Below are 115,343 nucleotides of genomic sequence, written 5' to 3'. Positions count from 1 at the left end.
GAGTACATTGCTGGGCATGATTGCACGCAATACAGAGGCTGATATCAGCGTAATTGCTCTTATTGGTGAACGCGGCCGGGAAGTTCGGGAATTTATCGAACGTGACCTGGGCGAAGAAGGGCTGAAGCGTTCTGTTGTGGTTGTTGCCACTTCGGACCAGCCTGCTCTGGTTAGGCTCAAAGGCGCGATGACGGCCACTGCTATCGCAGAGTACTTCCGGGATCAGGGAATGGATGTAATGATGATGATGGACTCTGTGACCCGGTTTGCCATGGCGCAAAGAGAGGTTGGCCTGACTGTCGGCGAGCCGCCGGCTACCAGGGGCTACACCCCGTCCGTATTTGCAATGTTGCCAAAACTGCTTGAGCGTTCAGGCACTGGTGACAGAGGCTCGATAACCGGTATTTATACTGTGCTGGTTGACGGCGATGATATGAATGAACCTATTGCTGATGCAGTCCGCAGTATTTTGGACGGACATATAGTTCTCACCCGCGGGTTAGCTGCCCAAAATCATTATCCGGCTATAGACGTCTTAGCCAGTGTAAGCAGGGTAATGATGGAAATTGCCGATAAAGAGCATGTCCAGTGTGCTCAGCGCTTGCGGGCACTGCTGGCAACCTACCGTGAAGCTGAGGATTTAATTAATATCGGCGCCTACGCTCATGGCAGTAATCCTGCTATTGATCAGGCAATTGCTGTTATTGGCAATATTAAAGATTTCCTGCAACAGGATGTAGATGAGAATACACCAATGTCAGAAACCATTCAACGCTTAAAAATGCTAGTCGCGTAATGCGTGGTACAATATGAAAAAATTTCATTTCCGTCTTGAGACACTGCTAAAGTTTCGCAAAATGCAGGAAGAACAGGCGCAGATAAAGTTAGCTGAAGCAAATACCCGTTTGCAGCAGGAAAAAGCAATTCTGGCAGATTTTGAGGCACAATTGCTTAATACGTTAGTCTTACTCGGCAAAGAGCAGGAAACTAGCTTGACTATTGATACTCTTAAGTCCTACAGTCTTTATATCGATAAAATTAAGAGGGATATTGCAACGCAACAGGAACGGGTAGAAAAGGCGGTAGCCGAGCACCAGGAGTGTCTTCGGGCTATGGAATTTGCTATGAAACAACGTAAACTTGTTGATAATTTAAAAGATAAACGCTTGCAGCAATATAACGAGGAACTGCTCCAAGAAGAACAAAAGATTCTTGATGAGCTTGGAACGCAGGCTTTTATGCGTGACAAGGAGAGTGTTTAAATGGATAGTGCTGGAATTGGCCGTGTGGCTCAGCGGATCGCTGAGATAGAGCGCCGTTTTACGCCAAGTTCGACAATAACTGATTCTAACGGTGATTTTGCATCAGTTCTTTCCACTGTCACTGCTGGGCAATCGCAAACGGCCAAATCTACTGCAACTGCCGGCAATTCTGGTGGCGGCGACGTTGCCAGAATGATTCATCTGGCTGCCACAAAGTATGGTGTTGATCCCAAGTTGGCCATGGCAGTGGCTGAAGCAGAATCAGGCTTATCACCGGAAGCCGTTTCGCCTGTAGGCGCCGTTGGAGTCATGCAACTGATGCCTGAGACGGCACGATCTCTAGGGGTTAGCAACATTCATGATTCGCGTGAAAATATCGATGGCGGTGTCCGGTACCTAAAACAGATGCTCACTACTTTTAACGGTGATGTTAGTAAGGCTGTGGCAGCTTACAATGCCGGACCGCAGGCCGTAAAAGATTATAACGGTATTCCCCCGTACAGCGAAACGCGTAACTATGTAGCCAGAGTGTTATCCCTGGCTAAGTAGAGGAGTCTATAACAGATTATGGCTGAAAAACCTAAGAATCCTCCTGTCAATTCCAAACAACCGGCAAATACAGTACAACAGCCGCCAGAAGCAGCTAAATCAAAGTTTGGCTTGTTTTTTAAAATTATGATTGTAGCGCTATCTTTATGCATTTTGGTTGCCATAGGCTTTGCTGCCGGTGTTTACTTAAAGTTCATAGATGTTGATAAGCTTGCTGGCGATTTAAATCTTTCTCAGTATCCGGTAGTCGGGCGTTTTTTTCCTAAAACCAATTTCGAACCGGTTGAATTGGAGGAAGACCAAGCTCCTCAGCCAGTATTACCTGTACCGTCTGCTCAAAACCAGCAGCCAATCGCCTCTCTGCCTGCGCAGCAACCGGTTTCGCCTAACACAATAACAAAAGAAGAACTGGAAAAACAAGCTAAAATTAAGCAGCAGGAAGAGGCCAAGCGAATTTCGAAGTTAGCCCGCTTATATACAGGTATGAAGCCAGAGGCAGCTGTCGCTATAATGCACGAATTAGATGATCCTACCGTTATCGCTATCTTTGGAAAAATGGAAGAGGAGCAGGTATCAAAAATTCTTTCATTATTAGATTCCAAACGTGCTGCCCGTTTATCAGAAGATATGTTGAAGGGCCGGGTACAACAGCCTGTCCTTTAAACATAATTGAATATCAGCGAAAGGAGGTGAAACTATGAGTATTCCAAATATTCCGGTGTTACCTGCCAATTCTGGTCCGGCAGCCTCGAATACCAATAAAGTTGTAAATAGTAAGCCGTCTAGTAACGGGAAGAAAGGCAGCTTCGGTGATAAACTAGAAAGTGCTATATCCCAGGCAGAAGCTGATATTGGTGAAGCTGAACAAGCGCCAGACACAAGAATAACCCCCGGTAAGCTTTTGATTAACAGTTTTTCAGTTAATTTACTGCTTAATGGCAGTAGTTCCGATACTAATCAATTACCGGTTGATGGTTCAGATATCATTAGTGATGAGACTGGCATTGCGGATGATTCTACTGATGTAACAACCATGATGAATAATCCTGCACTGGCTGGTGCCGTTCCTCTTATCGTGATGAGTCCGGATGTTCAGGCGAGTACTGAGAATGGCACGACCGAACAATCTCCTGCTCCTGCGGCGCCTTTGACGTTTAATGAGACGGCGGTATTACCCCAGACATCTGTAACAAACACCGAGGAATCTGTACAACCACTTACGAATCAGACTGGCACCTTTCAGGAAATAGTAGCGCAAATGCTTGAGCAAAATCAGGAGAGTACACAACAGTTAACAACAAATCCCTCCGTTGCTTCTGACCGCAGTTTGTTAAATCAGACTATGGGCCCGTTGACAGACAACCAGAAAGATGAACTTAGTAATGATGCTGCTGCACCAATATTGCCGGAAGTAGCAACAGCGCAGCAAAGCCAAACTGCAAAGACTATTCCAGCCGCTAATTCTAATGTAGTACAACCAGATACTGAATCGGAGGAGTCGACAGGTTTGTCGCAGCAAAGGGTGGTCCAACCGGAAACAAATTTGCAGCAGGGATTTACCGGAAATGGATCGGACGATACCCTTTCAGGCGATTCGCAGACATTAAGCCAATCGAAATTAGTTCAGGACTTGAAAGTGACTGTGACTGAAAGTTCTAGTCCGCAAACGTTTGCCCAGGGATTAAATGCAATACTGCAACCCGCAACCGGAAACATTGCTAACGTTGACGAAACTGCAGCAACTCAAAGTACGTTTGCCGACGTGCATCAGATTGCCGACCAAATTATTGAGCAAACAAAAGTCATTACAAAACAGCAAAACACTGAAATGGTTATCAGACTTAAACCGGAGCACCTTGGCGAACTTACCCTTAAAGTCGCCGTAGAAAATGGTGTTGTTAGTGCCAGTTTCCATTCTAATAATGCGGAAGTACGCAACATTATTGAATCTTCTTTGCCGCAGCTTAAACAGGAGCTATCTAATACAGGTCTAAAGGTGGATAATGTTAGTGTATATGCCGGTCTTAGCCAGTTTCTGCCCAATCATGACCAAGACCGAAATTCCCGCCAGCAATTCGCAAAATTTACAAATAAGAAATCGGCTGAAGATTTTGTAGAGGCCATTGAAAGTGAATTGCCTGACGGACGGAATTCATTAATTGGTAACGACACAGGTGTAGATTATCGTATTTAATAGGAGGTGTAAAAATGGCAAACGTAAATGGAGTTAATAACACAAATAATACTACGTCAAATTCTGGTACAACAAATACAAGAGAAAAGAATGATGCATTAGGCAAAGATGATTTTTTGCAACTGCTTATTACACAGTTGCGGTATCAGGATCCGATGAGCCCTATGGAAGATAAGGATTTCATTGCTCAAATGGCGCAGTTTACCAGTCTGGAACAAATGCAGAATATGAATTCTTCGATGCAGATGTCACAGGCTAGCAGCTTAATTGGTATGGCCGTTAAATGGACAGATACTAATGGCAAAGAACAAACCGACGTCGTTCAGTCAGTGCGGATGGTCAATCATCAGCCTAAGCTGGTCTTAAGCTCCACATCAATTGATCTGAATCAGGTGACAGCGATCGGTGTTCCGCAGGTGGTAAGTAAATAATGACAGATAACCGTATCTATCATCCCTATCAGCCTATCGGAACGGTTACACCGCAGGTTAAACCCTATGCCTCTCAATCTTCTGCGGCAAATAAAGCAGTGGCAGGTACGGCTTTTAACCAGGTACTAGAACAAGAAATTAATGGTGTCAAATTTTCGCAGCACGCTTTGCAACGTTTGCGTACCCGGGAAATCGAACTTGACAGCAATCAACTCGCACAGCTTGGACAAGCCGTTGAAAAGGCAGCGCAAAAAGGTGCCAAAGAAGCTTTGGTTCTTCTGAATGACAGCCTGGCATTTGTTGTCAGTGTCAAAAACAGAACTGTTATCACAGCTATGGATGGCGCAAGTATTAAGGATAATGTGTTTACTAATATAGATAGTGCAGTAATTGTTTAGGGCCGGACCTCGCGGGGAAGCCCACAGGCTGCTGACTGACTGAAGCAGCTATAATGTGTCTATAAATAAGGAGGTCATTGTTTCACTATGATGCGTTCATTATTTTCCGGCGTGTCCGGTCTTAAAAATCATCAGACGCGTATGGATGTAATCGGCAATAATATTGCTAATGTAAACACCACTGGATTTAAAGCCAGCAGGGTAAATTTTCAGGATATATTAAGCCAAACTTTGTCAGGAGCCTCTTCAGCCCAGGGAAATCGTGGCGGCACAAATCCAATGCAGGTGGGTCTCGGCGTAGCCCTGGCCAGCATTGATACGCTTTTTACTCCTGGCAGCTATCAGACTACAGGCAAGCAGACCGATTTGGCAATCCAGGATCAAGGGTTCTTTGTTTTGGCCAATGGCAATGAGAAGTACTATACCCGAGCCGGTAATTTTGACTTTGATGTTGAGGGAAATTATGTGGTACCCGGGACCGGCCTAAAGGTGGTTGGGTGGATGGCCGATAACGCCGGAGAAATTGACGCTTTGAAAGACCCAACTACTATTAAGATTCCTGTAGGCGAAATGATGGAAGCCCAAAGAACAGATGAAATAACTTATGGGAAGAATTTATCGGCCGGTGCCAAAAAGACGGGAACATCAGCGGAACGGGCAACGGCTGACGCTGATAAACTTGCTGCCGATGCGGCTAAGGCAACAGCCGATGCCGATTTAACAGCGGCAAATACTGCCAAAACCAATGCTGATAATGACTTGGCAGCGGCTAATACCGCCAAAGCGAAAGCCGATGCTGCAAAAAGCGCTATTGATACGGCCGCTACTGCTATCGCTAATGCACTTGCTGCCGCCACCACATATCAAACAACGTCAAATTTGACCACAGCGACCGCAGCTCAAGCTGCGGCCAGCCGCCGCAGTGACACAAGCCAGCTGCTGCGGTTGGGGCTGCGACAGCCGACACCTCTACACAAGCAGCACAGCTAAAAGTGCTTGCTGATGCACTAAAATCGGCCACTGATGCTGCCGTTGGCAATCCAACACTCGCAGCAAACGTGACTGCCGTTTACAACGCCGCTGATGATGCTAATACTTACACTCCAACTGCTCAGACAGCAGCAGCGAATGCAGTTACGACGGCAACTGCAAATCAATCAGCCGCGGCAACTGCAGCCGCGACTGCCGCTACAAACCAAACAGCGGCCGCGACGATAGCAGCAAATGCTGCTACGGTAGCTACTAAAGCTGCTGAAGCGGTTAAGGCTGCATATGATGAATCGTCCAAAGTGCAAACAGAGGTTACTGTATATGATTCGCAAGGAAACGCTTATAAACTAAAGGGCATATTTGAAAAGACAGCTGATAATACATGGACGTTTACATTAGGTTCTGATGCGGTTAATGCAGATGGTGATGTCATTGGTACAGTGTCGCCAACGGCGGTTGCCACACTCAAATTTGACAGCAAAGGTGCGTATGATTCATTAAACAGCGTGATTAACAGCATAACTATTGATCCTACGGGTGGTCCCTATGCCGGTGCTGGTTCTTTCACGGCGAAGACGGATTTCTCTACAATGACTCAATACGCCAGCGAATCAACGGCCAAGGCAACAGCACAAAATGGCTGGGCGGATGGTACCTTAAACGGTGTTACTATTGATTCTACCGGTACTATTGTCGGTAACTTTACCAATGGGAAAACCAAAGATTTAGCAAGAGTGGCGATGGCAGTATTCAATAATCCCGCCGGTTTGAATAAAGCAGGTCAGAATCTATATACTGAGTCGAACAACTCCGGGATAGCTGATGTTGGCGCAAGCGGTACTGGGGGGCGCGGTACGTTTACTGCCGGTACATTGGAGATGTCTAACGTGGATTTGTCTCAGGAGTTCAGTAATATGATCATTACTCAGCGTGGTTTCCAGGCTAATTCGAAAATCATTACAACCAGTGATGAAATGCTGGAGATTTTAGCAAACCTCAAACGGTAATCTATGAAGGTAGCGGGGGGAATGCCTCCCTTCCGCTACCTGTTTTTTAAGAATGCTTAAAAGGGAGGGAAAGGCATGATAAAGGTCACTAAACTTAAATCTCAGGACTGTGATTTTGTAGTGAACGCCGAACTGATCGAAACGATCGAGGAGACACCGGATACGGTAATTACTCTGACCAGCGGGAAAAAATTGATTGTGGAGGAATCAATGGATGAGATAGTCCGCAAAGTTATGGATTATCGCCGGGCTTTGTTTAGAAACAGATAGGCGTATGGTTTTATGTATCTATAATTACAGTTCTAATTAAATATTGTTATGATGGAGGTGTGCCAGTGGCTGAAGAAGAAAAACCAAAAAAAATGTCGATGATGGTTATTATTGTCTTGATTGTAGTAGGCTTAATTTTAGCCGGTGGTATTTCGTATTTGATTGCTACCAGAGTTGTAACCGATAAAACGGTCGAAAAGACCGCTCAGCGTGAGCCAGGTACTTTTATGAAGCTGGGTGATGCTAAAGAGGGGTTAATTCTCAATATCGGTGGCGTAAACAGCGGACGTTATCTTAAAATTGGAATCATAGTAGAACTCAAACCTAACAAGAAAGAAGCCACAAAAGAAGGGAAAATGCCTTCACCCGAGGAAATAAAGATATTAGACACTGCTGTTTATGTTTTACGCTCACAGCGGATTGAAGATTTTGATCCGTCCAAACAGGATCAAATAAAAGAATTGCTGAAAAATGAAATTAATAAAACTCTAGGTGAAGAAAGAGTGTATGACATTTACATTACTAATTTTGTTTTGCAGTAGATTGATGTCGAATTCTCGAGTATAATTAAAGCACATTAGTTACATTAAACTTGTTGCTCTGCACGAAAGGAGGGGGAGGATTGGCAGGATCAGACGTTCTATCACAATCCGAGATAGACGAATTATTGTCGGCGTTGTCTACCGGTGTCGTTACTGCTGAAGAAATCAAAACAGAAGAAAGACAGCGCAAAATCAAAATCTATGATTTTAAACGTCCGGATAAGTTTTCCAAAGATCAGATACGAACAATTTATATGTTGCACGAAAACTTTGCCCGAATGTTTAATACTTATCTGTCGGCGCATCTTCGGACCCTTATTCATATTGACGTTGCTTCCGTTGACCAACTGACATATGAGGAATTTATCCGGTCAATGCCAAACCCCAGTGTAATTAGTATTTTCCAGATGCGCCCGCTAAAAGGCAATGCAATCCTGGAGATTAACCCCAATATTGTTCTGGCTATTATTGACAGGTTATTTGGGGGGCCGGGTTTACCGCCGGCAAAACCCCGTTCTCTGACTGATATTGAAGAAGCGATTATTCGCAAGGTTATCAATAAAGCTATGGAAAGTATGCAGGAAGCCTGGAAGCAGGTTGTGAGTATCGAGCCGCGGATGGAGGCGCTGGAAACCAATCCGCAATTTACGCAGATTGTTCCCCCTAATGACATGGTTGTACTCATTACGCTTCAGGCCAAGATTGGACAAGCAGAAGGCTTGATGAACATTTGTATTCCGTATCTGGTGCTTGAACCAATTATGTCTAAATTAACGACAACTTTCTGGGTAGCTTCCGCAGCTGCAAAGCAAGATTCACCGGAAATCATGAATGTTTTACAACGGAAACTTGAAAAGACCTTTATTCCAGTTATTGTTGAACTAGGCCGGGCCACAGTCACTGTCCATGAACTGTTAGATTTAGGAGTGGGTGATGTGCTACAACTGGAAGCTAAGGCTGAGAATGATTTAAGTATCATGATTGGCAACCGTGAAAAGTTTAAGTGCAAACCAGGTTTGGTCGGTCATAGAAATGCAGTGCAAATTACTCAAGTAATTTCCCAAGGAGATGATAATGATGAGTGACGGATTCCTGTCCCAGGAAGAAATAGACGCTTTATTAAGAGGCGAGCCGGTAGCTGCCTCGCCATCTCCGGCTGGGCAAGATTTGTCTGATATTGAAAAAGATGCCCTGGGTGAGATTGGTAATATTTCGATGGGTACAGCGGCTACTACGTTGTCTGTGCTTTTAGGAAGGCGGGTTTCAATTACTACACCCAAGGTTTCGATATCCACATTAAATGAAATAAAGCGGCAATATCCGCTGCCGTATTTGGTCATTGAAGTGGGCTATACGCAAGGCCTGTTAGGTACTAATGTTTTGGCTGTACGCGAGCAGGACGCACTCATTATCGCTGATTTGATGATGGGTGGCGATGGCACAAATCCGCCTTCAGAACTCAATGAATTGTACATGAGTGCTGTCAGCGAATCCATGAATCAAATGATGGGGTCGACAGCCACTTCGATATCCACTATTTTTAAGAAAAAAGTAGATATTGCCCCGCCAAAAGTAAACCTGTTGGATTTTGCTGTGGATACTACTATTACCAATGCCATCACAGGCGATGATCCCTTAGTTCGTGTTTCTTTCCGCATGGAGGTGGAAGACCTTATTGACAGTGAGCTTATGCAGATTATGCCGCTCAATGTCGCAAAAGAAATGGTTGATAATTTAATGAATGCCGTTCAGCAGCCTCCGGCACAAACTCCGCCGGCATCTACACCCAAACCCACAGCGCCGCCGCCGCCAGCTCCGGCCTATGCACAACCGGCACCGCAGCCTAAGTCTCAGGCGCAAAATGTTGCTGTACAACCTGTACAGTTTGCCCCGCTAAAGCCGGCGACTGTTCCAGGCTGTGACGCAAATATCGGCCTGATTATGGATGTACCTTTGCAGATTACCGTCGAGCTGGGCAGGACCCGTAAACTCATTCGCGATATTCTGGAATTAGCACCTGGTTCGGTTGTAGAACTTGATAAGCTAGCCGGTGAGCCGGTAGATATCTTGGTTAATGGCAAACTGATTGCCAAAGGAGAAGTTGTTGTAATTGACGAAAACTTTGGTGTCCGGATTACCGATATAGTTAGCCCGTTAGAACGGGCGAGCAATCTTCAGTAGTAATTCCTAATTTTTATTTGAGATTGGAGAGATAAGTTTAATGGCCATTAAAGTTTTAGTTGTGGATGATGCCGCTTTTATGAGAATGATGATTAAAGATATTTTATCCAAGAACGGCTATGATGTAGTAGGAGAAGCTGAAAACGGTCTTAAAGCGGTGGAAAAATATCAGGAACTTAAGCCTGATTTAACCACTATGGATATCACCATGCCGGAGATGGATGGAATTACTGCTGTAAAAGAAATAAAAAAGCTGGATGCAAGCGCTAAAATTATTATGTGTAGTGCGATGGGGCAGCAAGCAATGGTTATTGAAGCCATACAATCCGGAGCCCGTGACTTTATAGTAAAGCCTTTCCAGCCGGATCGCGTGCTTGAAGCTGTTCGTAAAGCGGTTGGCTAGATAGGATTGGCAGTAGCATGAATAACTTTTTGCGGTTCAGCGGCAGTATCTTGACGATTATCACAGTTTTTACGTTATTCACAAGCCGGGTATTGGCAGCTGCCGAGACCGGGGAATACCTAAAATATCAAGAACCACAGCCGACAACGTCATCCTGGCTGGCGACCAGCGGGTATGTATTATCGTTATTTCTAACTTTTTTGCTTGTTCTCGGTCTTGCCTATCTTACGTCACGTTTTTTGGCTCAAAAAATGACGCGGGGCGGAGGTTTTGGCAGTGGCAGAGTCTACGCTTCCTTGTCTTTGGGACCAAATCGTGCTGTTTATGTGGTGGAAATTGGCGGTAAGTTTATGGTGCTTGGCGTTACTGAGCAGAATATATCCTTGCTTAGTGAGATTACCTCTTTAGACGAGATAGAACAACTTAAAGCAGAACATATGACTACTGTGCCGCCGGAGCAATTTGGCGCTATTTTCAACCGTCAGCTTGTATCGCTTGAAAAAATGCAAAAAAAATTCCCCCTTGTTTTCGGTTCAGAGAATCCCGAGAAGCGGTTGAAGGAACCTGAAAACGATAGTAGGAAGAGGTAACTAGGGTGTCAGAATGGATTGAATATGCGAGAGTAAGGAAATGTCATGTTATTGTTTTGATTACAGTTATCGTACTAGGGTTTCCCGCAATAGCCGGTGCAGCTCCGTTGATTCCCATTCCTAATATTAATATTGGGGTGGAACAGGCAAACAATCCGAAAGATGTTGCTCTTAGCCTGCAAGTTCTGTTAACATTAACGGTGCTTTCATTGGCACCGTCTATTTTGGTTATGATGACTTCATTCACTCGCATTATTGTCGTATTGTCTTTCTTGCGCAGTGCACTGGCGACCCAGCAAATGCCGCCAAATCAGATTTTGGTTGGATTGGCGTTGTTTTTGACCTTTTTTACTATGTCGCCATATTTTGATCAGGTAAATAAAAATGCGGTGCAACCAATGCTGGCTGGCACGATAGATCAAGAAACAGCCCTTACAGAAGCAATGAAACCGATGCGTGAGTTTATGTTTAAGCAGACGCGTGAAAATGATCTGGCGTTGTTTGTAAATTTGTCAGAGATGCCGCGTCCCAATTCTCCTGAAGACGTACCAACGTCTGTATTGATACCGTCTTTTATCATTAGTGAGTTAAAAACAGCGTTTCAAATAGGTTTTTTAATTTATATTCCTTTTATTGTTATTGATATGGTTGTTGCCAGTACGCTTATGGCTATGGGTATGATGATGGTTCCGCCGGTAATGATTTCATTACCTTTTAAAATTCTATTATTTATACTGGTAGACGGTTGGCATTTAATTATCCGGTCGTTAGTCAGTAGCTTTAGTTAGGAGGGGCTTTTGTGTCAGGAGATATGGCCATCCAGCTTGGTCGGGATGCACTAGCCATGGTTATGATGGTTTCAGCCCCTATGCTTATTCTCGGTTTAACCGTTGGCATTATGGTTAGTATTTTTCAGGCAACTACACAAATTCAGGAACAGTCGCTGGCGTTTATTCCTAAAATTATTGCTGTCTTTGTCGCAATTTTAGTATTTGGGCCTTGGATGCTAAGCATAATTGTTGACTATACCCGGGAAATATTCCTTAGTTTGCCCAACATGGTTCGCTAACTGTAGAACAGTACATTTTTCAAGTAGATAGGTGGTAAGCAATATTGGACTTGTTTACTTTACTGCAAAACCATTTGGGTGCGTTTTTACTGATTTTTGCCCGTATTAGCGGCATCTTTTCAACGGCGCCTATATTTGGCGGCCGGAATGTGCCGTTAATGGCAAAAGCCGGTCTCGCATTAATACTATCTTATATTTTATTGCCAATGATAAGTCAAACCCCTCAATCTATTCCAGAGGCGTTGCTTTCGTATGTGGCGATAGTCATTGGCGAGTTTTTAATCGGTTTAATTATGGGTTTTGCCTGCTCATTTATTTTTCATGGAATACAAATGGCAGGCGCTCTCTTAGATACTCAAATTGGTTTTGGCATGGTCAATGTTTTCGATCCGCAGTTTGGTCAGCAAGTGCCTCTTGTCGGCAATTTCAAATACATTTTAGCAATATTGGTATTCTTAATTAGCAATAGCCATCATCTTTTTTTATCAGCGATGTTTTATAGCTTCAAGAGCATTCCTCTTACCCAGGGCGTATTTCGACCCGGTATGGCCGATATTATCGTTGATATGGTTATTAGTATTTTTATTATAGCCTTTAAAATTAGTTTACCGGTACTGGTATCCCTGTTGCTTACTGATGTAGCTTTAGGTATTTTGGCACGTTCTATGCCGCAAATGAATATTTTTGTTGTAGGTGTGCCGGGCAAAATTATTGTCGGCATTTTTGTACTATCTTTGGCTCTTCCGTTTTATATTGCCTTTCTGGAGGTGGTTTTTAGTGGGATCTTTCACAGTATGTACCGCCTCTTGGAGAGTTTTGCGCCGCGGTAACAATAGTTGCTGTTATAAACTCAACAGTTTTGACCTGCAGTTATTTAACGGTGAAAAAACTGAAGAAGCCACGCCAAAACGTAAATCAGAAGCCAGAAAAAAAGGACAGGTAGCAAAAAGTACCGAAATTAGTGGCGTATTTGTCATCTTAGCTGCATTTTTCACACTCAAGTTATTGGGGACTACTGTATATAATGAATTGTCCAGGTATATGACTGGCATATTTTCTGGGATATTTACGGCAGATATCACTATTCAAACTGTGCAACTATTGTTTTGGAATGTTATTTTAGTAATGTTCAAAACAGTGCTGCCAATTCTTTTGGTAATCATGGTAATATCTGTTTTTGTAAATTTCATGCAAGTTGGTGCTATGTTTTCAACAGAAGTATTAATGCCTAATTTCAGTAAAATTAATCCGATAACCGGTTTTCAGCGCCTGTTTTCCAAACGGTCATTAGTTGAACTGGCGAAAGCTATTTTTAAAGTATGTATTATTGGTTATTTTATATATCGCTTTGCTATTGTGCAAACAGCAGACATTCCCAGACTTATAAGTATGGATTTAACCGACTCACTGCGACTGACAGGTTCATTAATTATTGACTTAGCTTTTAACATAATTGCCGTAATGCTGATATTGGCTGTATTTGATTACTTTTATCAATGGTGGGAACATAATGAAAGCTTAAAAATGTCTAAAGAAGAAGTCAAAGAAGAATTTAAACAAACCGAAGGTAATCCGCAGATTAAAAGCAAAATTAAGGAAAAACAACGGGCTATAGCTATGCGGCGGATGATGCAGGAGATTCCTAAAGCAGATGTTGTGGTGACAAATCCTACTCACTTGGCAATTGCGCTAAAATATGAAAAACGCATGTCTGCCCCGGTGGTCATTGGAAAAGGGCAAGATTTTTTAGCAGAACGTATTAAACAGGTGGCCCGTGAACACAAAGTGGTTGTCGTAGAAAACAAGCCGTTAGCGAGAGCGCTGTATCCAGTAGTTGACATAGGTGATGTTGTTCCCCCTGAGCTCTACCAGGCGGTAGCAGAAGTTCTGGCTTATGTATACCGCTTAAAGAAACGCTTGTCTTAGTAAAAGGAGCGATAAAATAAATGAGTACTCAACAGTCTGCATTGTTTGCAAACATTCAAAAATACAGTGATATTATGATTGCGGTGGCAATTATTACTATAGTTGTCATGATGATCATCCCATTGCCGACAATGCTCCTTGACTTGTTGTTAACATTGAATATTACGCTGGCGCTGATTATTGTGATGGTGGCCATCTATAATATTGAGCCGCTCGATTTCTCGGTATTCCCCTCTTTATTGTTAATTACTACGCTGTTTCGCTTGGCGCTCAATGTATCATCAACCCGTCTTATTTTGCTTGATGGACATGCCGGGGAAGTGATTGCCGCTTTCGGTAATTTCGTAGTTGGCGGCAATGCGGTTGTTGGTTTTATTGTATTTGTTATTTTAATTATTATTCAATTTATTGTAATAACGAAAGGCGCCGAACGTGTGGCCGAAGTAGCCGCCCGCTTTACTTTGGACGCAATGCCGGGTAAGCAAATGAGTATCGATGCTGATTTGAATGCCGGGCTGATTACTGATAAAGAAGCTCGCGACCGTCGTAAAAATATACAGCGCGAAGCTGATTTTTACGGTGCAATGGATGGCGCCAGTAAGTTTGTTAAAGGCGATGCCATCGCTGCTATTATTATTATTGTCATTAATATTGTAGGTGGCTTTTTCATCGGCATGGTGCAGCGGAATATGGATGTTCTGCAAGCTTTACAGGCTTATACCCTGCTTACGGTAGGTGAAGGATTGGTCAACCAGATACCGGCATTGCTTATATCGACTGCTACCGGTATTGTCGTCACGCGGGCAGCTTCAGAAGCTAATCTGGGCAGTGATCTGACCAGCCAGATTATCAATAATCCCCGCGTATTTTTTATTGCTTCCGGAGTCTTAGCTTTATTAGGCTTAATTCCGGGTTTACCGGGTGTTCCGTTTTTCGTCCTTAGCGGTATTACCGGCGGAATTGGCTATGCTCTCATCAGGACCCAGCAGTCGGAAGTACAGATGGAAATGTCACAACAAGAAGAAAAAGAAAAAGAAGAAGTACGCAAACCTGAAAATATTGTTTCTTTGCTCCAGGTTGATCCCATGGAGTTGGAAATTGGCTATAGCTTAATTCCGCTTGTTGACGTCAGTCAAGGCGGTGATTTATTAGACCGCGTGGTTATGATCCGACGGCAATGTGCATTAGAGATGGGACTGATTGTTCCGACGATCCGGATTCGGGATAATATTCAGTTAAAGCCCAATGTTTATGTTATAAAGTTAAAAGGCATTGAAATTGCCAGAGGTGAATTGATGCTTGATCATTTTCTGGCTATGGATTCGGGAGCGGCTTTTGAGTCTGTTCCTGGCATTGAAACAGTGGAACCGGCATTTGGGTTGCCAGCGTTGTGGATTCAGGAGACTTACCGTGAGCAAGCCGAACTTGCCGGCTATACTGTTGTCGATCCGGTTTCGGTTCTGGCGACACATTTAACAGAAATTATTAAGACGCATGCAGCAGAAATTCTGGGTCGCCAGGAAACTCAGACCTTAGTGGATTCAGCTAAACAAAATAATGCTGCAGTTGTCGAAGAATTGACCAATATACTGTCGCTTGGCGAAATTCAAAAAGTACTGGGCAGTTTATTGCGTGAGAAGATTTCTATCAGGGATTTGGTGACAATATTTGAAACGTTGGCTGACTATGCCCAGTTGACCAAAGATACTGAGGTTTTAACCGAGTATGTGCGGCATGCATTGGCGCGCCAGATTTCCCGCCAGTTTGTCAATAACAACGCTTTGACTTGCTTAACTGTCGATCCGCAATTGGAAAATACGATAGTTAATTCAGTACAGCGGACAGAACAAGGCTCTTATGTCGCCTTAGATCCGCAAACAGTACAGAATATAATTAAAAATCTCTCTAACGAACTCCCGAAACTCACTAATATGGGTTATCAGCCGGTCATCCTTACAAGTCCGGGGGCCCGATTGTATTTCCGCAAATTAACTGAGCGGGTTGCACCAAACCTAACCGTATTATCTTATGCTGAGTTGGATCCGAAGATCGAAGTACAAGCTCTAGGGATGGTGAAATTGTAACTTGAAGGTTAAATTATTTACTGCGCGTAATATGCCGGAAGCCATGGCTCAAGTCAAGCAGGACTTGGGGCGAGATGCTGTTATTTTACACACGCGTCATTTTAAAAAAGGCGGGATTCTCGGTTTTTTCGGTAAAGATATGGTGGAAGTAATGGCTGCAATTGATTCAGCCGCTTCCGGAACTGAAAAAAAGAAGCAGTTTATTCCTGCTGCAGCTGTTGTTCAAGCTGAAGATACTAAAATAGCTTCTTTGCAACAAGAAATGTCCAGTATGCGAAAAATTATGGAAGATATGTTGTGTCAGCTTCCAAAAGGCAGAGAACAGTCTTCGGCTTCACCATTGATGGAACTACTGATAAAAAACGATATAGAGCCTGCTATTGCCGAAAAAATTATAAAAGGGTTGCCGGCTAAAGCAAGCTTTGATAGTAAAGGACCGGAGATTACCCGTAAACTTTTGTCTGACCGTATAGATTGCTTTTTCCAAAGGATAGATGGAATAAATATTTCCACAGCCAGGTGCAAAACAGTGGCTTTAATTGGGCCGACTGGGGTAGGTAAGACGACTACCATTGCTAAGCTGGCAGCGAATTTCGCTTTAAAAGAAGGCTATAAAGTGGCATTGATCACGGCAGATACTTATCGTATTGCCGCCGCTGAACAGCTTAAAACATATGGGGATATTATCGGAGTGCCGCTTGAAATTGTATATTCTCCGGAGGAGCTCAAAGCTGCTTTACATCGTCATACCGATAAACACTTAGTTTTGATTGATACTGCAGGCCGAAGTCCAAGCAACCAGTGTCAATTAACAGAACTTCAGGAACTTTTAGCGGTTGACCCTTATATTGAAACACATCTTGTTTTGAGCAGCACTACAAAATACCGGGATGCATTAGAAATTGTTGATAAGTTTTCTGTTTGTTCACCGCAAAAGTTTTTATTTACCAAAGTAGATGAAGCTAGCAATTTGGGGACAATCCTGAATTTGCTGTATCATTTCCCGACTACCCTGTCATATATGACTACCGGGCAAAGCGTACCTGATGATATTGAGCTTGCTAGCTCTACAAAATTGGCAAATTTGATTTTGAGGGATTACTATGAGTGATCAGGCTGAAAAATTACGTCAAATGACATTACAGGCCAAAATCCCCAAAAGTCCAATTATAAAACAAATGCGTAGAAGCCGGGTAATTACCGTTACCAGCGGCAAGGGCGGTGTAGGTAAAACTAATTTTACAGTTAATTTGGCGTTGGCTTTAGCTGCTCTGGATCAGCGGGTTTTGATTATTGACGCCGACTTAGGAATGGCAAATGTTGAAGTTATTCTCGGGTGTTCGGCGCAATACAATATTCTGAATCTGCTAGAAGACGGTTTAAAGATCACAGATGTTGTTGCAGAAGGTCCCCGTGGTATAAAATTTATGGCCGGGGGCTCGGGAATTTATCATTTGGCTAATTTGAGTGAAGCTCACCTTAAACATATTGTGATGCAAATTTCGCTCTTTGATAATTGGGCTGATTTTATCTTAATAGATACTGGGGCTGGGCTCAGCCGCAATGTTCTTAATTTTGTAATGGCTGCCGATGAAGTTATTATTATTACAACACCTGAGCCAACAGCAATCACAGATGCTTATGCCATGATGAAAGCATATAAAGGTCAAAACGGCACAGCACCGCTTCGGCTGGTAGTAAACCGCATTTTGGACCGTGACGAAGGTCAAATGGTCGTTAATAAATTAATGCGCGTCTCCCAGCGGTTTCTCGATTTATCAATAGATAGCCTTGGTTATGTGTATGAAGATCGCAAAATGGTAAAAGCAGTTAAAAATCAAGTTCCTGTGATTTTGTCATCTCCGGAAGCTATTTCTTCACGCAGTATTGAGAGTATTGGTCAGCGATTGCTTTATGGGGAAAATGTTCAGCCGTCCCATGGTATTAAAGGATTTTTCCATAAGTTTTTAGAATATATAACATAGTCCTCAAATGAGGAGGGATTTTTATTAGTACTAAGTCTGAGGATATCTTTAAAATTAATCAAAGAATTGATGTTTTTGTCCCTGGAAGTGATGGCCTTGCGGAGCATTACCACAGCCGTATTGAAGATTTTACTGCTGATACAATGACTATTGCAATGCCGATGAGTAAGGGATACCCTGTTCTCCTGCCGCGTGGAGAAGTGTTTTTCGGACGTACAGTAATCAACATGATGGCGTATGAATTTACCACCAAGCTACTAGCAAAACAAGTCAACCCATTACCGATATGGGTCATTGCCGCTCCTTATAATATAAAAAAAATTCAACAACGATCTTTTGTTAGAATTGATTTGGCTCTGCCTGTACAAATTCGCGAGACGGCAGATGATCAAACAGGTGACCAAGCTGTAATTGATGCTGTGACTAAAGATATAAGCGGCGGTGGTGTGCAAATTGTCACTACGCGCCAATGGGAAATTGGCGATAAATTGCTGGTGACAGTAAATTACCCTGAAATTGGAGTACTCACTCTAAACAGTGAAGTAGTCAGGGTACAACAGCCGCAGCCTGACCGCGTACTATTCTGGGTGGGAGTTAAATTTCTCGATATTAACGAAAAGGACCGCGGTAATATCATTAAACTTATTTTTAAAAAACAGCTTGAGCTGCGTCGCAAAGGTCTGGATTAACTACAGGATATTGGTGGTGAGCTTGTGATAAAAGTACTGGTAGTTGACGATTCTGTTTTTATGCGTAAACTCTTAAGTGATTTGTTTGCTGCCGAAACGGATTTCTCTGTTGTTGATACAGCTCGTAATGGCCAGGAGGCAATTGAGAAGATTAAGCGCCTCAAGCCGGATGTGGTTACTATGGACGTTGAGATGCCGGTTATGGACGGTATTTCGGCGTTAGAGCAAGTTATGAAAGAGTGTCCTACTCCGGTCGTTATGGTTAGCAGTTTAACTCATGCCGGTGCAGTAGCAACCTTGCGGGCGCTTGAACTAGGGGCAATCGATTTTGTTGCGAAAACGGCAGGGCCTATATCCAACATTTCAGGCATACGTACCGAAATTCTGAGCAAATGCCGGGCGGCAGTTAAGGCGAATTTTTCACAGCTTACACGTGCACAAACATCTGGTACAATACCTGTACTGAAAAGACCATATCTGCCAGCCAGCAGCCTGAGTGAGGAACGAATTATTGCCATCGGCACTTCGACCGGCGGTCCCAGGGCTTTACAGGAAATTATCACCAAACTCCCTGGTAGCATTCCCTGTGGTGTTCTTGTTGTACAACATATGCCGCCGGGTTTTACCAAATCTTTGGCGGAACGTTTAAACTCATTATCCTCTGTCACTGTAAAAGAAGCCGAGCACAATGATGTTATTCGTCCGGGTCTTGTTATCATTGCTCCAGGAGATTACCATATGCTGATTGAGCGGGAAGGTGGTAAAGCCGTTGTAAAGCTGAATCAACAACCGCCAATTGGCGGACACAGGCCTGCTGTAGATCCCATGATGGAATCGGTAGCCCGTATTTATGGCGGCAAGACAATAGGCGTGATACTGACCGGTATGGGACATGACGGAGCAAAGGGTATGCAGGCTATTAAGCAGCAAAATGGTTATACCATTGCTGAAGATCAGTCTACGGCTGTTGTGTTCGGAATGCCAAAATCAGCTATCGAATTGGGAGTAATCGACAAAATAGCACCTATTACTGGCATAACTGCTGAAATACTTAAAGCTTTACCAAAATAAATAGAGGATGCAATACGGGAGGGTTGACGAATGGACATTAATCAATATATGGGAATGTTCTTAGAGGAATCGCGTGAGCACTTGCAGACACTCAATAATTGTTTGCTTGATCTTGAAAACGATCCCGGTAGTCTGTCTGTACTTGATGAAATATTTAGAAGTGCTCATACAATAAAAGGCATGTCGGCTACTATGGGGTTTACCACAATTGCTGAATTGACTCACGAGATGGAAAATGTGCTTGATCTTCTTCGCAAAGGCACACTGCATGCTGACGATGCTATTACTGATATCTTATTTAAATGTGTTGATACTTTAGAACAACTAGTAGAAAATGTCGCTTCCAATTCGGATACAACTATTGAAATAAAACCGCTTATTTCCAAACTCACAGCGATCGCAAAAGGCGAATTTGTTCCTTCCGGAGCAAAAGGTCAGCCTGAAACAGCCGTGAAAGAAGCGGAAGCCGAGGTAAGTCCGGTTGAAACAATTAAACTGGATGATACGGAGATTAATGTTGTAAAAGCAGCAAAGAAACAGGGCATCGAATGTTATGAAGTTCATGTAAGATTGCGCACTGGTTGTTTGCTTAAATCCGCCAGAGCATATATGGTTATGAATGCATTAGAAGAGCTTGGTGAGGTTATTAAAAGCATCCCGGCTGTGGAAGAATTGGAAAAAGAAAACTTTGAGTATAGTTTTCAGGTTGTTGTTTTGGCCGATGTTGAATCTGAGAAGGTTGAGGCCACTGTCAGCAGTATTTCTGAAGTTGAGGAAGTCGTCGTAATTCCATCCGCCATGGCTGAAATCAAAGAGAAAGCACCCGAGGCGGCTGCTTCACAGACCGCAGATGCAGTGCCAAAAAAGACAGAAAATAAGCCGGCAACTGAAAAAAGCGAAAAACCGGCTGTTATTGAACACAATAATGCTTCTGCTGTTGACAAGAAACTTAAGAGTGGTCAATCCGTAAGGGTTGATATTGATAAATTGGACAGCCTGCTCAATCTTGTTGGCGAGCTGGTCATTAACAAAACCAGACTGGAGCAAATAGGCTTAACACACCGTCTTACTGAACTTGTTGAAACAATTGAGCAGATGGATCGGGTTACAACTGATTTGCAGGCGGTTGTAATGAAAGTGCGCATGGTACCTGTCGGGCAGGTGTTTAATCGCTTTCCCCGTATGGTGCGTGATTTATCACGCGAGTTAAATAAAGAAGTAAATTTGATAATCCAGGGTGAGGAAACCGAACTTGACCGCACGGTTATTGATGAAATTGGCGATCCGCTTGTGCATCTTTTAAGAAACTCAATTGATCATGGGATTGAACATCCGACCGAGCGTCAGGCAAAAGGAAAAAATCCGATAGGTGAAATAAGACTTATTGCCCGTCATGAAGGCAATAATGTCATTATTATGGTAGAGGACGACGGTAAAGGAATTAATGCTGAAATTATCAAGCAAAAAGCCGTAGAAAAAGGACTGATTACTTCTGCGGAAGCTGATAAGCTGGAAACATCCGAAGCAGTTAGGCTTGTATTTTTACCAGGCTTCTCAACTGCTGAAACTGTAACTGATGTTTCAGGACGCGGCGTTGGTATGGACGCTGTTAAAACTAAAATAGAATCTCTTGGCGGTATGGTAGACGTTGAGACAAAAATTAACGAAGGCAGCAAGTTTAAAATACGACTACCATTAACATTAGCGATTATTCAGGCATTGTTAGTAAAAGTTTGTGAAGAAATATATGCTATACCGCTTGGTACAATTGACAGCACTATTAATATTACTCCTCAGGATATAAAAACAATTCAGAATCAGGAAGTTATTTTGCTTAGAGGCCAGATTATTCCAATAGTACGTTTGGCAAATGTGCTTAATGTTCCGGCTACTTGTAACCATAATCAAGAAGAATTGTTTGTAGTAATTGTTCATATGGGGGAATATCGTGCAGGAATTATTGTAGACACCCTTATTGGGCAGCAGGAGATAGTTATTAAATCAATGGGAAAACTGTTGGCCGGTATTAAGGTTATTGCTGGTGCTACCATCTTGGGCAATGGTCAGGTAGCGCTTATTCTCGATGTTGGCGCATTAAAGCAATAAGTGGGGGGAAAGAGCATGTCTGAACTAACTTATTCCGGAAATGAAATTCAATTGGTTGTATTTAAACTTGGACGTGAAGAATATGGTGTAAGTATTCTCCAAGTCCAGGAAATTAAGCGAATTACAGAAATTACCCGTGTGCCGCATTCTCCTGACTACATAAAGGGTGTAATGAATTTACGCGGCAGTGTGTTACCCGTAATTGACTTAAAGAAGAGGCTCAATCTGCCTCCGCAGGAATATACCGATGACACCCGGATCATTATTATCAAGGTAGAAGATATAACAGTGGGGATGATTGTGGACGCTGTGTCGGAAGTAACTACCGTTGACCAAAATAATATTGAACCGCCGCAAACCGTAGTGGGCGGTATTGCTGCCGATTATTTGAGCGGCGTAGGCAAATTGGAAAATCGACTTTTGATATTACTCAACACAGATGCCATAATTGGTATTGGTCAGGAAATTAAAGCTAGCTAATTTATTAGGTACAGATTTCAAAGGGGTGGCAAATCTTGTCTGAAGATATATTAAAACTATCACCATTGCAGTTAGACGCATTGAGGGAAATAGGTAATGTTGGCGCTGGCAATGCGGCAACTGCGCTATCCCAGATAATCAATAATAAAATTGATATGACCGTGCCGGAAGTATCTATTCTTCCGCTTGGGGAAGTACCTGAAGTGGTTGGCGGCCCGGATGCCATGGTGGCAGGCGTCTACCTTAGAGTTTTTGGTCCAGCGCCTGGCAGCATCCTTTTTCTTCTTCCGCGAGAGAGTGCCTTTTATCTTGTCGACATGTTAATGGGGCGGACTCAAGGGGAAACGCAACTTCTTAACTCTATGGACGAATCAGCGCTGATGGAAATTGGGAACATTTTAGCCGGCGCGTATTTAAACGCTTTATCTCATTTTACCAAATTAACTTTACTGCCTTCTATTCCGGCGCTGGCTATTGACATGGCTGGAGCTATATTAAGTGTTATTTTGATACAGTTGGGACAAATGGGTGATCACGCTTTAGTTATTGAGACCGAGTTTACTACTGATAACGATGGCGTTAAGGGTCACTTCTTCCTTATTCCGGATCCCGGTTCCCTTAATACAATTTTAGCGGCAATCGGGGTGAAGGAATAATGGCTGAGCTAATAAAAGTAGGAATGGCAGACTTCAAAGTTGGACATAATCCTGCCAGCTTAATTAGTTATGGACTAGGCTCTTGCGTTGGTATTGCCTTGTTTGATTCAGTTGCGAAAGTCGGTGGTTTAGCTCATATTATGCTGCCGGACAGCACGCAAGCCCGTGCATCGGATAACCCCGCAAAATTTGCCGACACTGCTCTGCCGTTAATGCTGAATGAGATCATTAAGCTAGGCGGAACAAAATCCCGAATAGTAGCCAAGATAGCTGGTGGCGCGCAAATGTTTACTTTTACCAATGCAACAGATATTATGCGAGTTGGCGAACGCAACGCAGAAGCAGTGCGATTAATCCTTAAAAAACTGGATATCCGTTTGTTGGCTGAAGATACAGGCGGCAATTATGGTCGGACTGTGGAATTAAAGTTAGACAGCGGTACTTTCCGGGTAAAAACTATTGACAAAGGTGAAAAAGAATTGTAAATCGGGGGGCAAGGTTATGGCACTAAAGTTGCGGGTGAGTTTATATATGGCGGTTGCTGCCAGCATCTTGACTTTATTGGTAGGTGCCCTCAACAGTATTACGGAAACTGCTCTTATATATCGTATCGGAGTATCTTCTGCTCTTTTTGCAATTTTGGGATATATATGCGGTCAATTTGCTGAGCGTTTTTTACAGGAAAAACTTGTCGAAATGGAAGCTACGGGTCAGAATATTGATATTGTAAGTAATGATGACCATGGGGATGAGGTACCAGCATCAGAATTTACACCCCTGAATCCTGAGAATTTCGAAAATATAACTTTGACGCAAAAGTAAGGATGGAGGGGTAAGCGCCAATGGCAGGTAATATTGCTGAAGAGAAGGCTGTTAATACACTTAAGCTTTGGCGGGAATACCATAATAACAGGACTATTGAAGCACGGGAAAAACTTATTGAACACTATCTGCAGCTGGTTAAGCTGGTTGCAGGACGTATTGCAGTCAGCCTTCCCCAACATGTTGATAAAGATGACTTGATTAGCAACGGCTTTTTCGGTCTTATGGAATCTATTGAACGTTTTGACCCTGACAGAGGGGTTAAATTTGAAACCTATGCGGTAGTGCGAATCAGGGGAGCAATACTTGATTCGCTGCGTGCCCAAGACTGGATTCCAGCCACTATTCGACAAAAGGCAAAGCAATATGAACAGACGGTTGCTAAACTGGAACATGCACTTGGGCGTTCTGTTAAAGATGAAGAAATTGCAATGGCAATGAAAATTCCGCTTAATGAACTCTATACACTCATCAATCATTTGAATGCCAGCACTCTAATACCTTTAGAGGAGTTTGCCCGAACTGAAACCGCTTCACAACATACGCCAAATCCTTCCCAGCATATTGAAGAACAAGAAGTAAAAGATATGTTAGCAAAAAGTATTGACAAGTTGCCTGAGAAAGAGCGTTTGGTAGTTAGTCTCTATTATTATGAAGGTCTAACCTTAAAAGAAATCAGCATAATAATGAAATTATCTGAAGCACGTATTTCACAACTTCATACCAAAGCTGTTTTTCGGTTGCGCGGTGCTCTGTCGAGATTAAAGTCAAGTTTTGTCTAGAAACTTTGTCATACCGATAGTTTATTGCTATTAATGGGGGAAGACGTATGAGTGAGAATGAGCGCTTGCTAGAGCAAACAAATGATAAAATTGATTCACTGGACGGATATTTTACTATTACCACAGAAGAAGACGGTGTCTTTTTGGCGGTTTTTCCGCCTCAAGAAAAAGGGCAAGCTGTCAGGGGGCCGCAAATACTTGAGGCTTTGTCAGAGCGTGGTATAAATAAAGTGGATAATGCTTTGCTTACCAGGATTGTTAAAGAAGCACTAGGCTCGCCAGTTAAACTTGCGGACGGAATTGTTGAAGTAGAGCCGGAAATTCAAGTCCTGGTTTCCCGTGATAGAATGGAAGCCACACTACAGGTGGATAAGCCCCAAGGCTGCCGGCCCGTTACTATTGATGAAATTATGGACAAAATAAAGAGTGCCGGCATTATCTACGGCATCGATAACACCGCAATTGAGAAAGCGAATACCAGACCCGGCAGTACCGTTGTATGTGCCCAGGGATTGCGGCCAATAGATGGAATTACCGCCCAAATCACTTATTTTATCGATTTGGAAAACCAAGGACGGCCGGCAGAACTGGAAGACGGACGGGTTGACTATAAAAATCTTAATATGTTTATCACAGTGCAAAAAGATGCACTCCTGGCGGAGAAGGTTCCGGCTACAGCCGGTACGCCCGGAACTGATATTCTTGGTAATGAGGTTCTGGCAAAACCAGGGAAGGATATAATGCTGCCGACAGGTAAAAACGTCTATGCTGTTGATGGTCTGAAAATTCATGCTGCTCTGGCCGGACAACTGGTTTTAGCAAATAAAAAGATCAGTGTAATACCGTTGATTGAGGTTAAAGGTGATGTTGATTTATCTACCGGCAACATTGAATTTATCGGCAGTGTAGTTGTTAAAGGCTCAGTCCAGACAGGTTTTACGGTGAAAGCGGAAGGCAGTGTGGAAATCGCGGGTAATGTCAGCGGCGGAATCATAGAGGGAAAAAATGTGATCGTGCGCATGGGCATTCAAGGTATGAACCGCGGCTACATACATGCGGCCGAAAATGTAGTTGCAAAATATATTGAAAATGCAACCGTGTATGCAGGTAAAGATGTTATTGTCAGTGATGTTATTCTTCATAGCAGGGTTAGTGCCGCCAAGCGGGTTATTGTTGAAGAAAAACGCGGACTGATTGTAGGCGGGCAAATATCTGCCGGTGAAGAGATCCGGGCAAAGACAATAGGTACTATTTCTGCTACGAACACCGATATTGAAGTTGGGGTAAATCCTAAATTACGGGAAGAATACCAGGCTTTAAGGAAAGAGATTAAAAAAGTAGAGATTAATCTTGATCAAACACAAAAAGCTCTTACAATATTGCGGGGGATGGATCAGGCGACATTGCCTCCTGATAAGCGGGAGATGCTCCTAAAACTGACTAAGGCTCAATTTCATTTGATTGGTCAGATAGAGAATATGCGGAACCGGCTTACTGAAATAGAGATAGCTTTAGAAGAGATGCGCAATGGGCATGTTAAAGTATCCGATACAGTTCATCCCGGGGTGAAATTAGTTATTGGAACCCTTGTCAGACCGATCCGGGATTCTGTTAAATTTGCAAACTTCTATGCTGAAGACGGGGAAATAAAAACAGGCTCTTATAAATAGCAGGAAAAAATACCAACAATCGTTAACTCCTGATTGGATGGTGATGTAGATGACTATCAGACCTATTGACATGCAGGTTCTTATTCCCAAAGCAACAGAAGTCGGAAAACAGCAAAATACTTTAGCTCAGCAAAATACGGTGCAGCAACAGCAACTTGCCGAACAAATGCAAAAAACAGCAGAGATGCGGCAACAGCAGGTTCAGGGAGCAAATAAGGGTGAAGGTGGCAAAGTTAAGCGTGATGAAACCAAGGATAAACGGAATAATTATCGACGCGGCAACTATGAAACCAGTTCCAGTCTAAGCGATTCACCAAATCAAGAAAACCCGGAAGACGCAGCGGTAACCCAGGATCCGATACTTGGACATGTAGTTGATATAAAAACCTAGATTTGCAGGGGTGATATTTTGTTTACGGGTGTTATTCTGTCACTTTCAGCTATCTTAATTATTGTTCTTTTGTTTGTATTTAAAAAAGAAATGATTATTAAAATGTTTACTTTGAATATTTCGGCTCCGGCCAGCGAGTTTACCGAACAGCTCGAACAGACGGCTGACAGTATTATCCGCCGACTCGAAGACGAGACAGCACATCTTGAATTGTTACTTGAAGAAGCGGAAACAAAGATTGGCATGCTTAGCCGGCAGGTGGAGCATGCCAATGACCTTATTAACAAGCTTGCCGATTTGGAGGAAAGACGACTTGTATTTGAGCAGATTGAGCCTGCGTTGCCTGAAGACAAAGAGGATACCATTCCCGTTATGGAAACGCAACGGGAAAGTGAAGTGATTAATCATACTGCTGAGTTAGCCAATGAGTCCGATATAATTGATCATGATGAAACCGATAGGGTAACTCCGGAAAAACACCGTCTTATTATGGCAATGGCCGATCAAGGCTATAACGTTACCGAGATCGCAAAAGCAACTGGAATGGGGAAAGGTGAGATTATACTGCTTCTGCAATTGAATAAGAAGTAGGAATGGCGACATACTAAAAAGTGAAAAAATAGAATTTGTTACGAATTTGACTTGTTATCGTCAGCAAGTTATGCTATACTACTTTTCGGTGTTATTATTACACACGCAAATCTAATTTTGTCGCTGTGCCATAACTGGTGAAGACAAAAAATGCGGATTGCGGCGGAAAAAAACAGGAGGTGTATTTATGTCAGTTATTTCAATGAAACAACTTTTGGAAGCTGGTGTACATTTCGGTCATCAGACCAGAAGGTGGAACCCCAAAATGGCCCCGTACATATTTACGGAGCGGAACGGTATCTATATTATTGATCTGCAGAAAACGGTTAAGAAGGTAGAAGAGGCATATAATTTCGTACGTGATTTATCTGCCCAGGGCCGTACACTGTTGTTTGTAGGTACTAAAAAGCAAGCTCAGGAAGCTGTAAAAGAAGAAGCTATCAGATGTGATATGTTTTATGTCAATGAAAGATGGCTCGGCGGTATGCTGACTAACTTCCAGACTATTCAAAGACGCATCAATAGATTGCGTGAACTTGAAGATATGGAAGCCAAAGGCATGTTCGAGGTTCTACCCAAAAAAGAAGTAATCACATTACGCCATGAAATGGAAAGGCTGCAAAAATTCCTTGGCGGTATTAAAAATATGCATAAATTGCCGGGCGCGCTTTTCATCATTGATCCGCGCAAAGAGCGTATTGCAGTAGCAGAAGCACGCAACTTAGGAATTCCTATTGTCGGTATCGTTGATACCAATTGTGATCCTGATGAAATTGATTATGTTATTCCCGGTAACGATGACGCAATTCGTGCTGTTAAGTTACTCACCGCAAAAGTTGCCGATGCTGTTCTGGAAGGCCGTCAAGGCGAGCAGATGGCAGAGTAAACTATTATTTGCAAAATAAAGGTAAGGGGCTCTTGCCCTCTTACCTTTAATAATAGTTAGGAGGATTAGAAATGATAACGGCTGAAATGGTTAAAGAACTCCGCGCGCGTACTGGTGCTGGCATGATGGATTGCAAAAAGGCATTAGGTGAAACTAACGGAGATATGGAAAAGGCTATCGACTTCTTACGGGAAAAAGGCTTGGCTGCTGCCGCTAAAAAAGCTAGCCGGGTGGCTTCAGAAGGGCTTGTAGAAGCTTACATACATGGCGGCGGACGTATCGGCGTTCTGCTTGAAGTAAACTGCGAAACTGACTTTGTGGCAAAAACGGATGGATTTAAAGGTCTTGTTCGTGATATCGCCATGCAAATTGCAGCAGCTAATCCTGGCTATGTTTCCCGTCAGGAAGTGCCGGAAGAAATCTTGAATCATGAGCGGGAAATATTGAAAGCCCAGGCGCTTAATGAAGGTAAGCCTGCTCACATTGTTGATAAAATGATTGATGGCCGCATAGAGAAATATTATAAAGAAAACTGCTTATTAGAACAGCCTTTTATTAAAGATCCTGATAAGACAATAACTCAACTTATCACCGAGAGTGTGGCTAAGATTGGTGAAAACATCTCTGTTCGCCGTTTTACCAGATATCAATTAGGCGAAGGTATTGAGAAAAAGGCCAATGATTTTGCAGCTGAAGTAATGGCGGCAGTTAAGAAATAAGGAGAACACTTTGTGTTCTCTTTTTTCTAAAAAAGTGTGTACCAAATAAAGGATTTATACACTATTTGTAGAAATACAATCAAAAGGAGGTTCCCCCTATTGCTCGCTGGTAAATATAAGCGCGTGGTTTTAAAATTAAGTGGTGAAGCCTTGGCAGGTAATAAAGGCTATGGAATAGATCCAGTTGTTGTTGACTCTATTGCTAAAGAAATTAAAGAAATAAAAGCTAACGATCTTGATGTAGCCATTGTCGTTGGCGGGGGTAATATATGGCGCGGCCTTGCAGGCAGTGCTAAAGGCATGGACCGTGCCACGGCAGACTATATGGGGATGCTGGCAACCGTTATGAATGCATTGGCGCTACAGGATGCACTGGAGCATTGTGATGTGGATTCCAGAGTTCAGAGCGCTATTAATATGCAGCAGGTGGCAGAACCGTATATTCGCCGTCGGGCTATTCGCCATATGGAAAAGGGACGCGTTGTTATCTTTGCCGCCGGTACGGGAAATCCTTATTTCTCAACTGATACAACGGCTGCTTTAAGAGCTGCTGAAATTGAGGCAGATGTAATACTTATGGCGAAAAAGAATACCGATGGTGTATATGATTCTGACCCTCGGCACAATCCGGACGCGAAGAAATTTAAAGAACTTGAGTATATTGAAGTATTACAGCGCGGGCTTGGCGTTATGGACTCAACAGCTACCTCACTGTGTATGGACAATAAAATTCCTATTGTAGTATTTAGTATCGATGAGCCCGGCAATATCTTAAAAGCTGCTTTAGGCAAAGATATAGGAACTATCGTTGGGGGAGAAAAATAATGACAGTTAAGGAAATTTATTCGACCCATGAAGACAAAATGAAGAAGGCATTAGATGTTCTTCGGAAGGAATATGGCAGTCTGCGGGCGGGTAGAGCGACACCATCGCTTTTGGAAAAAGTTATGGTTGATTATTATGGAACACCCACACCGGTTAATCAGGTAGCTAACGTTTCCGTCCCCGAGCCGAGGATTATTGTCATTCAACCGTGGGAAAAATCAATGATTAATGCCATTGATAAGGCTATTCAAAAATCCGACTTGGGCTTAATGCCGAATAGTGATGGAACGGTTATCCGCTTGTCAATACCGCAGCTTACCCAGGAGCGGCGGGCTGAAATTGTGAAAGTTATTCACAAAAAAGCGGAAGAATGCCGGGTGGCAATTCGCAATCTCCGTCGTGATGCGAATGATAACATAAAAAAAGGTGAAAAAGACAAAGCAATTTCTGAAGACGAAGCTAAAAAGGCACAGGATGACATTCAGAAACTGACTGATAAGTTTATTAAAGAAGTAGACAATATAATGACAGCAAAAGAAAAAGAAATAATGGAAGTGTAGTTAGTGGATACAGTTGCTCAGCCATTATTGAACGTAATTGCTATGTTGGAAAAAAACAATATAAAGTATTCCGTTACAGTCACGAAGCCTTCACGGAATATTCAGCAACTCACAGATACACTTTATGTTATTCGGCAGCAATTAGATGCTGATGGTAGTTATAATTTAATTGCTGCTGCTAAAATGGGAAAGGAGGTGTTCTAAGTAATGGCCTACAAAATTACAGATGAATGTGTTGCTTGTGGTTCCTGTGCTGCTACCTGTCCGGTAAGCGCTATCCAAGAAGGTGAACCTATCTACAGCATCAGCGACGAGTGTGTGGAGTGCGGCGCTTGTGCGGCTGTTTGCCCGACTGGTGCAATTATAGCTCCGGAATAATTTAAATCCCCCTCGCAAGAGGGGGTTTAAATTTGATATTTGGCGGCTAGCTTTGCCTGATTCCGGGGATAATTCTGGTAATGATTACAGCTAAAGTTTAGTGGAGGGGCTTAGTGTGTGGAAAAAGTGGCTTAGTAAGATGAGCACTACTAAACAGGATATCTATAATAATATTGACGTCTCTAGATTACCGCAGCATATTGCCATCATCATGGATGGCAACGGGCGATGGGCTCAAAGAAGGGGGTTGCCTCGTGCCTTGGGGCACCGATCTGGCGCCGAGACTCTGAGAGAGATTGTGAAAACCGCATCTGAATTAGGTATAAAAGTTCTCACGACTTATGCTTTTTCTACTGAAAATTGGCGGCGTCCAGCTGATGAAGTTGATTTGCTGATGAACTTATTGTCTGATTATCTTGATAATGAGATCACTGAATTACACAATAATAATGTTCAAATTAGATTTATTGGTCATATCGACGGGTTAGCCGTTGCCTTACAAAAAAAGATTGAAAAAGCTCAGACGCAAACTGCTCACAATACTGGCTTGATTTTTAACCTGGCCGTAAATTACGGCGGGCGAGCAGAATTGACGCGTGCTGTTAAAATAATAAGCGAAAAAGTGAAAGGCAGAGAATTGAATACAGAGGATATTGATGAAAGTACTATTGAAGCGCATTTATATACCTTTGATCTACCCTCGCCGGATTTGTTAATCAGACCAAGCGGGGATTTTCGCATTAGTAATTTTCTGCTATGGCAAATGGCTTACACTGAGTTCTGGTTCACTGATATCAATTGGCCTGATTTTAAGCCTGCTCATTTTGTACAGGCAATTCGTGACTATCAACAAAGAGAACGCAGATTTGGCGGTATTAAAAATACAAAAAAACGGTAGGTGCCTATATTGCTTGGTAAGCGAGTTTTAACTGCGGTCATCGGGATACCGGTAGCAGTATACATTATTAATTTTGGTGCATGGTTGTTTGCAGCAACCATAACCCTTTTGGCCCTAGTTGCGTGGCATGAATTTTCTCAGATGATGCAGACGAAAAAGATAAATGTTCAGTACGGTTTTGGTTTTGTTGGGGTGATTCTAATTCAGGGGTGTGTTTGGCTAGGTAATGGACAGGAAGTAGCTGCAGTAATACTGTTAATTGTTCTACTTGCCATGTCAAAAGCAGTTATTTCTCATTCAAGTTATGACATGAGCGGTGCCGCCTTTACCGTCTTAGGGACATTATACATTAGTTTACCGTTTTCACATTTATTATTGCTTAGATTTACCGAGCAAAACGGTTATATAGCTACGGCTCTTGGCCCTTTGTCAACAGGTGCGGCCTACCTTTGGCTTGCTTTTCTCGGTACGTGGGCCAGTGACACTTTTGCTTATTTTGTCGGCTCGTCGTTTGGCCGGCGCAAGTTGTGTCCTGCCATCAGTCCGGGAAAAACATACGAGGGAGCCGCTGGCGGCTTAATTGGCAGTATTGCGGGAGTTGCTGCTATCGGCACTTTGATAGGCTTACCGTTATTTCATTCGCTCTTTATTGGATTACTTGTGGGTATTGCTGCGCCGCTTGGCGACCTTGCGGAATCTGCCCTGAAACGGTTTACCGGAGTTAAGGATTCAGGCAATATTTTACCTGGACATGGCGGTGTTCTTGATCGCTTTGATGCTATCATGTTTTCCGTACCGGTAGTATATTATTATGTACGTGTATTTTTTGTTGCTTAGAAATTATAGTAGGAGATTTTTATAATGAAACATGTCGCAATTTTGGGAAGCACTGGTTCGATTGGTACACAGGCTTTGGATGTAGTTGCTGCTAACCCAGGCAAGTATAGCGTAACAGCCCTGGCCGCCTACCAGAATGAACAGCTGCTGGCTGAACAGATTGAGTATTATAGGCCTAGGCTGGCAGTGCTGATTGATAAACAAGCTGCTGACCGCCTTACCAAGATATATAAAGGTACTACTACGATACTAGCAGGGGAAGATGGCCTCTTAGAGGCTGCAACCAATGCTCAAACAGATACTGTCTTGACCTCGCTTGTGGGATTTGCGGGACTAAAGCCCACGGTTGCTGCGATAAAGGCTGGGAAGAACATTGCTTTAGCTAACAAGGAAACACTGGTTGCTGCCGGTGAAATTGTCATGTCTTTGGCCCGCACGCATGATGTTCATATTTATCCGGTAGATAGTGAACACAGTGCTGTCTTTCAATGCCTCCAAGGCGAGAAAAAAAGCTCTGTCAGGCGTATTATTTTAACTGCATCCGGCGGACCTTTCCACGGACGGTCAACAGCTGAACTGGCTAACGTTACGATTGAAGATTGCTTACGTCATCCCAATTGGTCAATGGGCCGCAAAATCACTATTGATTCGGCGACTTTAGCAAACAAGGGACTTGAAGTGATAGAGGCAAAATGGCTGTTTGGTGTTGAGTATGATCAAATTGATGTATGTGTTCATCCGCAAAGTATAATTCATTCTATGGTTGAATATATTGATGGCAGTGTAATAGCTCAAATGGGATTACCCGATATGCATTTGCCAATTCACTATGCACTGTCTTACCCGGAGCGTTCTGAATCAAAGGTGCCGCGGCTTAATTTCAGTTCGCTATCGGCGCTGACTTTTGCCAACCCAGACGTGGAAACCTTTCCGGCGCTGAAACTTGCGTATATGGCGGGTAAGCGTGGGGGAACAATGCCATGTGTATTTAATGCGGCGAACGAAATAGCCGTGCAAGCCTTTTTAGCAGGGGAAATTAAATTTCTTGATATTGCTCAAATAATCAGGTACACTATGGAAAAACACACATTAACAGAGAGTCCTGACTTACCGGCAGTACATTCTGCAGATACATGGGCGCGTCAATGTTCGCTCACTGCGGTAAATGACATCAAGGTATAACCAATACTTGAAAGGTTGGTGAAAATTTGTCAACAGTTGTTGCGACTATTTTTGTTTTCGGGTTATTAATCCTATTTCATGAACTGGGTCACTTCATTACCGCCAAAAGTGTAGGTATGAGAGTAGACGAATTTGCCATAGGTTTTGGTCCTAAGCTGATAAGTAAAAAAATCGGTGAAACAGTCTATTCAATTCGTATTATACCTTTAGGCGGTTTTAATAAAATCGCCGGCATGGACCCGGACGAAGAGCAGGATGAGCGCTCTTTCAGCGCAAAGCCTATTTGGGCCAGGATGCTGGTAATTGTTGCCGGTTCTGCAATGAATTTTGTTTTACCGGTAATCCTGCTATTTCTCGTGTTTATAAGTGCAGGCATCGACACTCCGTCCAACCAGCCAATTATCGGCAATGTATTTCCGGAGAAGCCCGCCGCAGTTGCGGGATTATTGCCTGGTGACAAGATAACTGCTGTTAATGGAAAAAGCATTGAGTCATGGCGGCAGTTTGTGAGTGCTATTCAAGACAATGCAGATACCGAACTTACAGTGAGCTATTCACGGGATTCTGAAATTAAGACAATCCGACTGACTCCCGAATATGATGAGAAGGGGAAGCGGGGGATTATTGGCGTTACCCCGCAGATTGACAAATATCAGCCGGGAGTGCTGGATTCCTTGGGTTTAGCTGGTAAACAAACCTTTGTCGTAGCGCAAAGTATGCTTGTCGGTATTGGGGAAATGATTACCGGTAAGACAGCCGCTGATGTTGCCGGACCCATCGGTGTGGCGCAAATGGCGGGAGAAGTCGCACAGCTTGGCATTATCCCGCTGCTGCAGTTCGCCGCCTTTTTAAGTATTAATTTGGGCTTAATTAACCTTCTGCCTGTTCCCGTATTGGATGGCGGGCATGTTGTTACCTTGGCTGTAGAAGGTCTTAGGGGTAAGCCGCTTAATAAAAATCAAATGCAATTCATTCAGATGATTGGTTTTGCACTATTAATGTTGCTGTTTGTGGTGGCAACTTTTAAAGATATAGCACGGTTAAAACTTTTTTAAGCTGGTGAGGAAAATGCAGCGCAAGAAAACTCGCTCCATTCAAATTGGAAAAATTGCTGTTGGTGGCACTGCGCCTGTTTCGGTTCAGTCGATGACCAATACCCGTACAGATAATGTTATCGATACCGTGAGCCAGATTAAACGGCTTATCGATGCCGGGTGCGATATTGTCCGCGTTGCCGTGCCTGATATGAACGCTGCTAAGGCGATAGAGGCAATAAAAAAGTCCGTGGATATACCGCTCATTGCCGATATTCACTTTGATTATCGTTTAGCGCTGACGGCAATCGAGCGTGGTGTGGATGCTCTTCGCTTGAATCCTGGAAATATTGGTGATGCCGACCAAGTAGCTAAAGTGGTTAAGGCCGCGAACCAGCGTCACATTCCGATACGAATCGGGGTTAATGCCGGTTCCCTTAGCAAAGAGATGCTTATCAGGCATGGCGGGCACGCAACACCGGAGGCTATGGTTGAAAGTGCCCTGAACCATATAAAAATTCTGGAGCAGTATAACTTTCATGATATTAAAATATCCCTGAAGGCCCATGATGTACCGCTAACTATAAAGGCCTATCAGCATATGTCTGAGACTACCGACTATCCTCTGCATCTTGGTATAACCGAAGCCGGAACAATACGCTCCGGGGTTATTAAGTCTGCAGTGGGTATTGGCGCTTTACTGGCACAGGGCATTGGTGATACAATCAGGGTTTCGTTAACAGGAGATCCTGTTGAAGAGGTTCGGGTTGCTAATGAAATACTTAAATCCCTGGGATTACGTCAATATGGTCCGACACTGGTTTCTTGCCCGACCTGCGGGCGATGCCAAATTAACCTGGTGGATATTGCCGAAAGAGTGGAGGACAAGCTGAAATATCTAAAGAAACCTATTACAGTTGCTGTGATGGGGTGTGTAGTTAATGGGCCGGGAGAAGCCAAGGAAGCTGATGTTGGCATCGCCGGCGGCAAAGGTGAGGGTCTGTTATTCAGTAAAGGCGAGATTATCCGAAAAGTGCCGGAAGACGAACTTATAAATGCATTGTTTGCAGAGCTTGATAAACTTAATAAGGAGGCTAACAACTAATATGCGTGTTTCCCAGTTATTTGCACCTACTTTACGAGAAACTCCGGCAGAAGCCGAAGTAATAAGCCACCAGTTAATGCTTCGGGCAGGCTTTATCCGTAAGGCTGCCGGCGGTATTTATTCATACTTGCCATTGGCCTGGCGTGTTTTAAAAAAAATTGAAACAATAGTTCGCGAGGAGATGGACGCCAAAGGCGGCCAGGAATTGTCCATGCCGATTATTCAACCTGCGGAAATGTGGCAGGAAACCGGCCGCTGGAGTGTTTACGGCGATGAAATGTTCCGGTTAAAAGACCGTCATAATCGCAACTTTTGTCTGGGGCCAACCCATGAAGAGATGATTACTACGATTGTGCGTGGTGATGTGCGGTCTTACCGTCAGTTACCGCTCATGCTTTATCAAATTCAAAATAAATACCGGGATGAGATCAGGCCGAGATTTGGACTTATGCGCGGCCGCGAATTCATTATGAAAGATCTGTATTCCTTTGATCGCGATGAAGCTGGACTTGATGAAAGCTACAATAAAATGTATGATGCATACACGCGGATATTTACCCGTTGCGGTCTTACTTTCCGGGCGGTAGAAGCCGATTCTGGCGCAATCGGCGGTAGTGGCTCCCACGAATTTATGGTCATTGCAGATTCGGGTGAAGCGGCAATTGTCTACTGCGGCGATTGTGAATACGCCGCCAATGTCGAAAAAGCTGAACTGCATCCCATAACTCCGGATACAGAAGAAGCATTGTCTTTAAGCGAAAAAGAAACTCCAGGCATGAAGTCGATTGCCAATGTATGTCAGTATCTGGGGATCAATCCGGAAAAAACGATCAAGACTTTAGCCTATCAGACTGATACCGGCAGTCTTGTTCTGGCTCTGGTTCGCGGCGACCATGAAGTAAATGAAATAAAATTATTAAATAAAGTAGGTTGCTTGCAACTGAACATGGCCAGCGAAGAGGCTATAGCAACGTTAATTGGCAGCCAAGCCGGGTATATCGGTCCTGTTGGTCTTGCTGACTTAAAAAATGTTACGATTGTTGCTGATGCTACCGTCATGAAGATGCATAATGCGGTGTGTGGCGCCAATAAGCCCGACCTGCATTATGTTAATGTGAATCCGGACCGTGATTTTAAGCCTGCTATTATTGCTGATATTCGCTTAATCCAGGCAAGCGATCCTTGTCCCCGCTGCGGCGCACCGGTGAAAACCGCCAGAGGAATTGAAGCCGGACAGGTATTTAAACTGTTTACCAAATATAGTACTTCTTTACAGGCAACATTCATTGACGATGATGGTAAAGAAAAACCGATGGTGATGGGTTGCTACGGCGTCGGTGTTAGCCGTACAATGGCTGCCGCCATTGAGCAAAACTATGATCAAAATGGGATTATCTGGCCGGTTCCTATTGCGCCGTACCATGCAGTTGTTGTACCGGTCAGCATTAAAGATCAGGCACAGATGGCTTTAGCCGAGAAGATATATCAAGAATTAAATGCGAATGGTGTAGAAGCTGTAATCGATGACCGCAATGAACGTCCCGGTGTAAAGTTTAAGGATGCTGATCTGATTGGTTATCCGTTAAAAGTAACTGTGGGACCAAAAGCTGTCAATGAAAACCTTATTGAGGTTAAAGTGCGGCGTACAGGAGAAACTATGTACTTTGGACCGGATGAGTATCTTGCAGGTATCCAAAACTTACTGGCCAAATTGTAATTAGATGCAGCTAAGATATTAAAAAAAGCGTGACAGGCCGATCACGCTTTTTTTATCCTGTTAGAAAGTAGACTTTCATCCTGGATAAGGGCAACATCGGCTTCCACCTTCGCCAAAGGCTCGGTGCAAGCCGTGTTCTCTTTATTTGGTATCGATCAGTCTCTAAGAGGTGAGCATATGGTTTCCGTTACGGAAATGGATATTGTTATACGTTTGACTGTGTCGTGCATTCTAGGCGGGCTAATTGGTCTTGAGCGGGAGAGCCTGGAACGACCGGCAGGGTTACGCACACATATTCTGGTGTGTGTGGGCTCAACTCTGATGATGATTGTCTCAATATACGGATTTGCCGGGTATGATGCCGTGACGAAGGATCCTGGCAGGATTGCTGCCCAGGTGGTGAGCGGGATTGGTTTTTTGGGGGCCGGTACCATTTTACGGGAAGGGCTGACAGTCAAGGGGCTTACTACTGCAGCCAGCTTATGGGTGGTGGCCGGCATTGGTTTGGCTATTGGCTGCGGTTTGTTTTTTGCAGGTTTTGCTGTCACTGCATTAGTTTTTTTGACGCTCGTCCTGTTTGGGCAAATGGAGCGTCGTCATTGGAGCAGTAAATACTGTGACCGTATTAAGATTGTAATACGTGATCAGCCGGGCCAGCTGGGGCAGGTCGGCATGTTTTTTGGCAAACATGGTATTAGTATCAAGAACATAGCCATGCACCATGTTCACGAACAAAAAGTGATAAACCTTGAGTTTGTCTTAAAAATCCCGGCAAATGCCGATATGATAAAGATATTTGCGGAACTAACGGAAATTGACGGCGTGCTTTCTATCGATAAGCCGTGTTAAAATATCATGTGACCTGTTATTGATAGGAGAGGTTAGATGCCTAGCTATTGTGTTATACCAGAAAACTGCCAGAACTTTTTTCAGTTTGTAGAACAATTACCCCTGGATGCCGGTAGCCGTGGAGTATTAAGAGCGGCCAGGGTGAATAAAGTGGAAATCAATCCTGACGACAAGATCTGGAGAATAGAAATAACAACCACTGAAAGTGTTTCCGATCAGGCGCTTACTATTGCAGCGCAACACTTATGCCGGCAATGTGGCTTGGCTAAAGTAAAATTTAACCTGAGCGTAAAAGATATTACGGTATATTTAACCGAGAATTGGCCCCAATTTGTTGAACACATAACGCAGGGGCATTACGGTACAAAGCATTTACTGCTTGGGGCCCTATGGTCATATGCTGAGGATACACTTACCATTGAAACAGCGGGAGGCTTATCAACGGCCATCCTGACAGAACGGGGTATTGAGCGAGCCATACACGAGTTTATACGCCAGGAATTCGGGCGGGCCTGCACAGTCAGGTTTTTGAACACCGACATAGAAGAACCAGTCGAATGTGATGACGCCTTGCTAACCCCCGAGTATAGAGAAGCTCTTACCGAAGCGGCTTCACCAAGCGATAAGCCGAAAGCAAATGACAGTCCTATTATTTTTGGCCGTAATATCCGGGGAGCGGCTGAAGCAATGCCAATAAACACGATTCAGGAAGAAGCCCGAAATGTCATACTAGCTGGTCAAATTATTAACCATGATCTAAAGGAACTAAGATCAGGGCGTTTTTTACTAACTTTTGACCTTGTTGATTTAACAGATGGCATCAGCGGCAAAGTTTTTTTTGAAAATAAAGAGCAATTCGAAAAAACTGCAGGACTTATCAAGAACGGAATGCAGGTAACCGTCAAAGGCACTGTTCAATATGATAGATTTGCCAATGAGTTAATTTTGTTCGCAGACAGCATGTGCCGCGGCGAAATAAAAGACGAACGGCAGGATGAGGCGCCTGTTCGTCGAGTTGAACTGCATGCCCATACCCGGATGAGTGCACTTGATGCAGTTGTTTCAGCCAAGAATTTGATAAAGACGGCTGTTAAGTGGGGGCATCCGGCAATCGCCATTACTGACCATGGTGTTGTGCAGGCTTTTCCCGAAGCCTATGAGGAAGCTGCCGGCAAGGGGATTAAAGTGATTTACGGTATGGAAGGATACCTGTTTGAAGAAGATATTAATCAGGCCCGCCATATTATCATTTTAGCCCAGAACAATATTGGTCTCAGGAACTTATACCGACTAGTATCCATATCGCATCTCAGATATCTGCATCGAACACCGCGTATCCCCCGCGCGATACTTAACGAATACAGGGAAGGGTTACTGTTAGGTTCAGCGTGTGAAGCCGGTGAACTCATTCATGCCATGATTCAGGGAGCCGGTGATGAGGAATTACTTAAAATAGCGGACTTCTACGATTATCTTGAAATCCAGCCGACAGGCAATAATGAATTTTTGCTGCGAAAAGGAAAAATCGCTGATGAAGAAGGCTTGCGGGATATTAATAGAAAGGTATGTGAATTAGGCGTAAAATTAGGCAAGCCGGTTGTTGCTACTTGTGATGTGCATTTTTTAAATCCGGAAGATGAAGTGTATCGCCGGATTTTAATGGCAGGCCAGGGATTTGACGACGCCGACAAACAGCCCCCTTTGTTTTTCCGGACTACGGACGAAATGCTGGCTGAATTTAGTTATCTTGGTTCCCAAAAGGCATATGAAGTAGTTATAGAGGCTCCGCTGCGCATCAGTGAACTTATCGAGAATATCAAGCCGATTCCCGAAGAGTTGTATTCGCCGCAAATTCCCGGCGCTGAAGAAGAAATCAAATATATGTCATATCAAAAGGCGGAATCCCTATACGGAACACCGCTGCCTGAGCTTGTATCCAAACGGCTTGAATATGAACTTAACTCGATCATTAACAACGGGTTTGCCGTACTATACCTAATTGCTCATAAGCTTGTAAAAAAATCGATGGATGACGGGTACCTCGTTGGCTCCCGGGGATCTGTAGGTTCGTCCTTTGTAGCTACCATGACCGGCATTACCGAAGTAAATCCTTTGCCGCCCCATTGGCGGTGTTCGAAATGCAAATACAGTGAATTTGTTACCGACGGAAGTTATGGCGGCGGTTTTGATTTACCTGATAAAACGTGTCCTCAATGTCAGGAGAGGCTGGTGAAAAACGGCCATGATATTCCGTTTGCAGTATTTATGGGTTTCCACGGCGATAAAGTACCGGATATTGACCTCAATTTTTCCGGCGATTATCAGCCGGTGGCTCACAAATATACAGAAGAATTGTTTGGACGTGATAATGTATTTAGAGCTGGTACCATAGCCACCATTGCCGAGAAAACCGCCTATGGTTTTGTAAAAAACTATTTGAATGAGAAAGGTCAGGTAGCCCGTAATGCTCATATAAATCGTTTGCTCGGCGGCTGTACCGGTGTTAAGAGAACTACGGGGCAGCATCCGGGAGGAATCATGGTTGTACCGCGCGATATGGATGTACATCATTTTACTCCCATTCAATATCCTGCCGATGATAAAAATTCATCGACGATTACTACCCATTTCGATTATCACTCAATCAGCAGCCGACTGGTCAAACTGGATATCCTGGGGCATGACGATCCGACAGTTATAAGAATGCTGGAAGATCTCACGGGGATTGATGCTAAAACCATTCCTTTTGACGATAAAGAAACCATGAGTCTTTTTTCATCAACTAAAGCAGTACAGCTTACACCAGAGGAACTTAACAGCACAGTAGCTACCTTTGGTATCCCTGAATTCGGCACTAAATTTGTACGGCAAATGCTGGAAGACACCAAACCTAAAACGTTTAGTGAACTAGTTCGCATAAGCGGCTTTTCTCATGGTACTGATGTTTGGTTAAATAACGCCCAGGATCTGATCAGAAACGGTACTGCTAAGTTGTCAGAGGCTATTTCCGCAAGGGACGACATTATGGTTTACCTGATACATAAGGGGGTTGATCCCCAGGTGGCGTTTAAGATCATGGAAAGTGTGCGAAAAGGTAAAGGTGTAAAGCCGGATGATGTTGAAAAGATACGTGCCAAAAATGTGCCGGAATGGTATATTGAATCCTGCCAGAAGATCAAATACATGTTTCCTAAAGCGCACGCCGTCGCCTATGTTATGATGGCTTTCCGCATAGCATACTGTAAAATCCATCATCCACTGGCATTCTACGCATCCTACTTCACTGTCCGGGCCAATGACTTTGATGCCGACTTAATCATCAAAGGCAGCAAAGTACTTAAGACCGAGATTTCGTCCTTGGAGGAAAAGGGTAATGCAATGACTGCCAAAGAGAAAAGCATACACACGATTTTGGAGATGGCATACGAGATGTACCTGCGTGGTTTTGTGTTCCACCGGGTTGACTTATATAAATCTGATGCCGAAAAATTCCAGATCGTCGATAATGGTCTTCTGCCACCGCTTGCTTCTTTGCAGGGACTTGGCGCTTCGGCAGCACAGAATATTGTAGCTGCCAGAGCAAATAAGTATTTTTCCTCTATTGAAGATTTGCGGTCCCGCAGCCGGGTTTCAAAAACTGTAATTGATATTTTAAAAAATCACGGCTGTTTGGACGGGTTGGACGATACTGACCAGATTCAATTATTCGGCTGATAATAAAATTGTTCCAATTGGTTGTAAGATTACCATTTTAATGGTATAATAGTTGCAGTATAAAAGTATTTGACTTACTAAGAGTGGGTACCGGCACCCACTCTTTCATCGTATTTTAGCATATATCAACCTTACCATAATTAGGTATGAGGGGTAGGATATTAGGCAACAATAAAAAGTAAGAACTGTTTGTCGCTTAAATTGTGTAATTGGAGGTGTTATAAATCATGTCAAAAGCGAAGATTGAATCAGTTGTTGAGAAAATTGTGTCTGACATTATAGCTGGTAGCGCGCTTGAATTGGTAGATGTGGAATATGTTAAAGAACATGACTGGTATCTTAGAGTCTTTTTAGATAAAGAAGCAGGTATTGAAATTGACGACTGCCAGTGGGTAAGTGAACAGTTGGAAGCAAAACTGGATGACAGTGATCTAATAAAAGATCATTATTATCTTGAAGTCTCATCACCAGGACTAGACCGGCCTCTCAAAAAGGAACAAGATTTTATCCGCCACGCCGGCGATAAAGTGGAATTAAAGTTGTATGAGCCCGTAGATGGTAAAAAAGTACTTATCGGTAACCTGCTTGGTTTGGTTGATGGCGAGGTCCGTATAAATATGAATGAGCAGCCTGTCAGTATTTCGAGGGAAAAGATTGCTCAAATCAGACTTTATATTGAGTTTTAACAGTGAAAACTGAATAGGGGGGAATTGTATGAACGCAGAATTTATGCAGGCATTTGAACAGTTAGGGAGAGAAAAAGGGATAGCACCTGAAGTCTTATTTGATGCCATTGAAGCCGCTTTGATTTCAGCGTATAAACGCAATTTTGGCTCAGCGCAGAATGTAAGAGTTTCATTGGACAGAACCAGCGGCGAGATACATGTATACGCTCGCAAAAACGTTATGGAGACTGTCAGTGATGCACGGCTCGAGCTATCGCTTAGTGAGGCCAAAGCAATTGATCCACGATACGAGCTTGAAGATATTGTGGAACTGGAAGTTACACCAAAAAACTTTGGCAGAATTGCCGCGCAAACGGCCAAGCAGGTAGTCGTTCAACGCATCCGGGAAGCCGAGCGGGGTATGATTTATGAAGAGTTCTCCAATCGGGAAAGTGATATAGTGACAGGTATTGTTCAGCGAATTGAGCAAAAGAATGTGTTTATCGATTTGGGCAAGGCGGAAGCTATTTTAGGGCCATCTGAACAAATACCTGACGAAATATACAGACATGGTGACCGACTAAAAACATATATTGTGGAAGTTAAGAAAACGACTAAAGGGCCGCAAATATTGGTATCGCGTACACACCCCGGCCTTTTAAAACGCTTATTTGAACTCGAAGTACCAGAAATACATGACGGTATTGTTGAGATTAAATCTGTGGCACGTGAGCCGGGATTAAGGTCCAAAATAGCCGTATATTCCCGTGACGAAACTGTCGATCCGGTCGGTTCCTGTGTAGGGCATAAAGGGATGCGGGTACAGACAATCGTTAATGAGCTAAAAGGTGAAAAAATCGATATCGTCAAATGGAATGCCGATCCGGCAAAATATATAGCAAATGCCTTAAGTCCTGCACGCGTGCTTTCGGTGGAAGTGCAGGAAGCCGAAAAAATGTCAAGAGTTGTTGTACCGGATTATCAATTATCGCTGGCTATCGGTAAAGAAGGCCAAAATGCCAGACTGGCAGCAAAGCTTACTGGCTGGAAGATTGATATCAAGAGCGAATCGCAGGCTGCCCAATCACCAGTTTCACAAGTCACCCCAGCGCAGGAGGAATTGGTGTGAAACCCAAAAAAATTCCTTTTAGGATGTGCGTAGGCTGTCAGACTATGAAGTCAAAAAAAGAATTGATGCGAGTAGTCAGAACTCCTGATGGGGAAATTGTGCTTGATCCCACTGGCAAAAAGGCCGGGAGGGGTGCGTATATGTGTCGTAGCGAGCAGTGTCTGACAAAAGCATTTAAAGAGAAACGGCTTGAAAAAGCTCTAAAACATCAAGTTGACGAAGCCGTATATAATGCTTTAAAGACCGGAATCGTAGAATGAACGAACAGAAGGTAATGTCCGTTTTAGGGTTGGCTCAAAAAGCGGGTAAGATTGTTTCCGGTGATTTTGCCGTGCAAGGTGCGCTCAAGTCAGGTAAGGCCAAAGTGTTGATTATTGCCAAAGATGCTTCCGATGCTACGAAAAAAGAGTATCAGTATCAGGCAGATTCCCGGGAAATCGCTACCTACTATGCACTGTCAAAGGAACAGATGGGCGGTGCGATTGGTAAGGCATTACGGGCGGCGGTAGCTATTACTGATAATGGCTTCGTTAAACCGTTAGTTCGAGCCATAGAAGAGTAAGCGGTTTTTTGTGGGAGAGAAAGAAAATGGGGGTGGATCAATGTCCAAATACAGAGTATATGAATTGGCTAAAGAATATAATACAACCAGTAAGGTTATTATAGATATTTTGGGGCGTCATAGCATTGCTGCCAAAAATCACATGAGTAGTGTGGATGAAGATGCAAAAACGGCAATTGAAAGAACTTTTGCCCGTAAAACAGGAGAACCCGATCAAGGTGCTGCGGGTCGTTTCAATCAGGCTGTCCAAGCAACAGTAAGGAATGATCAGCGCACAACCATGCAACCAGCAGCTAAAGAAGCGTTTGCTAATGCTAATAGTCAGCCGCAAAACAGGCCAAACTACAACAACCAGCAACAGCCGCAGAATAGGCCAAACTACAACAACCAGCAACAGCCGCAGAACAGACCAAACTACAACAACCAGCAACAGCCGCAAAACAGGCCAAACTACAACAACCAGCAACAGCCGCAGAACAGGCCAAACTACAACAACCAGCAACAGCCGCAGAACAGACCAAACTACAACAACCAGCAACAATCGCAGAACAGGCCAAGCTACAATAACCAGCAACAGTCGCAGAACAGCCCTAATTACAATAGCCAACAGCAGCCGCAGAACAGGCCAAACTACAACAACCAGCAACAATCGCAGAACAGGCCAAACTACAATAACCAGCAACAGTCGCAGAACAGACCTAATTACAATAGCCAACAACAGAACAGACCGAACACGAACAATCAACAGCAGCGTCCGCCGCAAAGACCTGCAGCTGCAGCTCAGCAGACAGGCCAACAACGTCCGCCGTTTAATCGGCCCGCAGGTCAGGACAATAGACCGCAAGGCCAGCAAAATAGCCAGTTTCAGAATAATAACCGCCGGCCCAATAATAATAGCTCACGCAATAATAGCGGGCCTGGACAAGGTAACAGAAATTCTCAGCAACGGACGAACCAGCACAGACATCAGCCTGGAAGAAATCAAGCTGCGCCAAAGGCTGAAATGCCAAAGCCTAAGAGCATTAAAATTGGTGAATCGATTACAGTTAAAGAACTTGCGGGCAAAATGGGGCGTGAAGTAGGCGAAATCATTAAAAAGCTGATGATGCTGGGAACAATGGCCAGTATTAATCAGGAAGTTGATTTTGATACCGCAACCATCCTAGGCGGAGAATTTGGCGTTACTGTGGAAGCTATCCCGCCGGAAGAAGATCCCACAGAAATCCCGGAAATTGAGGATGACGAAAAAGATCTGGTTCACCGTCCGCCGGTTGTAACTGTTATGGGCCATGTTGACCATGGCAAGACCTCATTGTTAGATAGTATCCGGAAAACTCACGTTACATCGCAAGAAGCAGGCGGTATTACTCAGCATATTGGTGCTTATCAGGTCATGTGCCAAGGTAAAAAAATCGTATTCTTAGATACTCCCGGTCATGAGGCTTTTACTGCCATGCGGGCCCGCGGAGCTCAAGTCACTGATATTGCGATTTTAGTTGTTGCTGCTGACGATGGGGTTATGCCGCAGACTATTGAAGCCATTAACCATGCTAAGTCTGCTAAAGTACCTATAATTGTTGCAATTAATAAAATGGACCGCCCGGGTGCTAATCCTGATCGTGTAAAACAGCAATTGGCAGAACACCAGCTTATACCGGAAGATTGGGGCGGGGATACCATTATGGTGCCCGTGTCTGCCCATCAAAAAACTGGTATCAATGACCTTTTGGAAATGATTTTGTTAGTGGCTGAAATGCTTGATCTTAAGGCAAACCCCAACCGCTTAGCTTACGGAACAATTATTGAGGCTAAGCTTGATAAAGGCCGCGGACCGGTATCGACTGTTCTGGTACAGAAAGGCACACTAAGAATTGGTGATACCATAATTGCGGGTACTGCTTATGGTAAAGTAAGAGCCATGACTAATGACCGCGGTGAGAAAATAAAGAAAGCAGAGCCGGCAACACCTGTAGAAGTATTGGGGCTTGCTGACGTACCTCAGGCCGGGGATACTTTGGTTGCTATTGATGAGCGAACAGCAAGAGCAGTAGCTGAGAAACGCGTGGCTAAAAAACGGAGTGAAGAAATTAAACAGTCACAAAAAGTTTCGCTTGATGATCTGTTTAAACAAATTCAGGAAGGAAACCTGAAAGATCTTAACATCGTTGTGAAGGCCGACGTTCAAGGCTCGATTGAAGCTCTTCGTCAATCTTTGTTAAATATTAAAAATAAAGAGGTAAGGGTGAGCATTGTCCATGCCGGCGTCGGCGCTATTAACGAATCTGATGTCATGCTGGCGGCTGCTTCCAATGCTCTTATCATCGGTTTTAATGTCCGACCTGACGGCAATGCCCGGAAAGCCGCAGACAATGAAAAGATTGATGTAAGAACTTATCGGGTTATTTACGATGCTATTAACGATGTAGAAGCCGCTATCACCGGTATGCTGGCGCCTGAATTTAAGGAAGTCATTTTAGGGCGGGTTGAAGTGCGACAGGTAATTTCTATTCCTAAAGCTGTTGTGGCCGGCTCCTATGTAGTTGAAGGAAAAATAACCAGCACAGCCCAGGTGCGGCTGCTCAGAAACGGTATCGTTGTTCATGAAGGGAAACTCGAGTCATTGCGCCGCTTTAAGGATGACGTAAAAGAAGTCGCCCAGGGCTATGAATGTGGTATTACAATTGAGAAGTTCCGCGATGTTAAAGAAGGCGACATTATTGAAGCATTTACTATGGAAGAAGTCGCGCCGCGGGCTTAAGTATGTTTTTGGAGATAGCGGGGGAATAGTATGGGACAACTGCGGGTAGAAAAAGTTCAGGAATTTATCAAGCAGGAAATTAGCAAGATAATTCTGAGTGAGCTTAAAGACCCACGTATCGGCTTTGTAACGGTTACCAGAGTTGAAGCAACCGGTGATTTACGCAGCGCGAAAATTTTTATCAGTCTTATGGGCAGCGATGAGCAAAAGGCGGAAACCTGGACGGGATTAACAAAAGCCTTAGGCTATATGCGGTCAGAAATAGGTAAGCGGATTAGAATGAGATTTGCTCCTGAATTATCGCTCCATCTTGATGAAACCTTGGAGTATAGTGCTAGAATTCAAGAGCTTATTCTAAAAATTAAAGAGGAAGAAGGCAAACAGTAACAGTATGGAAGTTTCGATAGCACAAAGCGCCAAGCTGTTAGACGGAGCGAGCCGTATCGTACTTACTACTCATGTTCATCCTGACGGTGATGCGTTGGGCTCATTACTTGCACTGTATAGTTTTCTTATTCTAGAGGGTAAGAACGTCAGGATGATACTGGATGATGAAGTCCCCCGGGCCTTTAAATTTCTTGAAGGATGGGAAAAGATAGAGAAGCCGGGAACACTGGTGGAAACAGTAGATTTACTGGTAGTCCTGGATGCCAGTGATGCGGAGCGTATTGGCGAAGTAAAAAAAGCTATTAAAGCCCCCATTCTTAATCTAGATCACCATATATCAAATGTTAAGTTTGCTGATTACTGGTTTGTTGACAGTCAGGCTGCGGCTACCGGGGAAATAATCTTTAAGTTGTTTAAAACTGTTAAGGCCAAAGTCACAGATAAAATGGCCGAGGCTTTATTTACGGCCATTGCTACCGATTGCGGTTTTTTCCGCTACGCCAATACTTCTGCGCAAACCCTTAGCTTTGCAGCTGAATTAGTTGAACTGGGTGCTAAGCCACAGCTCATTTCGGAGCAGCTTGATACAAAACCAAGGATTGTAATGGAAATGTTGCCCAGGGTTATTGAGACTCTGGAAATTCTTGAATTTGGCCAATCCGGCAATATAGCTTCTATTGTGTTAGAGCGCGAGGTAATTGCGGCGCTTAAAGATGACACCGACGGATTTATTAATTATCCACGCAATATTGATGGTGTTGAGATAGCCATAATGTTTAAGGAGGTCGACGCCAATTGTGTCAGAGTTAGTTTGCGTTCAAGGACAGTCGATGTCAGCAAACTTGCTCTTTCCTTTGGCGGCGGCGGCCATGCCCGGGCGGCGGGGTGTACAGTTAATGAACCTCTTGCTAATGCCAAAGCGGTCATTTTCAAGGCTGCAAGGGAATATATGGCTAAAGGTCTCAGCTAAATGATACAAAGTGGCGTAATTAATGTACTGAAACCTCCGGGAATGACATCACATGATGTAGTTGCCTTTATCCGCCGTCTCTATGGAATCAAGCGCGTTGGCCATGCGGGTACTTTGGATCCGGCGGCTGCCGGCGTTTTACCAATTTTTCTCGGCAGTGCAACAAGATTAGTCGAATATTTGGCCGATGCCGATAAAAGTTATCGTGCCGAGCTTACTTTTGGATTTGCAACAGATACCGGCGATGATACAGGCAACATTCTTGCGACAAGTCCTTGCTCAAAACCGGAATCTGCGCAAATCAAAGGAGTATTGGCTTCGTTTGTTGGCGATAGTGAACAAATTCCGCCCATGTATTCTGCAGTAAAAATCGGCGGCAAGAAACTGTACGAGCTGGCCCGTTCAGGACAAGTAGTTGAGCGCAAACCCAGGAGTATTAAAATTGATGCTATATCACTTGTTGCAGAGTATGAAACAGGTTTTTTATTTGATGTAACCTGCTCAAAGGGAACCTACATACGGACATTGTGTATAGATATTGGCAACAAATTGTCAAATCTGGCTGTAATGAGTTTTCTGGTTAGAACGCGAGTGGGAAATTTCTATCTTCAGCACTCGTTGACCCTTGAGGAAATCGCTGCTGACCGAGAGAAAGCTATTCAGAAACCGGACAGCGTCTTAACACATTTGCCATCACTGGTTCTATCTGAACAGGATTCTTACGCAGTTAGAACCGGACGGGCAATTGTTTGTGATCGCATGGGGGCCGAGTTGGTAAAACTCTACGATTGGCAAAAAAATTTCATCGGTATTGGCCGGGAATCAGAACGGACAATTGGGCAGTCAATACTGGCACCACTAAAAATATTGGGATGACTGATACTTTTTGTACATTCCCTATAGTTTTGGCCGGGAACAGGTTATACCGAAATTTTTTAGTATAACCTGTTCCTTCTGCATCCGTCTCTATAGGCAGTCACGAGGAGAAACAGAAGAATATGGAAGTCTTTGCACAGATAAAGGACATACGGCGACATCTACCGATTTGTATGGCTTTAGGAATGTTTGACGGTGTTCATATTGGACATAAATCCATCATTACCCGAACTGTCGAACAGGCAAAACGCGAAAGTTGTATAAGTGCTGTGTTTACTTTTAGCAATCATCCTATTAGCATTATCAATCCTGAACAATGCCCGCCGCTTATTATAACGAATGAAGAAAAAACTAATTTAATCGCCGAGCTGGGTGTTGATATCCTGGTTAATATTCCGTTCACTCATGAACTTTTACAACAATCACCTGCTGAGTTTGTTGATTTATTAGTTAATAATTTTAAACTTAAACATATTATAGTTGGTGAGAATTTTTCGTATGGTTACCAGGGGGCAGGTACTCCGGCAATGCTGTCAGCGGCTGGCGTTCTGCATGGATTTACCGTTGATGTTGCCCATATGGTAGATATTGAAGGTGCTGTAGTGAGCAGCACCGCTATTAGGCAACTGATTGGTGACGGTGCGGTGCAACAGGCCGCTGCTTTGCTTGGGCGTCCGGCAGTAATAACCGGGGTAGTCATCAAAGGTGACCAGCGAGGCAGTAAACTGGGGTTTCCTACGGCTAATCTGGCTATTCCCAGTGGTCTGCTCGTACCGGCCGATGGAGTTTATGCGGTATATGCGGTAGATGAAAAGGGCGTAAAGCATAGGGGCGTTGCCAATATCGGCAATAATCCTACTTTTACCCGTCAGACTCGCCGCATTGAGGTTCACATTCTGGACTTTAACCGGTCTATCTATGGAGAACTGTTACGAGTGCAATTTATTGACCGTATTCGTGGCGAAGTTGCTTTTGATTCTGTTGAGCAACTCCAACAGCAAATGGCAGAAGATATAAAAATTGCTCAAAATGTCTATTTTTATACTTCGTAAGATTTACATATACTATTTTTTATGTTAAAATACATCTCAGTGATTCATTCACATATCAACCGTAGCGAGGATAATCGAATCTCCGGCGTTGTCTTGGCTAATGGGGATAAGCAAGAATAAAGGAGGTGAACCATCGTGTTGACACCTGAAAACAAACAAAAGCTGATTGAAAAATATCGTGTGCATTTAAATGACACAGGGTCTCCGGAAGTTCAGATAGCTATTCTTACTGAACGTATTAATTATCTTACCGAGCATTTAAGAGAGCACAAGAAAGACCATCACTCCCGTCGTGGTCTTTTGAAAATGGTTGGTCAGCGCAGAGGTCTCTTGAACTATCTGCGTGAAAATGATATTGAACGTTATCGTTCAATTCTGGAAAAACTCAATTTACGGAAATAAAAAAAAGCGGATTTATCCGCTTTTTTTATTTATTTTCCAGGTTAAAGAAAAATAAAAAAGGGAATAATAAGAAAAATGTCGAACAGTTAATCTTTGTTAAAAGAAAAGGGGTTTAAACAGAGGAGGAAAACAAAATATGGATAAATTTCAGATGGAGCTAGGTGGCCGTACCTTAGTTATTGAATCAGGTAAATTGGCCAAGCAAGCTAGCGGAGCCGTTATGGTGCGTTACGGTGATACTGCGGTATTGGTAACTGCTACCCAATCGGCTGAGCCACGAATGGGGATTGACTTTTTTCCCTTGACCGTTGACTATGAAGAGCGTTTATATTCTGTAGGTAAAATTCCCGGTGGATTTATTAAGCGGGAAGGACGTCCAAGTGAAGCGGCTATTTTAGCCGGTCGTTTAATTGACCGGCCTATTCGACCGTTATTTGCGGATGGTCTCCGTAACGATGTACATGTAGTGGCTACGGTTATGTCTGTGGACCAGAATAATCCGCCGGACATTCCAGCGATGATTGGTGCCTCTTGCGCCTTAGGCGTTTCCGACATTACGTTTAACGGGCCAATTGGCGGCGTGCGCGTAGGCTTACTCAATAATGAATTTATTTTAAATCCAACTGTTGAGCAGCAAGAGAAAAGTGATCTTAATTTAGTTGTGGCTGGCACCAAAGACGCCATTTTAATGGTTGAAGCAGGGGCTAAGGAGTTATCGGAAGCCACCATGCTTGAAGCAATATTATTCGGACACGCCGCTATCAAGGAAATTGTTGCTTTCCAAGAAAATATCATTGCCCAAATTGGTAAACCCAAGAGAGAGAAACCTTTGTATGAAGTGCCTGCAGATATTGATGCAGCAATGCGGGAACACGTAACTGCGAACTTAAAAGTTGCGGTAGCCAACTCGGATAAACTGCAGCGCGAGGAGAATATTAAGCAGGTTAAAAATGAAGCAGTAGAGCATTTCTCGGCTATTTATCCTGAGAATGAAAAAGACATTAATTATATGTTCCAAAAAATTCTCAAGGAAATTGTGCGGAAAATGATTACCGTAGATAAAATTCGCCCGGACGGCCGCCAGATAGAAGAAGTACGTCCTATTACCTGTGAGGTTAGCCTTTTGGCGCGTACCCATGGTTCTGGACTGTTTACGCGCGGTCAAACGCAGGTATTGACGGTTACTACGCTAGGTGCTATTGGTGACGAACAAATTCTGGACGGACTTGGTGTCGAAGAATCCAAACGTTACATGCATCATTATAACTTCCCATCATTTAGTGTAGGCGAGACTAGACCGTCACGCGGGCCCGGACGCCGTGAAATCGGCCATGGCGCTTTGGCGGAGAGGGCATTGTTAGCAGTTATTCCTTCTGAGACTGAGTTCCCTTATACCATCCGGCTGGTATCCGAAGTACTGGAGTCCAATGGCTCAACGTCAATGGGGAGTGTGTGCGGCAGTACGTTATCCCTAATGGACGCCGGTGTGCCGATTAAAGCTCCGGTATCTGGCGTAGCCATGGGTTTGGTCAAAGATGGTGATCACTATACGATTTTGACTGATATTCAAGGTATGGAAGACGCGCTTGGCGATATGGACTTTAAAGTTGCGGGTACAGCGCAAGGCGTGACAGCCATGCAGATGGATATGAAAATATCCGGTATCACCAAAGAAATATTTGAAGCAGCCTTGGCTCAGGCCAAACGCGGGCGGATGCATATAATGGGTAAGATGCTTGAAGCCATCACTGAGCCTAGAAAAGAACTTTCTCCGTTTGCACCTCGGATTATTACTATGGAGATTGATCCGGACAAAATCCGCGATGTGATTGGACCAGGCGGTAAAACCATTAAGAAGATTATTGAAGAAACCGGTGTTACCATCGACATTGAAGATGACGGCAAAGTATTTATCGCCGCCGTCGATGTCGAGGCTGGCCAGAAAGCTGTACGCATCATCGAAACCCTGGTCCGTGATGTGGAAGTGGGCGGTACATACACGGGGAAAGTAACCCGTCTGATGAATTTCGGCGCCTTTGTTGAAATATTACCTGGAAAAGAAGGTCTTGTTCATATTTCACAGCTTGCACGTGAGCGCGTTGCCAAGGTGGAAGATGTTGTCAAGCCAGGCGATGAAATTATGGTCAAAGTTACGGAAATTGACCGACAGGGCCGTATTAATTTATCGCGCAAGGAGTTACTCAAAGCAGAACCTAAGGAGACCACTCCGGAAAGCGGCGAACGGTAAAGCGGTAATCCTAGTTGTTTTAAGGACTTGGCAAAAGCCAAGTCTGTTTTTTTTGCTCATAAAAAACTGCATTGACTAATACACTGTACTACGTGCGAGTAGCTAAGCAGGAGTTGATGGGGTTGCAGTGTAAGATAGTATTCGTGGGCAAGATCCGGCATTGGTACGTTTATTTTGCAATAGGCGTTTTCATGACAGTGGCTATGCTATCGGGAAATCTTCAGCCGCTTATTGCGACTTCCCACCAGCCGTCATCAGTACCGCCGCCTGTTTTTCAGGGAAATCAGTCCAAACCTCAGGTTGCGTTTGCCTGCAATGTATTTTGGGGAGAAGAATACCTGCCGGATATGCTTAAAACACTTGATGAAAATAACATACGCATTACTTTTTTTATAGGCGGCAGCTGGGCGAACAAATATCCTGAGATACTAAAGGATTTAGCTAATAAAGGGCATGAATTAGGTAATCATACCTATAGTCATCCCCACCCGAACAACTTAAGCAAAGAGCAGAACAAGGAGCAGATAACAAAAACGGAAGAGCTGGTTTTTACGCACACAGGTGTGCGAACAAATTTATATGCACCACCCTATGGAGAGTACAACAATACTGTGCTGTTAGCGGCTCAGGAGCTAAACTATACGACTACTATGTGGAGTATTGACACGGTCGACTGGAAACGGCCGCCACCGGAAGTTTTAAAAGAGCGTGTACTTAAAAAACTTCATAATGGGGCCATCATTTTAATGCATCCAACCGCGCCGACAGCACAGGCGCTTCCAAGCTTAATAGCTGAAATAAAAAACAGAGGCTATACAATTGTTAATGTAAGTGATATATTAAAGTAACATAAATAGGCAGGCATTTGCCTGCTTTTTTTATTGCACAGAATTGAAAAATATGATACTATGGTTTACATAACTATGTCATATATAGTTATGCTTTTCTGCTAGAACGGAGGCTGATCTATGAATAAGTGTAAGCGAACAGTATCCTGGATAATCATGATGGGTTTGCTTATGACCGTGTTATTACCGGTTACACCTGTATATGCTTTTTCCATTTCCGATTTACTGGGACAAACTACAGGATCTGCTGACTCTGGCGGGGCAACTAGTATGTCTACAGGCAACGGTTTGATGAATACTCTGCTTGGTTTATTATTGGGCAGTTTTTTAGGTAATATCTCTGGCTCGCCTTCAAGCGGAACTGATAAAGGCAGTTCAGATAACAGCGGACTGAATCCTTCGGCTAAAGAACTTGTCGGCTTTTATGCCGAATGGTGGGGTGAAGACACCTCTTCTTATAATTCAATGATCAAGAATGCCGATACGATAAAAACCATTGCCCCGTTCTGGGCTACTATGCAGGCTGATGGAACAGTGACTGACAGAGGCGGCAGCGACCATGCCAAGGTAGTTAATGCTGCCCATCAGCAAAATATGACAGTATTGCTGTTGGTCAACAACGCCAAAGTGGAAAACGGCGTAACCCCTGTTCATACTGTACTGGCGAATCCGGCGCTCAGGACCAAGGCAATAGACAGTTTTGAAGCTTATATTAAAAAGTATAATCTTGACGGCGTCAATGTTGACTTTGAAATGGTACCTGCTGAAGATCGTGATAACCTGACAGCGTTTATGCGTGAGCTTTACGCCCGGCTTAAGCCTCAAGGGTATACCGTCTCCATTGATATTTTTCCCAAACAAAATGAAAATAGCGATGTAGCCGCTGCGTATGATTACGCTGGCCTGGCTCAGTATGCTGATAAAATTATGATAATGACCTATGACAATCATGGTACCTGGAGTGGTCCAGGTCCGATAGCCGACATTCGTTGGGTAGAAAACAGTTTAAAATATGCGCTTGACTTTATCCCGAAAAATAAACTCTATCTTGGGCTTGCTGCATATGGCTATGATTGGTCAGCCAATGGCACTCAATCTCTGGAGTATAAACAGATAATGGAGTTAGCTCAGCGATATGGCCAAAGCGTAGAGTGGGATGATGCCTCTCAATCTCCCTACTTTAGTTATACCACTGCCGAAGGCATCGCCCATACCGTTTGGTTCGAGAACAGTGAAAGCTTGAAACATAAGCTGACGCTGATGGCTAAATATGATATTGCTGGTGCTGCCATGTGGAAACTTGGCGAAGAAGATCCGGCTTCCTGGCCGGTTTTTCGGGACAAGTTTGGCAAGTAAAAAAGATTCAGGAGGTTTATTGTGTATAACAAAAAGATTATGACAATAGCCATGCTTTGTATTTTAGTGCTTAATATATTTGGAACCGTACCGGTTGCTCAGGCGGCTCCTTTAGATAATGTGATCAATACGCTGGGCGCATCGACTGTTCCCTCAACCGATGGAAGCTCCGGCGGTTCGAATGTAATAAGCAATCTTTTCAGTTTCCTGTTTGATAAAATTCTTGGACCTATCCTGAACATCTTTGGCGGTGATAAAGCAACAACATCACCGGAGAACCCGGTTAAAGTGACCCCGTTGCCGCCTTCTTCAGGTGGTGGAACAGGTGTTATCAACAGCGACGTATTACGCGGTAAAGTTATTGTTGTAGACCCCGGTCATGGCGGGAGCAACCCAGGCGCAACAGACAATGGTACCCGGGAAGCCGATAATAACTTGGCTGTGAGTCTCAAGCTGAAAGAAAAATTGACAAAAGCGGGCGCAAAAGTAGTAATGACCCGGGAAACAGACCGGACAGTGGCGCCGGAAGGCAGTACTCTCGGCCAGGAATTGGAAGCCCGGGTAGATATTGCTGAGGCCAACAATGCAGATATCTTTGTTAGTGTCCATTCCAATTCAAACCCTGATCCTTCGCTTTACGGAGCCATGACTTTCTTTTCAAGCGGCAAATCGTCACAGCTGGCGCTTGCAGTTCAAGATAGTATAATTAAAGAAACCAATGCAAATGATAAAGGCACTTCTTCCGCTACTTTCTACGTGCTGCGCAATACCAGCATGCCAAGTATTTTAGTGGAAATGGGCTTTGTGAGCAATCCCGGCGAGGCGCGCCAATTGCAGGACGACAGCTATCGCAATAAGATAGCGCAGGGGATTTTTAGCGGGATAGTTAAATATTTCAATAAGTAACTTATATTTGTTGAAAAACAGAGATAAACGTTCATACGAATATCTCTGTTTTTTTCTGTAGCAAATTTAGGTATAATAAGGAATATACTTATCTTGACAACTGTAATTTCATGATATGACGATGTAAAGGAGAAATTATGTACCAAAAATCAGTACTATCAAACGGAATTCGCGTTATTTCTGAAACCATTCCTTATGTTAAGTCCGTAACTTTGGGGGTGTGGATTGCCACCGGCTCACGTTTTGAAGAAACACATAACCACGGCGTTTCTCATTTTATTGAACATTTGATGTTTAAAGGAACTGCCAGGCGTACGGCCAAAGATATTGCCGAAACGGTGGATGCCGTTGGCGGCCAGCTTAATGCATTTACTGCCAAAGAGTGCACTTGTTATTATTTAAAAGTCTTAGACGCGCATGCTGACCTAGCTATGGATATATTAAGCGACATGCTGCTATTTTCCAAGTTTTTGCCTGAAGATATTGAACGCGAACGGCAGGTGGTGCTTGAGGAAGTCCACATGTACGAAGATTCTCCGGATGAGTTGGTTCACGATATTCACCTTGATAATATTTGGCCTAACCATCCTCTGGGAAGAAACATTTTGGGGACAATTCCTTCTATTGAGAAGTTTAATCAGGATTTAGTGAAAGAATATTACCAGGACTTTTATACTCCCGATAATATTGTAATTGCTGCGGCCGGCAATATCGCTCATGAAGAACTGGTCAAACTGGCAACCTGTTATTTTAGTAAATTGCCTGGCAAGAGAAAGAATGTAGCAATAGCTCCCCCGGCTTTTTATCAAGCACGGACCATAGTCAGTAAAGATATTGAGCAAGTACACGTTTGCTTGGGAACGGCAAGTGTACCGCAGGATCATCCGGATATTTATCCTGTCCATATTATGAATAATATTTTAGGCGGCGGGATCAGTTCAAGATTGTTTCAAAGTATCAGGGAAGAAAAAGGACTGGCATACTCAATTTACTCCTATCAAAATAATTACAAAGATTCGGGTTTGCTTACTATCTATGCCGGTACACGCCCCAACAATATAAATCAGGTTTTGGATTTGATTATGGAGAATTTGCGCGAGCTTAAGACCAAAGGAATCAGTGAGCAAGAACTTATTAAATCCAAAGAGCAGATCAAGGGGAGCCTGCTTCTTGGACTGGAGAGCTCCAGCAGCCGGATGTCCCGTATTGGCAAAATGGAAATAACATTAGGAAAATTTGTTTCCTTAGATGAAGTTGTACGAAAAATTGACAGAGTGACATTGCGCGATGTGAATCAAATGCTTGAGCAGATGTTTACCGCGGAAAAAATGTGCTTAACGGCTTTAGGTCCTGTTGATGCTGCAAATATTAACGCAAATCTTACTATCTAGAAGGGAGCTTGTATGGGTAGAGGTTTTGAAATAGTAAGCAAGTATAAGGATTTGGATATAGTTTTGCCGAAACGAAAGACTCAGTTAAGCGCTGGGTATGATATAAGTGCGGCTAAGGACGCTATTGTGCAGCCGGGAAAGGTTGTCTTAGTTGAGACCGGAATCAAAGCCTATATGGAACCGGATGAATACTTAGGCATTCATATCCGTTCCGGGCTGGCTGTAAAACACGGGCTAAGCTTAATTAACGGTCAAGGTATAATTGATGCCGACTATTACAATAATCCGGATAACGAGGGTCATATTTTAATTGCTGTAATAAATCATGGTAGTGAGCCAGTCGTAATTTCGCAAGGCTCTAGAATAGCACAGGGGATATTTTATAAATATTTAAAAGCCGACGCTGACTTTGTTGAGGGAGTTCGCGCGGGGGGCTTGGGGAGTACTGGCCTATAACTTTTGGAATGTTTCATTGGTGTTTGATCATAACTTAAACTAATTAGCCATATACATTGGTAGAAGCACTAGAGGGGGACTACCATGTATACCTGGGCCTTATTAATTTTAATTATTCTCGTTATAATGGGTTCGGTTTGGCTGCGCATTTGTCATTTGCGGGCGTCGGTAGACAGTTTGCCCCAAGTTGAACCCAAGCCTTCGCCATTTTCCAACGCTGTCCAGGATTTGGTAGCGACTGCGGGGGGAGTTTATCTCTCCCTGGTAATGATTGTTTCCTTTTTAAAGCTTGACTTACCGGAACGGATTACCGTTACTTTCCTTTCCTTTGATCCTTTGGCGATGACGGCTATAGGGGTAGCCGTCATTCAACCGGTTTTTACTAAACTATTTAGTGGTAAGTAGGTGAGGATATGCGATTAAGTGAAATGTCAGGCAAAGAAGTTATTAATCTGGGAGATGGCGCGCGTTTAGGAAATATTGCGGACTGCGAGGTTACTTTCGATAGCCGGACCGGGGTTATCGGCGGGCTTATTCTGCCCAAAAGGAGAGCGTTATTAAATCTGCTAGCTGACAATCAGATTTCCGTTATACCCTGGCAAGCTATTAAACGGATTGGGGATGAGGTTGTCATTGTTGATTTAAATAATGCCTACGATCGTTTTTATTCTACCTTTAGCGGGGAATAAAAAGCTTGAAGCTGGTTCAACCTAACAGTAGGTTGCATATGAATCTATTGTTAGGAGGTATTACTATGGCCACAACAAATAACAACAGTGGGAATCAACTTTCAGGAAATGCCGCTGCCAATCAGGCAACGAACCAAACCGCAGGACAATCCGGCAATGCCTTGGTGACTAGCTATACAAGCGCAAGCGCTCAATCTAATACTTCGAGTACTTCAAGTCAACAAGGCGCAAGTGGCGGTACACAAGGCGGCGGTTCCGGAGTTAAAAGCGTAATCGGTGTATTTGATTCGCGCGAAAGTGCTGAACAGGCTGTTAATTCTCTCAGAACACAAGGCTTTACGACTGAGGAAATTAATATTGTTTCTAAAAATCAAAAGAAACAAAGGCAGCAAGGCAGCGATTATTTCGAAGATGATATCACAGACGGCGCATTAACAGGAGGAACGTTAGGCGGTATTGGCGGTTTGCTTTTGGGAGCTGGTGCTTTGGCTATTCCGGGAGTAGGCCCTATCGTTGCTGCCGGCCCGATTGCCGCTGCCTTAAGCGGAGCTGTAGCAGGCGGGATTGCCGGCGGTTTGATTGACTGGGGAATTCCGGCTGAAGCGGGCAGAAGGTATGAACAGCATGTAGCTGAGGGAGGAATTTTGGCTGTAATACGTTCTGATGCCGCAAAAGCGAACCAAGCGGCCCAAATTCTCCGGCAAAGCGGAGCCAAAGACGTCGAAACTCACGCAATGCGTTAAAGAACCGGGGACTTCCCCGGTTTCTTTTTCTAAGTATTATAAAGTATACACAGATGTTAATATTTATTGACAATGTTGGAACCTTTGGTATAAAATGTGTATAAAATGAATAAGCAACATCCTGTACGGGATGAAGTAGAGGTGCGGAAGCCAAGAGTACTTTCAGGGAGAGCGGCGTCAATGAACTGAAGGAAAGGGGCAACTGCCGAAGTAAGGGAAGATTGCCGAATTTTCCTTTACTGGTCTTACATCAAATAGGTTTAAGACTGTCACCATTATTTTGGTGGAGCGCTATCTCATCTGGTCGGTGAAAGTATATTTATATATATATTTTCCTATGGTCAGATTACGCTGTCTGTGGCAGCCGGTGAGAGATGCGCTCACTGGCTGTTTTGTATTTATAGCTTTGCCCAAAAAAAATGGAAAAACTGATTATTTAACAGGAGGTGTATAGCGCTTGATTAGAGTGATGGTTTGTGGTGCTTACGGAAAAATGGGCCGGGAAGTATTGCGCGCAGTTCATAAAGATCAACAGCTAAGCATTGTGGGTGCAGTTGATATCAATTCAGACTTTGCTGATGTTGGCGATATTATTGGCGCTGGGAAAACAGGTGTAACAGTAGGAAATGATTTGGCTACTGTTATCAGTGAAACAAAGCCGCAGGTCATGGTGGATTTTACGAAGCCGGAAGCAGTTATGAATAACATCCGCATCGCCAGCAAACATGGTGTATGCCCGGTTGTAGGCACTACCGGTCTAACTGACGAGGACCTAAATGAGATTCGTGAACTATGTACAGTTAACAAGGTTAATGCAATTATTTCACCTAATTTCTCGATAGGTGCTATTCTTATGATGAAACTGGCGCAGGAAGCGGCCAAGTATTTACCCCATGTAGAGATAATTGAAATGCACCATGATCAAAAACTGGACGCTCCGTCCGGTACAGCGCTGCGAACCGCCGAATTGATTGCCAATGTAAGAGGTGAGATGCGGCAGGGCCACCCTCAGGAAGTTGAGAAGTTAGAGGGTTCACGTGGCGGAGATTTAGCCGGTATCCGTTTGCACAGCATTCGCTTGCCTGGATATGTTGCCCATCAGGAAGTTATTTTCGGCGGTTTAGGACAAACGCTTACCATCCGTCATGACTCTATATCACGGGAGTCGTTCATGCCCGGGGTGGTATTGGCCTGTAAAAAAGTACTTACTGTTGACGGTCTAATTGTTGGTCTTGAACATATAATGGGCTAAAGTACGGCAAAGAAGTAAAAGATAATGTAAAGGATCTGGAGGCGTTTTTGTAATGAAAAAATATAATGTTGCAATTTTGGGGGCAACTGGAGCTGTTGGCCAAGAATTTCTTAAACTTATCGAAGAACGCAATTTTCCGTTTAATGAGTTAAAACTGTTGGCTTCGGAACGATCGGCAGGCAAAACTATTGAATTTATGGGAAAAAGTTACATAGTTGAGGAAGCTACGCCTGCTTCTTTTGAGAATGTGCAGATTGCCCTGTTTGCCGGCGGTTCGATTAGTAAAACTCTGGCGCCTGAAGCGGCTAAACGCGGGGCCGTCGTCATTGATAATTCAAGTGCGTTCCGTATGGACCCGGAAGTACCCCTCATCGTCCCCGAAGTAAATCCCGAGGCCATTAAAAATCACAAAGGGATTATTGCGAATCCTAATTGTTCAACTATTATAATGGTAATGGCATTAAAGCCTATTTATGATGCTGTTAAAATAAAACGGATTGTTGTTTCGACCTATCAGGCAGTGTCAGGAGCAGGTAAAGAAGCTATCGACGAACTAACAGATCAAGTTAAGGCAACTATAGAGGGGCGCGCAGTGGAAGCTAACATTTTGCCTAGCGCCAGCCTGCCGAAACATTATCAAATCGCCTTCAACCTGTTGCCGCATATTGACGTGTTTGTTGAGGATGACTATACCAAAGAAGAAATGAAAATGGTACACGAAACCCATAAAATATTGAATGACTATACTATTGGCATCACCTCGACGACCGTTCGCGTACCTGTGTTCCGCAGCCATTCCGAGTCGGTAAATATTGAATTAGAGGGGCCGCTGTCACCGGCGGAGGCTAAACACCTGCTGGCTAAATTTCCCGGTGTTATTGTACAGGATAATCCGGCTGAAATGCTGTATCCCATGCCTTTATATACTTCCGATCGTAATGAAGTATTTGTCGGCCGTATCCGTGCAGATAAAACTGTGCCTTATGGATTGAACATGTGGGTGGTGGGGGATCAAATTCGCAAAGGTGCAGCCCTTAATGCTGTACAGATTGCCGAGTATATGATCGAGCATAATTTAATTTGAGGTGTAAAAAAAAATGCGAGTAATTGTCCAGAAGTTCGGGGGGACGTCGGTGGCGTCGCCCGAAGTGCGGGAATTGGTAATGCGCAAGATTGCAAAAGCGCGGGACCAAGGCTTTAATCCGGTTGTTGTAGTGTCGGCAATGGGGCGGCAGGGCGCTCCCTATGCCACTGATACCCTGATTGGCGTAGCAAGGACGGCCTACAAAAATATTGCTGCGCGCGAGCTTGACCAGATTATGTACTGTGGTGAAATGATTTCGGCGGTAGTTATGGCCGGTACACTGCAGGCCGCTGGGATGGATGCTGTTATGCTTACCGGCGGGCATGCCGGTATTATAACAGATGCCAATTTTACAGACGCCCGCATATTAAAATGCGACCCAACACGTCTTATCAGTCTCCTGAAACAGAGAAAAGTTCCTGTTGTCTGCGGATTTCAGGGTATGACAGCTGAAAATGAATTTACTACATTGGGGCGGGGCGGTAGCGATACCACTGCAGCCGCGTTAGGGGCGGCACTAAATGCCGAAATGGTTGAGATATACACAGATGTAGATGGAATTATGACAGCAGACCCGAGAATTGTGAATAATGCAAAAATACTTGACTGCATAAGCTACGGTGAAGTTTGCCAACTGGCACACCAGGGGGCCAAGGTTATTCATCCCCGAGCTGTGGAAATTGCTATGCAAAAAAATATACCCCTTATAGTAAAATCTACCTTTTCCGATGCTCCGGGAACTCTTATTACCAATATTGCTAAAGAGGATACTGTCGGCGCGGATGTAATTGACCGCGTGGCGACAGGGGTTACTTATCTTACCAATATTGTGCAGATTAAAGTTCAACTTGACGATGCTGCAGGAAATGACGCAAGTTTTCAGGTTTTCAAGACAATGGCCGATAGTGGCATTAGTGTTGACTTAATTAATGTCCATCCCGGCCAGATCATGTTTACGATTAATGCGGATCATGCAGAACGGGCCTTAGTAAAACTTAAGCGCCAAGGCTATGAAATTGAAGTATTGGAAAACTGTGCCAAGGTCTCGGTTGTTGGCGGTGGTATGAGGGAAGTTCCCGGCGTAATGGCCAGTTTTATAGAAGCTCTGACAAAAAATAGAATCGCTATTTTGCAGACCGTAGATTCTCATACTTCGATTTCGGCATTAGTACCTCACAGTGATGTGGAAACTGCCGTTAAATCCCTTCACGAGAAATTTAGTCTATCAAACTAATAAAGGGAGAGTTTTATGAGGAATTTTGGGCGTGTTTTGACCGCAATGGTAACTCCGTTTAACAACGACTACAGCGTTAATTACGGTGAAGCCGCCAAACTGGCGAAATACCTCGTAGAAAATGGATCTGACGGAGTTGTAGTTGCAGGCAGCACCGGTGAATCGGCCACACTCAGTAAAGAGGAAAAATTAAAGCTATTTGAAACTGTGATGGCAGCCATTGGCCATAGTGCAACGGTCATTGCGGGAACAGGTTCGAATGATACCAGGGCTTCTATTGAATTAACTAAGGAAGCCGAAAAAATCGGTATACATGGTGCTATGCTCGTCGGCCCCTATTACAACAAACCTCCGCAAGCCGGATTTTATCAACATTTTGCAGCAATTGCCGAATCTACAGCGTTACCTCTTATTATATATAACGTTCCGGGTCGTACGGGCTCTAATATATTACCGGCGACAGTTGCCCGCTTAGCTGAGATTAAAAATATTGTTGCCGTAAAAGAAGCTAGCGGCAGCATGGAACAAGTTTCTGAAATTATCCGCACAACTCCCAGTGATTTTCTTGTTTATAGCGGCGATGACTCTTTGACTTTACCAATCCTCGGTGTCGGCGGTCACGGTGTTATCAGTGTGGCTGGGCATATCGTAGGCAAACGTATCCAGGACATGATTGCCGCTTTTAACAACGGGGATAAAAATAAAGCGCAAACCTTGCATCTTGAACTTATGCCTTTCTTTAAAATAATTTTTGTTACAACAAATCCGATTCCCATCAAGGAAGCCGTAAATCTTATCGGCATTAGCGCGGGTCCGGTGCGCTTACCGTTAGTTCAAGTCACCGAAAACGAGAGAGACCAACTCAAAATGGTAATGCAGTCGATAGGTGTATAGCTGATTTTTTTGCCGGCAGACAATGCGCTGCCGGTTTTTTTGTATGTGTAGTTAATATTTGCATATAATATTGCCGGAGCAAGCAGCCACTTGTTGTCATAGGCAGGCAAATAGGTTATAATTATTCACAAGTGGGCAGGACGGCCGGTTTTTTATCTTTTTTTTAATGAACGGGCGGTTTGATTTTTTAGTAAATTTTATCTATTTGGAGGTGTAAGTTTTTTTGGCGCGACAACCAAACAAAGTGCAAATAATTCCCTTGGGCGGGATGGGGGAAATTGGTAAGAACATGACGGTAGTACGTTATGGTGACGAAATCTTACTAATTGACTCTGGTTTAATGTTTCCAGAAGATGACATGCTGGGCATTGACCTGGTTATTCCCGATATTACCTATCTATTGGACAATCGTGAGCTGGTCAAGGCCATTGTACTGACACACGGCCACGAAGATCACATAGGTGCGTTGCCGTATGTATTAAAACAGCTTGATGTGCCTGTTTACGGAACGCGGCTAACACTGGGAATTTTAGAGGGGCGTTTGAAGGAAAATGGTGTATCGGTCAATAACCTGAATGCCGTTAAGTCGGGCGATCAGATTCAAATTGGGAATTTTAAAGTTGGCTTTATTCGGGTTAGCCACAGTATTGCTGATGCCGTGGCATTATCAATCAAAACACCGGTCGGTGTAATTGTCCACACCGGCGACTTCAAACTTGACCAAACTCCTGTTGATGGTAAAGTAACCGATTTTCACAGATTTGCCGAATTGGGCGACCAGGGAGTTCTGGTAATGTTAGCCGACAGCACCAATGCGGAGCGTCCTGGTTACACGCAAAGTGAGAAATCTGTCGGCATCACTTTTGATGAGACTTTTCGTACAGCGCGGGAACGTATCATTATTGCCTCTTTCTCGTCCAACGTCCATAGGATCCAGCAGGCGATAGACACTGCATTAAAGTACAGGCGTAAAGTCGCTATTCTTGGCCGCAGCATGGTCAATGTAGTTAACATTGCTTTAGAATTGGGATATCTTAATGTGCCGGAAGGCGTTTTCATCGATGTTGATGAAATTAACAATTATCCGGCATCAGGTATTGTAATATTAACGACAGGCAGTCAGGGAGAACCCATGTCGGCCTTGACCAGGATGGCAATGTCCGATCATAAAAAGGTTGAAATTGTTCCCGGCGACACCGTAATTATTTCGGCCACGCCAATTCCCGGCAATGAGAAACTAGTTTCACGAACGATCGACTATCTGTTCCGGCAAGGAGCGGAGGTTGTATACGAATCTACGTCCGGCATCCATGTTTCCGGCCACGCCAGCCAGGAAGAATTAAAACTGATGCATAACCTGGTACGTCCTAAGTTTTTCATTCCGGTGCACGGTGAATACCGTCATTTGATTAAACACTCCCAATTGGCTCAAGCGCTTGGCATGCCCAAGGAGAATATATTCGTGGCCGAAAACGGGCAAGTGTTAGAGTTTACTGCCGATAAGGGGGCAGTAAATGGCAAAGTTACTTCCGGGAATATTTTAGTGGACGGACTGGGCGTTGGCGATGTAGGCAATATCGTCCTTCGCGACCGCCGTCAGCTGTCCCAGGATGGAATACTAATTGTTGTTGTTACTATGGACAAACAGCGAGGCCAGGTAGCTGCCGGACCGGATATTGTTTCCCGCGGCTTTGTATACGTACGTGAATCCGAGCAACTTATGGAAGATGCTAAAGAGCGGGTAAAGCAAGCCTTGGAAAAATGTGAGCTTAACGGTGTAACAGAATGGGCAGCTATTAAATCCAACGTACGCGATACACTGGGGAAATACCTGTATGAACGTACTCGCCGCCGCCCTATGATTTTACCGATAATAATGGAAGTATAATAATAAAGCCTGGACTTTGCGAAAAGCGGTGGTCCAGGTTTTTATTATTTAATACAGAGCAAACAGTATGAAATCAGCGCCATCGCCAATACTAAGAACAGATTGTAAAGATAAGCTCATTAGCTGGAGGGATATATAATATGATAGTAAATGATAATCCGGTAGTTGCTCCTCCGGGCACTAATCCTGAAGAACCGCAGATTTCCCCGACTCCGGGTGAATCGCCCAAACGAAGCAGGCAAGCGAAAAAGACAGCGGGAACAGTTCAGAATATCCAGGAATTGGGTTCTGCTGAAGTGCCGACAGCTAAAACCAATATTCACGTTATGACCATAATAGGACAAATTGAAGGTCATATGGTGCTGCCTCCTAATAATAAAACTTCCAAGTACGAACATATTATGCCGCAACTGGTGGCTATTGAGCAAAGTCCGGAAATTGAGGGAGTCATGCTGCTGTTAAATACGGTAGGCGGTGATGTGGAAGCAGGCTTGGCCATTGCGGAAATGGTTGCCAGCATGTCCAAACCGTCGGTATCCATTGTACTGGGCGGAGGACATAGTATTGGTGTTCCTATTGCCGTATCAGCGACCTACTCCTTTATTGTTGAAAGTGCCACAATGACAATTCACCCAATCCGGTTGACCGGGCTGGTAATAGGCGCTCAGAGTTCCTTCGATTATTTAGAGAAAATGCAGGATCGTGTAAACCGGTTTGTTACCTGCCATTCAAACATTAGTGATAAAAAGTGGAAAGAGCTCTTATATAAAACAGGTGAGTTATCGCGTGATATCGGTACCTCGGTTGTAGGCAAGGATGCCGTTCGCTACGGGCTTATTGATGAGCTGGGCGGGGTGGCTAAAGCTATGAGCAAACTGCAGGAACTTATTGAAGCCAACAAGGAGACAAAGGGGCTGAAACAGTAATGGTACTGTGGACAATCATGCCTGTCGAAATGATTTTTCAGCAAGAAGCGGAGGAAAGTCAGAATAATTATGAGGAAGTGGAGTATGCCGGCGCCAAAGTTATGGTTGAAAGGATAAACGATAATAAGTGCCGTATAGTCCGCATTATTTCAAGTAACCCCATGGATTACCTGCGTGATGATATCCAGCCGGGTGTATGCCTTACTTACAGACCATTATTATAAGAATTTTATAATAAGCATGGGATTTGATTTGTGAAATCCCATGCTTATTTTTTAGCGGCATAATAACATCAAGGCTAAAGCTTGAAACCTAAGTTTTTCTGTGAAAATAAAGGAATTTTTGCTATTATGTAGAACAAAATACTGTTAGAGGTGGTATGTTTTGCCGAAATGGTTAACCCTTTTAACTCCTGAATTAAGGCATGAATTGCTTGGAATAACATTAGTTACAGGCGGGCTGCTGGCGTTAATCAGCCTTTTGGGCTTAAACGTTGGTCCGCTTGGCTTGTTTACTGCAAAAATGCTGAAATATACGTTTGGCATTGGTGCGGTAGTTGTACCTTTGGTGCTGTTTATTGTTGGACTAAAGTATATCGTTGCGAAGAGTACTATTAGCTATTCGCTTAAGTTTTGGGGCCTGGTAATTTTCTATTTTATTGCCTTAGCTATTTTTCATCATATTAGAATACCGGTTGGTCAAGAAATAATGCCTGACAGTCTGGTTTCAGGCGGGGGCTTTGCCGGAGGTATGCTCCTTTTTTCATTGCGCAAATTATTAGGCGTACATGGTTCGATTATTATACTTTCGGCAATGTTACTTTGCTCCGTATTGCTGAGTACTACCTGGTCTTTGGCCGCCACATTGCTGCAGGCAAAAGAAAAAGCAGTGGAAAGCCTGAGTTCGGCCCGGGAAGCTATTGCTGCATCGGCCGAAAACGTTTTTTCGGAGCATGACGAATCGAAACAATCGCTTTTTTACGATCAGCAGCGCGATGATAAGCCTGAATTTACTGTTCAAACACTTAAAAAAGAATTACCGCCGATTATTGCTAGTAGTGTTAGTAGTGCTAGTGATGTTACTGAGCAGCCGGTGGCAGCGGCTCCGGTTTTTGCCAAAACAGCCGGATCTGACGTAACCACGGCGTACGGATTGCCTCCGGTATCACTGCTGAAAAAACCAAATCGGCCACGCTTAACAAAAATGCCCAAAGAAGTTGCCGATAACGCGCGAATATTGGAGCAAACTCTGGATAGCTTTGGTGTAAGCGCCAAGGTCATTAACACTTGTCAGGGGCCTACCGTTACCCGGTATGAGCTTGAGCCGGCACCCGGAGTAAAAGTAAGCAAGATCGTGAATCTCGCTGATGATTTATCACTAAAATTGGCATCTTCGGGTGTGCGGATTGAAGCTCCTATTCCGGGAAAAGCCGCCATTGGTATAGAAGTACCGAATAAAGAATTATCAGGGGTGGCCCTGCGGGAAGTGCTGGAGGCAGACGAATTTCAACGTTCCTCATCCGGCCTGACCGTAGCTTTGGGCAAAGATATAGCCGGTCAGCCCATTGTCGCCGATCTTGCTAAAATGCCGCATCTATTGGTCGCCGGTGCTACCGGTTCAGGAAAAAGTGTCTGCATTAATACACTTATAACCAGTGTGCTGTTTAAAGCCCGCCCCGATGAGGTAAAACTGGTATTAATTGACCCTAAAATGGTCGAGTTATCCAATTACAATGGCATACCTCATTTACTCACCCCGGTTGTTACAGATGCCAAGAAAGCAGCTTCCGCTTTAAACTGGGCGGTACAGGAGATGGAGCGCAGGTACGAAATATTTGCAACTGCGGGAGTGCGTGATATCAGCCGTTACAATGAGCTTCACCCTGAGGGAAAATTACCGCTCATTTTGATTATCATTGATGAGCTGGCCGACTTGATGATGGTGGCTCCCGTAGATGTTGAAGATGCTATCTGCCGGCTAGCGCAAAAAGCCAGGGCGGCCGGATTGCATCTAGTGCTTGCGACCCAGCGACCGTCAGTTGATGTTATTACCGGTACGATTAAAGCAAATGTGCCTTCCCGTATTTCCTTTGCCGTTTCCTCGCAAGTTGATTCACGGACAATATTGGATATGGCCGGCGCCGAGAAACTCTTAGGCAAAGGGGATATGCTGTTCTATCCAGTCGGTGCCGCAAAACCGCTTAGAGTACAGGGGGCTTTTATTGCGGATGGAGAAGTCGAGGATTTGGTAAATTATATAAAGGAACAGGCAGAGCCGGAATATAATGATGGTATAACTACCGTAGAAACCGGAAATGCCAGTAAAGAGGAACAGCCCCATTTCGAGGATGAGCTTTTGGAAGAGGCTGTGCGTATGGTGCTGGAGACCGGACAGGCCTCTGTATCCATGCTGCAGCGCAAGTTCCGGGTCGGTTACACCCGGGCGGCCAGGCTAATTGACACTATGGAAGAGATGAAAATTGTCGGTCCCAATATGGGCAGCAAAGCGCGAGAAATTATTATGACATCTGAGCAAATTGAATTAAGATATTTTAAGAAATAATCATACAAATGCTTAGGGGAATTTGTGTTAGGGTAAAATAGTAGTGGTGAATAAATTGCATAACATTATTAGAGTAGAAGAAGCAGTACGATTAGAAAAACCCATATTTATAGATATGCGCTCACCGGCGGAGTATGCGGTAGGCCATATTCCCGGGGCTGTAAACATTCCGTTATTTAGTGACACAGAACGCTGCGACGTCGGCACCATTTACAGGCAAATCGGAGTCGAAGAAGCTAAGCAGAAAGGTTTGGCTTATGTTTCGGTAAAATTACCGGATATAGTTGAGCAAGTACGCCAGCTTTATAAATCAGGCAATAAAGTTGTGATTTATTGCTGGCGCGGAGGCATGCGTTCCAAATCGGTAGTTACTGTTCTTGAAATGATGGGTATTTCTTGCTGCCAGCTTTTAGGCGGCTACAAAGCTTACCGGCAGCATGTACTTGACCGACTTAAAGAGTTTGAGGTCAAGCCTGTTATCGTTGTTCTCTGCGGTTCGACAGGAACCGGGAAGACTATGATTTTACAGCAACTGGCCGAGCGTAATATTTCCGTAATTGATTTGGAGCGTCTTGCCAATCATCGCGGATCTGTGTTTGGTCAAATTGGACTGGGTAAACCGGCGACGGCGCAGAATTTCGACGCAGCTTTGTTAGCCGCGCTTGATAACTTAAATTCTCAGACCTACATAGTTGTTGAGTGCGAAAGCAAGCGCATAGGCAATGTGTATTTGCCGGAGTGTTTGTTTAATGCGATGAAACAGGGGAAAAGGATTCTGGTGTCTACTAATATTGAAATGAGAGTGGACAGATTAATCCAAGAATACCTGAATATTTTCAGTAAAAATGACAAAGCCATATTAACCAGTATTGAGTCGCTGCGCAAGCGGCTTGGCAACAAAAAAACAGATAACTTGCTGACAGACTTTAAGGCAGGGAAGGTTCGGGATGTAGTTAAAATCTTGCTCATGGAGTATTATGACCCGATGTATGGTTACGAGAAAGCGGATGTAGCTGAATATGATATTGGGGTCAATGCTGATAACTTGGAACAGGCTACAGAAATAATAACTCAATACTTACAACAGGTGGGGAGGTAGTCGTTTTGCAAACAGTAGGGGAACTTTTGCGCGCTGAGCGGTTAAAGAAAGGACTGTCAATAAAAGATGTCGAGAGTTCTATAAGCATTAGAGCACTGTATCTTAACGCAATTGAAGAAGGTAACTTTGGAATTATCCCCGGTGAAGTATATCTAAAGGGGTTTATACGTAATTATGCTACTTTTTTAGGTCTGGATCCCCAGGCAATACTTGAAATCTATCGTCAGGGTAAAGGGCAGGCGGCGGAAAGTGTTGCCGAACCTGAAAAATCAGAAGCTAAACCTGTTAAACCGTCTCAGTCAGGCGGGGGGTTGCTAAAGTGGACTAGCGGGGCTATTATTTTAGCCGGCATTGTTGCCGGAATCGTCTGGTGGTCAACGGGAAATCAGAAACCAGATGTTGCTCCGCCGCCACCGGCAGCACAGCAACAGCAGACCGGGACCAAACAACCGCCTACACCGCCTGCTGCTCCGAATTCCCCTTCGGCTTCACAAAATCAGTCTGCTGCGCAGTCTAAGCCAGTAGCAAAAGTCACGGTGACAGCCAAGTATAACTCACAGTGCTGGACGCAGATCCTGGCAGACGGCAAGGAAGTATACGAAGGTATCCCTAAAAGCGGCGAGACGCTGACGTGGGAAGCGGCAAACCAATTAACAGCCAAATTCGGTAATGCCGGTGCTGTTGATCTGGTATATAACGGAAATGCAGTGGGGAAAATTGGTGGTAATGGTGATGTTGTCACAAAAACATTTACATTGACAGGAATTACGCAATAGGAATGAGGTAAAACGGCAGGTATGACAAATTTTTTGCCTACGACCAGGGAAGATATGGCTCAGCGAGGCTGGGAGCAACTGGATTTTTTATTTATCAGCGGCGATGCATATGTTGATCATCCAAGCTTTGGGCCGGCGATTATATGTAGATTGCTAGAAAAGTATGGCTACAAAGTCGGGATTATTGCTCAGCCTGATTGGCGTTCAACAAATGATTTTAAACGTTTAGGCAAGCCCAAACTTGGCATACTGGTTTCTGCCGGCAATCTTGATTCAATGCTCAATAAATATACGGCAGCTAAAAAATATCGCAGTACAGATAACTATTCGCCCGGAGGCCAGGCTGGACTTAGGCCGGAACGGGCGACAATTGTTTATTGCAACCGTATCAGAGAAATATGGAAGAAAACTCCGCTGATAATTGGCGGTATTGAAGCCAGTTTAAGAAGGTTTGCACATTACGATTTCTGGTCAGACAGTGTGCGCCGTTCTGTATTAATTGACAGTAGAGCCGATCTGCTAATATATGGAATGGGCGAGAAACAGATAAAAGATGTGGCCTCGCAGTTGGCTGACGGCATTACTATTGATGCCATCCGGGATATTCCGGGCACATGTTACCGCACCGATTCCATTGAACATCTCTGGGATTATATTGAGGTCCCCGGTTATCAGGATATTGTCAAGAGTAAAGCAGATTTTGCCCGAGCTTTTAAAACACAATACTTGGAGCAGGATCCAATTCGTGGCAAAACCATAGTTCAAAGCCATGGTGAACAGTATATCGTTCAGAATCCACCGGCTAAACCCCTGTCCACACTGGAAATGGATGAGATATACGATTTACCGTACCAGCGCACGTATCATCCCTGTTATGCTTCCAGCGGGGGGATTCCCGCAATTCAGGAAGTCAAGTTCAGCATCGTCAGCCATCGCGGCTGCTATGGAAGTTGTTCCTTTTGTGCCTTGTATGCCCATCAGGGCAGAATCATTCAGAGCCGCAGCCAGGAATCGATAGTGCATGAGGCGCAAACAATTGTGAAGCTGCCGGATTTTAAAGGATATATACACGATGTGGGCGGACCAACAGCTAACTTCCGTCAGCCAGCCTGTCAATACCAGGCAGACAGAGGAACCTGCCGGGGAAAGCAGTGTTTATTTCCTAATGCGTGTAAAAGCTTAAATACCAATCATACAGAGTATTTGGAACTACTGAGAGCAATCCGAAAAATTCCGGGTATAAAAAAAGTTTTCGTCCGGTCCGGACTTAGGTATGATTACCTGCTTGCAGCTGATGATAATGAGTTTTTGCGTGAATTATGCGAGCATCATATCAGCGGGCAGTTAAAGGTTGCACCGGAGCATATTTCTCCCAAAGTGACGCAACTGATGGGGAAGGCTGATAAAACAACCTATTTAAGATTCAAAAAGGCCTACGAAGAAATGAATAAGAAGCTAGGCAAAGAGCAGTATCTGGTGCCGTACTTTATGTCCAGCCATCCGGGGGCCGGACTCAAGGAAGCAATTGAACTGGCGGAGTTCTTACGCGATACGGGTTATCATCCTGAACAGGTGCAAGACTTTATTCCAACTCCGGGGAGTTTGTCGACCTGTATGTATTATACCGGGATAAATCCGCTTACCGGTGAAAAAGTATATGTCGCCAGAGATTTCCATGACAAAAGACTGCAACGGGCGCTCCTGCAATATCGTAATCCTAAAAATTACGACCTGGTATACGAAGCGCTAACCAAAGCCGGGCGGGAAGATTTAATCGGTTATGCGCCTAAGTGTTTAATCAGGCCGCCAAGAAATCAACAGTCTGCTTCTAGTCCCCGTCAAGATAAGCAAGGCAAGACCAGACGCTTAACTCCCTCCAGACACAAGCCGGCAAAAGTAAAAAAGCAGACTAGATGAGCTCTAGTCTGCTTTCGTTATAAGACCAAATGCGCGGCGGCAATCGTCTGATAGAAGGTAGATAGCTATTAATCCATGGGGCACAATTGTCATCAGGCCCATAGTCATGTTATAGCTAAACATGATTATAAAACCTAAAACTACAAATAATATGGAAATAACTAACTCGAAAAGACGAGCCCAGCGTTTAAGTTTTAGTAAGCCAAGCGCCGGGACGGTGTAAAGAAGGAAGGCGGCAAAGGCATAAAAGGCAGCCGGTATATTGTTATGTACAAGTCCGTCATAAACACCGAATGCATTGCCAAGCGCAATTAACAGTAAAAAAATTACGACAAACATTAGCCGTAAAGTTAAGTCCGGATGGATAAAAGACCTCCAGGAAGGTTTTTCTGCCACAGGAACAACTCCTTTCATATTTATTTTATCATAATAGACTGCTTTTTTAAACAAGTTACTTTAATGACGCAGTAGGCTGCCCTTTTTTTAAATAAAAGAATTTGGGACTTGCATAAAGAAGAAATAAAAGGTATAGTATATATGTTTGCCTTACCTGAATTTTACTTTACTACAAGCTAAACGGAGGTAACTCATGAGACGTTATCTGCCATTGCTATTAATTTCCTTCTTTTTGTTGATCGTCACAGTCATGGGGACCAGCTACCTGGCAGGATATGCCGGCAAAGACAGTAAAAATAACGTAACTGCAATTAACGTTTATACAACGTTGCCTGTTGAGCAGGTGGCTGTATTAGCGCAGGAATATGAGCGGATTACGAAGGTCCGGGTTAATGTTACGCCTCTTACCGAGAAAGAGTTATATAACAGAATGTTAGACAGCTCTTCCGGCCAACAGGCTGATATTATTCTTGCCAACCGCAAGACTCTGAAGCTGGCTCGCACCAGTGCTCTGCTTGTACCTTACCAGTCGGAGTATACTGATATAATACCAAGCAAATTTCAGGATACTGACGGGTATTGGGTTGGTGTATGGTATGATCCTATCGTTTTCGCGGCTAATAAGGATTATTTACGAACAACGTCGAAAAAAATTTTGAAATGGTCGGATTTATCCTCAAATCCCAAAATGCGTGTAGGTATGACAGACTTCCTCGCCGCCGATGCCGCTGCTAACCTGTTATATACCTTGGTAGCTGCCAATGGGGAAGACGTTACGCTGAACTATTTCAAAACACTTCATCAGCAGATAGTGCAGTATGCCAAATTTCTGGCAACACCTGCGCGCATGGCCAGTATGGGTGAAGTGGATGTTGCTATTGCTGTGCATAGCGAAACGATGCGTTATGTAAAAGATGGCTTTCCGGTTCAGATTATTTACCCTGAAGACGGTACCTCTTATTTACTGACCGGAGCAGGTTTGGTCAGAGGGGCCGCTCATGCCGACGAAGCCAAGCAGTTTATTGATTGGCTGACGCAGGATACCGTCCAAACCGTCTTGGCTCAGAATAAATTCTACTTTCTGCCGACAAATCCGGAAACAAAAACATACCAGGAATATGCTGCAAAGAATCTTAAGTTACTTGACCATCATGATATGTATTCATTAGAGCAACAACGAAGAATACTTGATAAATGGGTACAAGCCCGCTTGGGAATAAATTAGGAGGAACCCATTCATGCTTAAAGCAGGATTTGTTAGTCTAGGATGCGCCAAAAATCTTGTGGACACTGAAGTTATGTTAGGAATTCTGGCTGATAACAATATAACGATTACAGATGATCCTCATATTGCCGATATATTGATAGTCAATACTTGCGGTTTTATAGAATCGGCCAAGGAAGAGTCCATTTCGACAATTATTCAAATGTCTGATTTTAAGAAAGACGGACAATGCCGTGGCGTTATTGTCGCCGGTTGCCTGGGGCAGCGTTATCAGCAGGAATTATTGGATGAGCTGCCTGAAGTCTCGGCGATCGTCGGGACCGGCGCATGGCACCGCATTATGGAAGCTGTTCAGGCTGTACTCCATGGAGAGCGTGTCTTGCTGATTGGGGAAACAGATACAATTTATGACGAAAATATGTCGCGGATTACGACAACACCGACCTATAGCGCCTATGTCAAAATTGCCGAGGGTTGCAGCAATTGTTGCTCATACTGTGTAATTCCTTTAGTACGCGGTAAGTACCGGAGCCGTTCGATTGAATCGGTTGTAAATGAAGTAAAGAATCTTGCAGCGCGGGGCGTAAAAGAGATAAACCTTATCGCCCAAGATACCACCAGCTATGGACGCGATCGCCACGGCGTGCCGCAGCTAACCGCATTGCTGAAAGAACTGGTTAAAATTGAAGGGATTGTCTGGATCCGCTTGCTATACTGTTATCCAAAGTTTTTTAGCGATGAACTTATAGACCTAATTGCGCGCGAACCGAAAATTTGTAAATATATTGATCTGCCATTGCAACATGCAGATGATGAAATCCTGGCGGCTATGAACCGCGCTGATACGAGAGCGGACATTGAGCTTTTACTGCAAAAAATTCGCTCACGTATTCCCGGTGTGGTTTTGCGTACTTCCTTTATTGTCGGGTTTCCTGGCGAGGCGGAAAGGCATTTTGCAGTATTAAAGCAATTTTTGCTTGAGCAAAAATTTGAGCGGGTAGGCGTATTTACTTATTCACAGGAAGAGGATACCCCGGCCGGTATTTTAGAACAGCAGGTGTCTGATGAGATTAAACAAGAACGCTATCATGAGCTTATGACTTTGCAATGCCGGGTTTCTGAAGATATTAACCGTGACATGGAAGGGAAATTGCTTACCGTGTTAATTGAAGGGTATAACAGCGAACAACCCGAAGTTGCTTTTGGCCGTTCCTACCGGGAAGCTCCTGATGTTGACGGCCGTATCTTTGTTGAAAACGCTACCGGTCTTGTGCCTGGAGATTTGATCTCTGCAGAAGTCGTTCAGGGATTTACTTATGATTTATTGGCTGAGAAGAAGCTAGACTAGCTGCATAATAATATAATGCAAGCTTAAAATAGTAGAGATGCCAAGCTCTGCTATTTTTTGTACTGAAGAAAGCAGTAATTTTTTAGTATAAGAGCAACATTGGCTGTAAGCCTTTGCCAAAGACTCGGCGCGAGCCGTGTTTTCTTTATTCTGCTAGAAGGTGCCTGGATAACGGCAACATCAGCTTGTGCTTTCGCCACAGGCCCGATGCAGGCTGCACTATATCCGACGACTAACCTTCAGATGGGGTTAAAACCCAAAATCCCGCCTGAAGCTAAATCTACTTTATTAATTTTATGTAATAAAGATAATTTCTACAGAAAAATATGTATCAGCAAAAAGGATTACAATTTTATAAAGCGAATGCAATAGTGTTAGGAGGGAATGAGATGATTGTTGAGTTAGTAAGTACCGGCACAGAATTACTATTAGGACAGATAGTAAATACCAACGCGCCTTATTTAGCCGCCCGTTTGAACGAGCTCGGTTTCAGTGTTTTATATCAGACAACTGTCGGCGATAATCGGGATAGAATGAAAAGCGTTTTACAATCAGCCATAGAACGGGCAGATATTGTTATAACAAGCGGGGGATTAGGACCGACTCAGGGAGATATCACTAAAGAAGTGACCGCCTCGCTGTTTAATAAATCAATGTACTTGCATGAAGAAAGTGTCCGGCGGATAAAACGGTTTTTTGACGAACGCCGGCTATGTATGACCGATAATAATTTGAGGCAGGCCATGATGCCTGAAGGGGCTCTGATTGTTGAGAACACTTGCGGTACTGCACCGGGCGTTATTACTGAAGATCAAGCATCCGGAAAAATTATAATAAACCTGCCTGGTCCGCCGCATGAGCTGGCCGCTATGACGGAAACTTCAATTGTACCTTATTTGCAAGAGAAGTTTGGGATACAGGGGGCGATTGTTTCAAAGGTTCTTCGGACATATGGCTTAGGAGAATCTGCTTTAGAAGAGCGGATCAAGGAGTATATATTATCTCAGTCTAATCCAACATTAGCCCTGTTGGCCAAAAACGGTGAGATACATGTACGCATTACCTCAAGAGCGGCTGATGAAGAGCAGGCATTACAACTGATTCATGACCTCGAAAGTCAGATCCGGCCGCTATTACAGGAATACATCTTTGGGACCGGTGAAGAGACATTGGAAGCATCGGCTGGCGCATTGCTGCTAAACCGGAACTTTTCTATTGCGTTAGCGGAATCATGCACCGGCGGGCTTGTTTCCAGCCGTATTACTGATATTCCGGGCAGTTCCCGCTATTTAACGGGCTCCATCGTATGCTACAGTAACACTGTGAAAATTGACCAAGTGGGTGTTGCCGCTGAGACCATTGCCGACAAAGGCGCTGTTAGTCCCGAGACGGCTAAAGAGATGGCTTTAGGGATAAAAAATAAATTTCAGTCCGATATTGGCCTTGGTATTACCGGGATCGCCGGCCCGGACGGCGCTACTCCTGACAAGCCTGTGGGGCTTGTCTACATTGCTGTCGCCGGCCCCGGTGGGGTTGTGTGCCATGAGCATTACTTTAACGGGACACGCACAAATATAAAACATCGTACGGCGTTAGCCGCGCTTAATCATTTGAGGCACTATTTAACTGGTATTTAAGGAGGTTGTTATATTGAAAGACACAATAACTACATTTGGTGATATCGCATTAAGTAAAAAAACGGCAGCAGCTATTACGGAGATGGGTTTTGAAGAACCGTCGCCGATTCAAAGTCAAACTATACCGCTGGTATTAGCCGGAAATGATGTTTTGGGACAGGCGCAGACGGGTACCGGTAAAACCGCAGCATTCGGGATACCTATCATGGAACGTATAACCGAAACAAGGCAGATTCAGGCGTTGGTTTTAACGCCTACCCGGGAGCTGGCTATTCAGGTATCGGAAGAACTGGCGAAAATAGGTAGATTTAAGCGTATTAAAACATTGCCTATTTATGGCGGACAGGCAATTGAACGGCAAATCAGGACACTTAAATCAGGTGTGCAGGTAGTTGTGGGAACACCGGGGCGGCTGCTTGACCATATTCGGCGGAAGACCATTAAGCTTGATCATGTTAAAATCCTTGTTTTAGATGAGGCCGATGAAATGCTTGATATGGGATTTGTTGATGACATTGAAAGCATTCTGCAGCATGTTCCAACCGAACGTCAGACCTTATTGTTCTCGGCTACAATGCCGTCGGAAATAATGGCCTTGGCTGATAAATACATGCGGGACAGGGTAACTGTAACCATTAGCAAAGAGCAGCTTACAGTACCCCTGATTGATCAGATTTATTACGAAACACGCGATAAACTGGACGGCTTGTGCCGGGTGCTTGACTCAGAGACGGTGGGACGGGTAATTATCTTCTGCCGTACTAAAAAGGGCGTTGACGATCTGGTGGCATCTTTATCGGCACGCGGTTACATTTCGGATGGTTTGCATGGCGACTTGAGCCAGGCTCAGCGTGACCGGGTTATGAAAAAGTTCCGGGATGGGAAACTGGATATACTCATTGCAACTGATGTCGCCGCCAGAGGGTTGGATATTGAGCAAATAACGCATGTTATTAATTATGATATACCGCAAGACCCTGAATCGTACGTTCACCGGATTGGTCGTACAGGCCGCGCCGGGAAAAAGGGCGTAGCTATAACCTTCATCCAACCGCGTGAGTATCGGCAGCTAAAGATTATTGAGAAAGAAATCAAGACGCGGATACTAAGACGGCAACTGCCGTCACCGGCAGATATTCTTGAACGTCAGACAGAGGTTATTAAGAACCAGCTTACGCAGACCATTAACCGGGGCGGCTTCGATGCGTACAGCAGTATTGTCGCAGATCTGGCGACTGATTATGATCCGATTGATCTTGCAGCAGCCGCACTTAAGCTTTTCCAGGAAGGATACAAGGAACAAGCCGTTATTGAAAAAAATCAATTCGGCAATACCGGCGCCGAACCAGGGATGGTAAGGCTATTTATTAATGCCGGACGTGCCCAAAGGATTCAACCTCAGGACATTGTCCGTACAATTGCTGAAGAGGCTGATATTGAAGGCAGCATTATTGGCGTAATAAATATTTATGACAAATTTACTTTTGTTGAAGTTCCCGAAACAGTAGCCGAACGGGTATTGTCGGTTATGAACAAAAATACGATTAAGGGGTACCGGATTAACATTGAGCCTGCCAAAGGACGCTAATCATCAGGGTATCTATGAACCTTAACCGCTGAGCTTTTTATTGACAAAACGAACAAATGTTTGTATACTGGTGCTAAAGGTTACCGGGGGAGGTTTACATTAGCGTGGATAAAACAAAAGACTTTGAGAAGAACCGGGAAATGGATAAATTTAAAGCACTCGAAAATGCTATGCGTCAAATAGAAAAAGATTTTGGCAAAGGCGCCATTATGAAACTTGGTGAGGCTGCCGCCAAAATGAATATTGAGGTCATTCCTACTGGCTCTTTACCGCTGGATATTGCATTGGGAGTCGGTGGTGTTCCTCGTGGCCGGGTTGTAGAAATATTTGGGCCGGAATCTTCCGGTAAAACAACTGTTGCGTTGCACATTATTGCCCAGGCGCAAAAATTGGACGGAATTGCGGCTTTTATTGATGCAGAGCACGCCCTGGACCCGGTTTATGCTAAAAAACTTGGTGTTGATATTGAAAATCTGCTAATTTCCCAGCCTGATAACGGTGAACAGGCTCTGGAAATTGCAGAGGCTTTAGTTCGCAGCGCCGCTATTGACGTTATCGTCATTGACTCGGTAGCAGCCCTTGTTCCCAAAAATGAAATTGAGGGAGATATGGGAGATTCTCATGTCGGTCTGCATGCCCGGTTAATGTCTCAGGCGTTACGTAAACTTACCGGTATCATTAGCAAATCCCGTACTACGGCTATTTTTATTAACCAGATTCGTGAAAAAGTCGGTGTTATGTTTGGCAATCCGGAGACAACAACCGGTGGGCGGGCTTTGAAGTTTTATTCGTCAATCCGTATGGATGTTCGTAAAGCCGAGAGTTTAAAGCAAGGCAATGATGTTGTTGGCAGCCGTACCAAAGTTAAGGTTGTTAAAAACAAGGTAGCTCCGCCGTTTAAGCAAGCCGAATTTGATATCATGTACGGCGAGGGTATTTCCCGTGAGGGAAGTCTTATCGATATCGGTGTTTCTCTGGATATTATCAATAAAAGCGGCGCATGGTTTGGTTATAATGGACAACGTTTAGGACAAGGCCGGGAAAATGTCAAAGAATTTTTGAAGGAAAACAAAAATGTAGCTGACGAAATTGATAAAAAAATTCGTGAGACATTGCTTGCCGGTAATGCCAAACTGGATAATGCCCTGAGCGAAGACAGTGAAGCATTTGCCGGCGAAGAAAATGACGAGATGTTTGAAGCCTGATGAGTAAGGATGTATCTGCGGTTGCCGTTAAGCTGTTAAGTATTAGAGCATATAGCCAGCATGAACTCCAGCAAAAGCTTCTGCAGCAAGGCTATGACGCATCGGCAATCCAGCATGCTATTGAATATGTTACTGAGCGCGGTTATCTCAATGATGCCGCGCTTTGTGATATGCTATTATGCAATTATGCCGAGACAAAAAAGTACAGTTTGCGGGAGACGTATATAAGGTTAAGACGCAAAGGCTTGTCAGCCGCACTGGTTGCTGACAAACTGGCAGGATACGATGGCACCCACGAATATCAGGCAGCTATTAAACTGGCGAAAAAGTACTGGAATAGTGAGGAGAGTCAAATATTGCCGAAAATAGCGCGCCGGTTAGCCGCCAAAGGATTCAAAGCAAGCACTGTGAATAAAGTTTTAGAGCAGCTAAGGGACATGCTGCCTTGACACTCATTTGAAAAACAATTACAATAAAATTATCCAATCGTGAAACCAGGTAATTTGTTTTAGGTAAACTTTTAGGAGAGCTTGCATGCTGACACAAAGCACCTGATAAGCTACTTTTAAAAGCCGAGTTAAGCTCGGCTTTACCCTTAATATAGTTTAAATTTAAAGGAGGTGGAACTTATTGTAGAAATTGTTATTACCGCAATTTTAGTCGGACTGTTGAGTGCTGGCATCGGTTACTGGGTACGTAAAAATATCGCCGAGGCCAAAATTGCTTCTGCAGAAACTGCGGCCAGGAAAATACTGGAGGATGCCGAGAAGGTTGGCGAGTCCAAGAAGAAAGAAGCACTGGTTGAAGCGAAAGAAGAAATTCATAAGCTTAGAAGTGAACTTGAACGGGAAATTAAGGAACGTAGGTCTGAACTTCAGCGTTTGGAACGACGTTTAGTACAAAAAGAAGAAAATCTTGACAGGAAAATTGATTCTCTCGAGAAGAAAGAAGAGATTATCAGCCGTAAAGAAGCTGAGCTAGATAAAAGTCAAGAAAAAATCAATGAACTTTATGTCAAGCAAGTAACCGAACTGGAAAGGTTGTCCGGATTGACATCAGAGGATGCCCGTAGCTTGCTGCTTGCCAATGTTGAAGAAGAAATCAAACATGAAACAGCAATGCTGATCAAGGAACTCGAACAACAGGCTAAAGAAGAAGCGGAAAAGAAGGCCAAAGAAATTATATCATTAGCAATTCAACGCTGTGCTGCAGATCATGTTGCTGAAACAACCGTGTCGGTTGTTGCTTTGCCTAATGATGAGATGAAAGGGCGGATTATTGGCCGTGAGGGCCGTAATATCCGGACTCTTGAGACGCTTACAGGTATTGATTTAATTATTGATGATACCCCTGAAGCGGTTATTTTATCGGGTTTTGATCCTGTTCGGCGAGAAGTTGCCAGAATTGCCTTGGAGAAACTTATCGTCGACGGCCGTATTCATCCGGCTCGTATTGAAGAAATGGTTGAAAAGGCGCAAAAAGAAGTTGAACAGAAAATTAAGGAAGCAGGCGAACAGGCTACTTTTGAAACAGGAGTTCATGGTCTGCATCCAGAACTGATAAAACTTCTGGGACGATTAAAATTCCGTACCAGCTATGGTCAAAATGTGCTTAAGCATTCTATTGAAGTATCACACTTAGCCGGAGTCATGGCGACTGAACTGGGAGTAGACGTAATGTTAGCCAAGCGAGCTGGTTTGCTCCATGATATTGGTAAGGCTGTTGATCATGAAGTCGAAGGTCCGCACGTTACCATTGGGGCAGATTTAGCTAAGAAATATCGTGAGGCAGCAGAAGTAATTAATGCGATTGCTGCGCATCACGGCGATGAGGAACCAAAAACTATCCAGGCTGTACTTGTCGCAGCCGCTGATGCTGTTTCTGCCGCTCGTCCAGGAGCTCGCAGAGAAACATTAGAAAGCTATTTGAAGCGATTAACACGATTGGAAGAAATCGCTGAATCATTTGATGGCGTAGAAAAGTCTTTTGCAATTCAAGCTGGCCGCGAAATTCGTATTATGGTCAAGCCGGATAAGATTGATGATTTAACGGCTGTGCGTTTGGTGCGGGATATTGTGAAGAAGATTGAAAGCGAACTTGAATATCCTGGCCAAATAAAAGTAACGGTTATTCGTGAAACACGTGCAGTAGATTACGCCAAGTAAAAACGCATAATGCAATCTAAAACGGTTTTACCTATGGTAAAACCGTTTTTTAGCTTTTTTACCAAGAATATAAAAGCAGGATTTAAATATCTTCTAGAGAATACTTAATTCAGAAACTTAACTGTATCAGTGAATATTATTTTATCAATTTTTGGACGGTGAATTTATATGCCTGAGCTTTGCCCAAATGATCAACAAGTTTCTGATGGAGCTAATCTGCTTATATCTATGTTGGTCCGGTATCCGGAGATAGGAACGATAAACTTCAATCCTGAGGCAAATTCTCTAAAACTTACGTTTATGATTTCAGGGATTCCCTCAGCTAGTGACTATAAAACAATTAAGCAATTAATTATTAATAGTGTTGCAGCCTACCACATGCTGGAGGGTACGCCGGCTACTGCCACAGACGTTGACTTAAGTTCGTATGAGCAAGTAGCCATGTTGACTGTTTCGCGGGATGTGCATACCATGTCGCGCGGCGAAATTGATTTAACTATAAAACTCTTAAGAGACCGTTTTGCCGATCGATTGATTGCTGATCATAATGACTCTATGCTGGAAGAAGACCTCCTTTTCCAAGAAGAAGTAATCGAAAATATGCTGGAAAACATGCGCAGCCAATATAATGATCATCATAGTCTTATTGGTATTCGTGAAGATGGGCGTGTCTTTGTTTTTAACAAATAATTAGATAATATGTATTTGTTGTAATTATTAGATTTTTTTGAGCGCGGAAACAGGAATTTTTTCCCGTACAACGAATATACCTAATATATAGGACTAATAACGTTTTTTTTATCAAAGGAGGGCACATAAAAACATGGATGTCTTGAAAGTATCAGCAAAATCCAATCCTAATTCTGTAGCAGGAGCCTTGGCTGGAGTGCTAAGAGAGCGTGGCGGTGCTGAAATTCAGGCGATTGGTGCAGGAGCACTTAACCAGGCTGTAAAAGCAGTAGCGATTGCGAGAGGATTTGTAGCGCCACACGGTGTAGATTTAATCTGCATCCCCGCTTTTACAGATATTCTTATTGATGGTGAAGAGAGAACCGCTATCAAATTAATCGTCGAGCCTCGCTAACTATAGATCATACTTGAACCTGTTCATGGCGAACAGGTTTTAGTGTTTTTGTAAGTCATTTTAGGCATAATATTGTATTATCAAATAATTGCTGAGGAGTGGGAAAATGAATATAGAAGTAATTCATGGTTCTGTAACAGAGGTCTTAGGCGACACCCTGATCATTAATTTATTTGAAGACGTTATTGTTCCGGGCGGAGCAACCGGTGAGGTAAATAAGGCTCTTAACGCTCATTTGAGCGAAATTATCCGTGATATGCCGGGATGCGGCAAGTACGGAGAAACGAACATTATACATACTTTCGGCGCTATTGGCGCTAAACGTGTCATCTTGCTTGGTTTGGGAAAAAGAAGTGAGTTCTCGCTTGATAAAGCTCGTGCCCTGACAGCTATCGCCATGCGCCTGGCCAGAAAAATACACTCTAAGACAGTGGCGACTATTGCCCATGGGGCCGGTAATGGCGGATTGGATGACAAGCAAGCAGCCCAGGCTGTTGCTGAAGGCGCAGTTATGGGACTGTACCGGTTTCAATATTATAAAACAAACACGGAGAATATCACCACGATTGACAATCTTATTATCATTGAAAATGAAGAAGCAAAGATCGAAGCATTTACTGAAGGAGCACGGCTGGGAAAAATTATCGCCGATAGTGTAAATTATGCCCGTGATTTGGTCAATCACCCGGCTCAATATATGACTCCGGCAAAAATGGCCTGGCATGCAGGCGAAATAGCCAGGCAATATAATCTGGAATTAAATGTGCTGGAAAAAGAGGATATGATAAACAACGGAATGGGTGCCTTACTGGCTGTGGCCCAGGGAAGTACCATGCCACCTAAACTTATTGTCCTGAAATATCAGGGGGAGCCTGCCAGTAAGGATTTTGTTGCTTATGTCGGCAAAGGAATTACTTTTGACAGTGGCGGAATATCACTAAAACCCAGTCAGAATATGGACGAAATGAAAGGGGATATGGCAGGTGGCGCCGCTGTAATCGGGGCTATGATGGCCATAGCTCAGCTAAAGCCCAAAATTAATATATATGCCATCGTGCCTTGCACTGAAAATATGCCGTCAGGCAGCGCCTTTCGGCCAGGCGATATAATTACGTCCATGAACGGCAAAACCATTGAGGTATTAAGTACAGATGCCGAGGGGCGGTTAATTTTGGCCGATGCTATTACCTATGCGAAAAAACTTGGCGCTACCCGGCTTATTGATATCGCAACCTTAACCGGAGCCTGTGTAGTCGGCCTTGGGAGTATTTATTCAGGAGTTATCAGTAATAATAGCGAATGGTCAAAGACGGTCATTGCGGCTGCTCAACAAGCTGGTGAGAAGATGTGGGAACTTCCGAATGACGACGAGTATTTTGCTCAGATCAAGAGTTCAGTGGCCGACTTGAAAAATAGTGGCGGCCGGCCAGGCGGCGCCATTACTGCCGGCTTATTTATCGGTCAGTTTGCCGAGAAGACTCCCTGGGTGCATATTGATATCGCGGGTACATCAGATGCGGATAAAGACAAGGGGTATACCCTTAAAGGCGGCACTGGTGCCGGTGTGCGGACTTTGATACAACTGGCCGATAACGCTGGTATGTTATGATAGCCGATCTTCATATCCACTCTACCGCGTCTGACGGACGCTTAGCGCCGCAGGAAATTATCAGTCAGGCAGAGCAGGCTGGCCTAAGCTATATCGCTATTACAGATCACGATACCGTTAATGCGCATCTGGAGCTAAGGGCAGCAGGTTTGGACAGTGCCGCATCCAAAATGACACTCATCCCCGGAATAGAATTTAGCACCGATTTACCAAAGCATGAGGTTCATATTTTGGGCTATTTTATAGATATTGATAGTCGCAAATTGCGGGATCAGCTAGAAGTTATCGCTAATGACCGGCTGCGCCGGTCAAAGTTAATGGTCGAAAAACTTAACAAATTAGGCTATGCAATTGAGTATAGCCGTGTTCTGGCAATAGCCGGGCCTGCCAAATCCGTAGGCAGGCCCCATGTGGCGAAAGCTCTTTTAGAAAAAAAGTATTTTGCAACAATCGGCGAAGTCTTTGAACAAGTTTTGTCCAAGAACGGTCCGGCATATGTTCCGCACTATAAATTGGCGCCTGAACAAGTAATCAAAATTATAACACAGGCAGGCGGTGCAGCAATACTGGCTCATCCAGGCTTGATCGGTGATGACAGACTGGTTCTGGAATTAATTACAGCAGGTATACAAGGTTTGGAGGTTTATCATCCGGAGCATGATCAGGGAATGACAAATAAATACTTAACAATCGCGCAAAAATATAATTTGAAGATAACCGGCGGGTCCGACTTTCATGCTATTCCCGGGCGATATCCCGAGAAACTCGGTATTTTTACGATTTCAGCCAGAATGGCTGAATCTTTGTCAAAGTAATACTTTTACTTGACAACACCTGCAAAGGTGTTTATTTTTATATTAGCAGAAAGTACATTTTCTATGATTTTTACTCAGGAGGCTGGCCTATGGACACCATCGCTCTGGTAGGTCCAAGTGGAACAGGCAAAAGCCATCGCGCGTTAATCGTGGCGCACGAATACGACGTTGATACAATTATTGACGATGGGCTGTTAATTAAAGATAGCAAGATTATTGCTGGTTATTCGGCAAAGAAAGAGCCCAGCAAAATTAAAGCTGTCAAACGTGCCATATTCATGGAACCTGACCATGCTACTGAAGTTAGAGAGGCAATTCAAAGAGTTAAACCTGCACGTATTCTTGTGCTAGGCACCTCAAAAAACATGGTGGAAAAAATAGTAGATGCCTTGCAAATACCGCCTATCAGCAAAACAATTCGCATTGAGGATATTGCTTCCCGGGCTGAAATTGCAAAAGCGAGAGAAAGCAGATTAAAGGAAGGAAAACATATTATTCCGGTACCTACTATTGAACTCAAGCCACATTTTTCCGGGTATCTGATTGATCCGCTGGATATCTTTTTCAAGAAACCCCGTTCTAAGCAACGGCGTAAACTTGGTGAGAAATCGATTGTCCGGCCTACATTTAGTTACTACGGAAAGCTACTCATCTCGGATGCTGCCATTGCAGCCATTGTCGATTATGTTGCCACCAGTGATGATACTATTACCAAGACCGGTCAAATTACTATTAAAAATTCACATGACAGGGAGAAAGGAATTTCAATTTCATTTGATGTGACAATCAAATACGGGCAGTCTATTTGGAATGTAGTTCATGACGCGCAACTACGGGTTAAACAGGTTGTTGAGTATATGACAGGTATGATAGTCAGGGAAGTAAATGTTGCAGTGAAACGTTTAAGCATTGAATAATCTAACATAAGGGCGGGGAAATTGTGGATATAAAGCAAGGAAAACGTATTTTATTTTCAGGTTATGCGAAATTGCCAACAGGGATCACGGCTAGTGAAATCTATAAAGTGATTGGTGTAGTGCTGGTCATCGATGAAGAATCCGGCAATATACTGGAAGCCGATTGTACCTTGGCGACTGCAGTAGCTCGCAATCATGTGTCAGAAATGCTAGTAGGCAGGTCAATCACAAATCCGGAGAACCTGGTTAGAATTATAGATAAGACATATCAAGGCAGCGCTAAGAAAGCAGTTATTACGGCTATTCGCATAATATATGACAAGTATCGTAGTTATAAGGAAGGATTGACTCCGAGCGCGATTGATTAATGAGGGGTTTGCTATGACTGAACGGGTTAAGTTTTCCGGCGCAGGCTTTCTGGTTGGTATTCTCAGTGGGTTACTTGGCGTTGGCGGTGGTGTTTTTCTTGTGCCAATTATGGTAAGTTACTTTTCAATCAGTCAGCATGTTGCGCAAGCTACTTCTATGGCAATTGTTGTACCTACGGCCATTGTTAGCAGTGCGGTATACGGTTTTCATGGCAATATCGAGATTGGTTTGTCTTTAAATCTTGTTTTAGGCAGCATTTGTGGAGCCAGTATTGGGGCCCGGTTAATGAAAAGAATTCCCCCGGTCAGGTTGCAGCAGTTATTTGGCCTGTTGCTTTTGGTTGTGGGGTTAAGGATGATAATAACATGAGTACCATCCTGGTGATTTTTGTTATGGGCTTAAGTGTGGGGGTATTAAGCGGCTTGCTGGGTATTGGCGGCGGCGTCGTGCTGGTACCCATGATGGTATTTTTGTTAGGCATCGCTCAACACACTGCACAAGGAATATCCATGCTGGTAATAATACCGACTGCAATTGTTAGTGTCTGGCAGTTCTACAGCGATAAGCTGATAAATTATCAGGCCGCTGTTTATATAGCCGCCGGCGCTGTTGCCGGAGCCTTAATCAGCGCAAATTTTGTCCAAGATGTGCCTGCTGACTTACTTAAACGAATCTTTGGCATTTTTGTAGTGTATTCAGGTGTCAAGATGATTTTGGGAACGCGCAAGAAAGAGTAAAGAAACCCTGGTGGCAAGGGTTTCTTTTTTATCCTGATAGAAAGTATAACTTTCGCCTGGATAAGGGCAACATCGGCTTCCGCTTTCGCCAAAGGCTCGGCTGAGGCCGTGTTTTCTTTATGGATAAGGTATGTGTGATTTGTACTAGTTCTTTATTTAAGCTATAATAATTGGCAGATACACTCTTTGTTTATTGGAGCTGATACATAGAATGGAATCAAGTATGATGCAAAAAGGGCAGAAACTCTTTCATACAATTACTTTTGGGTGCCAGATGAATCTTAATGACTCAGAGCGTCTTGCCGGTCAATTGCGAACGATTGATTATGAGGCAACGGACGATATTGAGCAAGCTGATTTAATATTAATAAATACCTGTTGCGTCCGGGAAAGCGCTGAAAAAAAAATTTATGGCCGCATTGGGGAAATGAAAAGACTTAAGCAGGTTAACCCTAATTTAATTATTGGGGTTGTAGGCTGCATGGCCCAAAAGGATAAAGACAAAATACTGAAAAAGTATCCGCACGTTAATTTGGTTATGGGTACTCATAATATTCATCAACTTGTTGAATTGCTGGGCAAAATTGAAGAGGACCGCGAGCCTGTATTGGCTGTATGGGATCAGGCAGAACGTTTGGCTCCTGATGTTCCCACGGTCCGTAAAGGACAAATATCGGCCTGGGTGCCGATTATGTACGGCTGCAACAATTTTTGCACCTATTGTATTGTCCCCTACGTCAGAGGGCGTGAGCGAAGCCGGCCGCTTGACAGTATAATTGCAGAAATCCGGCAGTTAGGCAGTGACGGTTTCAAAGAAATTACCCTGCTTGGCCAGAATGTCAATTCTTACGGCAAGGACAGTGATGAAGGTGTTGATTTTGCCGACTTGTTGCTGGCCGTCGATGCGATTGACTCAATTGCCCGTATCCGTTACATGACTTCCCATCCACGGGACATGAATGATAAAATAATTAATATTATCAAAAACAGTAAAAAAATTTGTGAACACTTTCATCTGCCTGTTCAGGCCGGAAGTGATACAATTCTTGCACGTATGAACCGGGGGTATACTACAGACTATTACCGTCAGCTTGTAAGTAAAATTCGGGAGGCTGTTCCCGGGGCCAGTCTAACAACCGACTTAATTGTGGGATTTCCGGGCGAGACTGATAAGGAGTTTGCGGAAACGCTCTCTTTCATTAAAGAAATCGGCTATGATGCCGCTTATACTTTTTTATACTCACAACGGTCAGGCACACCTGCAGCTAAATATGAGGAGCAGGTGCCGCTGGCAACGAAAAAATTGCGGCTTAATCAGTTAATGACGGTTCAAAATGAAATCAGCCTTGCTATTAACAAGAAGCTTGAAGGCAGTATTGAGCAAGTCCTTGTAGAGGGTCCCAGTAAAAACGACGATAAGATATTAATGGGACGAACACGGACCAATAAAATTGTTTTATGGGAGAAAACAGGACAGGAAATGGCCGGCGATTTGGTAAATGTCCAAATAAATACAGCCCAGACCTGGGTTCTGAAGGGCCGGTTACTTTAATTTCTAGTTGGCAGAGGAGAATACCAATATGGCAATTAGCTATACCCCGATGCTGGAACAGTATCGTGAGGTAAAGAGCCGGCATAGCAACGAAATTTTATTTTTCCGGCTAGGCGATTTTTACGAAATGTTTTTTGAGGATGCCGAGACAGCATCCCGCGAATTAGAGATTACCTTGACTTCACGCGAAGGTGGCCAGAATAACCGGGTACCCATGTGTGGCGTACCCTATCATGCAGCAGATAACTATATTGCAAAATTAATCAATAAAGGTTACAAAGTAGCTATCTGTGAACAAATTGAAGACCCCAAGCAAGCTAAAGGGATTGTGCGCAGAGACGTCGTTAAAATTATAACGCCAGGCACTATTCTGGCGGAAGCGTCTCTGCCTGACAAGGCTAACCAGTATTTGGCGCTATTATACGAAGAAGAAGAAGAACTGTGTCTAACGGCTTGTGACATTTCCACAGGGGAATGCATTTGGGCGGTATTTTCCGGTAGTTCCCGGACAAACACAGTTTGCGACCAATTATACCGCTTGCTGCCGGCCGAACTGGTATTAGTGGGGAAAATTGATGGTTTAGCAGCAATCAACGGCTTTTTGGGGCAACGGGTGCCTGGTTGCGCTACTACTGCATTGGCAATACCGGAGATCACTTTTTCCGCAGATTTACTTGAACAGCATTTTTCGGAAGACTTGCCGGTAACGCAAACGGCTAAGGCGGCTGTTAACTATTTATTATACTATCTGCACCATACCCTAAAAACCAATCTTTCCCATGTTAACAAATTAGTTAAAATAGACACACATGATCACATGGTCCTTGATGCCTCCACTCTGCGCAATCTGGAGATAACCCGTAATATGCGCGACGGCGGACGCAAGGACACCCTGCTTGCGGTGTTGGATTTTACCAAAACCGCTATGGGGGGGCGTCTTCTTAAAAAATGGCTGGAAGCTCCGCTTTTGCATCCCGGTCATATTTTGCGGCGTCAGGAAGCAATTGCTGAATTGATGAATAAAGGGGCAGTTCGTGAAGCTGTACGGGAACTGCTGGAAGAAGTCTACGATTTTGAACGAATTCTGACCAGGATTGAAGTTGGCAGTGCCAGTGCCCGTGATTTAGCGGCGCTTAAAACGTCTTTGGCGGTTTTGCCGGATATAAAGGCCAAGATACAGGATTGCCAGTCCGACATGCTGACAGGTATTAGCAATGACATAAAAACGCACGTTGATGTTACCAATATGATCCAAACCGCCATTGTGGACAACCCGCCTTTTAGTGTCCGTGAGGGTGGCATTATCAGGACCGGGTATGATTTGGAGCTTGATGAACTGCGAAGTATCGCCCGGGATAGCAAACAATGGATTCAGGATCTGGAATTGCGGGAAAAGGAAGTAACCGGTATTAAGTCCCTTAAGGTTGGCTATAATAAAGTCTTTGGTTATTACATTGAGGTAACGCATGCTAATACCGGCGCCGTGCCGCCGAACTATATCCGTAAGCAGACACTGGTCAACGCGGAACGATACATTACCCCTGAACTAAAAGATTTTGAAACCAAGGTATTGGGCGCGCAGGAAAAGATAACTAATATTGAATATCAGCTCTTTACAGTAATCAGAGAGTATATTAAGGAGCGAATCAGTGATATTCAGCAAACAGCCCGGCAAATTGCCCAGCTGGATGTGCTCCTTTCCCTCAATGAGGCAGCTATGCGCTACAACTACACACGGCCTGGTTTGAATCAAAGCCGGGATTTGCTTATAAAGGACGGGCGCCATCCGGTGGTTGAGCGGTTGTTAGCCGGGGAAATGTTTGTGCCAAATGATACCGAACTGAATCACCATAACAGTGAAATCATGATTATAACAGGCCCCAATATGGCTGGTAAATCCACTTATATGCGGCAAGTGGCGCTGCTTGTCATTATGACACAGATTGGCAGTTTTATTCCCGTGCGGGAAGCTTCGATCTGTCCGGTTGATCGAATTTTTACCAGAGTAGGGGCTAGTGATGACCTGGCGACAGGACAGAGTACCTTTATGGTGGAGATGACGGAAACGGCGCAAATCATTAAGTTTGCCACCGCTAATAGTTTAATCATCCTGGATGAGATTGGTCGTGGCACCAGTACTTTTGATGGTATGAGCATTGCCAGGGCCGTTGTTGAGTATATCAAAGACAAGGTTAGAGCAAAAACCCTTTTCGCCACTCATTACCATGAGTTAATTGAGTTAGCTGAATACAGCAAAGTCATTAAAAATTATTCGGTTGCCGTAAAAGAGCGCGGCAATGACGTTGTGTTTTTGCGCCGGATAATCCCCGGCGGTGCAGATCGAAGCTACGGTATTCATGTTGCGCATCTTGCCGGGCTGCCTAAACGAATCATTGAACGGGCGCAGCAAATACTGCAAGATTTAGAGCAGAGTAAGAACGATACAGCAACCGGGGCAGTGACGCCGTCCCGTGAGGCAGCCGCCAGTACTTCGGCGAACGCGGCAATCTCGCTGTTTAGTTCAGGTATTGCCGATGAGCTGCTGGCCATCGATATTATGACCCTTACTCCCCTGGAAGCGCTAAATACGCTGTATCGGCTGCAAAATAAAGCCAGAGAGGAAACCGGAAGGTTATGAGTGAGCAAATTATCCATATCTTAGACGAGAATACTGCCAATAAAATTGCTGCCGGTGAGGTAGTAGAACGGCCGGCGGCTGTTGTCAAAGAGCTAATTGAAAATGCTATAGATGCGGACAGCAAAAACATTGAAGTGGAAATCGTCGACGGCGGGATTCAATATATTCGTGTAACAGATGATGGCCGGGGTATGAGCTATAATGATGCAGAGCTGTCAGTCAAGCGGCATGCTACCAGCAAAATCCGCTCTGCGGAGGATTTGGCGGCAATAGAGTCGCTGGGATTTCGGGGCGAGGCATTGCCGAGTATTGCCGCCGTTTCCAAGTTCACGCTGACCACCCGTTTGCAGGCGGATGCGTTGGCAACTTATGTAGAAATTAACGGCGGGGTTTTAGCTGATATTCGTGAGGCCGGAGCAGGCTGCGGCACAACCATTACCGTAGCAGAGTTGTTTTATAATACTCCGGCTCGCCGGAAGTTCTTAAAAACCCCCTCAGCGGAAAGCGGTCACATTAACGATATTGTTACTAAGCTGGCGATGTCTCATCCGCAGATAGCATTTCGTATGATCAGTAACAGCCGGTTAGTATTATCGACCGGCGGTAGCGGCAGGCTGGCGGATGCTATTGCCGACATATACGGTCATAAAGTAGTTCCCGAGCTTTTACCGGTGGAATATAGCAATGAAGGTATTACCTTAACTGGCTATATAGCTAAACCGGTATTATTGAAAAGCAGCAGGCAATGGCAAACATTCATCGTGAATAACCGGGTCGTAAACAGCCGGATGTTGGCCAAGTCACTGGACAATGCTTATTTTTCCCTGTTGCCTAAAAACGGTTATCCGCTGGCGGTGCTTCATTTACAGATTCCGCTGGACACCATTGATGTCAATGTGCATCCCCAGAAAAAAGAGGTCAAATTCAGTGATGAGCAAAAGCTGTACCGGTTAGTTTACAAAGCGGTTTCCTCAACGCTGACATCCCCGTCAGAAGCACACCACACGCTCACCGAAGGTATGCCTTTGCCGAAGCCGGCGCCGGTCATTAACCAGCCAAGCGGGAATTACAATAGCAGTTATAATCAAAAAGACAACGGTAAATCCGTATATTCCCTGCCCGGGAACTTTACTGCTGATTCTGAGCCGAGAATGCCGTCACTGTGGCGCGAAGAGCCAATATCCTTTGCTAATGTGAGACAAACCATTCTACAGGAAGAGCAATTAGCCGCGTGCAGCACCGATACCATTACTGCGGAACCCGCGTGTGAGCTTTATCCCTTGGGTCAGATTCATGCCTGCTATATTGTCGCGCAAGGGCAGGATGGCCTGTACATAATTGATCAGCATGCAGCCCACGAACGCATATTATATGACCGTATGAGCCGGTCTAAGGGGCGTATTCCTGTACAGCAGCTGCTGGTAGCGCAATATTTTGAGTTCGCACCAGACGATTGCAATAGTATTCTTGAGCATCAGGCTACGTTTGATAACCTAGGATTTACTCTTGACCAGGTCGGTCCGGGGACCATGCGGCTTACTGAAATGCCTGCCGATATTCCGCTAGCAGATGCTGAAGCAGTATTACGGCAAATTTTAAAATTAATTGACGACATGCACAGCCCGTCACCGCAGGAATTAAGGCATGCTTACCTGCAAATGGCCGCATGCCGCAGTGCGATTAAAGCAGGCGAGCCTCTTAATATGCGCCAGATTCAAGCTTTACTCAACGAACTCTATACAACGGAATTGCCGTATACTTGTCCTCATGGCAGGCCTACGATTGTAAGGTTTGATGCGGATGATTTAGCCAAAATGTTTAAACGTACATAGGTGATCACTATGGATTCAATTGTAACCACAGTGCAGCATCCTTCGCCGGATGTTACACAAATGGCAAAGGAATTTGCCATAAAGCTGTCTATTCCTTTTGCCGAGCGTAATCGGCAGTCGGTAGCCTCACTAAAGGAAAAATACAAAGTAAGTAATCTGGTGGTAGCCTCTGCTGCCGGACCGACGGTGCATACCGCTACGGGCGAATACTTTTTTCATCTGAGTATGGCTGAATTACGCATAAAAAACCTAATAAATGGAAAACATGACCATATGGTGGCTGCCATGGGGCTTGCGCCCGGTATGTCTGTTCTTGACTGTACACTAGGGTTAGCGACCGATGCCATTGTCGCCAGTTTTGTTGTCGGTGAAGCGGGGCGGGTAGTTGGGGTGGAAAGCCAGCCGCTGATTGCTTTGATAGCCGAGTATGGGCTACAGCATTTTTCCCATGATTCTCACCCCGAGTATAATATCATAGGAACATTACGCAGAATTAAGGTGGAAAACGCTGAGCATTCCGAGTATTTGACAATGCTGCCGGCTGACAGTTTCGATGTTGTTTTTTTTGATCCGATGTTTCGCAATCCTATTCATAAAAGCTCTAATTTTAAACCTATCAGAGGTTTGGCCGATCAGCGGCTGGTTGCTCCTGAAGCCATTAGGCAAGCTGTAAGGGTAGCAAAACAGAAAGTCGTAGTAAAAGAAGCCGCAAATAGTGAAGAATTCTTACGCCTCGGAATTACTAACATAGTTGGTGGTAAATATAGCAGTGTAAAATATGGTATAATTGATTGTGTAAAGATGAAAGCAGGTGGCCGGTAATGGAGCGGCTAATTGTAGTCATTGGGCCGACTGCTGTAGGGAAAACGAAAATCAGCATAGATTTGGCAAAAAAATTAAGCACGCAAATAATCTCCGGCGATTCGATGTTGGTATACCGAGGACTCGACATCGGTACTGCCAAACCCAACCTGCTTGAACAGAGCGGAGTTGCTCACCATCTTATTGATATTTTGGAACCGGCCGAGGAGTTCAATGTTGTCGATTTTCAAAAGCAAGCGCATAACCTGATTATTAAAATCAGCTCTGCCGGTCATATACCGGTCCTGGCAGGTGGCACCGGGCTCTATATTCGGGCTTTACTCGAAGGCTACCGGTTTAGTGAGGCGCCAAGCGATGAAGCATTACGCCATAAATTAGCTGCATTGGGGGAGCAGCATGGTAATGAATATTTGCACGGCATCCTGGCAGGCCTCCAGCCTGAAACCGCAGCCAGACTACATCCCAATGATCAGCGGCGAATCATTAGGGCGTTGGAAGTATATTATTTAAGCGGTGAAACTGTTTCGCAGGAAAAAAGCGCTGCCAAGGCTCTGAAGTACGACGCTGTGGTCATTGGCCTGAATATGGATCGGGCCCTATTGTATGAACGGATTAATAAACGGGTTGATATAATGCTTGAACAGGGGCTAATAGAAGAAGTGGCCGGCCTGCTGCAGCAAGGCGTACCACCTGATTGCCAGGCTATGCGTGGAATCGGTTATAAAGAAATCATCGACTATCTTCTTAAAGGCCAGGACTTATCAACAGCTACTGATAATGTAAAGCAGGCCACGCGGAATTTTGCCAAACGCCAGTTGACGTTTTATCGACGGATGCCCTATATCAAATGGTTTAATGTGGATGAGTATGATGATTACAATAATTTGCTGGAAAGTATTTACAAGCATGTTGCAGGAAAGTTTGGTGTAAGGTAAAATAGAAAAGAGTATAACATCATATACGGAGGGGTTTCATTTGACTAATAAAGTCATTAATCTGCAAGACAGTTTTTTAAATCAAGTACGCAAAGAAAACGTGCCCGTGATTATATATCTGGTAAACGGATTTCAATTACGAGGATCTGTAAGGGGCTTTGACAATTTTACCGTAATAATTGAAAATGAAGGCAAACAGCAATTGGTCTATAAGCATGCAATTTCTACAGTAACTCCGTTTCGTCCCTTGTCGGCTAACCTGCACGAAAAACGTGAGGAAGCTGCTAGAACCGAAAAATAGGCAAATGTCTTGCAGTACTCCAGGCTCATGCCTGGAGTACTTTTTTTACCTTGGCGGAGTGTTTGCGTTTCTACTTAACCAAAGTATGAAAAATGTGTTTCCTCACACGTTTTACATGGAGTGTTGCGTTCTACTGCAAAGAAAACACATTCCATGAGGCCAGGTGCCGCCTGGCTTCATGGAATGCGGGAAAATATGGTATATATTTACTAAGGCGTGATTAGAAAGCATTAGGTTTTCATGGTTGGTATTTTACTTATTAAACACTACCTAACATAGTAGGTCTGAAAGAAATGGAAAAAGACTATGAACTCTTGGTCATAAGTGTTCATAGTCTTTTTATCCGTAGCAACATAAAGTTGGAGGTTAGGTTTATGTTAGAGAAAGTTATACTCCGATGAATGTTCCTGTTGTGGAAAAGGCGTTAACAGCCGATTTTAGAATCCGGCTAAAATACTACATTGGGTTTCAACAGGATAAAATAGTGAATATATAACTGTGATACTCTTGGTTAGGAGGAAAATTTATGCAGGCTGACGTGATTTTGATAGTGACAATTTTATGGCTTTCAGTTTAATTTCAGAATCACCAGCTAGACTTAGTCTGAGAAAAACACCAATATTTTTAGAGGCATTAAGGAGAAATATAATGGATTTTTTAATACAATATTTTACTAATTACGGGACTGTCGGTTTGTTTGTCATTGCATTGGCAGAATCCGTATTTTCTCCTATACTGCCAGACCTTTTACTAATCCCACTGGCGATTGCGAATCCGCAGAACGCTATTTATTATGGCATGGTAGCCACCGTCGCTTCTATACTTGGTGGACTGATCGGCTATGCTATCGGAAAAATGTGCGGGCTGCGTGTGATTAAGCGCTTCATACCATTACACTATATTGATCAGATGCGGCTGCTGGCTGATAAATACGGAGTTTGGGCAATATATATCGGCGCTTTATTACCGATCCCCTACAAAGTGATTACGCTGACCGCCGGAATGTTTCACATCAGGCTCCCCATTTTTATTCTGGCATCTGTTATCGGCAGGGCCAAAAGATTTTTACTGGAGGGCGTCCTGATTTACTATTTTGGGCCAAAAGCGATTGCAATGCTGGAAAATGTAACTTCTATGGGAATTGTTGCGTTAGTAATCTTTGTCTGTATTGCCGGGGTAATGCTTTTCATTAAGTTCGTAAAACCAGACCGCAGTAAAAGTGATGCGGCTTTAGATAAACGGAAGAGTTCTGAGCTGTCCCCTGTGGAGCCAGAGGGTGTAGGTTACGGGGAGGCGTTACAGAGATGCACTGTGACAAGAAAACAGCCAGAACACAAGGAAAAGGAACACTGATGAACTACAAGCAAATACACCATGCCGACCCAGGGAGTAGCCGATTCTTGGGCGCAGTCCCAATTACCCAAGCGTCTGAGCGTAGTGCAGGACACGCAAAGAGAATAGTTCCTGCTGGAGGCAGCTAAGTTTAATTATCAACTGCTAAAGAGTAGTAAAGGACTGTCTTATTATTATATAGCGGAACAGTAGCACCGTTGATGCTGGAAGAGGAGGATGTCTGGATGAGAGTATAATTTGCCGAAGATGATGCTAAGCTGGGAAAGTTGATTAAGCATATGTTGGAAAAATCCGGGGTGCAGGTTGACTGGGTATTAGGCGGGGAAGAATAGGCCAGAGAAAAAGCGGGGATGTATAAAGAAAAGATGGCAATTGCTTGACTTCACTATGCGATGGCCTTGCTGATGGGGGAATTATGATTGGTATCGTTGGAGGGATTCACGTGGAAAATCTTTGGTTAGTGTTCGGGTTGTTATCCGCCATCACGGCGGCACTAGTAGCTATATTTGGAAAAATCGGCCTGCAATCGGTCGATGCCAATACCGCCACGGCGATAAGATCGGTCATTATGGCGGCGTTTTTGATTTTAGTTGTTGTTTTTCAGGGAAACTTAAAGGAAATCCCGGCAATCATCGCTGACAAAAAAGCCATAACCTATATAGCCCTCAGTGGCGTTGCCGGCGCGCTGTCCTGGCTGTTCTATTTCCTGGCCCTCAAGTTCGGTAATGTATCCCAGGTTGCGCCTATCGACAAGTTGAGCGTCGTAATTGCCACTGTCATCGCCGTCACCTTATTAGGTGAAAAGATCAGTATATTGGGCGGGGCCGGCGTAGCCTTGATTGCGTTGGGAGCGATACTCGTGGCGTTGGGGTAATGTAATTTAGTTACCTTTAATGAGGCAAAGTTGTTTGAAACTATTTATTCAGAAAAGGGAGCATGGTGTATATGTTATGGTATATTGCGATTATTCTTGGGATTGTGCAAGGCATTGGCGAATTTCTGCCCATATCCAGTTCAGCACACTTAATTCTCACTCGTTGGTTTTTTGACTGGGACCCTATTATCCACCGTTTAGGAGGGAATATTGATATAGTCTTAGATGTGGCCCTCCATGTGGGAACACTGCTGGCAGTGCTTATCTATTTTTTTCAAGATTGGCTGCGATTGCTTACCCATGGTTTATCCACGGGGATTAAGACACGCGAGGGGAAAATGTTCTGGTATCTCGTGGCGGCCACCATTCCCGGAGGGCTCGCAGGACTTGCGCTAGAATCGGTGATTGAGAATTTCATTCGATCTCAGATTCTAATTATTGCCGTAGGTTTGGCGATTATGGGGATTATTCTTTACTATGTTGACAAGAAAGCGGCTCAAATCGTCAGTTTTGAAGAAATCACCTTTAGGCAGGCAATTTTGATCGGTATCGCTCAGGCTTTGGCTCTAATTCCCGGCGTATCCCGTTCAGGAATCACGATGACTACAGGACGACTGTTAGGCTTTACACGGGAGGCAGCCGCCAAGTTTTCTTTCCTGCTGGCCACGCCAATCATCGCCGGGGCAGCATTAAAGCAAACTCCCGGCATCATTCATAACATTGCCAATCCTCTATTTTTGGTTGGAACCATCACATCGGCTATCGTAGGTTTTATCAGCATTGGTTTCTTACTCAAATACCTTCAGAGACACAATTTTGCTATATTTGCAGTATATCGTATAGCAATAGCAGCACTTGTTATCATTGTTTATGTGGTCCGGGGGAGCTAGAAAATCGGATAAACCTGCTGCTGAATTACATAAAATAGTTAAATATACGACTGAAAATAGATGCTTTTCCGATGATCCAGAGATGACACGTGGAGTACGACAATGATAGAGTCTAAAGAATAATGATATTTTGAGCACTAGACCCTGCGTTAGCCTAGACGTGTTCTCTTTTTATACTTTTTGTAACCTCAATGCACGCGGAGTGTTGCGTTTGGCTGAAAAGAAAACACAGCCTTGAAGCCAGGCAGGGATTGGGTTCAAGGGATGTGGGGAAATATGGATATGGTCTTGAGGACAAAGGAAGAAAACAGTTTTGATTATGAAGCATAAATACAACTGATGAAAATGCCATCAGATCGCATAAAATCTGATGGCATTTTTTCTCAAGCGGTGGATTATTTTCTAGTTGGGAGAATACTGTTCTTTTCAAACTTTTCTACCACATCGGCCAAATGCTCAGTAATTGGCCGATGTTGCGGACAAGCCTGTTCAAACTGTTTACAATTGATACATTCACTGGCTTTTCTATGATTAATAGCAATATTGTTGTAATAGACCATCTGACTTGAGAAACTACCGGTGGTGCGCATAATGCTGTTGTACAGCGCAAAATATTGGGGAATGGGAATGTTCTTAGGGCATCCGTGCGTACAATATTCACAGGCGGTACATTGTACGGCTGTTTTTTCGTTAATGGTAGCAGTAACTTGTTTAATAATGGCATTTTCTTCTGCATTCAAAGGCACAAAATCGCCCATAAAGGAGGTATTATCCTCAACCTGCTCTATACTGTTCATTCCGCTCAACACGAGAAATACACCCTGCTGGTTGGCTGCGAAACGAAGTGCCCAACTGGCAGCAGAAGCAGCAGGATTATAGGCCTTCATCAGTTCTTCCGCTTCTTTGGGCAGATTTATCAAAGTACCACCTTTGCAAGGCTCCATAACAATTACTGGTTTATTGTATTTATTGGCAATTTCCAGGCAACGTCGGGCTTGGACATTGGGCTGCTCCCAATCGATATAGTTAATTTGCAACTGAACGAAATCCAATCCACTGCCGTATTTTGCTAATATTTCATCTAAAAGTTCTGGTGTGTCGTGAAAAGACATGCCAACAACTTTTATTCTACCCTCCGCTTTCTTCTTCACAACAAAATCAAAAGCACCATACTTGCGACATTTTTCATAAACATTATATCCCATATTATGTAATAGATAATAATCAAAGAAATCAACACCACAGTTAGTTAGCTGTTCGCTAAAGATGCGCTCTATGTCCTCGCTATCTTTGAAATCACGTAGCGGCAATTTAGTAGCTAATTGAAACGAACCCCTAGGGTGACGTTCTACTAAAGCCTTGCGCATCGTTTCCTCTGCATGATAGCCATGATAAGTGTAAGCTGTATCAAAGTACGTAAATCCTCTTGCCAAAAATGTATCCACTAGGCTGCTCAATGTTTCTGTGCAAATGAGGTTTGATCATTTTTATCCAGAAGAGGTAATCTCATACAGCCAAAGCCTAATTTTTTCTCCATAGTATACTTCTCCTTTTTTATATGCTTTAAATTACTATTAACAGCTTGTGGTTCATGATTTCATGTTTGTGAGATAGTGTAATTGCCTCACTTTTTTTCTTCTGCTTTTATTTCATTCTGCAATTCCTTGATTTCTTCTTTAGCACTAGTGGTAGCACTGCGAAATTCCTGAATTCCCTTTCCGAGTGCCTTGCCAACTTCAGGGAGTTTTCCCGGTCCGAATACTACTAAAGCAATTACCAAGATTAATATTAATTCCGTCATACCCATATTAAACATATCCGCACACCTTCATTAATTTTATTATTTTTATCTGTTCACGTTTACAATTTTACAAAGTATATTTTGTTGTAACAGCTTCATCCTCCCTTACTAGATAAGTTAAAGTGTTGCTTTACCGTTATGCTACAACTTTAACTTGACTCAAAGTCAATAGGCTTTTATAAATTTTTTTTACCTATAGCTTTGCTATGTGATGAGAGCGTGTATTGATTGCACGATCGAAAAATACTTGACTTGGAGTTAACTTAAAATGATAGGCTTATTTAAAAAGTGAAATGACGACTGCAAAAGCTATTAAAAATTAAGCCAATTGTCATAACAAAAAGTCAAAAAAAGAGAGGAGATAGTAACATTTAATGCATGATAATTTATAAGCAGTTTGTTCCTGGGATAGAGGCAAACAAAGCTTGTATGATTGATTGCAATATACGAAGTGTAATAACGTTAGAAGCAGTTGACATAGCAGAAATGATGGGAGGACCATGAAGTGAATTTAAATGAAGATGCTGAAGTAGCTACTGAAGAGATGAAGCAAAATCGAAAAAGAATAGGTTTTATAGGGGCAACCTGCTCTTTGGCGGTTGTATATGCAGCCTCGTCTGCCCCGATTCCTCTTTATAGTACCTATCGTCAAATCATCGATCTTACCGGTGCGGATCTTTCCATGTCGGCAGTTGCTTACTTTGCTGGAACTTTGATTGCACTACTGATGTTTGCCAGATTATCAAATTATCTAGGTCGTCGTCCGGTGATACTTGGTACACTAGGACTGACTGCAATTGGCTGTCTTATCTTTTTTTACATTCACAATGCATCCATGCTTTTTATTGGAAGGTTCATCCAGGGGGTTGCTTGTGGTCTGGCATCCAGTACAATTACGGCCTACGTGGTGGATAATGCACCAGCCTCTCCAGACTGGTTGGGAGTAGCCGTCACCAGCGGGGCGCCGAATCTTGGGCTTGCAATCGGTGCCTTTGGCTCCGGTGCGCTGAAAGAATATGGTACCGGCTCATCGTCACTGACATTTGAAATACTCATTGCGATACTTGCAAGCTGCGTGGTATTGATTGCGGTAAGCCCGGAAACCGTTACACGCAGCAAAGGGGCCGCTGCCTCCATCGTTCCGCAAATCCGGGTACCTAAAAATATCCGCTTCCTTCTGCCGGCCGCGAGCGCCGTTTTCGCGGGAACTTGGGCGATTGGCGGATTTTATCAAGCCTTCAGCTCCACTATGGCTGCGGAACAGCTTGGCACCCCGAATACACTGGCAGCGGCGGCGGTATTTGCCTGCATGATGGCGCCTATTGCAATCGGCGGTTCCTTGTCGGGTCGCCTAAAGCCGGGTACAGCCCAGCGTATCGGTATGTCTACCTTTTTTCTGAGCGTGGCGGCTATCCTTGTTACGCTGAGAGCAGGCGTTATGGTCCCCTTCCTGATCGCAACTATAATCGCAGGTATAACGCAGGGAGCGGCATTTACAGGAAGCATGCGCGGATTATTGGACAAAACCGGCCAGCAGGACAGGGCCGGTGTGCTGTCGGCCATTTATCTTATATCCTACAGCGGTGCTGCAGTTCCAAACTTGATTGTAGGAAGATTGTCAAACATATTCAACTTGTTTGAAATCGCAGTCGGATATGGCCTGCTGGTGGCAGTAGCCTGTATCATTACACTCTTCACAGCACATCGTGATAAAAGTAGGTTTATTTTTTAACCGTAAATAAGACAGGGCTTGGGTAGAGGAAAGTTAAGAAGGATATAACCCCTTATATTCAACACTTTTGCGCACCACGATTCATTACAATATTTTTGCTCAGCTAGGGTATATAAAAAAACACTTGACTTTGAGCTAGCTTCTAGTGCTATGATACCGACTACTAGGGGGTGAAGACATGACGATCACAGAGGTAAGTCAAAAATTTGAGATTTCCCAGGATATACTTCGTTATTATGAACGCATCGGCTTGATTCCTCCTGTGAACCGCAATAAAAGCGGGATTAGGGACTATACCGAACAAGACTGCAATTGGGTTGAATTTATCAAATGCATGAGAAGTGCAGGTGTTTCAATTGAAGCATTGATTGAGTATGTTGAACTGTTTCTTCAAGGTGATAAAACCATTGAGGCAAGAAAAGAAATTTTTATTGAGCAACGTAATCAGTTTATGAAAAGGATAGAAGATATGAAGAAACTACTGGAACGCCTGGAACCGGATTTTGGGAAATTTATATAAAAGGCGATTTTTAAGTGGTTGAATATATCAGTTTCTAATTACACTATACAAAAATACATGTCCCATTAAGGATATGTATTTTTAATTTTGACTTGACTTGGTGTTAACTCAAAGTGCTACTCTTGTTTTGAGCGAAATAAAGGAGGTATAACGTTATGAAAATAAAAAGAAAATTTTTATTAATTTTACTAGTATTTACCATGAGTTTTGGGCTTTCTGCCTGTGCTAGTACTCAAAATGAAGCGAAACAACAAAAACCAGCTGAGTCGCCTGGAACCGAAGGTAAAGCAAATGCCTCATCCAGCTCATCGGAAGCAGCCACACCTAGTGGGGGAAATGGAGAAGCGAAAGGAATAAAGGTCAAGATTACAGTCGGGAGCCAGGTGCTGACAGCCACCTTAATCGATAATGCAACTACTCGAAATCTAATTTCCAGGTTTCCTTTGACCCTTCCGATGATGGATCTCTATTCCAGAGAAATGTGTTACCGTTTTTCTGATGTGCTTCCTGCGAACGAGGTGCAGACAAGCGGTTATGAAGTAGGCGATATCAGCTATTGGACGCCCCGCCACAGTTTTGTTATTTTCTACAAACAAAATGGAGAAGTTATCGGCAATTTGCAAAAAATAGGCCACATTGACTCCGGAGTCGAAATTTTTAGCCGAACCGGAGATACGAATGTTACATTTGAGCTATTAGATAAATAATTCATACTAATTGCTTTAACATTACTCGCTTTATTACTGATGTTGTCATGCTGCATCCGTTGGTTATTTGCAAGAACAGTGGAACGAATTTTGGTCTGACCGCTGAGAACACATTAGGCAAGTAGACCTGTAATGAATGAAAGCGAGCCAGAGGGAAGGGCAGCAACGGAGGTTGGATTAATTTCACAGCTTTTCATCGTTGCCCTGGGTGGCGGAAGTTGTATGGATGCATCCAAGGCTATTGCAACCATGTACACCTATGACGGCGATTGCTGGGACTATGTCCATGGCGGCAGCGGAAAACCGATAACTAATAAACCGCTCCCGATCGTCGCCATTACCACTACGGCCGGCACGGGCTCCGAAGTTGATCCATATGGTGTGATTACGCATGAAGAAAAGAATGAAAAAATAGGGTTTGGCGGTATTGACGAGTTGTTCCCGGGGCTGACCATTGTCGACCCGGAACTAATGATTACCGTACCGCCTATCAGGGCTTTGATGCCTTGTTCCACAGTGGTACGCTTAACAACGGTATGTGTCCGTTTTTACATCACAAGGTTTTGCGAAATAGGAGGATTGTAGTAAGCTGAAAGAGATAAACTGGGAGGACTAACTATGGAATTAATAAAAGCAATAGAAGAACGTAGAAGTATAAGAAAGTTCCAAGATGGAAAAATTTCCAAAGAGATAATAGAAAAAGTATTAACTTTAGCAACTAAAGCCCCTTCTGGGAAAAACCGTCAACCATGGAAATTTATTGTCCTTCAAAATGGTAAGAAAGATGATTTGGTAAATATTATGAAATTATCCTTAAGCCAGTATAACGAGCAGAATAAGGTTACTGGGAGTTTTGAGTTAAGTATGAATTCAATTAATGAATCGTCGGTAGTAATTTTGGTATTCAATACTTTTTCGAATTTTGAAGAAGATTATAATCATCGCAGATCACTCACTGATACACAATCAATAGGCGCTGCTGTACAAACAATGTTATTGGCAGCACAAGATTTTGAATTAGGAACTCTTTGGATTTGTGATATTTTTCATTGTGATAAAGAAATATGTGACTGGCTAAATAAAAAAGAAGAACTTGTAGCAGCAGTAGCAATAGGTTATCCAAATCAATTACCATATGCACGACCAAGAAAATTATTAGAAGAAGTTATAGAATGGATATAGATTTTAGGATTATAAAAATACCTGTCTTTTGTTTGAAGTGAACCCAGAACCAGGAAGATCAAATAAATACCCCAATCGTAGGATTAGACAATATTATGCAGAGTGGCACCGTTTTTTTCATATGGTGTCAGTTTTGTTTTAAGAGGGAGTGTTGTGGGAACCGTGTAAATGGAATACTCCGCTAAAATTTGTGGAAACTAAATTTTGCTTTTACTTATGCGCAAGATCGGGCAGCACAGAGGTGCGCCCCGAGCGGCGTGTGAAGTTAGGCGAGGCGGCGATACTTATGAGAGTGTCGCCCTTCTTTATCGCCGCCTTGGAAAACAATAGCGGTAAACCTCTCGAGGGCTCGGGGCAGCGTCCCTGTCATCAACTGACCTGTGACTGCTGGAACCGGTCATCGAAAAACACCATGAGTTACGCGGTAGTGGAACATAAGGCGTCAGAATGTATTGCCTGTGGTTCTTGTGAAGCACGATGCCCCTTTAAGGTAGAGGGGCGAAAAAATATGGCAGAAATGATTACTATTTTGGGGAAATAGTGATCGAAGGAAAATAAATAGGAAGTGCTATGTATGGTTGCACTTCCTGTTTAGCTATTTAAATTTGAATCAAGTCATATTTGCGATTGCCTAGGCCAAGTTCTTCCATATAGTCCAGTTGATAGAGTCCCTCACGAGATTCAATACGTTCTACAAGGTCATGACGTTGATTTTCCGGCAGTTTGTAGACAAGATCAATAGAGGCCTGATCGATGGCGAGAATATCGGTTGAAGCGAGAATGCCGATATCATTGCAAGTCGGAGGGGCACCATGTGCATCGCAATCACAGTCAACAGACATATTCTTAAGTACGTTAATATAAGTAATATGATTTTTGAAATGGTCGGCTATAGCAAATCCAGATTCAACCATACGCGTAAGGAAAGCTTTGCCAATTGGCCAGCCTTCACCATGTACAATTGCCTTACCGTTACGTGAAGCTGCACCTATACCGATATTTTTGAGCGAGCCGCCAAAGCCTCCCATTGTATGTCCTTTAAAATGGGTATAGACCAGCATAGAATCGTAGTTCAGTATATGGCTGCCGACAGGAACTTCAATAATATGAGCAGAGGGATTTGCAACAAGTTTTTTTTCAATTCGCTCTTTTATATTTGGTACTGGCAGCATGATGTCTTTTTCATCATCCATAATGTCAACTGGGCAAAAGGTGAATCCATTCGTTTTGAGAACTTCGCGGTGTGTTTCTGTGTGTTGGCGAGGACTATTATAAAGTACGTTGCATTCAACAATCGCGCTGTTTGGTATTGTACCTTGCAAACTTTTAATGAGATCAATTGGTAGTAGGTTTGGGCCGTGTGGCTCGCCGGTATGGAGTTTGATGGCGACTTTACCGGTGATGCCTTCATTGATATGGGAATAAATATCAATAAGTCCTTTTGTGCTTATATTGTTGGTAAAGAATACTTTGGCATGCTCTGTTCCTGTATCTATGGCACTATTTATATTGTTGTTTGGGGATGTTGCAGAGGTGTTTTTTTTGTTTGTTATCGCACTACAACCGGTAAGGCCAAAAGCTGTAAAGCTGACAACAACCCCACTTGCAAGTCGGATAAAATTGCGTCGAGATAAGGGATTGTTTGACCAATTCATAAAATAAAACCTCCTAAACATGATTTTGAGAATATCCATCATGTTTAGGATACTACTTAAAGTAAGATCAAGGTCAAGAAGAAGTTGGACAGTATAGATTATTTGTGACAATGTAAAATACTTTAAACTCTCTATGGATTGAAGGGCTTTAAAATTTTTTAATCTGGTTTTAAAAAAATTTAAAAAATCCCGAAAAAAACTTGACTTTAAGTTAACTCCAAGTGATAACCTGTGGGGGTAGAACAAATTCAAAACGTGTTTGTACCTAAGTACTTCCTACAGAGTTTGCTATTACCATTCGGAAAGAGGTGATAGGATGAAAAAATTTCTAGTCGTTTTCTTCGCATTAATGGTAGGAGCCGTTATCTCACTGGCCGGATGCGGCATGGGGACAGCAAAAAGTGAAGGAGGCAGCTCCGGTAACATACAGCCGGCACCGGACAAAGCTGGATCTGCATCACTGGGGCAGGGTTCAGCCGCTAGTGCTGAGAAAGCGGTCCAAATTACCAAGATTAAGCTGACATTTGAGGGTGGCGAAGCAGTCGCAGAGCTGTATGATAATCCGACGAGCCGTGACCTTGTGTCTATGCTGCCGCTGACGTTGAGTTTCAAGGACTTTAACGGCACGGAAAAGATCGCCTATCCGCCGCGAAAGCTTTCTACTGAAAAGGCGCCGGACGGCATTGATCCTTCAGAAGGTGATTTGACCTTGTGCGCTCCATGGGGGAATCTAGCGATCTTTTACCATGATTTTCGTTATTCTCAAGGACTGATCCCAATTGGACATCTTATGACCGGACTTGAGAAACTGACAAAGATGAATGGCGATTTTACTATCAGGATCGAAGCTGTAAATCAATGAAGGGGGTTTTTTATATGAGCAAAAACATTTTGATTGTGTATTATTCCCATTCTGGAAACACGCGTAAATTGGCAAAGCTGATTGAGCAGGAGACTGGTGGGACGCTCTTTGAGCTAGTGCCGGAAAAGGCCTATCCTGGTGACTACAACACAGTCGTGGAACAGGCCAAAAAGGAAATCCAGGCGGGCTTCCGACCTGAACTTACGACCAAGGTCAAGGATATTGCAACTTATGACACGGTCTTTGTCGGTACGCCAAACTGGTGGAGTACGATAGCACCGCCAGTGGCCACTTTCCTAGAAAGCTATGATTTGTCAGGCAAGAATGTTGTTCCATTCTGCACCCACGGCGGAGGCGGCTCCGGTCATATCGAAGCCACAGTCAAGAAGCTCTGTTCTGATTCAACGATGCTGTCGCTTCTTTCCGTATATGGCGGTACGGTAACGGATTCACAGGTAGAATCCTGGTTGAAAAAGATTGGCGTAAAATAGGTGCTTCGAGTAATTTTAAGCTAAGGGAGGTTTCTTCGCTGATGCTGCATGAAACAGTGAAATTCACGCAGGATGGACGAGTCAGTCTCCGCATCTATGTCCATGATAGATCACAACAGCAGGACTTCCAAATGACAAAGCGTCCGGCCGTTATCGTGCTGCCGGGCGGAGCTTATGGCAATAACGAATAGCAGAATCCGAGCATTGGCATGTGGGTACAGTTATGTACACTTTGGATTAATAGAATGTTTGGAATATAGTAAAAAATAGAGAAGGAGATCAGCAAATGAGTGATTTGAGCAATAGCATAATTTTTCCAAAAGGTAATAAAATGCCGGAACCATTCAGTAAAAACTTTATCGGTCAGGCATATTTGCAGATGCTGGTACCGGGCGACAAGGAATTTAATTGCCCGATCGGCAACGTAACGTTTGAGCCGGGCTGTCGCAATAACTGGCATAAGCATCCAGGCGGTCAGATTCTTTTAGTCACAGGAGGCAGAGGCTGGTCTCAGGAAGAGGGAACAGCAGCACATGAGCTTAAGGCAGGCGATGTTGTAAAGATTCCGGCAAACGTGAAACATTGGCACGGTGCTGCCAGAGACAGTTGGTTCGTACACCTTTCCGTTGAAACCAATAGCCAGGCAGGTCCTGCAGAATGGTTGGAACCGGTTGCCGATGATGAATACAACCAATTAAAATAATCCATTATTATATCGATGACAGTACAACGGAGTGCTGTGCTGATACATTTTGTCGGCACAGCACTCCGCTTTTCAAAAATAGCGAAACAATAAAAACGATTGACTTTGAGCTAATTCAATAGAAAACAAAATGTAAATTTGTAGGAGTGGGGGAAAGGTGATTGATTTAAAAAAGCTGTTCAGGATGGTTGCCGTTATGATGGTAGTTGGCGCGTTCAGCCTGTTTTTATGCCTAGTCTATATCGTCGAGAGTAGTTATGTGTCAGAGGAAGAATATGCTCGGATGGCACAGGAAATTGTAGAACAAAGTATCAATCAGCCTATAGAAAATAAATGTTTGAAATAGGCTTTGGAGGAATGCAAAAGATGAAAATAAAGTATCTTGCACTTGCCGTTGCCGTGCTTGCGGTACTTGCTTTTGCAGCTGTAGAAATTCTGCAAAAGCCGGATGTTGTGGGGACTTCGAAGACGCCGCAACAGACAGCAGCCGTGCCCTTGACAGAAAGCAAAAATGGACCAAGTATTCCGAAACAAAAGGCGTTGGTAGTTTATTTTTCTTATACAGGCAATACGCGTATTCTTGCGGAACAGATCCGGCAGAATGTCGATGGTGATATCTTTGAGCTTCAGCCTGCGACGCCGTATTCTACAGACTATGATACGGTGGTAAAGCAGGGAAAACAGGAAGTAGAGTCGGGCTATAAGCCGCCGCTTAAGGCAAAAGTGGCAAATCTCGCAGCTTATGACGTCATTTTTGTCGGTACGCCGATTTGGTGGTACACGGTCGCTCCACCGGTTGCCACTTTTTTAGCTGAAGCTAATCTCGCCGGTAAGACGATTATTCCGTTTTGTACGCACGGCGGATATGGGGCAGGTCACAGCCTGGAGGACATCAAAAAGCTTGCACCTACAGCCCGGGTATTTGATGAACTTGTACTTTATGGAAGCAGTAAGTACGAGCAAAAGGATATTCTTGCCTGGCTGAGTAAGGTGGGCTTTGGCGAATAACATATCGGAATCAAGGAGGCGGTCTATCAATGTGCACTCTTCGGCTTTGCTAAATCTTAAATGTACTTAAGCTGTCAATGAGGTTTTTAGCAAGCAAAATATACCGCTGCCATTGATGAACCGGAAAATTAGAAAATTTACCTAAGATGAAGGTGAATAATAATATGACAGAGCAGACGCCTGAACAGAAAAAAGCATCAGCCGTCGGCAGGCATTAAAGTATATGGGAGGCGGGGCACTAGGCCTTGCTGCACTTCTTTATGGCCTTGACAGAAGTGAGCGTTTAGCGTAAAGATGCCGAAAACAGGACGCCACCGCAGGTTGAAAAAAGAAAGGCTCTGGTGTAGAAATTCCATTATTGGGTTTCGGCTGCATGCGCTTTCCAGTAGTCAATAAAGATCATTCTCGCATTGATACGGAACTGGCTGAAAAAATGATTGATTATGCCTACCGTCGCGGTGTGAACTACTTTGATACCGCTTATGTGTATCATCGCGGACTGTCAGAAACTTTTGGGTAATACACTGAAGAAGTACCCCCGTGACAGCTTTTATTTAGCAGATAAATTTGCTTTCTTTAGCCGGAAAGTAAATTCGGTTTTTTTCTTTTATTATCTAAATAGCCATTTGCGAAATTAATAAATCCCCCCCAAAAATACAAAAAAACTATTGACATAGAGTGAACACCAGACTATATCATAGGATTTATTAAATCGATTGCCGCTTGCCTTACTGCGGGCTACTACTCGGCAACGAAATGTGCCCTTGAGGGATTATCTGATGGGCTTCGCAAGGAAGTCAGCCCGCTCGATCATTAAGTATTTATCAGGCTTTGCGGGAAAGGGGGGATTGAGGCGATACGTTATGTAATCTCTAAAGCTGGATATGCAGATATTTATTGGGGTTAACCAGAAGTTACGGACACTTAAAAAAGTGAAAGGGGCAAAAATATGAAAAAGAAAGTAATTCTTACGAATGTATTTAAAATACTTTCCGCTACGGCATTGGGACTGATGTTGTTTACGAGTGGTATTGGTACAGTATTGGCAGCCGATGAGCAGCCAGTAACTGAAAATTTAATCAATGGAAAAACTTTTCCGCCTAGTGATAAGGTAATGACAGAAAAAGTCTCTTATAAAAACAGATATGGCGTTACTATTGCCGCAGACCTATATTTGCCAAAGAATATTAACAAAACTACGAAACATAAAGCGCTGGTTATCGGCACACCGTATGGCGGTGTAAAGGAGCAGGGCGCTGGGATTTATGCACAAACAATGGCTGAGCGCGGTTTTGTAGCTATTGCATTTGATGAATCTTATAATGGCGAAAGTGGTGGCGATCCTAGACATGTTTCTTCGCCGGATATTTTTACAGAAGACTTTAGTGCAGGTGTCGATTATTTAGGAACGCTTCCGTACGTAGACCGAGAAAAAATTGGTGCGATTGGCATTTGTGGCAGTGGCGGATTTGCTCTTACTGCGGCGCAGTTCGATCGTCGAATTAAGGCGGTTGCAACTGCGAGTATGTATGATATGAGTCGTGTAAAGCGTAATGGATTGTTAGATCGTATGACACCAGAAGAAAAGAATAAACATCTTGATGAGTTAGCTGAGCAACGATGGAAAGATGTTGATAGTGGTTTGCCACAGTTAACACCTCCGCGTCCAACAAAAATTCCTGAAAAGTCAGTGAACCCAATTGCAGATGAGTTTATTGAATATTATGTGGGACCACGGGGACATCATCCGAATTCGATAGGTGCTTTTACGGTTACGAGTGATATGGCGTTCATGAACTTTCCTCTGTTGAATTATATTGATATGATTTCACCGCGTCCGATTCTGTTTATCATGGGTGAAAACGCGCATTCACGTTATTTTACAGAAGATACGTATAAACGGGCAGTTGAGCCGAAGGAACTGTATATTGTCAAAGGGGCCAGACATATCGATTTGTATGATCGAAAGGACATTATTCCATTTGATAAATTGGACACGTTCTTTTCCAAATATCTGAAATAGTAATAAAGTTAAAAGGCGTACTCACAAGAAAATTGCGAATACGCTTTTTTGCTAGGGACGTTCCTTTACCGGAAAGCTTAATTAGCTTGGCACGGCTTTCTCGCTAGCCTATACGATCGGCACGTTCATTCGAGATAGCCATTTGCGAGGTCGTTAAATTAATAAATACCACCAAAATACAAAAAAAACGATTGACATGGAGTGAATACTAGACTGTATCATAGGAAAAAATCAAGAAGAGGCGCAATTGCGCAGCAACCTAAAAATTGAGGTAAAAGAAAAGTTGGATGAGCGAAAAAATGAAAGCTGAGAAAAACACGGAAGCAACGGTTAAACAGGAGGATTTAAAAAAATGGAAATGGTTTGGATCGCCGAAACTTCTTAAAGACGTCGGCAATTCTAGGCGTAGCTTTGTTTATACCTTATTCTATTAGTAACGTGGCAGCGGCACAGCCGTCATCATTTGTGGGGAAGAATAAAGCTAAGCAGGCTATGATTACCAAGCATCGCACGCTGGGATCAGGAAAAGATAGCATGGAAGTGTCAGCGTTAGGCTTTAGTGTCATGGGAATGAACTATAACCGTGGTCCTCATCCTGAAAAGAGAGCATTGATAGAATTACTCCGTCAAGCCCAGAACGAGGGATTACATTATTCGATACAGCTGAGGTTTACGGTCCATTCACCAACGAAGAACTTGCAGGAGGAGCACTTGCTTCTTATAGGGGCAAAGTCGCCGTTACAACCAAATTTGGTCATCGCATAGAAAATGGTAAGAATACCGGCATGCAGAACAGTCGTCCCGAGAATATCCGAAAGGTTGCCGAACAATCCCTTAAACGGCTTAGGCTCGAAACGATAGAACTGTTCTATCAACACCGCTTTGACTCGAATGTGCCGATTGAAGAGGTCGCGGGAACCGTGAAGGAATTAATCCAGGAAGGCAAGGTAAGACACTTTGGCCTTTGCGAAGTGGGGCCGACAACAATTCGCCGTGCTCATGCCGTTCAGCCGCTTACCGCTGTCCAAAGTGAATATCACCTGATGTGGAGAGACCCAGAACGAGATATTCTGCCGGTATTAGAAGAACTGGGCATAGGTTTTGTGCCTTACAGCCCGCTTAATCGCGGCTTCCTCGGTGGTACATTGAATGAATATACGAACTTCAATAACGGCAATGACAATCGCAACACCTTGCCTCGCTTTCAGCGGGAAGCCATAAGGGCGAATATGGCTTTTGTAGAGGTGCTCACCGAATTAGGACGAACAAGAGGAATGGCATCTACACAAGTAGCGTTAACATGGTTACTTGCTAAAAAACCATGGATCGTTCCAATCCCGGGTACAACAAAACTGGCGCATCTGGAAGAGAATCTTAGAGCAGCAGATATGGCACTCACCTCCGAGGAATTACTAGAACTTGAAAGATCCCTTTCAAAGGTTACGATCATTGGTGATCGATATCCCGCAGAACAACAAAAAACTAGTTGGACACTAAAAACTTATGATCAGTCAAAAAAATTGATTACTGCCATGATTAGAAATACCTAGGTGCGGAGCTTGAAGAAAAACTGAGGTTGCAGCAAGTACAATTCAAAAATAAACAGACCGATAATAGCCACTCGCCTAAGTGATTGATATGGTGGGCGATGGTGAAGATGGATCGGCGCAAGCGAAATGCTACTGCTTTTTATCATTTTACTAGTTAAAAAAATACGCAAAGCGTATTTTTTCTTCTTTACCCTTGACTTGAAGTTAACTCCAGATATTATAATATACAAAATTAGATATCAGGAGGTGAAACCATATGATGATTGCAAAAGTATGTTGCATTGTTTCAACAGGGTGAGGCAGAAACTCTTGAGGCAAGAAAAGAATTGATTTCTGAGCAGCGTAATTTGCTTAAGGCAAGAATAGAAGAGATAAAGAAAACGTTGGACCGCCTAGACCATAAAATTGCAATATTTGATCAGGCGATTATTGAAAAAGAAATAACATCAAAAAAGGCAAAAGATTAGTCCTATGGATAAAGCAGCATTGATATTAACCCAAATACAAAGAGAGGCGGCAATATAGTGATTATGCAAATGCAGATATTATCCATAAACAAGTAAGTTTGCATTAAAATATAACTAATAAAGTGAATCAAAAAATAAACTAAAAAGTATCCTGTTTTTGGACAGGATGTCAGAGAGGGCACAGCGCCCGTTTTTAGAATGAGGCCTAAAAACGGACTTTATTTGTGCCTCAATCAAAGTTGCCTGAATTTTGGATAACAAAACGGAAAAACAGTGGAAACAAGGGCCGTACTGGAACTTGCACAAGCTTAAAATTGGCATAAAATAGGGTATAAACTCTCCATAGCTTTTGCATCTTTCCTTTTGGTATCTTTTGATATTTCATAGTTTAATTAGTATAACGTAATATCGAGAGGGCTATAAATTTACTCCTAGCTTATAGGCTTGATTCGGAAAATCTGTCCGCTCAATGACGCTTCTTGTGCCACAACCTCCTGCCAGCACAATCCCCGCATTTTCCCAACCCATATAACGTAGCAGAGTCTGGTAATGTTCGGTAAGCGCTTTAAAAGTCCAGTCGTTTGCATCGTAGGCTGTCGCCAGAAGAACTGATTTTTTATTTACATGCAAAGGAGAGTTGTTTGCATAGAAACGGTCAACGACAGTTTTTAGCTGAGCCGACATACCCCAATAGTAAAGCGGCGTGACAAAGGCTACAAGATCTGCGGACAAAAGCTCAGGATTCAACTTTTCCATGGAATCTTTATAGATACAGGGACCATTCATCCCACAACGGTCACAGCCTATACAGGGATGTACCTCTTCAAAAGCTGCATTAAACCGAAAAGTATTGTGTCCGGCTGTTTTAGCTCCCTCGATGAATTTATCCGCTAATAATGCTGATGTACCCTCTTTATGTGGACTGCCTGTAATAACTGTTATTTTCATGTTCTTACTCCTCTCTTTATCACCATTTGTTGCTGCCAGTGCAACAGACTGTTGTTGAGCTTTGTCTTGTACCATAAAATTACAACCACCTAGCAGGATAGTTGCAAGTCCTACTCCAGTACTTGCGATAAAGTCTCTTCTATTCATGGTGCACCTCCTGTAGTTTTGATATCATCCTTTTATTTTCCAAACAATCCGATAGCTTGTCTCATTTGCTTGCGTACCTTTACGTGGACTGGACAGCGTTGCTCGCAGACACCGCAGCCGATACAATCGCTAGCATGTTTTGACAAATTGAAGTAGTAGTCTTTGGCCGATTCGTTGCTTGAGTTAGCTAAATCCAGACATTTATTGACGGCGCTGATGTCAATACCGGCAGGGCATGGCTGGCAATTGTTACAATAAATGCAGACACCGTTCTGATCTTGTGCGGCTGCTATAGATATAAAGTTATAGTCGCCCAGTAGGATAGTTGCAAGTCCTACTCCG

Annotated in this window: 123 protein-coding genes, 1 pseudogene and 1 riboswitch (2 of these 125 running past the window's edge); of the genes and pseudogenes, 118 read left to right on the top strand and 6 right to left on the bottom strand. The window is 43.8% G+C overall.

The window, feature by feature from the left end; translation table 11 throughout:
• From fliI to SATMO3_RS18385, 77 genes are all read left to right on the top strand, one after another.
• Nucleotides 1–796, top strand: partial view of a flagellar protein export ATPase FliI gene (fliI, locus tag SATMO3_RS18765; protein WP_371371261.1) — the 3' portion only. It extends 521 nt beyond the left edge of the window; only the last 796 of its 1,317 coding nucleotides appear in the window; its start codon lies off the left edge, out of view; it ends in the stop codon at nucleotides 794–796.
• A 13-nt stretch (nucleotides 797–809) separates the two neighbouring features.
• Nucleotides 810–1,262, top strand: coding sequence for a flagellar export protein FliJ (gene fliJ / locus SATMO3_RS18760; RefSeq protein WP_371371260.1), 453 nt, complete (start codon nucleotides 810–812; stop codon nucleotides 1,260–1,262).
• Nucleotides 1,263–1,811, top strand: a complete 549-nt coding sequence (locus SATMO3_RS18755) for a lytic transglycosylase domain-containing protein (protein ID WP_371371259.1) — start codon at nucleotides 1,263–1,265, stop codon at nucleotides 1,809–1,811. It abuts the gene before it with no gap.
• A gap of 18 nt (nucleotides 1,812–1,829) precedes the next feature.
• Nucleotides 1,830–2,474, top strand: a complete 645-nt coding sequence (locus SATMO3_RS18750; RefSeq protein ID WP_371371258.1) for a MotE family protein — start codon at nucleotides 1,830–1,832, stop codon at nucleotides 2,472–2,474.
• A 34-nt stretch (nucleotides 2,475–2,508) separates the two neighbouring features.
• Nucleotides 2,509–4,005, top strand: coding sequence for a flagellar hook-length control protein FliK (locus SATMO3_RS18745; RefSeq protein ID WP_371371257.1), 1,497 nt, complete (start codon nucleotides 2,509–2,511; stop codon nucleotides 4,003–4,005).
• Between the two features lie 14 nt (nucleotides 4,006–4,019).
• Nucleotides 4,020–4,436 carry a flagellar hook assembly protein FlgD gene (gene flgD, locus SATMO3_RS18740; RefSeq protein ID WP_371371256.1) on the top strand — a complete coding sequence of 139 codons (417 nt, stop codon included), beginning with the start codon at nucleotides 4,020–4,022 and terminating at the stop codon, nucleotides 4,434–4,436.
• Entirely contained in the window at nucleotides 4,436–4,834 is a 399-nt protein-coding gene (locus tag SATMO3_RS18735; RefSeq protein WP_371371255.1) for a TIGR02530 family flagellar biosynthesis protein, read from the top strand. The genes flgD and SATMO3_RS18735 overlap by 1 nt, the downstream gene beginning before the upstream one ends.
• A gap of 87 nt (nucleotides 4,835–4,921) precedes the next feature.
• Nucleotides 4,922–5,824, top strand: coding sequence for a flagellar hook-basal body complex protein (locus SATMO3_RS18730; protein WP_371371254.1), 903 nt, complete (start codon nucleotides 4,922–4,924; stop codon nucleotides 5,822–5,824).
• A gap of 2 nt (nucleotides 5,825–5,826) precedes the next feature.
• Nucleotides 5,827–6,831, top strand: a complete 1,005-nt coding sequence (locus SATMO3_RS18725; protein ID WP_371371253.1) for a flagellar hook-basal body complex protein — start codon at nucleotides 5,827–5,829, stop codon at nucleotides 6,829–6,831.
• Between the two features lie 75 nt (nucleotides 6,832–6,906).
• The gene (locus tag SATMO3_RS18720) at nucleotides 6,907–7,101 is read left to right on the top strand and encodes a flagellar FlbD family protein (protein ID WP_371371252.1); all 195 of its coding nucleotides are present in this window, start codon (nucleotides 6,907–6,909) and stop codon (nucleotides 7,099–7,101) included.
• 92 nt (nucleotides 7,102–7,193) lie between these two features.
• Nucleotides 7,194–7,643 (top strand): flagellar basal body-associated protein FliL, encoded by a 450-nt coding sequence (gene fliL / locus SATMO3_RS18715; protein WP_371381753.1) that lies wholly within the window; start codon nucleotides 7,194–7,196, stop codon nucleotides 7,641–7,643.
• A gap of 80 nt (nucleotides 7,644–7,723) precedes the next feature.
• Complete coding sequence (fliM, locus tag SATMO3_RS18710) at nucleotides 7,724–8,728, top strand: flagellar motor switch protein FliM (protein ID WP_371371251.1); 1,005 nt, start codon at nucleotides 7,724–7,726, stop codon at nucleotides 8,726–8,728.
• Nucleotides 8,721–9,824 carry a flagellar motor switch phosphatase FliY gene (fliY, locus tag SATMO3_RS18705; protein WP_371381752.1) on the top strand — a complete coding sequence of 368 codons (1,104 nt, stop codon included), beginning with the start codon at nucleotides 8,721–8,723 and terminating at the stop codon, nucleotides 9,822–9,824. Before fliM ends, fliY begins: the two co-directional genes overlap by 8 nt.
• A gap of 40 nt (nucleotides 9,825–9,864) precedes the next feature.
• The gene (locus SATMO3_RS18700) at nucleotides 9,865–10,227 is read left to right on the top strand and encodes a response regulator (protein WP_371371250.1); all 363 of its coding nucleotides are present in this window, start codon (nucleotides 9,865–9,867) and stop codon (nucleotides 10,225–10,227) included.
• Between the two features lie 17 nt (nucleotides 10,228–10,244).
• Nucleotides 10,245–10,817: a flagellar biosynthetic protein FliO gene (gene fliO, locus SATMO3_RS18695; protein WP_371371249.1), complete on the top strand. Its 573-nt coding sequence runs from the start codon at nucleotides 10,245–10,247 to the stop codon at nucleotides 10,815–10,817.
• Between the two features lie 50 nt (nucleotides 10,818–10,867).
• On the top strand, nucleotides 10,868–11,605 hold the full coding sequence (fliP, locus tag SATMO3_RS18690) for a flagellar type III secretion system pore protein FliP (RefSeq protein WP_371381751.1): 738 nt from the start codon (nucleotides 10,868–10,870) through the stop codon (nucleotides 11,603–11,605).
• An 11-nt stretch (nucleotides 11,606–11,616) separates the two neighbouring features.
• Entirely contained in the window at nucleotides 11,617–11,886 is a 270-nt protein-coding gene (gene fliQ / locus SATMO3_RS18685) for a flagellar biosynthesis protein FliQ (protein WP_371371248.1), read from the top strand.
• Between the two features lie 44 nt (nucleotides 11,887–11,930).
• Complete coding sequence (gene fliR, locus SATMO3_RS18680) at nucleotides 11,931–12,716, top strand: flagellar biosynthetic protein FliR (RefSeq protein ID WP_371371247.1); 786 nt, start codon at nucleotides 11,931–11,933, stop codon at nucleotides 12,714–12,716.
• Nucleotides 12,703–13,812: a flagellar biosynthesis protein FlhB gene (gene flhB / locus SATMO3_RS18675; RefSeq protein ID WP_371381750.1), complete on the top strand. Its 1,110-nt coding sequence runs from the start codon at nucleotides 12,703–12,705 to the stop codon at nucleotides 13,810–13,812. The genes fliR and flhB overlap by 14 nt, the downstream gene beginning before the upstream one ends.
• A 20-nt stretch (nucleotides 13,813–13,832) precedes the next feature.
• On the top strand, nucleotides 13,833–15,896 hold the full coding sequence (gene flhA, locus SATMO3_RS18670) for a flagellar biosynthesis protein FlhA (protein WP_371371246.1): 2,064 nt from the start codon (nucleotides 13,833–13,835) through the stop codon (nucleotides 15,894–15,896).
• A gap of 1 nt (nucleotide 15,897) precedes the next feature.
• The gene (gene flhF / locus SATMO3_RS18665; protein ID WP_371371245.1) at nucleotides 15,898–17,007 is read left to right on the top strand and encodes a flagellar biosynthesis protein FlhF; all 1,110 of its coding nucleotides are present in this window, start codon (nucleotides 15,898–15,900) and stop codon (nucleotides 17,005–17,007) included.
• Entirely contained in the window at nucleotides 17,000–17,881 is an 882-nt protein-coding gene (locus SATMO3_RS18660; protein WP_371371244.1) for a MinD/ParA family protein, read from the top strand. Before flhF ends, SATMO3_RS18660 begins: the two co-directional genes overlap by 8 nt.
• Before the next feature lie 17 nt (nucleotides 17,882–17,898).
• Nucleotides 17,899–18,570, top strand: a complete 672-nt coding sequence (locus SATMO3_RS18655) for a flagellar brake protein (protein WP_371381749.1) — start codon at nucleotides 17,899–17,901, stop codon at nucleotides 18,568–18,570.
• A 24-nt stretch (nucleotides 18,571–18,594) separates the two neighbouring features.
• Nucleotides 18,595–19,641, top strand: a complete 1,047-nt coding sequence (locus tag SATMO3_RS18650; RefSeq protein ID WP_371371243.1) for a chemotaxis response regulator protein-glutamate methylesterase — start codon at nucleotides 18,595–18,597, stop codon at nucleotides 19,639–19,641.
• A 30-nt stretch (nucleotides 19,642–19,671) separates the two neighbouring features.
• Entirely contained in the window at nucleotides 19,672–21,747 is a 2,076-nt protein-coding gene (locus tag SATMO3_RS18645; RefSeq protein ID WP_371371242.1) for a chemotaxis protein CheW, read from the top strand.
• A gap of 15 nt (nucleotides 21,748–21,762) precedes the next feature.
• A complete protein-coding gene (locus tag SATMO3_RS18640; RefSeq protein ID WP_371371241.1) occupies nucleotides 21,763–22,227 on the top strand; it encodes a chemotaxis protein CheW in 465 nt (154 codons plus the stop codon).
• Between the two features lie 35 nt (nucleotides 22,228–22,262).
• Nucleotides 22,263–22,883, top strand: coding sequence for a chemotaxis protein CheC (locus tag SATMO3_RS18635; protein WP_371371240.1), 621 nt, complete (start codon nucleotides 22,263–22,265; stop codon nucleotides 22,881–22,883).
• Nucleotides 22,883–23,368 carry a chemotaxis protein CheD gene (locus tag SATMO3_RS18630; RefSeq protein WP_371371239.1) on the top strand — a complete coding sequence of 162 codons (486 nt, stop codon included), beginning with the start codon at nucleotides 22,883–22,885 and terminating at the stop codon, nucleotides 23,366–23,368. Before SATMO3_RS18635 ends, SATMO3_RS18630 begins: the two co-directional genes overlap by 1 nt.
• Nucleotides 23,369–23,384: 16 nt before the next feature.
• Nucleotides 23,385–23,705, top strand: coding sequence for a hypothetical protein (locus tag SATMO3_RS18625; RefSeq protein WP_371371238.1), 321 nt, complete (start codon nucleotides 23,385–23,387; stop codon nucleotides 23,703–23,705).
• A gap of 20 nt (nucleotides 23,706–23,725) precedes the next feature.
• Nucleotides 23,726–24,487 (top strand): FliA/WhiG family RNA polymerase sigma factor, encoded by a 762-nt coding sequence (locus tag SATMO3_RS18620; RefSeq protein WP_371371237.1) that lies wholly within the window; start codon nucleotides 23,726–23,728, stop codon nucleotides 24,485–24,487.
• Nucleotides 24,488–24,534: 47 nt separating this feature from the next.
• Complete coding sequence (locus SATMO3_RS18615) at nucleotides 24,535–26,157, top strand: DUF342 domain-containing protein (protein WP_371371236.1); 1,623 nt, start codon at nucleotides 24,535–24,537, stop codon at nucleotides 26,155–26,157.
• Between the two features lie 49 nt (nucleotides 26,158–26,206).
• A complete protein-coding gene (locus SATMO3_RS18610; RefSeq protein ID WP_371371235.1) occupies nucleotides 26,207–26,548 on the top strand; it encodes a hypothetical protein in 342 nt (113 codons plus the stop codon).
• Between the two features lie 18 nt (nucleotides 26,549–26,566).
• Nucleotides 26,567–27,139, top strand: coding sequence for a DUF6115 domain-containing protein (locus SATMO3_RS18605; RefSeq protein ID WP_371371234.1), 573 nt, complete (start codon nucleotides 26,567–26,569; stop codon nucleotides 27,137–27,139).
• Nucleotides 27,140–27,326: 187 nt separating this feature from the next.
• Nucleotides 27,327–28,025 (top strand): 30S ribosomal protein S2, encoded by a 699-nt coding sequence (rpsB, locus tag SATMO3_RS18600; protein ID WP_371371233.1) that lies wholly within the window; start codon nucleotides 27,327–27,329, stop codon nucleotides 28,023–28,025.
• Nucleotides 28,026–28,096: 71 nt separating this feature from the next.
• The gene (gene tsf / locus SATMO3_RS18595; protein ID WP_371371232.1) at nucleotides 28,097–28,744 is read left to right on the top strand and encodes a translation elongation factor Ts; all 648 of its coding nucleotides are present in this window, start codon (nucleotides 28,097–28,099) and stop codon (nucleotides 28,742–28,744) included.
• Nucleotides 28,745–28,843: 99 nt separating this feature from the next.
• Entirely contained in the window at nucleotides 28,844–29,569 is a 726-nt protein-coding gene (gene pyrH, locus SATMO3_RS18590; RefSeq protein WP_371371231.1) for a UMP kinase, read from the top strand.
• Nucleotides 29,569–30,129, top strand: coding sequence for a ribosome recycling factor (gene frr / locus SATMO3_RS18585; RefSeq protein ID WP_371371230.1), 561 nt, complete (start codon nucleotides 29,569–29,571; stop codon nucleotides 30,127–30,129). Before pyrH ends, frr begins: the two co-directional genes overlap by 1 nt.
• Nucleotides 30,130–30,132: 3 nt before the next feature.
• On the top strand, nucleotides 30,133–30,333 hold the full coding sequence (locus SATMO3_RS18580; protein WP_371371229.1) for a hypothetical protein: 201 nt from the start codon (nucleotides 30,133–30,135) through the stop codon (nucleotides 30,331–30,333).
• Nucleotides 30,334–30,336: 3 nt separating this feature from the next.
• On the top strand, nucleotides 30,337–30,507 hold the full coding sequence (locus tag SATMO3_RS18575) for a DUF362 domain-containing protein (RefSeq protein WP_371371228.1): 171 nt from the start codon (nucleotides 30,337–30,339) through the stop codon (nucleotides 30,505–30,507).
• 115 nt (nucleotides 30,508–30,622) lie between these two features.
• Entirely contained in the window at nucleotides 30,623–31,405 is a 783-nt protein-coding gene (locus SATMO3_RS18570; protein ID WP_371371227.1) for an isoprenyl transferase, read from the top strand.
• Nucleotides 31,406–31,414: 9 nt separating this feature from the next.
• Nucleotides 31,415–32,242 carry a phosphatidate cytidylyltransferase gene (locus SATMO3_RS18565; RefSeq protein ID WP_371371226.1) on the top strand — a complete coding sequence of 276 codons (828 nt, stop codon included), beginning with the start codon at nucleotides 31,415–31,417 and terminating at the stop codon, nucleotides 32,240–32,242.
• Nucleotides 32,243–32,266: 24 nt separating this feature from the next.
• Nucleotides 32,267–33,424 carry a 1-deoxy-D-xylulose-5-phosphate reductoisomerase gene (locus SATMO3_RS18560; protein ID WP_371371225.1) on the top strand — a complete coding sequence of 386 codons (1,158 nt, stop codon included), beginning with the start codon at nucleotides 32,267–32,269 and terminating at the stop codon, nucleotides 33,422–33,424.
• A gap of 26 nt (nucleotides 33,425–33,450) precedes the next feature.
• A complete protein-coding gene (gene rseP / locus SATMO3_RS18555; RefSeq protein WP_371371224.1) occupies nucleotides 33,451–34,479 on the top strand; it encodes an RIP metalloprotease RseP in 1,029 nt (342 codons plus the stop codon).
• Between the two features lie 13 nt (nucleotides 34,480–34,492).
• Nucleotides 34,493–35,563 (top strand): flavodoxin-dependent (E)-4-hydroxy-3-methylbut-2-enyl-diphosphate synthase, encoded by a 1,071-nt coding sequence (gene ispG, locus SATMO3_RS18550; protein WP_371371223.1) that lies wholly within the window; start codon nucleotides 34,493–34,495, stop codon nucleotides 35,561–35,563.
• A 1-nt stretch (nucleotide 35,564) separates the two neighbouring features.
• Nucleotides 35,565–37,280, top strand: a complete 1,716-nt coding sequence (locus tag SATMO3_RS18545) for a proline--tRNA ligase (RefSeq protein ID WP_371371222.1) — start codon at nucleotides 35,565–35,567, stop codon at nucleotides 37,278–37,280.
• Between the two features lie 177 nt (nucleotides 37,281–37,457).
• Nucleotides 37,458–38,129 carry an MgtC/SapB family protein gene (locus SATMO3_RS18540; RefSeq protein ID WP_371371221.1) on the top strand — a complete coding sequence of 224 codons (672 nt, stop codon included), beginning with the start codon at nucleotides 37,458–37,460 and terminating at the stop codon, nucleotides 38,127–38,129.
• A 36-nt stretch (nucleotides 38,130–38,165) separates the two neighbouring features.
• Nucleotides 38,166–41,843, top strand: a complete 3,678-nt coding sequence (locus tag SATMO3_RS18535) for a PolC-type DNA polymerase III (protein ID WP_371371220.1) — start codon at nucleotides 38,166–38,168, stop codon at nucleotides 41,841–41,843.
• A 227-nt stretch (nucleotides 41,844–42,070) separates the two neighbouring features.
• Entirely contained in the window at nucleotides 42,071–42,529 is a 459-nt protein-coding gene (rimP, locus tag SATMO3_RS18530) for a ribosome maturation factor RimP (protein WP_371371219.1), read from the top strand.
• 28 nt (nucleotides 42,530–42,557) lie between these two features.
• On the top strand, nucleotides 42,558–43,637 hold the full coding sequence (nusA, locus tag SATMO3_RS18525) for a transcription termination factor NusA (RefSeq protein ID WP_371371218.1): 1,080 nt from the start codon (nucleotides 42,558–42,560) through the stop codon (nucleotides 43,635–43,637).
• Nucleotides 43,634–43,897: an RNase P modulator RnpM gene (rnpM, locus tag SATMO3_RS18520; RefSeq protein ID WP_371371217.1), complete on the top strand. Its 264-nt coding sequence runs from the start codon at nucleotides 43,634–43,636 to the stop codon at nucleotides 43,895–43,897. The genes nusA and rnpM overlap by 4 nt, the downstream gene beginning before the upstream one ends.
• Nucleotides 43,894–44,199: a L7Ae/L30e/S12e/Gadd45 family ribosomal protein gene (locus tag SATMO3_RS18515; RefSeq protein ID WP_371371216.1), complete on the top strand. Its 306-nt coding sequence runs from the start codon at nucleotides 43,894–43,896 to the stop codon at nucleotides 44,197–44,199. The genes rnpM and SATMO3_RS18515 overlap by 4 nt, the downstream gene beginning before the upstream one ends.
• Before the next feature lie 40 nt (nucleotides 44,200–44,239).
• A complete protein-coding gene (gene infB, locus SATMO3_RS18510) occupies nucleotides 44,240–46,957 on the top strand; it encodes a translation initiation factor IF-2 (RefSeq protein ID WP_371371215.1) in 2,718 nt (905 codons plus the stop codon).
• Nucleotides 46,958–46,987: 30 nt separating this feature from the next.
• Nucleotides 46,988–47,344, top strand: a complete 357-nt coding sequence (gene rbfA / locus SATMO3_RS18505; RefSeq protein ID WP_371371214.1) for a 30S ribosome-binding factor RbfA — start codon at nucleotides 46,988–46,990, stop codon at nucleotides 47,342–47,344.
• A 4-nt stretch (nucleotides 47,345–47,348) separates the two neighbouring features.
• Nucleotides 47,349–48,314 carry a bifunctional oligoribonuclease/PAP phosphatase NrnA gene (locus tag SATMO3_RS18500; protein ID WP_371371213.1) on the top strand — a complete coding sequence of 322 codons (966 nt, stop codon included), beginning with the start codon at nucleotides 47,349–47,351 and terminating at the stop codon, nucleotides 48,312–48,314.
• A gap of 3 nt (nucleotides 48,315–48,317) precedes the next feature.
• Nucleotides 48,318–49,190 (top strand): tRNA pseudouridine(55) synthase TruB, encoded by an 873-nt coding sequence (gene truB, locus SATMO3_RS18495; RefSeq protein ID WP_371381748.1) that lies wholly within the window; start codon nucleotides 48,318–48,320, stop codon nucleotides 49,188–49,190.
• A 122-nt stretch (nucleotides 49,191–49,312) separates the two neighbouring features.
• Nucleotides 49,313–50,242: a bifunctional riboflavin kinase/FAD synthetase gene (locus SATMO3_RS18490; RefSeq protein ID WP_371371212.1), complete on the top strand. Its 930-nt coding sequence runs from the start codon at nucleotides 49,313–49,315 to the stop codon at nucleotides 50,240–50,242.
• A gap of 135 nt (nucleotides 50,243–50,377) precedes the next feature.
• Nucleotides 50,378–50,644 (top strand): 30S ribosomal protein S15, encoded by a 267-nt coding sequence (gene rpsO / locus SATMO3_RS18485; RefSeq protein WP_075755152.1) that lies wholly within the window; start codon nucleotides 50,378–50,380, stop codon nucleotides 50,642–50,644.
• Between the two features lie 136 nt (nucleotides 50,645–50,780).
• Complete coding sequence (locus SATMO3_RS18480) at nucleotides 50,781–52,892, top strand: polyribonucleotide nucleotidyltransferase (protein ID WP_371371211.1); 2,112 nt, start codon at nucleotides 50,781–50,783, stop codon at nucleotides 52,890–52,892.
• Nucleotides 52,893–53,008: 116 nt separating this feature from the next.
• Nucleotides 53,009–53,740 (top strand): polysaccharide deacetylase family protein, encoded by a 732-nt coding sequence (locus SATMO3_RS18475; RefSeq protein WP_371371210.1) that lies wholly within the window; start codon nucleotides 53,009–53,011, stop codon nucleotides 53,738–53,740.
• A 120-nt stretch (nucleotides 53,741–53,860) separates the two neighbouring features.
• Nucleotides 53,861–55,096 carry a glycosyl hydrolase family 18 protein gene (locus tag SATMO3_RS18470; RefSeq protein ID WP_371371209.1) on the top strand — a complete coding sequence of 412 codons (1,236 nt, stop codon included), beginning with the start codon at nucleotides 53,861–53,863 and terminating at the stop codon, nucleotides 55,094–55,096.
• A gap of 21 nt (nucleotides 55,097–55,117) precedes the next feature.
• Nucleotides 55,118–56,002 (top strand): N-acetylmuramoyl-L-alanine amidase, encoded by an 885-nt coding sequence (locus tag SATMO3_RS18465; protein WP_371371208.1) that lies wholly within the window; start codon nucleotides 55,118–55,120, stop codon nucleotides 56,000–56,002.
• 137 nt (nucleotides 56,003–56,139) lie between these two features.
• Nucleotides 56,140–57,393 (top strand): M16 family metallopeptidase, encoded by a 1,254-nt coding sequence (locus SATMO3_RS18460; protein WP_371371207.1) that lies wholly within the window; start codon nucleotides 56,140–56,142, stop codon nucleotides 57,391–57,393.
• A 12-nt stretch (nucleotides 57,394–57,405) separates the two neighbouring features.
• Nucleotides 57,406–57,849 (top strand): dUTP diphosphatase, encoded by a 444-nt coding sequence (gene dut, locus SATMO3_RS18455; protein WP_371371206.1) that lies wholly within the window; start codon nucleotides 57,406–57,408, stop codon nucleotides 57,847–57,849.
• Between the two features lie 84 nt (nucleotides 57,850–57,933).
• Nucleotides 57,934–58,254, top strand: coding sequence for a hypothetical protein (locus SATMO3_RS18450; RefSeq protein ID WP_371371205.1), 321 nt, complete (start codon nucleotides 57,934–57,936; stop codon nucleotides 58,252–58,254).
• 8 nt (nucleotides 58,255–58,262) lie between these two features.
• On the top strand, nucleotides 58,263–58,538 hold the full coding sequence (locus SATMO3_RS18445) for a YlmC/YmxH family sporulation protein (protein WP_371371204.1): 276 nt from the start codon (nucleotides 58,263–58,265) through the stop codon (nucleotides 58,536–58,538).
• A 65-nt stretch (nucleotides 58,539–58,603) separates the two neighbouring features.
• The gene (locus SATMO3_RS18440; RefSeq protein WP_371371203.1) at nucleotides 58,604–59,281 is read left to right on the top strand and encodes a general stress protein; all 678 of its coding nucleotides are present in this window, start codon (nucleotides 58,604–58,606) and stop codon (nucleotides 59,279–59,281) included.
• 128 nt (nucleotides 59,282–59,409) lie between these two features.
• A riboswitch (Lysine riboswitch) is annotated at nucleotides 59,410–59,583 on the top strand.
• A 155-nt stretch (nucleotides 59,584–59,738) separates the two neighbouring features.
• A complete protein-coding gene (dapB, locus tag SATMO3_RS18435; RefSeq protein WP_371371202.1) occupies nucleotides 59,739–60,533 on the top strand; it encodes a 4-hydroxy-tetrahydrodipicolinate reductase in 795 nt (264 codons plus the stop codon).
• A 52-nt stretch (nucleotides 60,534–60,585) separates the two neighbouring features.
• Complete coding sequence (locus SATMO3_RS18430) at nucleotides 60,586–61,617, top strand: aspartate-semialdehyde dehydrogenase (RefSeq protein ID WP_371371201.1); 1,032 nt, start codon at nucleotides 60,586–60,588, stop codon at nucleotides 61,615–61,617.
• A 13-nt stretch (nucleotides 61,618–61,630) separates the two neighbouring features.
• Nucleotides 61,631–62,851: an aspartate kinase gene (gene dapG, locus SATMO3_RS18425; RefSeq protein WP_371371200.1), complete on the top strand. Its 1,221-nt coding sequence runs from the start codon at nucleotides 61,631–61,633 to the stop codon at nucleotides 62,849–62,851.
• 15 nt (nucleotides 62,852–62,866) lie between these two features.
• Nucleotides 62,867–63,745: a 4-hydroxy-tetrahydrodipicolinate synthase gene (dapA, locus tag SATMO3_RS18420; RefSeq protein ID WP_371371199.1), complete on the top strand. Its 879-nt coding sequence runs from the start codon at nucleotides 62,867–62,869 to the stop codon at nucleotides 63,743–63,745.
• Between the two features lie 268 nt (nucleotides 63,746–64,013).
• A complete protein-coding gene (locus SATMO3_RS18415) occupies nucleotides 64,014–65,633 on the top strand; it encodes a ribonuclease J (protein ID WP_371381747.1) in 1,620 nt (539 codons plus the stop codon).
• A gap of 140 nt (nucleotides 65,634–65,773) precedes the next feature.
• Nucleotides 65,774–66,559 (top strand): ClpP family protease, encoded by a 786-nt coding sequence (locus SATMO3_RS18410; RefSeq protein ID WP_371371198.1) that lies wholly within the window; start codon nucleotides 65,774–65,776, stop codon nucleotides 66,557–66,559.
• Complete coding sequence (locus SATMO3_RS18405) at nucleotides 66,559–66,783, top strand: YlzJ-like family protein (RefSeq protein WP_371371197.1); 225 nt, start codon at nucleotides 66,559–66,561, stop codon at nucleotides 66,781–66,783. The genes SATMO3_RS18410 and SATMO3_RS18405 overlap by 1 nt, the downstream gene beginning before the upstream one ends.
• A 160-nt stretch (nucleotides 66,784–66,943) precedes the next feature.
• A complete protein-coding gene (locus tag SATMO3_RS18400) occupies nucleotides 66,944–69,121 on the top strand; it encodes a DNA translocase FtsK 4TM domain-containing protein (RefSeq protein WP_371371196.1) in 2,178 nt (725 codons plus the stop codon).
• 43 nt (nucleotides 69,122–69,164) lie between these two features.
• Nucleotides 69,165–70,220 (top strand): tRNA 2-selenouridine(34) synthase MnmH, encoded by a 1,056-nt coding sequence (gene mnmH, locus SATMO3_RS18395; protein ID WP_371371195.1) that lies wholly within the window; start codon nucleotides 69,165–69,167, stop codon nucleotides 70,218–70,220.
• 5 nt (nucleotides 70,221–70,225) lie between these two features.
• Nucleotides 70,226–70,996 (top strand): helix-turn-helix domain-containing protein, encoded by a 771-nt coding sequence (locus SATMO3_RS18390; RefSeq protein ID WP_371371194.1) that lies wholly within the window; start codon nucleotides 70,226–70,228, stop codon nucleotides 70,994–70,996.
• Between the two features lie 21 nt (nucleotides 70,997–71,017).
• A complete protein-coding gene (locus SATMO3_RS18385; protein WP_371371193.1) occupies nucleotides 71,018–72,913 on the top strand; it encodes a YgiQ family radical SAM protein in 1,896 nt (631 codons plus the stop codon).
• Nucleotides 72,914–72,916: 3 nt separating this feature from the next.
• On the opposite strand, the gene SATMO3_RS18380 is transcribed toward SATMO3_RS18385, so the two are convergent.
• Nucleotides 72,917–73,309 carry a hypothetical protein gene (locus SATMO3_RS18380; protein WP_371371192.1) on the bottom strand — a complete coding sequence of 131 codons (393 nt, stop codon included), beginning with the start codon at nucleotides 73,307–73,309 and terminating at the stop codon, nucleotides 72,917–72,919.
• Between the two features lie 193 nt (nucleotides 73,310–73,502).
• Here SATMO3_RS18380 and SATMO3_RS18375 point away from each other — a divergent pair, with 193 nt between their 5' ends.
• The 24 genes from SATMO3_RS18375 (at nucleotide 73,503) to SATMO3_RS18260 (ending at nucleotide 99,205) form a co-directional block, all read left to right on the top strand.
• On the top strand, nucleotides 73,503–74,534 hold the full coding sequence (locus SATMO3_RS18375; RefSeq protein WP_371371191.1) for an ABC transporter substrate-binding protein: 1,032 nt from the start codon (nucleotides 73,503–73,505) through the stop codon (nucleotides 74,532–74,534).
• Nucleotides 74,535–74,547: 13 nt separating this feature from the next.
• On the top strand, nucleotides 74,548–75,882 hold the full coding sequence (gene rimO / locus SATMO3_RS18370) for a 30S ribosomal protein S12 methylthiotransferase RimO (protein WP_371371190.1): 1,335 nt from the start codon (nucleotides 74,548–74,550) through the stop codon (nucleotides 75,880–75,882).
• A gap of 389 nt (nucleotides 75,883–76,271) precedes the next feature.
• Nucleotides 76,272–77,519: a competence/damage-inducible protein A gene (locus SATMO3_RS18365; RefSeq protein WP_371371189.1), complete on the top strand. Its 1,248-nt coding sequence runs from the start codon at nucleotides 76,272–76,274 to the stop codon at nucleotides 77,517–77,519.
• A gap of 13 nt (nucleotides 77,520–77,532) precedes the next feature.
• Nucleotides 77,533–79,107, top strand: coding sequence for a DEAD/DEAH box helicase (locus SATMO3_RS18360; RefSeq protein WP_371371188.1), 1,575 nt, complete (start codon nucleotides 77,533–77,535; stop codon nucleotides 79,105–79,107).
• Nucleotides 79,108–79,247: 140 nt separating this feature from the next.
• Nucleotides 79,248–80,312 carry a recombinase RecA gene (recA, locus tag SATMO3_RS18355; protein ID WP_371381746.1) on the top strand — a complete coding sequence of 355 codons (1,065 nt, stop codon included), beginning with the start codon at nucleotides 79,248–79,250 and terminating at the stop codon, nucleotides 80,310–80,312.
• Nucleotides 80,312–80,761, top strand: a complete 450-nt coding sequence (locus tag SATMO3_RS18350) for a regulatory protein RecX (protein WP_371371187.1) — start codon at nucleotides 80,312–80,314, stop codon at nucleotides 80,759–80,761. The genes recA and SATMO3_RS18350 overlap by 1 nt, the downstream gene beginning before the upstream one ends.
• Nucleotides 80,762–80,932: 171 nt before the next feature.
• Complete coding sequence (rny, locus tag SATMO3_RS18345; protein ID WP_371371186.1) at nucleotides 80,933–82,477, top strand: ribonuclease Y; 1,545 nt, start codon at nucleotides 80,933–80,935, stop codon at nucleotides 82,475–82,477.
• A 168-nt stretch (nucleotides 82,478–82,645) separates the two neighbouring features.
• Nucleotides 82,646–83,167: a hypothetical protein gene (locus SATMO3_RS18340; protein ID WP_371371185.1), complete on the top strand. Its 522-nt coding sequence runs from the start codon at nucleotides 82,646–82,648 to the stop codon at nucleotides 83,165–83,167.
• 133 nt (nucleotides 83,168–83,300) lie between these two features.
• Nucleotides 83,301–83,561: a stage V sporulation protein S gene (locus SATMO3_RS18335; protein WP_075755210.1), complete on the top strand. Its 261-nt coding sequence runs from the start codon at nucleotides 83,301–83,303 to the stop codon at nucleotides 83,559–83,561.
• A 106-nt stretch (nucleotides 83,562–83,667) separates the two neighbouring features.
• Nucleotides 83,668–85,170, top strand: a complete 1,503-nt coding sequence (locus SATMO3_RS18330) for a leucyl aminopeptidase (RefSeq protein WP_371371184.1) — start codon at nucleotides 83,668–83,670, stop codon at nucleotides 85,168–85,170.
• Complete coding sequence (locus tag SATMO3_RS18325; RefSeq protein WP_371371183.1) at nucleotides 85,167–85,985, top strand: PHP domain-containing protein; 819 nt, start codon at nucleotides 85,167–85,169, stop codon at nucleotides 85,983–85,985. The genes SATMO3_RS18330 and SATMO3_RS18325 overlap by 4 nt, the downstream gene beginning before the upstream one ends.
• A gap of 89 nt (nucleotides 85,986–86,074) precedes the next feature.
• Nucleotides 86,075–86,902 carry an Asp23/Gls24 family envelope stress response protein gene (locus SATMO3_RS18320; protein ID WP_371371182.1) on the top strand — a complete coding sequence of 276 codons (828 nt, stop codon included), beginning with the start codon at nucleotides 86,075–86,077 and terminating at the stop codon, nucleotides 86,900–86,902.
• A 23-nt stretch (nucleotides 86,903–86,925) separates the two neighbouring features.
• A complete protein-coding gene (locus SATMO3_RS18315; RefSeq protein ID WP_371371181.1) occupies nucleotides 86,926–87,270 on the top strand; it encodes a DUF3870 domain-containing protein in 345 nt (114 codons plus the stop codon).
• A gap of 13 nt (nucleotides 87,271–87,283) precedes the next feature.
• Complete coding sequence (locus SATMO3_RS18310; RefSeq protein ID WP_371371180.1) at nucleotides 87,284–87,640, top strand: TSUP family transporter; 357 nt, start codon at nucleotides 87,284–87,286, stop codon at nucleotides 87,638–87,640.
• The gene (locus SATMO3_RS18305) at nucleotides 87,637–88,008 is read left to right on the top strand and encodes a sulfite exporter TauE/SafE family protein (RefSeq protein WP_371371179.1); all 372 of its coding nucleotides are present in this window, start codon (nucleotides 87,637–87,639) and stop codon (nucleotides 88,006–88,008) included. Before SATMO3_RS18310 ends, SATMO3_RS18305 begins: the two co-directional genes overlap by 4 nt.
• 211 nt (nucleotides 88,009–88,219) lie before the next feature.
• Nucleotides 88,220–89,560, top strand: coding sequence for a tRNA (N6-isopentenyl adenosine(37)-C2)-methylthiotransferase MiaB (gene miaB, locus SATMO3_RS18300; protein ID WP_371371178.1), 1,341 nt, complete (start codon nucleotides 88,220–88,222; stop codon nucleotides 89,558–89,560).
• A gap of 28 nt (nucleotides 89,561–89,588) precedes the next feature.
• Nucleotides 89,589–92,198 (top strand): DNA mismatch repair protein MutS, encoded by a 2,610-nt coding sequence (gene mutS, locus SATMO3_RS18295; RefSeq protein ID WP_371371177.1) that lies wholly within the window; start codon nucleotides 89,589–89,591, stop codon nucleotides 92,196–92,198.
• Nucleotides 92,195–94,030, top strand: a complete 1,836-nt coding sequence (mutL, locus tag SATMO3_RS18290; RefSeq protein WP_371371176.1) for a DNA mismatch repair endonuclease MutL — start codon at nucleotides 92,195–92,197, stop codon at nucleotides 94,028–94,030. Before mutS ends, mutL begins: the two co-directional genes overlap by 4 nt.
• Before the next feature lie 9 nt (nucleotides 94,031–94,039).
• Nucleotides 94,040–94,852: a class I SAM-dependent methyltransferase gene (locus tag SATMO3_RS18285; protein ID WP_371371175.1), complete on the top strand. Its 813-nt coding sequence runs from the start codon at nucleotides 94,040–94,042 to the stop codon at nucleotides 94,850–94,852.
• Entirely contained in the window at nucleotides 94,852–95,787 is a 936-nt protein-coding gene (gene miaA, locus SATMO3_RS18280) for a tRNA (adenosine(37)-N6)-dimethylallyltransferase MiaA (RefSeq protein WP_371371174.1), read from the top strand. Before SATMO3_RS18285 ends, miaA begins: the two co-directional genes overlap by 1 nt.
• Before the next feature lie 40 nt (nucleotides 95,788–95,827).
• On the top strand, nucleotides 95,828–96,088 hold the full coding sequence (gene hfq / locus SATMO3_RS18275) for an RNA chaperone Hfq (RefSeq protein WP_371371173.1): 261 nt from the start codon (nucleotides 95,828–95,830) through the stop codon (nucleotides 96,086–96,088).
• Between the two features lie 648 nt (nucleotides 96,089–96,736).
• Nucleotides 96,737–97,441, top strand: a complete 705-nt coding sequence (locus tag SATMO3_RS18270; RefSeq protein ID WP_371371172.1) for a YqaA family protein — start codon at nucleotides 96,737–96,739, stop codon at nucleotides 97,439–97,441.
• A gap of 442 nt (nucleotides 97,442–97,883) precedes the next feature.
• Nucleotides 97,884–98,315: an EamA family transporter gene (locus SATMO3_RS18265; RefSeq protein WP_371371171.1), complete on the top strand. Its 432-nt coding sequence runs from the start codon at nucleotides 97,884–97,886 to the stop codon at nucleotides 98,313–98,315.
• Between the two features lie 71 nt (nucleotides 98,316–98,386).
• Entirely contained in the window at nucleotides 98,387–99,205 is an 819-nt protein-coding gene (locus tag SATMO3_RS18260) for an undecaprenyl-diphosphate phosphatase (RefSeq protein ID WP_371371170.1), read from the top strand.
• A gap of 395 nt (nucleotides 99,206–99,600) precedes the next feature.
• Here the strand turns inward: SATMO3_RS18260 and SATMO3_RS18255 are convergent, their stop codons facing one another.
• Both SATMO3_RS18255 and SATMO3_RS18250 read right to left on the bottom strand, forming a co-directional pair.
• Entirely contained in the window at nucleotides 99,601–100,650 is a 1,050-nt protein-coding gene (locus SATMO3_RS18255) for an aldo/keto reductase (protein WP_371371169.1), read from the bottom strand.
• A 179-nt stretch (nucleotides 100,651–100,829) separates the two neighbouring features.
• On the bottom strand, nucleotides 100,830–101,021 hold the full coding sequence (locus SATMO3_RS18250) for a twin-arginine translocase TatA/TatE family subunit (RefSeq protein WP_371371168.1): 192 nt from the start codon (nucleotides 101,019–101,021) through the stop codon (nucleotides 100,830–100,832).
• Nucleotides 101,022–101,511: 490 nt separating this feature from the next.
• On the opposite strand from SATMO3_RS18250, the gene SATMO3_RS18245 reads away from it, so the two are divergent.
• The 6 genes from SATMO3_RS18245 (at nucleotide 101,512) to SATMO3_RS18220 (ending at nucleotide 105,688) form a co-directional block, all read left to right on the top strand.
• Nucleotides 101,512–102,738 (top strand): MFS transporter, encoded by a 1,227-nt coding sequence (locus SATMO3_RS18245; RefSeq protein ID WP_371371167.1) that lies wholly within the window; start codon nucleotides 101,512–101,514, stop codon nucleotides 102,736–102,738.
• A 178-nt stretch (nucleotides 102,739–102,916) separates the two neighbouring features.
• Nucleotides 102,917–103,258 carry a MerR family transcriptional regulator gene (locus SATMO3_RS18240; RefSeq protein ID WP_371371166.1) on the top strand — a complete coding sequence of 114 codons (342 nt, stop codon included), beginning with the start codon at nucleotides 102,917–102,919 and terminating at the stop codon, nucleotides 103,256–103,258.
• 155 nt (nucleotides 103,259–103,413) lie between these two features.
• Nucleotides 103,414–103,965, top strand: a complete 552-nt coding sequence (locus SATMO3_RS18235; RefSeq protein ID WP_371371165.1) for a cyclophilin-like fold protein — start codon at nucleotides 103,414–103,416, stop codon at nucleotides 103,963–103,965.
• A gap of 222 nt (nucleotides 103,966–104,187) precedes the next feature.
• Nucleotides 104,188–104,550 (top strand): iron-containing alcohol dehydrogenase, encoded by a 363-nt coding sequence (locus tag SATMO3_RS18230; RefSeq protein ID WP_371371164.1) that lies wholly within the window; start codon nucleotides 104,188–104,190, stop codon nucleotides 104,548–104,550.
• 33 nt (nucleotides 104,551–104,583) lie between these two features.
• A complete protein-coding gene (locus tag SATMO3_RS18225) occupies nucleotides 104,584–105,147 on the top strand; it encodes a nitroreductase family protein (RefSeq protein ID WP_371371163.1) in 564 nt (187 codons plus the stop codon).
• 286 nt (nucleotides 105,148–105,433) lie between these two features.
• A complete protein-coding gene (locus tag SATMO3_RS18220; RefSeq protein WP_371371162.1) occupies nucleotides 105,434–105,688 on the top strand; it encodes a hypothetical protein in 255 nt (84 codons plus the stop codon).
• A gap of 58 nt (nucleotides 105,689–105,746) precedes the next feature.
• Here the strand turns inward: SATMO3_RS18220 and SATMO3_RS18215 are convergent, their stop codons facing one another.
• Nucleotides 105,747–106,802, bottom strand: a complete 1,056-nt coding sequence (locus tag SATMO3_RS18215; RefSeq protein ID WP_371371161.1) for a DUF362 domain-containing protein — start codon at nucleotides 106,800–106,802, stop codon at nucleotides 105,747–105,749.
• A 316-nt stretch (nucleotides 106,803–107,118) separates the two neighbouring features.
• Between SATMO3_RS18215 and SATMO3_RS18210 the strand changes: the two genes are divergently transcribed.
• From SATMO3_RS18210 to SATMO3_RS18160, 11 genes and pseudogenes are all read left to right on the top strand, one after another.
• Complete coding sequence (locus SATMO3_RS18210) at nucleotides 107,119–107,664, top strand: cyclophilin-like fold protein (RefSeq protein WP_371371160.1); 546 nt, start codon at nucleotides 107,119–107,121, stop codon at nucleotides 107,662–107,664.
• Nucleotides 107,665–107,678: 14 nt separating this feature from the next.
• Nucleotides 107,679–108,155 carry a flavodoxin gene (locus tag SATMO3_RS18205; RefSeq protein WP_371371159.1) on the top strand — a complete coding sequence of 159 codons (477 nt, stop codon included), beginning with the start codon at nucleotides 107,679–107,681 and terminating at the stop codon, nucleotides 108,153–108,155.
• Nucleotides 108,156–108,196: 41 nt separating this feature from the next.
• A complete protein-coding gene (locus SATMO3_RS18200) occupies nucleotides 108,197–108,346 on the top strand; it encodes a hypothetical protein (protein ID WP_371371158.1) in 150 nt (49 codons plus the stop codon).
• A 95-nt stretch (nucleotides 108,347–108,441) separates the two neighbouring features.
• Complete coding sequence (locus SATMO3_RS18195; protein ID WP_371371157.1) at nucleotides 108,442–108,858, top strand: cupin domain-containing protein; 417 nt, start codon at nucleotides 108,442–108,444, stop codon at nucleotides 108,856–108,858.
• A 157-nt stretch (nucleotides 108,859–109,015) separates the two neighbouring features.
• Nucleotides 109,016–109,204, top strand: a complete 189-nt coding sequence (locus tag SATMO3_RS18190) for a hypothetical protein (RefSeq protein ID WP_371371156.1) — start codon at nucleotides 109,016–109,018, stop codon at nucleotides 109,202–109,204.
• Between the two features lie 20 nt (nucleotides 109,205–109,224).
• Nucleotides 109,225–109,866, top strand: a complete 642-nt coding sequence (locus SATMO3_RS18185; RefSeq protein WP_371371155.1) for a flavodoxin — start codon at nucleotides 109,225–109,227, stop codon at nucleotides 109,864–109,866.
• A 373-nt stretch (nucleotides 109,867–110,239) separates the two neighbouring features.
• Nucleotides 110,240–110,386 (top strand): aldo/keto reductase, encoded by a 147-nt coding sequence (locus tag SATMO3_RS18180; protein WP_371371154.1) that lies wholly within the window; start codon nucleotides 110,240–110,242, stop codon nucleotides 110,384–110,386.
• 429 nt (nucleotides 110,387–110,815) lie between these two features.
• Nucleotides 110,816–111,889 (top strand): alpha/beta hydrolase, encoded by a 1,074-nt coding sequence (locus SATMO3_RS18175; protein ID WP_371371153.1) that lies wholly within the window; start codon nucleotides 110,816–110,818, stop codon nucleotides 111,887–111,889.
• Between the two features lie 363 nt (nucleotides 111,890–112,252).
• A pseudogene (locus SATMO3_RS18170) lies at nucleotides 112,253–112,309 on the top strand (twin-arginine translocation signal domain-containing protein); the annotation flags it as partial.
• Nucleotides 112,310–112,497: 188 nt separating this feature from the next.
• Nucleotides 112,498–113,439 (top strand): aldo/keto reductase, encoded by a 942-nt coding sequence (locus tag SATMO3_RS18165; protein WP_371381745.1) that lies wholly within the window; start codon nucleotides 112,498–112,500, stop codon nucleotides 113,437–113,439.
• Nucleotides 113,440–113,702: 263 nt separating this feature from the next.
• A complete protein-coding gene (locus SATMO3_RS18160; protein ID WP_371371152.1) occupies nucleotides 113,703–113,906 on the top strand; it encodes a hypothetical protein in 204 nt (67 codons plus the stop codon).
• Nucleotides 113,907–114,323: 417 nt separating this feature from the next.
• On the opposite strand, the gene SATMO3_RS18155 is transcribed toward SATMO3_RS18160, so the two are convergent.
• Nucleotides 114,324–115,001: a flavodoxin family protein gene (locus tag SATMO3_RS18155; RefSeq protein WP_371371151.1), complete on the bottom strand. Its 678-nt coding sequence runs from the start codon at nucleotides 114,999–115,001 to the stop codon at nucleotides 114,324–114,326.
• Nucleotides 115,002–115,033: 32 nt separating this feature from the next.
• A protein-coding gene (locus SATMO3_RS18150; RefSeq protein WP_371371150.1) for a 4Fe-4S binding protein crosses the window boundary here: on the bottom strand, nucleotides 115,034–115,343 show its 3' portion. It continues 29 nt past the right edge of the window; only the last 310 of its 339 coding nucleotides appear in the window; its start codon lies beyond the right edge, outside the window; it ends in the stop codon at nucleotides 115,034–115,036.

This window comes from Sporomusa aerivorans, assembly GCF_041428895.1.
In the GTDB taxonomy this organism is placed as follows: Bacteria; Bacillota; Negativicutes; order Sporomusales; family Sporomusaceae; genus Sporomusa; species Sporomusa aerivorans.
Note: the sequence above shows the minus strand (reverse complement) of the source record. Positions and strands in the feature narration are given on the sequence as shown.

Coding starts and splice junctions, on each gene's coding strand:
- SATMO3_RS18475 (WP_371371210.1), top strand. CDS start 53,009: ATGGGGTTGCAGTGTAAGATAGTATTCGTGGGCAAGATCCGGCATTGG.
- SATMO3_RS18325 (WP_371371183.1), top strand. CDS start 85,167: ATGATAGCCGATCTTCATATCCACTCTACCGCGTCTGACGGACGCTTA.
- SATMO3_RS18270 (WP_371371172.1), top strand. CDS start 96,737: ATGGATTTTTTAATACAATATTTTACTAATTACGGGACTGTCGGTTTG.
- SATMO3_RS18460 (WP_371371207.1), top strand. CDS start 56,140: ATGTACCAAAAATCAGTACTATCAAACGGAATTCGCGTTATTTCTGAA.
- SATMO3_RS18285 (WP_371371175.1), top strand. CDS start 94,040: ATGGATTCAATTGTAACCACAGTGCAGCATCCTTCGCCGGATGTTACA.
- fliY (WP_371381752.1), top strand. CDS start 8,721: ATGAGTGACGGATTCCTGTCCCAGGAAGAAATAGACGCTTTATTAAGA.
- SATMO3_RS18240 (WP_371371166.1), top strand. CDS start 102,917: ATGACGATCACAGAGGTAAGTCAAAAATTTGAGATTTCCCAGGATATA.
- SATMO3_RS18490 (WP_371371212.1), top strand. CDS start 49,313: ATGGAAGTCTTTGCACAGATAAAGGACATACGGCGACATCTACCGATT.
- SATMO3_RS18175 (WP_371371153.1), top strand. CDS start 110,816: ATGAAAAAGAAAGTAATTCTTACGAATGTATTTAAAATACTTTCCGCT.
- SATMO3_RS18365 (WP_371371189.1), top strand. CDS start 76,272: ATGATTGTTGAGTTAGTAAGTACCGGCACAGAATTACTATTAGGACAG.
- SATMO3_RS18745 (WP_371371257.1), top strand. CDS start 2,509: ATGAGTATTCCAAATATTCCGGTGTTACCTGCCAATTCTGGTCCGGCA.
- SATMO3_RS18410 (WP_371371198.1), top strand. CDS start 65,774: ATGATAGTAAATGATAATCCGGTAGTTGCTCCTCCGGGCACTAATCCT.
- SATMO3_RS18730 (WP_371371254.1), top strand. CDS start 4,922: ATGATGCGTTCATTATTTTCCGGCGTGTCCGGTCTTAAAAATCATCAG.
- SATMO3_RS18250 (WP_371371168.1), bottom strand. CDS start 101,021: ATGTTTAATATGGGTATGACGGAATTAATATTAATCTTGGTAATTGCT.
- SATMO3_RS18640 (WP_371371241.1), top strand. CDS start 21,763: ATGTCTGAACTAACTTATTCCGGAAATGAAATTCAATTGGTTGTATTT.
- SATMO3_RS18205 (WP_371371159.1), top strand. CDS start 107,679: ATGAGCAAAAACATTTTGATTGTGTATTATTCCCATTCTGGAAACACG.
- SATMO3_RS18320 (WP_371371182.1), top strand. CDS start 86,075: ATGGACACCATCGCTCTGGTAGGTCCAAGTGGAACAGGCAAAAGCCAT.
- SATMO3_RS18185 (WP_371371155.1), top strand. CDS start 109,225: ATGAAAATAAAGTATCTTGCACTTGCCGTTGCCGTGCTTGCGGTACTT.
- SATMO3_RS18200 (WP_371371158.1), top strand. CDS start 108,197: ATGCTGCATGAAACAGTGAAATTCACGCAGGATGGACGAGTCAGTCTC.
- SATMO3_RS18235 (WP_371371165.1), top strand. CDS start 103,414: ATGAAAATAAAAAGAAAATTTTTATTAATTTTACTAGTATTTACCATG.
- SATMO3_RS18620 (WP_371371237.1), top strand. CDS start 23,726: ATGGCAGGTAATATTGCTGAAGAGAAGGCTGTTAATACACTTAAGCTT.
- SATMO3_RS18700 (WP_371371250.1), top strand. CDS start 9,865: ATGGCCATTAAAGTTTTAGTTGTGGATGATGCCGCTTTTATGAGAATG.
- SATMO3_RS18440 (WP_371371203.1), top strand. CDS start 58,604: ATGGCCACAACAAATAACAACAGTGGGAATCAACTTTCAGGAAATGCC.
- SATMO3_RS18720 (WP_371371252.1), top strand. CDS start 6,907: ATGATAAAGGTCACTAAACTTAAATCTCAGGACTGTGATTTTGTAGTG.
- infB (WP_371371215.1), top strand. CDS start 44,240: ATGTCCAAATACAGAGTATATGAATTGGCTAAAGAATATAATACAACC.
- flhA (WP_371371246.1), top strand. CDS start 13,833: ATGAGTACTCAACAGTCTGCATTGTTTGCAAACATTCAAAAATACAGT.
- SATMO3_RS18415 (WP_371381747.1), top strand. CDS start 64,014: ATGGGGGAAATTGGTAAGAACATGACGGTAGTACGTTATGGTGACGAA.
- mutL (WP_371371176.1), top strand. CDS start 92,195: ATGAGTGAGCAAATTATCCATATCTTAGACGAGAATACTGCCAATAAA.
- SATMO3_RS18230 (WP_371371164.1), top strand. CDS start 104,188: ATGGATGCATCCAAGGCTATTGCAACCATGTACACCTATGACGGCGAT.
- SATMO3_RS18755 (WP_371371259.1), top strand. CDS start 1,263: ATGGATAGTGCTGGAATTGGCCGTGTGGCTCAGCGGATCGCTGAGATA.
- SATMO3_RS18610 (WP_371371235.1), top strand. CDS start 26,207: ATGACTATCAGACCTATTGACATGCAGGTTCTTATTCCCAAAGCAACA.
- SATMO3_RS18645 (WP_371371242.1), top strand. CDS start 19,672: ATGGACATTAATCAATATATGGGAATGTTCTTAGAGGAATCGCGTGAG.
- SATMO3_RS18340 (WP_371371185.1), top strand. CDS start 82,646: ATGCCTGAGCTTTGCCCAAATGATCAACAAGTTTCTGATGGAGCTAAT.
- SATMO3_RS18480 (WP_371371211.1), top strand. CDS start 50,781: ATGGATAAATTTCAGATGGAGCTAGGTGGCCGTACCTTAGTTATTGAA.
- dapG (WP_371371200.1), top strand. CDS start 61,631: ATGCGAGTAATTGTCCAGAAGTTCGGGGGGACGTCGGTGGCGTCGCCC.
- recA (WP_371381746.1), top strand. CDS start 79,248: ATGGATAAATTTAAAGCACTCGAAAATGCTATGCGTCAAATAGAAAAA.
- SATMO3_RS18575 (WP_371371228.1), top strand. CDS start 30,337: ATGGCCTACAAAATTACAGATGAATGTGTTGCTTGTGGTTCCTGTGCT.
- SATMO3_RS18560 (WP_371371225.1), top strand. CDS start 32,267: ATGAAACATGTCGCAATTTTGGGAAGCACTGGTTCGATTGGTACACAG.
- SATMO3_RS18305 (WP_371371179.1), top strand. CDS start 87,637: ATGAGTACCATCCTGGTGATTTTTGTTATGGGCTTAAGTGTGGGGGTA.
- SATMO3_RS18180 (WP_371371154.1), top strand. CDS start 110,240: ATGCGCTTTCCAGTAGTCAATAAAGATCATTCTCGCATTGATACGGAA.
- SATMO3_RS18630 (WP_371371239.1), top strand. CDS start 22,883: ATGGCTGAGCTAATAAAAGTAGGAATGGCAGACTTCAAAGTTGGACAT.
- SATMO3_RS18260 (WP_371371170.1), top strand. CDS start 98,387: ATGTTATGGTATATTGCGATTATTCTTGGGATTGTGCAAGGCATTGGC.
- SATMO3_RS18210 (WP_371371160.1), top strand. CDS start 107,119: ATGAAAAAATTTCTAGTCGTTTTCTTCGCATTAATGGTAGGAGCCGTT.
- SATMO3_RS18430 (WP_371371201.1), top strand. CDS start 60,586: ATGAAAAAATATAATGTTGCAATTTTGGGGGCAACTGGAGCTGTTGGC.
- SATMO3_RS18195 (WP_371371157.1), top strand. CDS start 108,442: ATGAGTGATTTGAGCAATAGCATAATTTTTCCAAAAGGTAATAAAATG.
- SATMO3_RS18750 (WP_371371258.1), top strand. CDS start 1,830: ATGGCTGAAAAACCTAAGAATCCTCCTGTCAATTCCAAACAACCGGCA.
- SATMO3_RS18335 (WP_075755210.1), top strand. CDS start 83,301: ATGGATGTCTTGAAAGTATCAGCAAAATCCAATCCTAATTCTGTAGCA.
- SATMO3_RS18615 (WP_371371236.1), top strand. CDS start 24,535: ATGAGTGAGAATGAGCGCTTGCTAGAGCAAACAAATGATAAAATTGAT.
- miaA (WP_371371174.1), top strand. CDS start 94,852: ATGGAGCGGCTAATTGTAGTCATTGGGCCGACTGCTGTAGGGAAAACG.
- SATMO3_RS18405 (WP_371371197.1), top strand. CDS start 66,559: ATGGTACTGTGGACAATCATGCCTGTCGAAATGATTTTTCAGCAAGAA.
- rimP (WP_371371219.1), top strand. CDS start 42,071: ATGTCAAAAGCGAAGATTGAATCAGTTGTTGAGAAAATTGTGTCTGAC.
- SATMO3_RS18225 (WP_371371163.1), top strand. CDS start 104,584: ATGGAATTAATAAAAGCAATAGAAGAACGTAGAAGTATAAGAAAGTTC.
- fliJ (WP_371371260.1), top strand. CDS start 810: ATGAAAAAATTTCATTTCCGTCTTGAGACACTGCTAAAGTTTCGCAAA.
- nusA (WP_371371218.1), top strand. CDS start 42,558: ATGAACGCAGAATTTATGCAGGCATTTGAACAGTTAGGGAGAGAAAAA.
- SATMO3_RS18470 (WP_371371209.1), top strand. CDS start 53,861: ATGAATAAGTGTAAGCGAACAGTATCCTGGATAATCATGATGGGTTTG.
- SATMO3_RS18310 (WP_371371180.1), top strand. CDS start 87,284: ATGACTGAACGGGTTAAGTTTTCCGGCGCAGGCTTTCTGGTTGGTATT.
- rimO (WP_371371190.1), top strand. CDS start 74,548: ATGCTTAAAGCAGGATTTGTTAGTCTAGGATGCGCCAAAAATCTTGTG.
- SATMO3_RS18500 (WP_371371213.1), top strand. CDS start 47,349: ATGGAAGTTTCGATAGCACAAAGCGCCAAGCTGTTAGACGGAGCGAGC.
- rpsB (WP_371371233.1), top strand. CDS start 27,327: ATGTCAGTTATTTCAATGAAACAACTTTTGGAAGCTGGTGTACATTTC.
- SATMO3_RS18535 (WP_371371220.1), top strand. CDS start 38,166: ATGCCTAGCTATTGTGTTATACCAGAAAACTGCCAGAACTTTTTTCAG.
- SATMO3_RS18735 (WP_371371255.1), top strand. CDS start 4,436: ATGACAGATAACCGTATCTATCATCCCTATCAGCCTATCGGAACGGTT.
- fliL (WP_371381753.1), top strand. CDS start 7,194: ATGTCGATGATGGTTATTATTGTCTTGATTGTAGTAGGCTTAATTTTA.
- dapA (WP_371371199.1), top strand. CDS start 62,867: ATGAGGAATTTTGGGCGTGTTTTGACCGCAATGGTAACTCCGTTTAAC.
- fliO (WP_371371249.1), top strand. CDS start 10,245: ATGAATAACTTTTTGCGGTTCAGCGGCAGTATCTTGACGATTATCACA.
- SATMO3_RS18450 (WP_371371205.1), top strand. CDS start 57,934: ATGTATACCTGGGCCTTATTAATTTTAATTATTCTCGTTATAATGGGT.
- SATMO3_RS18350 (WP_371371187.1), top strand. CDS start 80,312: ATGAGTAAGGATGTATCTGCGGTTGCCGTTAAGCTGTTAAGTATTAGA.
- tsf (WP_371371232.1), top strand. CDS start 28,097: ATGATAACGGCTGAAATGGTTAAAGAACTCCGCGCGCGTACTGGTGCT.
- flgD (WP_371371256.1), top strand. CDS start 4,020: ATGGCAAACGTAAATGGAGTTAATAACACAAATAATACTACGTCAAAT.
- miaB (WP_371371178.1), top strand. CDS start 88,220: ATGGAATCAAGTATGATGCAAAAAGGGCAGAAACTCTTTCATACAATT.
- mutS (WP_371371177.1), top strand. CDS start 89,589: ATGGCAATTAGCTATACCCCGATGCTGGAACAGTATCGTGAGGTAAAG.
- SATMO3_RS18220 (WP_371371162.1), top strand. CDS start 105,434: ATGAGAGTGTCGCCCTTCTTTATCGCCGCCTTGGAAAACAATAGCGGT.
- SATMO3_RS18215 (WP_371371161.1), bottom strand. CDS start 106,802: ATGAATTGGTCAAACAATCCCTTATCTCGACGCAATTTTATCCGACTT.
- SATMO3_RS18155 (WP_371371151.1), bottom strand. CDS start 115,001: ATGAATAGAAGAGACTTTATCGCAAGTACTGGAGTAGGACTTGCAACT.
- SATMO3_RS18540 (WP_371371221.1), top strand. CDS start 37,458: ATGGTTTCCGTTACGGAAATGGATATTGTTATACGTTTGACTGTGTCG.
- SATMO3_RS18545 (WP_371371222.1), top strand. CDS start 35,565: ATGCGTGTTTCCCAGTTATTTGCACCTACTTTACGAGAAACTCCGGCA.
- SATMO3_RS18375 (WP_371371191.1), top strand. CDS start 73,503: ATGAGACGTTATCTGCCATTGCTATTAATTTCCTTCTTTTTGTTGATC.
- ispG (WP_371371223.1), top strand. CDS start 34,493: ATGCAGCGCAAGAAAACTCGCTCCATTCAAATTGGAAAAATTGCTGTT.
- SATMO3_RS18330 (WP_371371184.1), top strand. CDS start 83,668: ATGAATATAGAAGTAATTCATGGTTCTGTAACAGAGGTCTTAGGCGAC.
- SATMO3_RS18625 (WP_371371238.1), top strand. CDS start 23,385: ATGGCACTAAAGTTGCGGGTGAGTTTATATATGGCGGTTGCTGCCAGC.
- SATMO3_RS18445 (WP_371371204.1), top strand. CDS start 58,263: ATGCGATTAAGTGAAATGTCAGGCAAAGAAGTTATTAATCTGGGAGAT.
- SATMO3_RS18515 (WP_371371216.1), top strand. CDS start 43,894: ATGAACGAACAGAAGGTAATGTCCGTTTTAGGGTTGGCTCAAAAAGCG.
- frr (WP_371371230.1), top strand. CDS start 29,569: ATGACAGTTAAGGAAATTTATTCGACCCATGAAGACAAAATGAAGAAG.
- SATMO3_RS18660 (WP_371371244.1), top strand. CDS start 17,000: ATGAGTGATCAGGCTGAAAAATTACGTCAAATGACATTACAGGCCAAA.
- SATMO3_RS18385 (WP_371371193.1), top strand. CDS start 71,018: ATGACAAATTTTTTGCCTACGACCAGGGAAGATATGGCTCAGCGAGGC.
- rbfA (WP_371371214.1), top strand. CDS start 46,988: ATGGGACAACTGCGGGTAGAAAAAGTTCAGGAATTTATCAAGCAGGAA.
- dut (WP_371371206.1), top strand. CDS start 57,406: ATGGGTAGAGGTTTTGAAATAGTAAGCAAGTATAAGGATTTGGATATA.